We start from the raw sequence: 115,343 nt of genomic DNA on the forward strand, positions 1-115,343 counted from the left end.
CGTCGAAGAAAGAGCGGACCACAGCTGAATTTGGCTTTTGCTGCTGCAGGCGCTGTATACTTTCCAGAGCAGTCAGCACAGATTGGCGCGCCTTTTCTGGATTTTCGATCATGATATCCAGCCCATTGCGGTGCATGTTGTATAGCCCCTCACGAAACGGAAGGAACTGCGGGTCCTGCATGTTATCTATGAGCCAATAACGGTTGCGGTTGCTGTCAAAAGCTTTCCAGCCCTGGTAGCCGGGCCCTTGTGAGGCAGCCAGGTTAAGCACGCCCCTTGCCTTATCAAAAGCAGATGCACCTCCTAAACGGCCAAAGCTATCGTTGTCTATGCCAATGATCATAAAGGCATAAAACGCCAACATAGATGACAAATTGGAAGTATAGCTGTTCTCGGCAAAATCAAGTGGCTGGGCAGTGTTAAACTGGAAGGTCCAGTCTTTATCGATAAAAGAGAAAAGGGTAGACTCGTAGCCTGTGCCGTACGCCGGTCTTACCGACACTACCTGCACATTGGCCTTGAACACTCCAATCTCCGGCATCTCCGTCAGGTTGATAAGGAGGCGGCATTTAATACGCTCTTCTGGTCTGTAGGCTTGTTCTGTCCAGCGGCGGTTGTTCATGAACTCGAAGATGCGTGTTTGCATATCCGTGAACAATTGCTTGTCGGTGTACTGTACTTGTTCGCTGTTAACTACCACATCGCACTGCAGCTCCTGGGCTTTGGCAGTCCAGGCTGTCAGGCAAAACATCAGCAAAACAAGTATTTTCTTAGCCATTTATTCGCTCCCAGATCAGGTTTACAATGTCTTCGGCTACCGCAGTTTTTTGTTTCAACTCAAAAGCAGTAGTAGCGTCTTTTTCTATAATCGTTACTTTGTTCGTGTCGTGCTTAAAGCCTGCTCCCGGATCGTTCAATGAGTTTAGCACGATCATATCCAGGTTCTTTTTCTGCAGCTTTTCACGGGCATTGGCGCTTTCGTTATGTGTTTCCAGAGCAAAACCAACCGAAAACTGTCCTTCTTTCTTCTCTTTACCCAGAGCCGACGCTATATCAACGTTCTTAACAAGTTCTATCGTAAGTTCGTTGCCGCTTTTTTTAATCTTTTTATCGGCAACCACTTTAGGCTTGTAATCGGCTACTGCCGCAGCATATACCAATATATCAGCCTCCAGAGCTAACTGCTTTACAGCGGCATACATCTCGTCTGCAGTTGTAACAGATGTTACATTTATACTTTGGTGTTCCGCTTTTATACTTACCGGACCTGAAATTAACTGCACATTGGCACCACGCGCTGCAAAACAGGCTGCCAAGGCATAACCCATTTTACCCGTAGAGTGGTTCCCGATAAAACGCACCGGGTCTATTGGCTCGTAGGTTGGGCCTGCTGTTAATACTACTGTTTTACCTTTAAACGATCTTTCGGTCACCTGCAAAGAAATTCTGAAGCACTTGAACAATCTCTTCTGGCTCTGCCATACGCCCCTGCCCTACCAAGCCGCTTGCCAGCTCACCGTAACCGGCTTCGATAATACGGTTACCGTAGCCGCGCAATTTGGTAAAGTTGCCCTGCACCGACGGATGCTGGTACATATCCAGGTCCATGGCCGGAGCTACAAAAACCGGGCATCGTGCCGACAGATAAGTGGCTGAAAGCAGGTTATCGCAAAAGCCATTAGCCATTTTGGCTACGGTATTGGCACTTGCCGGTGCCACCACCATAGCGTCTGCCCAAAGCCCCAGGTCCACATGGTTTGTCCAAACGCTGGTGTCGTCTTTAACGAACTCTGTAAATACCGGCCTCTTGGAAAGCGTAGCTAATGTAAGAGGGGTAATAAAGGCAGAAGCAGAAGTAGTCAGGATTACCTGTACCTCTGCTTCTTCTTTTATGAGTTGCCGTACCAGTATGGCTGCTTTGTAAGCAGCTATACTTCCGCAAACTCCTAATATGATCTTTTTATGCCGGAGCATTTGCCCGTATTACAGGGAAATTTCCTCTGAAGTCTCCTCGTCTGGTGCACGGAAGTAAACTTTCTCTTCCAGGAACTCCTCGATAGCCAGGCTAGTAGGTTTTGGTAAACGCTCATAGTATTTAGAGATCTCGATCTGCTCGCGGTTCTCGAATACTTCCTCCAGGTTATCTACAGTAGTTGCAAATTCAGCCAACTTAGAGTTCAACTCTTCTTTTATCTTAACTGCAACCTGGTTCGCTCTTTTAGAGATGATAGCCACAGACATGTATACGTTGCCGGTTTGCTCTGCAAAGTCGGCCATGTTGCGCGTAACGATAGATGATGGAACTGATGCCATATATTTTATACTTAAGAATTTGCTTGTGCTTGATTATTTGATTTCTTGATCTTTTCAAGGTTTGCCAGCGTGTCTTCATACACCTGCAGGGCATTACGGGTAAACTTGCTGTCAGGATACTGATCAATAAAGTTCTGATAGTACTCCGCTGCCAATTGCAAACGCTCTTCCTGCTTGCTTGGTATACTTTCCAGCGCGTAACGGTACTGTGCATCCAGTTTTAGGAAAGCCGCCTCTTCGCTGTATGGAGACGAAGCGTGCTCCTTCAGGAAATTATCGAGTGCAACCACTGCAGATCTCCAATTACGCAGTTGGTAGTATAGACGCGCATTATCGAATGCTTTCTTGTCCAGCTTCACCAGCAGCTCGTCAATCAGCTCATTGGCTTCTTTTACGCGATCGCTGCTTGGGTAACGTACCATAAACTCCTGCAAGGCCTCAATGGCTGTAACCGTTGTAGTCTGGTCCTGCTCAAAGCTTGGCGACTGATTGTACAGGGCAAGTGCTTGATTATACATAGCCTGCTCTGCCAGCGGGCTGCGCGGATATGTCTGGTAAAATGTCTTGAAATGAAAATCGGCCAGCAGGTAGTCTCCCATTTCGTAATAGGTGTCTGCGAGGTAAAATTTAGCCTGCTCTGCCTGTTCGCTACCAGTTAAAAGAGGCGACACCTGCTCCAGCAACTGATTGGCGCGGTAGTAGTCTTCTTTCTCGTAGTACTCCAGGGCAGCTTTGTATTTCTTTTCAACGTCGTCGCTCTTCAAGAGCTTCTGAAAATTGCTGCAGCCGGACACAACTAGCAACAAGCCTACTATTACGACGGTATGTAAAAAGCCTTTCTTCATGAACGGGCAAAATTATACAATATCTATGTGATTTACAAGACTGAAATATCAGGGCAGAATTTCCTGAGTTAAGCGTACTTATTTATTTTTTTTCAGTGGCTGCGGTTTTGCAGCCTTTTTGGTGGCCGGTTTGTTTGCCGGTGTTTTCTTAGGCTTTGTTGCCTCTTTAGCCTTTACCGGTATCCGTGTGGCAAACACATCCTTTTTTGTTGGCCTCAGTTCGGCCATCCAGCTAAAGCCTTCCAAGCGCCTCAAATCTTCCTGCAGTTCATGAGGAGGAATAAAGTTGGCATCCGGCTGCACCAAGAACGAGATTGTCTTCAGTTTATTTTCCCCGAACTTTAAAACCATGTTACTGCAGATAGCTTTGTTCATGCCGGTTAATGTGCTGTCTCCTTCCAAAGCAAAGTATAAACTTTCTCCATTGCCGTTCACATTAACGCGCCGCAGATCGCCATCCTGAAAATAAGCCACCATGTTTCGGCCCTTTACCTGGTTGTAGTTTTTAAGCGTATCTTCTGATGAGATAAAGGCATTGCTGTACATGTACATCCTGTCGATGGTCTTGTTGCGCATCTGCACATGTATGGTATCTGAAACCAGTTGGCTGCTTTCGCTCCAGAGCACCGGCTTGCGGTTCAGGTGCATTACAGAGTCGGTGCGGTTGTAGCTTAGCGAGTCGGCTTTGCCCTGCAGGTCCGATTTAAAGATTTTTACGTTAGGATAGGCGAACACCATACTTTTCGTTCTGCCGGCTTTGGCCTCCCTGGAGTAAAGCGTATCCGCAGACAAGTATAAGGTATCTTTGTCTAGTATAGATTCCATTACCGGACTACCGTATACTTTCGCCTCGCCCCTGTCGCGCCAGTAGCGGCCTATCTGCCCTCTTATAGTTACATCATCTTTGAGCGAGCGCAGCGACACGTTTTTCTCTGCATAGCCATAACCCTTGTTCTGGTCATAGTATAGCTTATCGCCTCCCAGCCTGTACTCTTTTGTAAGAATGTAGGCATTGCGGCCGAAGTTAGAGACTTTAGTTAGTGTATTATAGGTACCTTCTTCGGCATACAGGTCGCCCTGCTCGCCACGTATAAAGGTTGGGCCTTGAAAGTATACTATTTTACTTTGCGTGTTGTAGCGCAGGTTTTGAGCTGTAATATTATAGTCTTTGGTCGTTACTTTTACATCCTGCTGAAAAGTATACATCTTAGAACGGGTATCGTAGGAGCCACGGCGGCTTTCGAGCCTGTTCTCTGGGTCTACGATCACGCCACCTTCTGTGTAATAAGCTGTCTTCTCGTTCAGGTTGTAATCCATACTTGGTGTCGTCAGCGTCATGCGCGGGTCCTGCATCACTACATTTCCCGTCATCTTGGCAATTCTGGCATTGCCGTCATACGTGGCCTTATCACTGCGCATGGTTACGGTATCTGCCTGCTGTATCCGCACGTTCCCGAAAGCCTCTAAAAAATTACGATCTTTATATTGGTAAACAGAATCGGCGTACAAGAGCGCGTCACGCTGCTTAAACTTCACATTTCCTATCAGTTTGTCGATACGCTGTCCGTTAAACACGCCGCCTACCAAAGAATCAGCCCCTTGTAGTTCTACCCTATCGCCCTGTGTCTGAGGTTTAGGTTGTTGTTGCCTTGGCTGCTGTGTTTGCTGTTTTGGCTGTTGCTGCCGCTTTAATTGCTCCTGCCCGAAAACCGCTACCGAAAGCAGGGTAAAGACAAGAGAAAACAGTATTTTTGTGTAATTCATCAAAGTTCCTGACAAAGGACAGAAGACAATTTGATTAAGGACAGCTATTTCTTTTGTCCTCTCTCTAATAGTCTTTCGTCTAATTTATACTTCAAAATTATAAAATTTTTACCAGCCGCTGCTTTATGCTACAGAAAGTTTCAGGTTTTATACAAGCGCAAGATCTTTGCCAACCCGACAGTAAAATTTTAGCAGCCGTTAGTGGCGGCATCGATTCGGTAGTGCTCTGCGAAGTGCTGCACCAGCTAAAGTATGATTTTGCCATCGCACACTGCAACTTCGGACTACGCGCTGAAGACGCCGAGGCCGATCAACTATTCGCCAAAAAGCTTGCCAAACAATACGATGTGCCGTTCTTTACCGAAAACTTTAACACACGTGCCTTTGCCGAGCAGGAAAAAATATCTATCCAGATGGCTGCCCGCACATTGCGCTACGAATGGTTTGAGCAGGTGCGCCAGCAGCAAGGATATGATTACATTGCCACTGCCCACCATAGTAACGACCTCACCGAAACCATATTGCTGCACCTGACCAGAGGCACAGGCATTGCAGGGCTACATGGTATACCACCTAAAAACGGCCACATCATACGCCCAATGCTCACAGTTACCAAAGACGATATCTACGACTTTGTAACCTCCTCTAAGCTGATCTGGCGCGAAGATGTATCCAATGAGACCACCAAGTACCAGCGTAACAAAATAAGGCTTGAGGTAATTCCGGTACTAAAGGAGATAAACCCGAGCCTGGAGGAAACCATGCAGCAAACTGCCGAGCGTGTAAGCCACGCTGAAAGTATAGTGGCAGCCTATATACAGAACCTGCGCGAGCAAAGTATAAAAGAGGCCGAAAATGCATGGTACATCTCACTAGTGCCGCTGCAGAATGCCACAGGCATGCCAGTTGTGCTGCACGAGCTGCTGCGCCCGTTCAACTTTAGCTACACTGTGGTGCTGGAGTTGGCAGAGGCACTGGAGGGCATATCAGGCAAACAATTCGACTCCCCTACTCACACCTTGGTAAAAGACCGGGACCAACTGGTGATTACGCCACGCAACCTGAGCACCTTCGGAAGTATACTTATAAACGAAGGAGACACTGAGGTAGAAGCCGGCAATTTATACTTCAGCATAAAATATGTGGATGCCGATAAGTATAAACTGAACATCAAACCACACGTAGCCGCACTGGATGCTGACCAGCTTAAGTTTCCGTTGAAGCTGCGCAACTGGCAGGAAGGCGACTGGTTTGTGCCGCTGGGCATGAACGGCAAGAAAAAAATCAGCGATTTTCTGATAGACAAGAAAATCCCGGCCAACCTTAAGCCCCAAACACTAGTACTGGTATCTGACCAATCCATCGCCTGGATCGTTAATCAGCGGCTGGATAACCGCTTTAAAGTAACAGATAAGACGGAGCGGGTAGTGGAGATAAGCGTGCAGGCAAAGCCTTAGGCTTCTTGAAAAAGGACGATTTGACAAAAGAAAAAGGACTAAATTATGTATAAAAAATCTTTTGCCATTTGTCTAATAGTCTTTTGTCCTAAACCAAAGGTTTTAATAATAGATTTTCCTAATTTTACGGGAGTTAACTGAATCTCAAACAAAATAAATCATATCCGATAATGAAAGTAACTGTAGTTGGAGCTGGTAACGTAGGTGCAACCTGCGCTGACGTATTAGCTTACCGCGAAATCGCGAACGAAGTAGTTTTAGTGGATATTAAAGAAGGTTTTGCTGAGGGCAAAGCGCTTGATATCTGGCAGAAAGCCCCTATCAACCTATACGACACACGCACTGTAGGTGTAACTAACGATTACAGCAAAACAGCAGGTTCTGATGTAGTGGTTATCACATCTGGTTTGCCACGTAAGCCAGGCATGACCCGCGACGACCTTATTTCTACCAACGCGGGCATCGTTACTTCAGTAACTGAGAACATTGTTAAGCACTCTCCGGATGCGATCATCATCGTGGTTTCTAACCCACTTGATGTAATGACTTACGCTGCACACATTACTTCTAAGCTTCCACGCACAAGAGTAATGGGTATGGCTGGTATCCTGGATACAGCACGTTACAGAGCTTTCCTTGCTGAGGCCTTGAATGTATCTCCAAAAGATATCCAGGCGGTATTGATGGGTGGCCACGGCGACACAATGGTTCCGCTTCCGCGTTACACTACAGTTGGCGGTATCCCGGTTACGGAGCTTATCGATGAAGAAACATTGAACGCTATTGTTGACCGTACTAAGAACGGTGGTGGCGAGCTTGTAAAACTGATGGGTACTTCTGCCTGGTATGCTCCGGGTTCAGCTGCTGCTCAGATGGTTGAGGCTATCGTACGTGACCAGCGTCGTGTATTCCCAGTTTGCATGAAACTGGAAGGCGAGTACGGTATTGACGGCGTATACTTAGGTGTACCAGTTATACTTGGTAAGAACGGTATCGAAAGAATCATCGAACTTGACCTGAACGAAGATGAGAAACAATTGCTTGAGACGTCTCGCGGTCACGTGAAAGAAGTAATGGACGCGCTTGACAACATCAACGCTGCCAAAGCTTAATTCTTAAAGTATACTTATTGATTTGAAAGCGGCGCTTCGGAAACGGAGCGCCGCTTTTTGTTTGACCATAGATTAAAGGAATTAGATTGATTTTTAGGATTGTCTGCAGTACTAGGTCCAACCACCCCTAACCCCTCCTTGTCTAATGCGGGGAATTTCCTGCATACGATTATCACCCCCCTACCCCCCTTCAAAAGGGGACTTTCGGTCCTGCTTTTTGCAGAAGTATTAGTTCTGTAGTTTTCTTTTAACCTCCCTTCACACAAGATCTTTACAAGATGACAAAGAGGAAGAATGGCTTTAAATATATTGATGGTAGTTGGAGCAGTAAGTATAAATTCCCCGCCTTGGACAAGGAGGGGTTAGGGGTGGTTGGATCCGGTAACTGCCAAACAAAAAAGCCAACCTTGATTAGAGATGGCTTTTAGTTCTTTCCAGACACTCGCAGGAACTGCGCACACTGCAAGGTCTACCCTACTCCTTCTGACTCGCCTGGAACAGCTTCTGCTTTTCTTCCTTAGACAAACTCTCATAGCCTGAGCTGGAGATTTTATCAAGTATGCGATCTATTTCGTGCTGGCTCGGCTTGCCTCCTGGCTGGGTAGTAGCGGAACTTCGGCCGTTAGAAAAGGTACTACTCGTGGTTCGATGGGTTACTTTAAGTTTAGGCCTGCTCTTAAACAAATTTGCAAAGAAGTCGGTTACGGCTAACACAGGTCGGCCCATGTCGTTGCCGCGCTGCAGCTGCTTTACGAATAACCAACCAATAAAGGCGCCACCCAAGTGTGCAATGTTACCTCCTGCATTATCTCCCACAGCCCCTGAAATAGACAGCAGCACCAGGAAAGCAGCGATATACTTAATGCGGATCGGCCCTATCAGGATCAGGTTGAAAGTATAGTTTGGCAACAGCGTAGCCGCAGCCACCACAATAGCCAGCACACTAGCCGATGCACCAATCATAAACGAAGCGGCTGCTCTATCGGCAAAGTATGGGATAAAGTTATAGCTAAGCATGTACAACACACCGCCGGCTATACCACCCAATATATAAAGGCTTAAAAGTTTCCGTTCGCCGAGGTACTCTCTAATTAACTGCCCGAACCAGTATAGGTTAAGCAGGTTAAAAATGATGTGCAGAAAACCTTCATGAGTAAAAAAGTAGGAGATCAGCGTCCAGGGGCGGGTAATAAACACCAACGGATCAGAGTTAAGCGCAATAAACTCCATCAACGTGTTGTATACGCCGCCTCCACCGGTAAGCACCAATATAGTACGCGTTATGATCAGCACCACAAACACGATCACGTTAATCAGGATAAGCTGTTTAAGTGTGTTGTTTTGCTGCTTAAAAGAGTGCTTTATATCTTCAAAAATGCTCATTATTTGTTAGAAGTTATCCTGGTAATCGCTGCGTTGCCACATCTTCACAAGTATATACGCGAACAGCATGCCGCCAAGGTGCGCAAAGTGAGCTACGTTATCGCCGGGCATGCGGTTAAACCCGGAGTATAGCTCGAAGGCCCCATACATCAGCACAAAATACTTTGCTTTTATAGGCACCGGGAAGAACAGCAGCATGAGCTCAAGGTTCGGGAACAGCAAACCAAAAGCCATCAGTATACCGAAAACAGCACCGGAGGCTCCAAGCATCGGCACATTCACCAGTTCGTTGTATACTTCCTTTACGGCGCTTTTGCTCTCTTCAATGTAAGCTTGATTGTCTGGGTTGCGCCGGTACTCCACTACAAACTGTCGCTGGTACCTACCCTCAAAATGATCCTCCAAAAAATTGTAGAAAGCCATTGGGGTTGGGCTTTCAATATAGGCCGAGGCATCTTCTCGTACCTCGTTCAATTCATATGCCCTTACACCAGAGTAAAGCAAACTAGCACCTAGACCAGTTATCAGGTAAAAGGCCAGAAACCGCTGTGGTCCCCAGAACCGCTCCAGCAGTGGTCCGAAAATAAACAAGCTGAACATGTTGCTGAATACATGTGCCCAGCCCCCATGCAGGAACATGTGCGTAAACAGCTGCACCGGCTGAAAGTACTCGGAGCTAAAGTGGTACAAGGCAAACTGCCCTGTTGGGAACAGCCTGTCCTGAAGTATAAAAATGACCACGTTGATGATCAGGAGATTCCTGACCATAGGGGTGATATTGAACATGCGCGTATCAGTTAAAAAGTATAAGCCATGAACTGCTTATACTTAAGGCTTATACTTTAGATAAATAGTTGTGTTGTAAATTCAGGCTATACTCCTGAAACAACATTAAAAAAATTAATAATCAAGCAATTTACTTACCCTTTCAGGAAGAGTTCGTGCAGCTGGCTCAGTTCCATAATCACCAACGTCTTTTGCCCTCCCGGAGTATAGCTTGGCACCTGGCAGGCGAAAAGCTTGTCTACAAGTGAGTTCATCTCCAAATCCGACATACGTGCCAGAGAACGCGAAGCCATGCGCTTGGCCATGGCCCTTGCAAGGTTCTCGCTTTTATCAAGCTTTAAAGTGGCTAAATTGTTTTTATACTGCTCTACCAGTTCCTCCAGCAGTTCTTTCTCGTTAGCGGCATGCACATCGGCAGGTATACCATTAAGTATGATGGTGTTACCGCCGAAATCCTCAAACTGAAATCCCATGGCTTTAAACTCCGAAGCCAACTCTTTTACAAGTATAGCATCAGCCGCCGACAGTTCTATGGTCTGCGGGAAGAGCAAAGCCTGCGAGGCACCTGTTTTCTTTTGTAATGAGTTGCTATACTTTTCGTAAAGAATACGCTCCTGGGCCGCCTGCTGGTCTATGATCATCATACCAGATTTAACCTGCACGAGTAAATACTTTTGATGGATTTGGATGGCCTTATTTGCTGTGCCCGCTCCCACCGATTCTGCAGCAAACGCATCATCCAGCAGGCCCATTCCTGATGTGGCTGAGCTAACTCTTTCTTCCTGTGCCGGCTGTTGCCGCAGAGGCTCATACAACTGCTCCCACCCTTTAGAGGTTGCCCTTCTGGCTGATGCCGGTGGCGTAAAACCCGGAAAAGCTGTACTGCCTCCTCCACCCGACGATGGGCGGCTTTCCGTGTCAAATTCATTAAACCCGCCCTGTACGCGTATTGGCTGCAAAGGTGCAAAGTTTACATCACCGTCAAAATCCAACGACGGCGCAATGTTGTAGGCACCTAATGCTTTTTTAACGGCAGCGTGCACAATGGCATATACCGTTTTCTCGTCTTCAAATTTGATTTCGGTTTTGGTTGGGTGTACGTTTATGTCAATCTTCTCTGGCTCCAACTCTATAAAAAGCACGTAAAACGGATAGCTGTCTTTAGGGAGTAGCCCTTCAAAGGCTGTCATCACGGCATGGTTCAGGTAACCGCTTTTTACAAACCGGTTGTTTACAAAAAAGAACTGCTCACCACGGCTTTTCTTTGCATGCTCTGGTTTGCCAATATAGCCCTTTACGCTCAGGAAAGAAGTATCCTCTTCGCAGTAGGCCATCTGCTCCTTATAGTTGCTGCCCAGTATTCCTACTATTCGCTGGCTAAGTTTAGTGGCTGGCAGGTTAAACACCTCCACATCGTTATGGTACAGGCTAAAAGCCACTTCCGGGTAAGCCAATGCCACTCTTTGGAACTCATCCAGTATATGGCGCATCTCCACTGCATTCGTCTTCAGGAAGTTGCGCCGCGCAGGCACATTGTAAAAAAGGTTTTTAACAGCAATAGACGTTCCCTCTGGTGCGGCCACCGGCTCCTGCAGCACAACCGCAGAACCCTCGATTAAAAGCTTAGTGCCGGTTTCGGCATCTTTTGTTTTCGTTTTAAGCTCTACCTGGGCTACAGCACCTATAGATGCCATCGCCTCTCCCCTGAAACCCATTGTCCGGATTCTGAACAAATCTTCGGTAGTACTGATTTTAGAAGTAGCATGGCGCTCAAAGCACATCCGAGCATCGGTCTCAGACATGCCAATGCCGTTGTCTACCAGTTGGATAAGCTGCTTGCCTGCCTCCTTTACAATCAGTTGTATGTTTGTAGCTCTGGCATCTATCGCATTCTCCAGCAGTTCTTTTACAACCGATGCAGGGCGCTGCACCACTTCGCCGGCGGCGATCTGGTTAGCCAGGAAATCAGGCAATAAATGTATGATATCGGGCATCTGGTAGTTAAGTATTCTTAATTACTATATTTTTATACTCTAAATCAGCCGTTTAACTAATTCCGGTAAAGTTTTTGCTTTTTTAATAATGTAAAAACAGAACTTATTCGGAATTAAATTTATTACTAATTTACAGACTGATTCATATCAGACGTTCTTTAAATTGCTAATTAGGTACGATGATTGATTAATTCTTAAAAAAGAACTAATTCCTGTATCTGTGATGGGGCTGGTGGCGTTAGCAATAATAGGTAGCTACTCTTGATGCCACGAAAGCTTTAGGCCGGCATTTAGGTTCAACACCTTTCTTTCCTATCAGCGTTGGCCTAGGGCAATGCATCTGATTAGTAGCCTGTCTTTATGAATCGTCTGTTGCAAAAATAGGCTTAATTTTTACTTGTTCCAATTAATTAAATAGTAGTGCGGATGTTGAAGAGTTTTAGCTTAGGGTTATTGATTATACTTTTTCTTGGTATGGGGCCGCTGATGTCTTTAAAGTCATCAGACAGCATCGTTGTGAGTACCAAAGAACAAAGTTGGGTCGATAGCGTTATGATCTCTCTTTCCCCTGAACAGCGTATTGGACAGCTGTTTATGGTAGCCGCCTACTCGAATAAATCTGAAAAACACTTCCGCGAAATAGATACACTTGTGAGCCGTTATGGGATTGGTGGTGTGATGTTTATGCAGGGTGGTCCGATGCGCCAGGCAAAACTCACTAACCGTTTCCAGAGCCAGGCTAAGGTGCCGATGCTTGTAGCCATGGATGCTGAGTGGGGTTTGGGTATGCGCCTGGACAGCACCATGCAGTTTGCCCGTCAGATGACCTTAGGCGCGATGAGCGATGAGAAGTATGTGTACCTGATGGGCCGTGAGATTGCTTTAAAGATGAAGCGTCTGGGCGTTAATGTGAGCTTCTCGCCAGTGTTGGATGTGAACGTAAATTCTAAAAACCCTGTAATCGGTAACCGCTCTTTCGGTGAGTCTAAAGAAGAAGTAACACGCAGGGGCATAGCTTATATCAGAGGATTACAGGACCATGGTGTGGTGGCTGTTGCCAAGCACTTCCCAGGGCACGGTGATACGGATGTAGATTCGCATCATGCACTGCCTATTGTGCCGCACGACATGAAGCGCCTGACTGAAGTGGAGCTTTACCCTTTCCATAAATCTTTTGAAGCTGGTGTGATGGGCGTGATGGTAGCCCACCTGTACATGCCTAAAATAGATAGCACCCGAAATTTAGCCACTACCCTATCAAAGCCGCTTGTTACAGGCCTTCTTCAGGAGAAAATGAAGTATAGAGGCTTGGTGTTTACAGATGCCTTAAACATGAAAGGCGTAAGCAAATACTACAAGCCTGGAGAGGTAGACCTGAAGGCTCTGATGGCCGGCAACGATGTGTTGCTGTTTCCGGAAGATGTACCGGTTGCTATCCGAAAAATTAAAGGCGCTATAGCTGCCGGCCAGTTAACACAGGCTGAAGTAGACCATCATGTGCGCAAAATACTACACACAAAATACTGGGCTGGTTTAAACAACCCAAAACCCGTTACGCTAGACAACCTGCAGGAGGAAATGGAAAGACCAGTGAGCAATGTGGTACAGGAGCAATTATACAACCATGCCGTTACGGTAGTACAAAACAAAAGTAACCTGCTGCCTTTCCGTACGCTGGATACACTGAATATTGCTTCGGTGGCAATAGGCGTTACGGAGGTTAACAAGTTTCAGGAAACACTGGGATACTATGCTCCGGTAACAAAATTTGCCATCTCGGATCGTTTTGCACCGGATTCTGCTTTTGCAAGGCTCATTCCGAAGCTACAGGATAAAAACGTAGTGGTAGTAAGTATACATAACATGAACTCCACACCTGCCAAAGATTATGGTATAGGTTTGGGTACTCGTGCATTTATACAGTACCTGCAGGAGCGCACTGATAAAAAGGTGATTGTGGCTGTTATGGGAAATGCCTACAGCTTAAAGCACTTTGAAAAGAGCAATTGGCTGCTTTGCGGCTACGAAGATAACCCGGTGGCGCAGTCGCTGGTGCCGCAAGTAATATTTGGGGCAAGGGCGGCAAATGGCAAATTACCTGTTACAGCTTCTCCTAAATTTAAAGTGGGCATGGGCGTTGCCACTCCTACACTTGGCCGCTTAAAGTATGGCGTACCCGAAAGCGTGGGCATGGATTCTAAAGTGTTGGCTCAGATAGATAACGTTGCCCGCGAAGCCATTGCCTATGCCGCTACACCAGGTGCACAAGTGCTTGTGGTAAAAGACGGTACTGTAATCTTTAACAAAGCTTACGGCTACCATACTTACGACAAGACCAAGCCGGTTACCACCAGCACTGTTTACGATGTAGCCTCTATTACCAAAGTAGCAGCTACGTTGCAGGCCATCATGTTCCTGAAAGACCAGGGCAAGATAAACCTTGATGCGAAAGTATCTACTTACCTGCCCGAGCTAAAAGGCACGAACAAACAAAATATCGTACTCCGTGACGTGCTGGCGCACCAGGCCGGTTTGCAGGCAGGCTTACCTGCATGGCAGACCACGCTTAAATCAGTAGAGACGAAGAAGGTGTTCTACGCCAGCCGCCAGAATGATGTGTATACTAATGAGGTAGTGCCGGGCTTCTACTCCATCAGAAGTATGGAAGACTCGCTTTGGGCCTGGACAGTGAAAACCAGAATGCTACCACCGCGCAAAGACGGTAAAGGCTACGATTACAAGTATAGCGACCTTGATTTTTATGTGCTGAAACGTTTGGCAGAGCGTATGCTAAACCAGCCACTCGACGAGTTTATGGACCAGAATTTCTATGCGCCGCTTGGCCTGAGCACCATGACCTACAAGCCACTGCTCAAGCATCCGCAGGAAAAGATAGCTCCTACCGAAGACGATAAGTATTTCCGCCATAACCTGCTGTGGGGCAGCGTGCACGACCAGGGAGCCGCTATGATGGGTGGTGTGGCAGGCCATGCCGGCTTGTTCTCCAACGCTAACGACCTGGCTATACTTTTGCAGATGAACCTGCAGAACGGTAGCTATGGCGGCCATAAATTCTTTAATACTCCTGTGGTGGCGGAGTTCTCTAAAAAGCAATTTAAGAACAGCCGCCGCGGCCTTGGCTGGGATAAGCCGGAACCTGAAAGCGGAGGACCGACCTCAAGTATGGCATCGCTGAGTACTTTTGGCCATACTGGTTTTACAGGTACTGGCGCATGGGTAGATCCTGAGAATAACCTAATTTACATCTTCCTGTCAAACAGAGTATACCCAGATGCAGGCAACAATAAACTGGTTACCTATAACATCCGGACACGTATACACGATGTGATATATAAAGCGATAATTCCTAAAACATAAAAGATATTATGTAGTTTAGCAGGTGCAGCCCTTTATATTGGCTGCACTTGTTATTTACACAGCAAGCACAACTATGAGAATCGGAATAGTTTGTTACCCTACCTTCGGTGGTAGCGGGGTGGTAGCCACAGAGCTAGGTAAAGAACTCGCTCTAAAGGGCCATAAAGTTCACTTTATCACCTATAGCCAACCTGCGCGCCTCGATATTTTTAACGAGAACCTGTTCTACCACGAAGTATACATCCCTACTTACCCGCTTTTCCAGTACCCTCCATACGAGCTGGCGCTGGCAAGCAAAATGGTAGACATCGTACAGTTCGAGAAACTTGATGTGCTGCATGTGCACTATGCCATACCGCACGCATCGGCGGCTTATATGGCCAAGCAGATCCTGCGCACTAAAGACATCAACATACCGGTTATTACTACCCTGCATGGCACTGATATTACGCTGGTAGGTAAAGATGCTTCTTTTGAGCCGGTGGTAACGTTCAGCATCAACCAATCAGATGGTGTAACAGCTGTTTCGGATAGCCTGCGTACTGAGACATATGAATACTTTCAGATCGAGAAAGACATCGCCGTCATTCCGAACTTCATTAACCTCGAAAAATTCCGCCGCCAGAAAAAGGAGCACTTCCGAATGGCTATCAGCCCCAACGATGAAAAGCTGTTAGTGCATACTTCTAACTTCAGATCGGTGAAGCGCGTGGAGGATGTAATCCAGATTTTTGCAGAAGTACGCCGTAATATGCCAAGTAAACTGCTGCTGGTAGGCGATGGCCCTGAGCGCCCTAAAATGGAAAAGCTGTGCCGCGAACTGCAAATCTGCAACGATGTGCGTTTCCTGGGCAAGCTGGACGCCGTGGAAGAAGTACTTTCTATTGCCGACCTGTTTTTGATGCCATCAGAGAAAGAGAGCTTTGGATTGGCAGCCCTAGAGGCAATGGCCTGTGAGGTACCGGTTATCTCATCTAACGCAGGTGGTATACCAGAACTTAATATCGATGGCGTCACAGGCTTCACAAGTCCAGTGGGTGCCGTTGGCGAAATGGTGCAGAATGCCCTTACTATACTTGACGATGCCAACCTGCCGCGCTTTAAAGCCAGTGCCTTGGAAAGAGCCAAGGATTTTGACATTGGGAAGATCGTACCTAAGTATGAAGAGTTTTACCAGAAGATAATAGACGAACAGCTGGCATTACTTTAATTTTCAGACTGTTTGCTTAAAATCCGGTTGCTGCGTAAGCAACCGGATTTTTTATACTTATATTTAATAAGGCTCCTGCTGCCGTACCTGTACATCCTCTATAGCATCCGCACTATGAATAAAGACAAATACTTTATACTTGATTTCGATAGCACCTTTACTAAAGTAGAGGCCTTGGATGAACTAGGAGAAATCTCGCTGCGCGACGAGCAGAACAAGGAGGAGATACTGCAGCAGATTAAAGAACTGACGGATAGCGCTATGAATGGCAACAGCTCATTCTCAGAAGGACTCACCAAACGGCTACAGTTGTTAAAAGCCAATCGAAAGCATCTGCAGGAGCTCATTGCTATACTTCAGGAGAAGGTATCAGACTCTATTCACCGCAACAAAGCCTTCTTCGAAGAGTTTGCTGACCAAGTCCTGATTGTGTCAAGCGGGTTCAAGGAATTTATACTTCCTATCGTATCAGCCTACGGCATAAAGGAGGAGAACGTGCATGCTAATACGTTTGAGTTTGATGAGCAGGGTAATATTATTGGCTACGACCCTGACAATGTGCTGTGCCAGGATAAAGGCAAAATAAAGCTGCTGGACCAGTTGGGCCTGAGTGGTGATGTGTACGTGCTGGGAGATGGCTACACAGACTACGAAATAAAAGAAGCCGGACTTGCCAACAAGTTCTATGCCTTCACTGAAAACGTGGTGCGCGACAAGGTAGTGGAGAAGGCAGAACACGTAGCTCCAACGCTGGAAGAGTTTCTGTACCAGAACAAGCTGCCCATGGCTGTTTCCTATCCTAAAAATCGTATTAAGGTACTGCTGCTGGAGGGCATCCATCCAAACGCTGTTGAACTGTTTAAACTGGAAGGCTACCAGATAGAGACTGTACCCGGCGCTTTAAATGAAGAGGAATTGTGCAATCAGGTGAAGGATGTATCTATACTTGGTATCAGATCTAAAACACAGGTAACAGCCAAAGTGCTGGAGCACGCTAATCGCCTGATGAGCATCGGAGCTTTCTGCATCGGCACTAACCAAATAGCATTAGACACCTGCCTCAAAGCCGGTATTACTGTTTTTAACGCGCCTTTTAGCAATACCCGAAGTGTGGTAGAGTTGGCGTTGGGTGAGATCATTATGCTATCCCGTAGGATCTTCGACAAAAGTATGAAGATGCACCAGGGCGTATGGGATAAATCTGCCGCCGGAAGTATAGAAGTGCGCGATAAGAAACTGGGTATTGTAGGCTATGGCAACATTGGTGCGCAGCTGTCGGTGCTGGCCGAGGCGATGGGCATGCAGGTATACTATTACGATGTAGTGGAGAAGCTGCAATTGGGCAATGCCCGCAAATGCGAAACCCTACAAGAGCTGCTGCAATTAGCTGACTTTGTAACACTGCACGTGGATGGCAGCCCAAGTAACACCAATTTATTTGGTAAGGCAGAGTTTGACGCCATGAAGCCCGGCGCTGTTTTCCTGAACCTGAGCCGAGGACATGTAGTAGAGATTCCGGCACTGGTAGAGGCGCTTAAGTCTGGAAAGTTGGCAGGTGCAGCTGTTGATGTTTTCCCTTATGAGCCTGCCAGCAACAATGAGGAATTTGTAAACGAACTGCGTGGCCTAGCTAATGTGATACTTACCCCACACATTGGCGGCAGCACCACCGAAGCACAGGAGAACATTGCACGCTTTGTACCCACCCGGATCATGCAGTACATTAATACCGGCAACACATACCAAAGCGTAAATTTCCCGAATATACAGCTGCCTGAGCTTAATAACGCACACCGCCTTATTCACATACATGCCAACGTACCAGGAGTGCTCGCCAACATCAACAATGCTTTAGCCCGAAACGAGGTGAACATACTTGGGCAGTACCTCAAAACAAATGAGCAGATCGGATATGTGATCACTGATATTGATAAAGCTTACGATAAGCAGGTTGTGAGCGAGCTACGAAAAATACCGCACACCATCAAGTTCAGGATACTATACTAGCATTAAAAGAAAAAGGGGCCACAACTATACTTGCTGTGGCCCCTTTTTTATTTTGATCATATTTTAAAATACCTGCCCTATCTCCTGCTTTACAAAGCTGATGGCACGTGCAGTCGGGTCACTTTCGGAAGCAAGTATCGTTTCCAGAATTTTTTTGGCCAGGTCGGTTCCTTTTGCATTTTCGGGCAGCTCCCTGTACGTTTTGTTGATCAGGTTTACTACTTCCTCGCGGGCATGTTTTACCTGCTGCCATGCCTGCTCCGTCATGTACACCTGCTGTGACATATTGTGGTTAAACTCGCTCCGGATCTCAGCCAACAACAAACGGTGGTACTCAGCAGCTGTTTGTCCGGCGGCACCAACGCGTAGCAGCATGTTGCTTGGTGTGATGCGCTCCAGCAGCAGCACAACACGCTCATAGGCCTGCAGTCTAATCGGCAATACTGTATCCGCGTTCTTTTTGCGCAGGTCCAGCAAACGCAACTTATAGTCACGCTCATAATGCTTCTTTACAAGGTAATACATAGCTCCTGCCACAATTATAGCCGGAAGCGCAATTTTGATAAGCTCTATGATAAGTATGGTTACTTCTTGCATTTCTGTTTTCTGGTTTGGCTATAAATATCGCAAAAAATTAATCTAATACCCATGAATCATTTATTCGCTTTACCTGTTAACTTATTAGAACGATTCGCCACGAGCATAATTAAGAAGAATTGCTTAAGTTTGTGGCTACAAATAATGAATAGCTTATACTATGGCAACAGAAACAAAAACTGCACCTATTACTCTAACAGAAAGAGCTTTAGCTGAAGTTAAAAATATAATGCAGGAGAAGAATGTACCAGCAGAATACGGTTTGCGCGTTGGTGTGCAGGGCGGTGGCTGTTCTGGTATGTCTTACCTGTTGGGCTTCGATAAGGCGAAGGATTCTGACGAAATCTTCCATTTGGAAGGCGTTGACCTGATCATGGACAAGAAACATGCGATGTATGTGCTTGGCATGCAGGTTGATTTTCAGGATGGTTTAAATGCCCGTGGATTTGTTTTCAACAACCCTCAGGCTACAAGCACCTGCGGCTGTGGCAGCTCCTTCTCAGCATAAGTAAGATACCTTCTTTCTCTTTAGATAGGCAAAGCCCGGCATATAGTCGGGCTTTGCTGTTTTAGATCAGGATTAGCAGGATGAATGGATGAACAGGATTGCCTGCAGCAACTTGTCCAACCACCCCTGCCCCTCCTTATCCAAGGAGGGGAGCTCTGGAACTACTTCTGCAAATTAACATGGCCTTTAGCTTCTGCGTAACCTCCCATCTACCAAGATCTCTCCAAGATGACAAAGAATATAACATCAACTATTGTGATGGCAGAAGAGAAAGTAAATAAAAGCTCCCCTCCTTGGATAAGGAGGGGCAGGGGTGGTTGGACCCGGCAACTATAGGAAGCTAGCCTGGAGACTCGCACGCACCCTAGATACCCGCCCCAGAAGTATAATCTAGTAATAGGTCTGAAACAGAAACTTATACTTCTCTACCTCAATACTTTTCTAACTTTCTAATAAGTCCTCGTCATACTTGCCGGCACTACAAGTATAAAGTCTGCCTTATTTTTGTGCTCCTCCGACAGCTTTTCCAGGTCCTCCTGCAGCACTGTGGTGATGGTAAACGTCTTAAGCTGAGGATTGCCTTGTTTCAGATACCAGCCTATTCCTTCAAAATTATCGGAGTGGTAGGCTCCATTGAAATGCAGCACCTTTTTGCCTGCATTTACCTGACCAAGTATAAAATGCGCCATGGTAGCATCTTTCAGAGCCTGTGCCTGCACAATGTTCTGGCTTTTAGTATTGCCGTGTGTACTGCTTCCAAACATGGCTAGCATATTTTTATAGCCCAGCAACTCCATATCTACCTTTATAGGCAGCGGTGCGATATACTTTTTTGCATCAGCAGAAACATTCTCCAAAGCAGTTAGACTTCCGGCGGCAACTGTGGCTGCATAACGGCGCGGCACATTGGTGGCAATAAAGGGTAACTTGTTATCCTTGGCGTAACGCACCAGTGGTTTGTAATCAGTCTTATAGTTAGTCCAGATGCGTGACTCCTGCTCAAAGTTGTTTTCTGGCACTACGCCAGCCAGGTACTCGTTCAGCACTAGTTGTACATCGGCTTCAAACATTTCGGCACCCAAGGCTAAGTTTTGCTTATGCTCTTTGTGGAGGTCTTTTGACAATTCCAGTTGCAGCCAGTGCGCAATAGGATCATTGTGCTGCTCCCCGAACAACACCACATCAGCCTCCTCCAACTCATCCAGCATCTTGCTATACTTTATACTTTTGCCATTCTTTGTGAATAGCTGGTAAGCCGGCTTATCTTTATTCTGGGCAAATGTTGTAAGTGCTGTCATCATCAGAAACAGAATAAGGGCAGGTAATATGTTTTTCATCTAAGCGTGATTTTATACTTCAAGATACAAAAAAGCCGGTACTGCAGAGCACCGGCTTTTATACTTTATACTTGTAGCTATACTCTGTAGAAGAGCCACTTCGAAAGTTCTTTGTAGTTGATCTTTTTGCCGTACATCAGGATACCAATGCGGTAAATACGGGCCGCTATCCAGGTGGTAAAGACGAAACCCAGTACCAGCAGCGCCATCGAAAGCAGTAGTTCCCAGGCAGGTACACCAAACGGCACGCGCACCATCATCACAATCGGAGAGGTTAAAGGTATAATCGACATCCAAAATGCAACTGGTCCGTCAGGGTTTTTGAGCACCAACGTATACGACATGATAAAAGAGATGATCAGCGGGATCGTAATCGGGAACATGAACTGCTGCGTGTCTGTCTCGTTGTCTACGGCTGCACCTATGGCCCCGAATAGGGAGCCATACAGCAGGTAGCCTCCTAAAAAGTAAAACAGGAAACTACCAAGTATAAGCGGAAAGTTCAGGTTAGAGATGGCTGCCATACTTTCGCTGACCACTTTTGCTGCTCTGTCTTCTTCCTGTGCCTGTGCATCGGCATCATCCACTTCTTCTCCCAATGCAGCTTCTCGGCCGCTCGCCATTTGCTCTAAAGGCGTTGGCGGCGGCTTCACACCAAACGCTGACTGCACCCCTCCCACTACAATCAGCGAGAGAACAATCCAGAGCAGGAACTGCGTGAGTCCCACGGCAGCTATACCTACTACCTTACCCATCATTAGTTGGAACGGCTTTACCGAAGAAATAATCACCTCAATAATGCGATTCGTTTTCTCCTCTATCACGCCGCGCATAATCTGCACACCATACATAAAGATGAAGAAGTAGATAATCACGGCTCCTGCCACACCTGCTATGGAGTTAGCCACCACACTGCTGTCTCTCTCACCTTCATCACTCAGGTTGATGGTTGTCAGCGAAATGTCTGCTTTTATTTTCTCGAGCGTTTCACGTTCCATGCCAGAGGCAATAAAGCGCTGGTTCTCCACCTCTTTTTCCAGCGCATTCTCCAGGCGCACTTTGGTTTGCAAGCTGGCACTCTTCTTAGAGTAGATAACTACTTTCTCCGGTTCACTTATACTAAAATCCCTTGGGATATAAAGCAAAGCAGTATTGTCTGTTTCGCGGTACACCGTTTTAGCTTGGTCCAGCGTCCCGGCCAACGGCAAGAACTTCAGGTCTTTTTTATCTTCCAACTTATCGGCAAACAGGCCACTTTCGTCCAGCACCATTACGGTTTCGGCACTATCGGAGATGGTAACCAACCAGGCAGGCACAATCATAAAGGCTGCCAGCAACAGCGGGGTAAGCAGCGTCATGATGATGAAGCTTTTCTTACGCACTCGTGTCAGGTACTCACGCTGAATTATTAGCCAGATTTTATGCATGGTGGGTTTCTTTTACTTTTCTGATAAAGATATCGTTTATACTTGGCACCAACTCTATAAAAGAGTGTATCTCTACCCGCGGAATCAGGTACGCCAGCAGATCATTGGGCTTGGTATTGTTAAGTAGCTTAATATTGGCCCTGAAAATGCCATGGCTCTCATGTTGCTCCAGCACCTCAAAATCAGGTGAGGTAACGAGTAAATGGCCATTGCCTATTATCTGGTATGTATCGGTTTTGTAGGCATCCTTCACTTCTTTTACCGGGCCATCCAACACTTTCCGAGAACGGTTTATCAAAGCAATATAATCGCAAAGCTCCTCTACCGACTCCATGCGGTGCGTAGAGAAGATAATGGTGGCACCCCGCTCACGCAAACGCAGTATCTCGTCTTTTATCAGGTTGGCGTTGATTGGGTCAAATCCAGAGAAAGGCTCATCAAGTATGATCAGGGCTGGCTCGTGCATAACGGTAGCAATAAACTGCACCTTCTGCTGCATCCCCTTAGATAGATCTTCGATCTGCTTGCCCATCCACTCTTTAATCTCAAACCTGTCAATCCACTCCTTTATCCTGGTTTTGGCTTCGTCTTTACTTAGGCCTTTCAGTTGCGCCAGGTACAGTAACTGCTCCCCTACCTTCATCTTTTTGTAAAGGCCGCGCTCTTCAGGCAAGTAGCCAATGTCTTTTATATGAGCAGGCTTCAGGCGTTCCCCCTTAAAGTATACTTCGCCGCTATCAGCTCCGGTTATCTGAGTAATAATGCGAATCAGAGAGGTTTTACCGGCGCCATTCGGACCCAGTAAGCCAAAGATGCAGCCAGTAGGAATCTCGAAGCTCACGTTATCGAGGGCAGTATGGTTGCTATAGCGCTTGGTTACGCCGTCAATTTTCAGGATGCTCAACGTTGAATTGCTTTTGATGTACTCAAATATAGGTTTATACTATGTTTAGGACAAGTTTTCCTAAGGTATAGCCAATGTATAATCGACTAAGCTGCATATACGCCGGACCAATAAGAAAGTATGAAGGATTAAGAAGTATAAAAACAGAAGAGCCGCTCTCCACGTGGAAAAGCGGCTCTTCTGTTTAGTATCAGCCTCTGTTACTGAAAGTAATCCTTCACTTTCTCAAAGAAGCCTTTTTCGTTTTTACCCGGGTGTGGAGCAAAGTTTCTTGACTCACGCAGGCCTTCCAGCACAGCACGCTCCTCGTTGCTCAGAGATTTCGGGGTCCATACGTTAATGTGGATCAACTGATCGCCGGTGCCGTAGCCGTTTATATCTTTGATGCCTTTCCCGCGCAGCCTGAAAATCTCTCCGCTTTGCGTACCTGGCTTAATGCTGATCTTTACTTTGCCTGTTATGGTCGGTACTTCGATCTCGGCACCCAGCGCAGCATCAACAAAGCTGATGTACTGGTCATAGATCACGTTATTGCCATCGCGCTTCAGGGTTGGATGCTGCTCCTCCTCTATCTGTATAAGCAAGTCGCCTGGTATTCCGCCACGTTCTGGCACGTTACCTTTGCCACCCATAGAAAGCTGCATGCCATCCATTACGCCAGCTGGCACATTAATGCTGATCACTTCTTCCTGAAGCTCTCTGCCGCTGCCATGGCACGCTTCGCAGTTATTAGTTACAATGCGGCCCTCGCCGTTACAGGTAGGGCATGTTGCCGTAGACACCATCTGGCCCAGCATGGTGTTTACCACTTTGCGCACCTGGCCTGAACCCTGGCACTGACCGCAGGTTTGCATATCGGTACCGTTTTTAGCACCGTTGCCACCGCATGTACTGCAGGCTACGTAACGTTTAACCTTTATCTTCTTCTCTACGCCGTTGGCGATTTCTTCCAGGTTAAGTTTTAGCTTGATGCGCAGGTTAGAGCCTTTACGGGTACGGCGTCCGCCACCGCCAGAACGTCCGCCTCCGAAGAAGCTCTCGAACGGACTGCCACCGCCGCCAAAAATATCACCGAACTGCGAGAAGATATCCTCCATGTTCATGCCACCGCCGCCAAAGCCGCCATTCATGCCTTGATGGCCGAACTGGTCGTAGCGCTGACGCTTCTGCTGGTCGCTTAGTACCTCGTAAGCCTCAGCAGCTTCTTTAAACCGTTCTTCCGCTGTGTGGTCGTCGGGATTTTTGTCCGGGTGGTACTTGATGGCTAGTTTACGGTAAGCCTTCTTTATCTCCTCTGGGCTTGCACTCTTGCTTACACCTAAAACCTCGTAATAATCTCTCTTAGCCATTGCTTACGCTCCAATTATAACTTTTGCGAAACGGATTACCTTATCATTCAAAGTATAACCCTTTTCAATTACATCAACAATCTTGCCTTTCAATTCTTCAGACGGAGCCGGAATCTGTGTTACCGCTTCGTGCATGTCTGCGTCAAAGTCTTCGCCAGCATGAATTTGCATTGCCTTAAGGCCTTTTTGCTGCGTTACGTGCTTTAATTTATGGAACACCAGTTCCAGACCCTGCAGCATGGCATCCACATCTTTGGTAGCCTCCATCGACTGACGCGCGCGCTCCATGTCATCTAACACAGGCAGCAACTCCACCATCACATCCTGTGAAGCTGTTTTTAGCAAATCTTGGCGCTCTTTGGTTGTTCTGCGTCTGAAATTCTCAAACTCAGCCATCAGGCGCACAAATTTATCTTTCATTTCAGCCAGTTGGATGGCTGTTGTATCTTCTTCCTGAGCAGTATCAGTGGATTCATTAGTTTCTTCGGAATTCTGCTCTTCTTCCTGTCCGTTTGCTTCCGCGTTGACAGGCTGGTCCTGCAGTTCCTCGTTCTCCTGTGCTTTCTTAGTGTCTTTCTCTGACATAATGCCTTAAAAGTTTAGGTTGTTAAGTCTATTCTGTCTTTTCAATTAACTTGCCAATTCGCTGTTTGTGCCAAGTTGGCACAAATTAATTGTGAATGAGCGGTTGAGTGAGTGATAATCAAATTAATTTATACTTAGTAGTTATTGCTTAACCCCCCTTTTACCAAAACCCTTTACAGGATGACAAAAGGAAGAGACGCATTTACTCACTCGCTAATGCACTCTTTCAAAAAAAATCGGTAGCAAGCTTTGCAGCCCCTACCGATCTGTGCTATAAATAAACCCGGGCTTGCTTAGTTGTTCAGCGCCTCCCAGATCATATCTTTCAGTTGTGTAATATTCTTTCCTGTTATACTTGAAATGAAAACAGTTGGCAACTCTTCGGGCAGCGTCTTTCGCATCTCTTCTTCAAGTTCCTCGTCCAGCATATCGGATTTGGTTACGGCAAGTAAACGCTTTTTATCGAGCAGCTCCGGATTGTATGTTTCCAGTTCGTTTAACAGTACTTTGTATTCTTCGGCTATATCGGCACTATCACAAGAAACCATAAACAGCAGCATGGAGTTCCGTTCGATGTGCCGCAGAAAGCGTAGCCCAAGGCCTCTTCCTTCAGATGCACCCTCTATGATACCCGGAATATCCGCCATTACAAAAGAACGGTAATCGCGGTAGGCTACCACCCCTAGGTTAGGCTCTAACGTTGTAAAGGCGTAATTCGCAATTTTAGGCTTTGCCGCCGATACCACTGAAAGCAACGTAGACTTGCCCGCATTCGGGAAACCCACCAGACCTACATCAGCCAACAGTTTCAGCTCCAGGATCACCCACTCCTCAATACCCGGCTCGCCTGGCTGGGCATAGCGCGGTGTCTGGTTTGTAGCAGATTTATAGTGTGCGTTCCCCTGGCCGCCGCGGCCACCTGGGGTAAGTATGATTTCCTGGCCGTCTTCTGTGATCTCGCACATTAACTCCCCGGTTTCGGCGTTTCTGGCTATGGTGCCTAATGGTACCTCCAGCACCTCGTCGTGGCCTTGTGCCCCTGTTGAGTGGCTTGGCCCTCCGTTCTGGCCGTTTTCCGCAATTATATGCTTGCGATACTGCAGGTGCAGTAGCGTCCAGAGTTGGGAGTTACCCCGAAGTATGATATGCCCACCACGGCCTCCGTCGCCCCCATCGGGGCCACCTTTTGCCGTCTGCTTGTCGCGGTGCAGGTGCGCTGAGCCGCCGCCACCGTGACCAGATCGTGAACAGACCTTAACGTAATCTATAAAGTTGCTTTGAGCCAATTGGGGTAAGCGTAAGTATGCTTATTTCTTCTCTTCTTGTTTTTCTTTCAGGCTATCGATCTGCTTGCACAGCGCCTGGAAAATCTCTTCTATCTCACCGATACCGTCTACTGCACAGAATTTACCCTGGCCGGCATAATAGTCTGCCACAGGTCGGGTCTTAGTGTTGTACTCCTCCACACGCTTACGGATCAGCTCTTCGTTTTGATCGTCAGGGCGACCTGAAGTTTGGCCACGAAGCAACAGGCGTTTTGTCAGCTCTTCATCATCCACTTTCAGGGCGATCATGCACGAAATCTCAGTGCCATTGTCCTGCAGCAGTTTGTCAAGGCCCTGCGCCTGAGGTACCGTTCTCGGGAAACCGTCGAAAATAAAGCCGGCAGCATGGCGATGCTCCTTTACTTTGTTCTCGATCATTCCGATCACTACCTCGTCCGGCACTAGTATACCATTATCCATCAGCTTTTTAGCTTCCAGACCAAGGGCGGTACCGGCTGCAATCTCAGAGCGAAGCAAATCGCCTGTAGAAAGGTGTATCAGGTTGTATTTATCTATTAGTTTCTGACTCTGGGTACCTTTACCGGCTCCTGGAGGACCAAACAATACGATGTTAAGCATATCTTCTAGCTAAATAAAAGACAAAGGTAAGTATAAAAATGTTGTAAGTCTATTTTTGATGATGGCAAAGCCCTCGTTTCTAAAGCCCTGCTAACGTTGTATGCCCCTAAAAGGGTTACGACACAATCTTATAAATATCACGCAGATTGCGGCCAAGTCCATTGTAATCCAGCCCATACCCTACCACAAAATCATTTGGAATAGAGATAGCAGAATACTTTATATCCAGTGGATGCTGCAGGCAGTCAGGTTTTATAAGCAACGTAGCTACCTCCACCGAAGCCGGCTGGCGGTCCTGTAACTGGCCAAGCAGGTTATGCACGGTGTGGCCTGTATCTACAATATCCTCCAGCACAACTACATGCCTGTGCTCCAGATTCTCTGTTAGTCCCAGCACCTCTTTAACGTTTCCTGTGCTGGTCGTGTCCTGGTAAGAAGACAAGCGGATAAAAGACACCTCGCAAGGTATACTTACACGCTTTAATAGATCCGCGGCAAACATAAAAGAGCCATTTAAAACGGCTAAGAACAACGGCTGCTTGTTTGCATAATCCTGATCCAACTGCTCTGCCAGTATAGTGATGCGGGCAATAATCTCCTCTTCACATATGTAGGATTTGAATTCACAATCGTGCAGCTGTATAGTTCTCGGGTTCATGGGCAAAAGTTTTGTACCTGAACAAAGGTAAGTATAAATAAAAAATAAGCCCAACTTAAGAGCTGGGCTTATGTAATTTATAAGAAATATCAGTTTCTATTTCTGAGCAATGTGACTAAGCACCACTGTATTATCGTAATTAATTTGAGCATTTCCGGTTTCCGGAGAAAGCTTTTCGTCTTCGATATTGATTACATCCAGGTCAATAGGCGCTTCTGGAATGGCAGGCTCCCGTTCAAGGGCAATGTGCGGTGCAATTACCAAAGACACGATAGACATCAACTTGATCAGGATGTTCATACTTGGGCCTGAAGTATCTTTGAACGGATCACCAACGGTATCACCGGTTACAGATGCTTTATGCGGCTCAGAGCCTTTATACTCCATCACACCGTTGATCATCACACCTTTCTCGAAAGATTTTTTAGCGTTGTCCCAGGCGCCACCGGCGTTAGACTGGAACATGGCCATTAGCACACCAGATACAGTTACACCAGCCAGTAGGCCACCTAGAACTTCGGCAGACGAGGTGTCGGGGAACACTCCTTTAAGGCCAAAGCCTACTACAAGTGGAACGATCAGAGCAATAGCACCTGGCAACATCATTTCGCGGATAGCTGCTTTTGTAGAGATAGCCACGCACTTTTCATACTCCGGCTGGCCTGTGCCCTCCATAATGCCCGGAATCTCGCGAAACTGACGACGTACCTCGTGCACCATTGCCATGGCAGCTCTACCTACCGCCGAGATAGCCAAGGCAGAGAAGATGAACGGAATCATGGCACCAATAAACAAGCCAGCCAAAACAGGGGCTTTGTACAAGTCGATAGTCGGGATACCGGCTATACCTACGAAAGCGGCAAAAAGTGCAAGGGAAGTAAGAGCAGCAGAGGCGATAGCAAAGCCTTTACCAGTGGCCGCTGTGGTGTTACCCACGGCATCCAGAATATCGGTACGGCCGCGTACCTCTTTTGGTAATTCACTCATTTCGGCGATACCACCAGCGTTATCTGCAATTGGTCCGAAAGCGTCGATTGCCAGCTGCATCGCTGTGGTGGCCATCATACCAGCGGCTGCAATAGCAACACCGTACAAACCAGCCGCCGCATAAGATAGTACGATACCCGCTGCCAGCACTATGATCGGCATAACCGTAGAATGCATACCCACTGCCAGACCGGCAATGATGTTAGTCGCATGGCCTGTTGATGACTGCTGCACAATGGAGTTAACTGGCTTTTTGCCCATAGCTGTGTAGTACTCTGTAATAATACTCATTAGAGCGCCTACTACTAAGCCTACAATTACCGCCATAAATACACCGTCGTTTGTAAACTCAAAATTACGGAGTATCAGGTTTTCAGGGAGCAGCCACTGTATTATAAAGTAAGAAGCAACCGCTGTAAGTATAACTGAGATCCAGTTGCCACGGTTAAGGGCCGCCTGTACATCACCACCCTCACTTACACGCACAAATAGCATTCCGATAAGCGAGAAAACAATGCCTAGGCCAGCCGTTAGCATCGGAAGTATAATCGGAGAAAGTCCGCCAAAGTCATCTATTGCCTCCACTTCACGGCCAAGCACCATCGTTGCCAGAATAGTTGCTACATAAGAGCCAAATAAGTCGGCACCCATACCAGCCACGTCACCTACGTTATCACCTACGTTATCGGCAATAGTGGCAGGGTTGCGAGGGTCGTCTTCCGGAATTCCGGCTTCTACTTTACCTACCAGGTCAGCGCCTACGTCGGCAGCTTTTGTGTAGATACCGCCACCAACGCGCGCAAATAGGGCTATACTTTCAGCACCCAACGAGAAACCGGTAAGCACCTCCAGGGCAATTTCCATCTCCACGCCTTTTACATCGCCACCAACACTGAGCACAAACATATAGTAGAAAAGTATGAACAGAGAGCCAAGGCCAAGCACTGCCAGACCAGCCACACCCATACCCATTACCGACCCACCGGCAAACGAAACATTCAGCGCTTTGGAAAGGCTGGTACGCGCAGCCTCTGCGGTGCGCACGTTGGCCTTAGTGGCAATGCGCATCCCAATAAAGCCTGCTGTAGCCGAGAAAACTGCACCAACTATGAAAGCACCCACAATAAGCGGATGAGATTTTTCTCCGGTAAAGCCAAGGTAGGCGAGAAATACAGAAGCGATTATTACGAAATAAGCGAGTACTTTATACTCTGCTTTTAAGAAAGCCATGGCGCCGTCGGCGATGTGGCGTGCAATGCTGCTCATGCGCTCGTTGCCAGCTGGCTGCTTTGCAACCCACGCAGACCTTATCCAGGTGTAGAGTAAGGCTGCAAGTCCCAATGCAGGAATTGCGTAAAGAATAGGTTCCATTCAGTTATTTTAAGGTTAGAGAATATAGGTATATAACAATTAAAGAAAGGAGTTTGTATAGACATTTCCAAATATTATATGCCTTTCGTGAGCGAAATAACGGAATAGGAAGCAATTGCAAGCTAACTACTTAAGCATCTTCTACATCAACTACCGGAGCAGGAGCTCTAAAAATGACAAAGGCCAGTCCCTTTCAGGACCGGCCTTTGCTGCAGGCAAATATACTTCTACAGTTTCTGCATTAGCACCTCATAAAGCGCTACCATACTTTCAATGTCTTTCTTGTGTACGATCTCATCAGGCGTGTGCACATTATCTTCCGGCGCACCAATAAAACACCAGTCCCAAGGGTAGGCGCTGTGCTGCAACTCTTTCGCATCGCTGCCTCCTGCTCCTTCTACCTCCAACTGGAAAGGTATGCCAGACTCTTTTGCTATACTTATGATTTTCTGCACGTAAGATCGTCTTGGGATGAGGCTGTCACGCATCGAGATTACCACACCTTTGCCGGGATGCACGCCTTCCGTAACCCAAGTAATATCAGACACAATGCCTTGTTTTACGCCATAGTTCTCGTAGATATACTTTGCCAGGTAGGCTACAGAACCTCCGCCGTGTTCTTCCCAGCAGCTAAAGGCGATAATTCCGTTCTCAAGCGTCTCGGCCACCTTCAAAGCACTCCATATACCCAAACGGTTATCCATGTAGCAGCTTTGTACGGTTTCTTCTGTCTCCCTGAAATCACACTTAAATACCAGTTCTGTACCGCGCTCAATCTCCCGGTGGTATTCGTAATGCATGTCACCGCCTTCCTCGTTTACATCAAGAGTGCACTCTATTTTGCCCTGGCTGTCTTCGCCTACAAGCTTGTAGCCCGGTTCTATACTTGGGCCGCCGATTTTAACCAATTGTTTGCCATAGCGCACTGTAAAGCCGATAGAATCCATGTGTGCGAAGATGGCTGTTCTGGGCTCTCCGAATATAAGCAAAATACAATCCTGAAAGCTTTCGCCAGATATTACAGTTGGCTGCACTTTCCATTGAACTTTATGCTTATCGATGTAGTTTAGCAGAAATTCTGAAAGGTCTTTTTCGTTACCTGAAGGAGCATGTATTTTGCAAAGCTGTTCTAAAAGTCTCATAAGTTATTTCCCTTTATGGAATTCAAATTTAATATTATTGTTGTACTTTTAGAACCTGCAGCAGAATACAGTAGGAATAGCATAGCAGCACCGAAAAATCATACTTAATACATGAAGAAGTTATTATTTACAATCTTCGCGCTTAGTTCATCATTGCTTGCACTCGCCCAGTCGCCGCCTACCGACACCACGGCCATGCGCCATGTTACTATTGGATCTATTGAGGTAATACCGGAGGCGACTAGGGTTAAAGGCATGCTGCTGCTGAACAAGGATGTGCAGTATGAGTTGGAAGGTGCTGTAGACAATATGTACAACTTTAAGTATGAGATTGCTGAAAAGCAGTTTAAGTCTATTCGCCGCCGCTACCCTGAGCACCCGCTGCCATACTTTCTGCTTGGCCTGAGCCAGTGGTGGAAGATTGTACCTACTAACATACAAACCTTAAAATACGATGACCTTTTCTTCGCTTACATGGACACGGCCATTTACAAGGCCGAGGAAATGTATGAGCAGGACGAGAAAGATTTTGAAGCTTCTTTTTTCTTAGCAGCAGCTTACGGTTTCACGGCTCGCTTGCACTCAGAACGCAGCAACTGGCGCAAAGCAACAGTAGCAAGTAAACGCTCTTTGGAGTATATGGAGCGCGCCAAAGCCGGCAACGGACTTAGCCCCGAGTTTTTGTTTGGTGAGGCACTATTCAATTACTACGCTGTCTGGATACACGACGAATACCCGATGCTACGCCCTGTACTGGCCTTCTTCCCGAACGGAGATAAAAGGCTCGGTATAAAACAGTTGCGCTATGTGGCTAATACCGGATTTTATACAGGAACAGAATCTAAGAACTTCCTAATGAAGATTTACGCTAACGAAGAAGGTAACTTAAACGAGGCACTTAAAATTTCACAGGACCTAGCTCTGAAATATCCTGATAACGCTTATTTTCAACGATTCTACGCACGCCTGCTGTTTGTACAGGGCCATTTTACTAGGGCAGAACGCATCTCGGAAGATATTCTTGGTAAACTTGCCCAAAACATGCCTGGCTACGAAGCTGTAAGTGGCCGCTATGCCTCTTATATCTTGGCTTACATTAACCAGAATAAGTACCGCGACTTCGAGAAGGCGAAAAAGTATTACCAGGACGCTATCATGTATGCTGAGATGAGCAATGAGCGTGAGTCTGGTTACTTTGTAAATTCTTACCTAAACCTGGCAAGAATTGCTGACCAGCAAAACGACAAAGTAACAGCAAAACGGTACTATACGATTGTATTGCAGCAGTCCACGGATAAAAAGTCTGCCAACTACAAAGAGGCAAAAGAATACCTTAAAAACAATAAAAAGGCAGGTAAGACAACAAGGAAGTCTAAGTAAAGAGACGCAGAAACGACTGCTTGTGTGCAGCTAAGCTATACTTCTGTGCAACCCAGGCATTACCAACCGCTCCCATTTCTCTTCTCAGTGAGGGATTAAGAAGCAACTGCTCCAGGCATTTGTACCACTCCTGCTCGGTTGCACAAGTATAACCTGCCTCTCCGTTTGGCACTGCTTCTGTATTTGCCCCTACAGCAGAAACTACGGCCGGAATGCCTAGCGCCATATACTGCAGCGCTTTAAACGCACATTTCCCTTTGGCCCACTCCGTATCGGGCAAAGGCATCACACCGATATTGAACTGCAATAGGTCTTGGATCTCGGTTTCAGCGTGCCAGGGCACAAACCTGAGAGAGCGGATATGAAGGTTTGGAGCTTTGTCGGCTATCACTACAAACTCGAAACTATACTGTTGCTCCAACTCCTGTAGCACAGGCTCTATGATCTTTAAGTAGGGCAATGTAGAGTGTGAGCCGGTCCAGCCAATTACCACCTTATTCGTTTCCTGGTCTTTAATGCGGTTATACTTTTTAAGATCAACTGTGGTGGGCAAGTATACTACATGTGGATTGTACTGGGCTGCATAGCTTTTTAAGAAGCTGTTACCGACACTTACTCTATAGCTCCAGGCGCATATTTTGGAAGTTTTGCTGAGTTGCTTATACTTTGCTGCCGTCCTATTCTCATCCGAAGTATTTTCCAGCCAAATAGCGTCATCAAAATCAAAAATCAGCCTCTGTTTAAACACTTTGGCAGCTAACCATTCCCACCACGGCGGACCAACAGGAGTAGCTTCACGATGCACAAAGACATAGTCATACTTTAAGATCTGCGCCAGTAATGCCATTCTACTCAAAAAACTATTCAAAGTCCCGGCTATCTTTTGGAGCGTATGCCCCTGCTGGTAAAGTATAGTATAAGTTGCCTTATCCCAAAAAGGCGCAACTTTATACTTTATACCCTGGTCCTGCAGCAATGGCAGAAACTGCTCTACCCTGAACCTCTGAGAAGCAGCCTTACCAACAGGATACGGAACTACAAATAGCACATTCATACTTTCGCCTCCCCACCTGATGCTCCAAAGAAATATTCGTAGGCCTCCCGCAGCTTTTCAGGCGATCTATACTTGTGTGCTAACTTTGGAATCTCCTGTCGGTGCTTTGGATCTTTGATGATTTCTAATATTTGCAGAATTGCCTCTTCTACGCTTCTCTCCCGCTGCAAATTAAACAGCGCCCCTCCTCCTTCCTGTTTTATGATATCGCTGTCATCTCCAACACCTTCAGTTAGCAGCACCGGCAAACCGTTTGCCCAGTATTCACCAATTTTGACAGGCGAAAGTGCTTTTTTTGAAGGACCAGCTTTATAAGTTGCAAAAGCAAAGTCAGCGGCAGACAAGTATGAAGGAACTTCGCTGTGGGGCACCTGCCTCACCAATACATGTGCTCGGTTTATACTTGCAGCATCGAGCATGGCATATACCTCCAGCTCAGGCTGGGGTGTAAGTATAACCAGTCTAAAATTGCTAATCAGTTTAAAGCATGATTTATAGATACTGAAAGCTTCTTCTTCTAAGTACAACCCACCATACTTGCCCACATAGATGCCTACTACTTCATATCGCCAACCCAACTCAGTCCTTAAGCTATCTCTGCTGGATGAGTTAAAGCTGAAGATGTTTGCCTGGACAGAACAAGGCACAGTGAATACTTTGTCAGCTCGCACTCCATCAGCAATTATTTTTTGGGAATAGTTTTCTGTAACGGGCATTAAGCCAGCAGCAGTTAATTGCTTTTTCTCCCACTTTTTCTGAAAAATATATTTAAGGCCATACCTGCTCCACACCCCTGACTCTAGCATATAGTCTGCGTGTGGCTCAAACAAACTTACAAAAAAGGGTATTTTACTCTCTTCCCAGACTTTGTAAGCTATAGCTCCGGCAGGTGCGCCATGTGCAACTATAACATCTATTCCATTATTCTTGATTATTTTGCTTACCTCAGAGGCAGAGCGAGTAAAGTGAATAGCTTGGTTAATTAACTTGAATGGAGTTGTATTAGAAAATGTTCTTGGTAGCCACTTTACTTTACTATTCCTTAAAATCTGAGGCTGCAAACTTGTTAAGTTGATAGTTGGACTACTTTCTTCATTAGTCAGTAATACGATGCTACTTACCTTTCTTAGCTCTACTAACACCTCCAGGTGTGGCAACAGCGTAGATACTGTCAGCACATCATTAACTTTCCAGCCACATATTAATAGAATATTCATGTTATGCTAGCTTAGGTATAACCTGTAAAGCTTGTTAAGCTGTTCTAAGTATCGACTGCGCGTATATTTCAAGGCTCTTTCCCTTGCTCTCTCACTTAATTTTTGGCCAAGTATAGGAGATTGTAACAGTTCAAGTGTTTTTGCCGCGCAGTCTGATGGCGAAGCCAAGTCAAAGAAAAGCGCTGCGTCTCCTGCTACTTCTCTGTGAGCCTCAATATCGGAAAGCAAGCATGGGAGCCCAACAGCCATTGCCTCAACAGCAGCAATACCAAATCCCTCATAAGTAGAAGCAAGTATAAACCCATCATAGTTACGCAGTATCTTGTAAGGTTGGGTTTCAAGTCCCCTAAGCACCACATTCTCTAACTCATGTGCTTTCAGTTCTTCTTTGATCTGCTCTAGGCAAGGGCCATCTCCTACAATGTCTAAATAAACCGGATAGTCTTTTAAAAGACTGAATACCTTCAGTAAGTAACTATAATTTTTGGATGCTTTCAGAGTTCCTACTGCAACCAGATGTAGAGAGTCGCTGGTGTAATTTTCTTTTTTATACTGATGTTCATAAAAGATGTCGCCTGCAAAGTTCAAGATTACGGAGCTACTCCCTTTCACACTCACATATCTGTTATAATCACTTTTTACTGCCTCCGATATAAAAACAGGATGGTGACTCTTAGAATATGTAAGCCTCTCTAGATATAGGCTAAGCCTGTTTAACTGAAAAGCATCAGCACTTAATGGACTGTGAACAGTAAACAGCAGCGGAACGTTGTTTGGTTTTGCCAGCCTTGACACAACTGTAGGCCAGTAATGGTGCGCATGAATTAAGTTTACCCCCTCATTTCTAATAATTTTACGGAGCCTGAGGATGCATGTAGCAATGTTACGCTTAACTTTATAGTCAAGAAAGTAAATTTTATCTGCCACAACTTGCGAAAGCAATGTCGCTGGAGGCCGCATATACACAACCACGTGCCGGTATTCTGCTGTAAAGCCTTTTAAGGATTCTACCAGCAGAACTTCTGCGCCTCCAATAACCAAAGACTCTATAACGTGAAGTATAGTTTTAGACATGCACTTGCATCAGTACTTAAAAAGAAGGTAAAATAGCTTATTAAAGTAAATATAGTAACTTTAAATGCCACAGCGCCCTACCATACTCATTATAGGCAACTTTAACAGAACAGATTACATTGACTTGTTTGCTGCCTGCAAGCAGCACTTTGACTTTTATTTTCTGGAATTCGCCTCTAAAGATGAGGTATCAAACAATTATTACCAAACTTATGGTCGGGCAATATTTTGGGGCGATTTCAAAGATGCAGATAATTTACTTGCCATAATCAACCCACACAAGGTAGTATTTTTCTTTATAGAGTCTTATTACCATGTTCTGCTTAATATGGTCTGTAAATCTAAGGGTATTCCCACTTACGTACTGGATCACGGACTTCGGGATGTAAGTATAAGCAGCAGGATTGAGAAGTATCTTATTGAGCGGAAATCTCCAGTTGCTTCTAAGAGTAGATTCAAAAAGCTTAAGCAATTCACATCGAGATTAAAGACTCGTCTCTTTTTATTACAGTCTAAAAAAAAGCTTAGCAAACCAGAAGCTACTTTTTTTAAGGCATACATGGACATCCGGAAAAACCGCACGCTGTGGGAAACTTTTAGTGAAATAAAGTCACCGTTCCGACTACCTTCTGCCTACATTGCTTTTAGCCCTAAAACTTACGAGGCCCATGCTTATCACGATCAACCAGCTGCAGATCAGTTAAGATATTTTATAGGTATTCCAACTTTTGATCATCTGGCTTATATAAAGCCAATTGTACCAAACCCGCATCAAGCCATTTTTTTTGACCAAGGGTTTGCCTGCCAGGAAATTCTTGGCTGGGACTATGCTACTTACAAGGCGTTTATAAAAGCTTTTGCCCATAATTGCCAGCAATACAACATTCACATACATGTAAAGCTACACCCTTTGCAAAATAGCAGAGATGAGAATTTGTGGACAGACTATAGCAATGTTTCTTTGATAGATGATAGACAAGTAACAAAGTTATTACCTGAGTGCAGACTTGTATTTGGGTTTAACTCTACTTACCTGCTACCAATGATGGCTCTCCAGCACATTACTGTAGTTGTTTTCGAAAACCACCCTGCAGGCAAAGTAGATGCCTTTAAATCCTTTATTGATGCAGGTGTAGCTTATCCAGTATACAACATAGAAGAATTTCAGAAAATTCTATCAAACATAACAGAAATCCACAAGCAGCAACTGCCTAACAAAGCCAGTTTCACAGCCGAGTGGATGTATAAGTTTGATGGCAAAAGTGGCGAAAGACTACGTGATATACTTTTAAGTAATACCCCATAACAAAAGAGGCCGCAAAAAATGCGGCCTCTTCTATTTTTATACTTCCTGCGGAGTTGTAGCAGGAATTTTTTCTTTAAAGTACTCTAATGTCCTCTTTAACCCCTCGGCACGGTCCACCTGAGGCTCCCATCCCAGCACCTCTTTTGCTTTAGTGATGTCTGGCTGGCGTTTCTGCGGATCGTCTTTTGGCAGCGGCTGGTACTCTACCTTCAGCTCTACGCCGGTTAGTTTGCAAATCTCTTCTGCAAACTGCTTTATCGTAATTTCCGAAGGATTACCAATGTTCACAGGCATAGGATAATCACTCAGCAGCAGGCGGTAAATTCCCTCTACCAGATCATCCACATAGCAGAAAGAGCGTGTCTGGCTGCCATCACCGAAAATGCTTAGTGGCTCGCCTCGTAATGCCTGGCTCAGGAAAGCTGGCAACACACGGCCATCATCCAGGCGCATGCGTGGGCCATACGTGTTAAAGATGCGCACAATGCGAGTTTCTAACCCGTGGTGCATGTGGTAAGCCATTGTCATCGCTTCTTGGAAACGCTTCGCCTCATCATAGCAGCCACGTGGGCCTACAGGATTCACATTACCCCAATAATCCTCGGTCTGCGGATGTACCAGCGGGTCACCGTATACTTCGGAAGTAGAAGCAATCAGCATCCGTGCGCCTTTTGCCTTGGCTAAACCTAAAAGGTTATGAGTACCCAAAGATCCAACTTTTAGTGTCTGGATCGGAATTTTCAGGTAATCTATCGGACTGGCTGGCGATGCGAAGTGCAGTATGTAATCCAGCTCACCCGGTACATGCACAAACTTAGATACGTCGTGGTGATAAAATTCGAAATTCTCCAGTTTAAACAGGTGCTCGATATTCTCAAGATTACCTGTAATAAGGTTATCCATGGCGATAACATAGTACCCTTCATTTATAAATCTATCGCACAAATGAGAACCCAAGAAGCCAGCTCCACCTGTGATCAGTACTCTTTTCTTTGTCATCTATACTACCGCTTTTTCCTGCTGTACATTCTGTTTCACGCCGATGCCGTAGTAGGCAAAGCCTTTCTCGGCCATCTCTGCCGCGTCGTAGATGTTCCTGCCGTCGAAGACCACCTTCTCCTTCATCAGCTTGCTCACCACCGTGAAGTTGGGGGAGCGGAACTCGGGCCACTCGGTCACCAGCAGCAGCGCGTCGGCGTCTATCAGGGCCTCGTACTCGTCCTTGCCGTACTCGATCGTGTCGCCGAGCGTGTGCTCAGCCTCCTTCATGGCCACCGGGTCGTAGGCCCTCACCTTGGCCCCCTGCGCCAGCAGCTTCTCGATGATCACCAGCGAGGGCGCCTCGCGCATGTCGTCCGTCTTTGGCTTAAACGAGAGCCCCCACAGGGCAAAGGTCCTGCCGGCCACGTCGCCCGAGAAGTGGGCCATGATCTTGTTGAAGAGCACCTCCTTCTGCTTCTCGTTCACCGACTCCACCGACTTGAGCACCTGCATCTGGTAGCCGTTCTCCTCGGCCGTCTTGATCAGGGCCTTCACGTCCTTGGGAAAGCACGAGCCGCCGTAGCCGATGCCCGGGTAGATGAACTTGTTGCCGATCCTGGCGTCCGAGCCGATGCCCTTGCGCACCATGTTCACGTCAGCGCCCATGATCTCGCACAGGTTGGCGATGTCGTTCATGAAGCTGATCTTGGTGGCCAGCATGGCGTTGGCCGCGTACTTGGTCATCTCTGCGGACGGGATGTCCATGAAGATAAGCGGGTGCCCGCTCATCAAAAACGGCTTGTAGAGCTTGCGCATCACCTTCTCGGCGCGCTCACTTGCCACGCCCACCACAATGCGGTCCGGCTTCAAAAAGTCCTCGATGGCGGCGCCCTCTTTGAGGAACTCCGGGTTGGAGGCCACGTCGAAGGGGATGTCCACGCCGCGGGCAGCCAATTCCTCCTCGATCGCTGTGCGCACCTTCTGCGCAGTGCCCACCGGCACGGTGCTCTTGGTCACCACCACCATGTAGTCGGTCATGTGCTGGCCGATGGCGCGGGCCACCGCCAGCACGTGCTTGAGGTCGGCCGAGCCGTCCTCGCCCGGGGGCGTGCCCACGGCGATGAAGGCGGCCTCGCAGCCGCAGCCCTGGATCGAGGAGGCCAGGTCGTTGGAGAACGTCAGGCGCTCTTTCTGAGCGTTGCGCTGAACCATCTCCTCCAGGCCCGGCTCGTAGATCGGCAGCACACCCTTCTTCAGGTTCTCTATCTTCTTTATGTCAATGTCAATGCAGGTAACGTCTATCCCGACCTCGGCAAAGCAGGTGCCTGTCACCAGGCCCACGTATCCCGTGCCAACTACAGCTATTCTCATAGGTAAAAGTTTTCGTTAAGATTACAAATTTAACCTTTATAATAATATTATTTTATTTATCGCTAATTATCAAAATCTACGCCATATACTTTTGCCACCAGTACTGAAACACCAACAGGCTCCAAAGTTTTGTTTGATGTGTCCCTGCCTGCTTTTGTGTTATACTGTTTCGCAGCAGCTTTACTTCTTCGCTGTTAAATATCCCTTGTGCTTTTATTAAATTGTCAGATAAAAGCTCTTGTACGAGTTCCTGCCCTTTTGTCGCTAAAAATTCCTGCAGCGGCACCTCAAAGCCTTTCTTCCGCCTTATCAACAGCTCGTGCGGCAGCATCTCCTTAAAGGCATCTACTAAAATCCGCTTCTGTCCTGCCTTATTAATTTTGGAACTGGCTGGTAACGAAAAAGCAAATTTCACCAGTCTGTGGTCTAAGTATGGACTGCGAATTTCAAGTCCATTAGCCATTCCCATCAAGTCTATTTTAGGCAACATGTCATTGGCTAGCACCAGCTGCCAATCGGCACACAATACGTTGTTCAGGTCGTGGTGGTTTTTGTTCAGGCAATCTAGTAAACGGCTTTTGCGGGCAAAGTATAACCTGTTGGATGCAGCAGCGCGAAGGTTCGGCTCCAGCAACTGCATAGCTTCGTTTTCGTGCTGCCAAGTAGCCCAGTGCCAATACCGCTCCTGCGGAGAAAGCCTTGTGCCTTCTGCAAAACGATGTAGTTGTCTTACCTTATTTGACACAAAAGAGTTTCTAGATTTTGGCAGAAGTTTCCATAAATATTCAAGTTGACTCACGGCTGTAGCTCCTACACCACCTTTTAGCATTCTAAATTCTGCCAGGTGCTTGTTGTACCCTCCGAAAAGCTCATCGGCTCCATCCCCTGATAAAAAGACTTTGAATGATTGACCTACATGGCGGCTTAGTGCATATACGGCCAGTGCCGAGGAATCTGCAAATGGCTCGCTTATACTTCCCAGCATCCCAAATAGGTTATCATACAGGTCGTTTGCTGTTAACAGCACCTCAGTATGCCTCGTGTTATACTTTTTAGCTACCAGGCGTGCATAAGCTGTTTCGTCGAAGAACGGGTGATCTGGAAAACCAACAGAAAACGTTTGCAAGCCAGGTACCTGCTCCGATGCTATTGCTGTTACAATAGAAGAGTCAATCCCCCCGCTTAGGAATGCTCCTACAGGCACATCTGACACCAACCTGTCAGCTACTGCTTTATAAAGTAACTGCTTTAGCTTTACCTGCTGCTGATTGTAAGGCAGTTGGTTCTGAGAAGCTTTAACAGCATCGTAAGGTAAGCGATACCAGACAGATGTCACCACTCTACCATTTTTAATGTACAAAGAGTGCCCAGGCAACAGTTTCTTTACGCCTGCCAGGATACTTGCCGGTGCCGGCACGTAGGTAAGCTGCAGGTACTGATACAGCGAAGTATAATCTAATTCACGTGGAACGCCCAACGCGATCAGAGCCCCCAATTCAGACCCAAAAAGAAATTTTTCTGCGTCTTTATAGTATAAAAGCGGTTTTTCGCCAAATCTGTCTCTGGCAATAAAAAGGCTGCTGTCTGCAGCATCATAAATTGCCAACGCAAAAAAACCTCTAAGCTTTTTAAGAAATTCCTGCCCCTCTCTTAGGTAGAGCTGCAAAACCACCTCTGTATCAGATGCTGTGGTAAAATGAACGCCTTTTTCATTTAGCACCTGCTTTAGCTTTTGGTAGTTAAAGATTTCGCCATTCAAGATTATAGTATAGCGTCCGTTAGCCTCGGTAAAAGGTTGGTTAGCCAAAACCGACGGAGCTATAACGGACAGCCTAGAATGTACTAAGCCAACTTGCTTGTGCCTGAAAATCCCTTCCGCATCTGGTCCCCGATGTGCTATAGCAACAGCTGCTGCAGGCAGCAGGTCCAAGACACTGCTTCCTGTTTGGGTAAAGGCATACACTCCCGCTAATCCGCACATAGAAATAATCGTTTTTTAGTGGCTGATAAATATGTTAACCTTACTCAGGAACACTTCGGCCAAAATATATTATACAGCCAACCTTAATTTAGGTAAAATTAACAACCTGCCTTCTCAATCAAAGTATAGTTAAGTAAATACACCCTATACTTTCTATGAAACCAGAATGGTTGGATACGAAAGAGTATCCTTTTAAATCACATTACCTTCAGCTAGAGGCTGGAAAAATGCATTATATAGACGAGGGAGAAGGTACGCCTATTGTGATGATACACGGTACTCCCGCGTGGTCTTTTCTTTACCGCAACCTCATAAAAATTTTACGAAAAAAATATCGATGCATTGCTTTAGACCTTCTTGGCTTTGGACTCTCTGATAAACCCGATGACTTTAGCTATAAGCCTCGTGCCCATGCTGCCAATTTCGAGCAGCTAATGGACCACCTTGATTTGAAAAACATTACGATGCTGGTTCATGATTTTGGGGCTCCCATTGGTTTTGCATACGCAATAAAACACTCAGCCAACGTAAAACGGATTGTAATGCTTAATTCCTGGACCTGGTCCTTATCCAAACACCAGACGTTCGGGAAAACAAGCAAGTACTTGGTTGGTCCATTGGGCAAGTTCCTCCACTCTAAGCTAAACGTTTCTGCCAAAACGCTAGTGAATGAGCTTTTCGAAGAAGAGGAAAAAGTGCCAGAGCTTATTAAGGAGCATTATGTTCAGGGACTCGGCAGCCCCAACCAGCGCGTAAAGAAGCTTGCATGCGCACGTGAATTAGTGGGTGTTACAAAGTGGTATGAAGAACTCTGGAAGCAGCGAAAACAGATTCAGGATATTCCCACACTAATACTTTGGGGAGAGCGCGATAAACTGATAAAGATTGAGGCCCTACAACGCTGGAAAAAATTTTTCCACGAATGCTATGTTATCCACTTTGAAGACAGTGGCCACTTTTTAGTTGAAGACAACGCCGAAGAAGTAGCTAATTATGTAAGCAACTTTATAAAAGAAGAAGAAAAGAAACAGGAATTACTGCACCAAACCTAAACTATTTACAATACCCAATTTAATATGAAAACCAACAAATCTTATAAAGAGGCTATACTTAGAGCCTACCCTACAGAAAAAGAAAATACCCAGGACCAGGAACGCCTGCTGTCTTTAAAGCAACAAAGCAAAAACACCCTTGCCAGTCTGGATTCTGATGAAACCCCAGTTGTAGAAACACACAAGAACCTAATGAGATCGTGGCTGAACCTGCGCGGCCTGGACCAAAATTTAGCAGAGGGTAATGAACAGGATTAGCTGAATATTTAAAACAATATTGATAGTATAGCAGGCGCAAAGTATACCTCTGCGCCTGTTCATTTCCTAAAATATCTTACCCGGGTTAAGTATACCATGCGGATCAAAAAGCTGCTTTATACCTTTCATCAGGCGTAATTGAACCTCATTGAGCGCAATGCTAATGTATGGCCGTTGCACCAACCCGATGCCATGCTCCCCGGATATAGTGCCTCCCAGCGAAACGCATAGCCTGAAAATCTCTTTTATACCCTCGGGAAGTTTGTTGTTCCAGTCATCATCCGACATATTACCTTTTACGATGTTGATATGCAGGTTACCGTCGCCGGCATGCCCATAGCAAACTGATTTGAAGTTATACTTTACTCCTATCTCCTTTACACCTTTTAGCAGTTTGGGTAGTTCGGCACGCGGCACTACAGTATCCTCTTCTTTGTAAATGGAGTTGCTTTTAACCGCATGGCCCACATTGCGGCGCAAATGCCACAGGTCGGCTTTCTGCTTTTCTGTATCTGCCACCAATACTTCGCCAATATCAAAGGCATCCAGCACTTGGTACACCTGCTCTGCCTCCTGGAAAAGCACGTCCTTATCTTTCCCGTCTAACTCAATCAGCAGGTGTGCTTGTATATCCTGCGGCAGATCCACTTGTATATTCACATACTTAGCTGTCCATTCAATAGCATCGCGTTCCATAAACTCCAGCGCCGAAGGCACAATGCCTGCCATAAACATTTTATAGACAGCTTCGCAGGCTTCCTCCTCTTTCCGGAAGGGCACTAACATAACCAGGTTCTGAGGCGGATAAGGTATGAGCTTAAAAACTATTTTCGTGATAATGCCCAGTGTACCCTCACTGCCAACCATTAGCTGTGTTAGGTTATAGCCTGTGGCATTCTTCAGCACATTGGCACCCGTCCAGGTTATTTCTCCGGTAGGCATCACCACCTCCACGTTAAGTACATAATCTTTAGTAACGCCATACTTCACGGCTCTTGGTCCGCCACTGCTCTCGCTTAGGTTGCCGCCTAAAAAAGAACTGCCCCTGCTTGAGGGATCCGGAGGATAAAAGAGTCCTTTCTGGATAACGGCTTCCTGGAAAACTTGTGTAATTACCCCCGGTTCCACGGTGGCCTGCAGGTTGCGTTCATCAATTTCTACGATGCTGTTTAATCGCTCTGTTGAAAGTATAACTCCTTCATGTACAGCAAGTGCTCCGCCGCTCAAACCTGTACCAGCCCCACGAGGGGTAACCGGAATAAAATTTTGATGGCAGTACTGCATAATATGGCTTATTTCTTCAGCGTTTGCAGGTTTAAGGACTATCTCCGGTTGGTAACGCAGGTCTTCGGTTTCGTCGTGGGTGTAGCGGTACATGTTATCGGCATCGGCTGGCAGCACAACATGGTCAGGGCCAACGATAGCCGAAAGGGCTGCTACTGCATCGGGAGTTAGTTTATTAAATTTCATTTTCAAATAGAACAGCTAATCTGTAAATTAGCATAAACTTATATTTTAGTCACCCTTTTTTCATAATACGCTTTGAGGTCACTGTTTACTACTTCTGCCTTATTTATTTTTTTCCTTATTCTGGCGGTTTCTTGTCAAACCTCACAACCAACTTTTAGCAAGCGCGGCGAAGACTACCGCTCTGCCCGCGAAATTGCCGAGGCTAAAAGGCAAGAACGCAAGGCCCGCAGGCTGGCAGCCAAAAACGGCGGCAAAGCAGCCCCCCTGGCCTCAAAAGATCGCACCAGCCGCACACGCGTTTCAAACAACCTCGACCAGCAGGTGGCAACTGTCATCAAAACAGCACGCTCTTACACAGGTACACCTTACAGGTGGGGTGGCACCACCCGCGTGGGCATGGACTGCTCCGGTTTGCTATGTACATCCTTCCAAAGTATAGATGTTATACTTCCGCGCACATCTGACGAACAAAGCCGCTATGGAAATGAGGTAAGGGTGAAAGATATTAAGGAGGGTGATCTCGTTTTCTTTGGCGCAAACAAGAATAGCCGCGACATTACACATGTAGGAATGGTGACAGAAGTAATCAGTAATGACGAAATAAAATTTATACATGCCTCCACTTCTTTGGGTGTAATTGAAAATAATCTGTTTTCTGACCACTATCAGAAAATCTTCATCAAAGCAGTGAGACCACCAGTTTTCTAGGTTAACCCCCACTTTTTCTGAGTAAAGGTGTTATCTCATGTTATAACCAAAATTTAACATAGGATAACTATAACATACGTACTTAAAAGCTAGTAAAAGCTATTGTTAATCAACTAGTTAATAAGTACTATGAAAGTTTTCTACAAAAGTTTACTTCTATGCTTTGCCTTTATACTTCAGGTACAGATGGTTTTAGCACAAGGAGCAACCACCGCCGCATTGAGCGGTACTGTCAAAGACCAGAGTGGCACCGCACTACCAGGCGCTACTGTAATCGCCATCCACACACCGACTAATACACAGTATGTAGCCACTACCAACACAGAAGGTTACTACAACATCCAGAACATGCGTGTTGGCGGTCCTTATATTGTTACTACTTCTTACATAGGCTATCAGGAACAACGCTCAGAGGGTGTAAGCCTTGCACTGGGCAAAACTGCCCGTGTCGACTTTGCATTGGCTGAAAGTGCCCGACAGCTAGGTGAAGTAGAAATAACAGGAGAAAGAAACGACATCTTTAACCAGGATAGAACAGGTGCAGCTACCAACGTGTCTCGTGAACAGCTCGAAAACCTGCCTACGCTAAGCCGAAGTCTGCAAGATTTCACAAGACTTACACCACAGGCATCGGGCAACTCCATAGCCGGCACTAATAACCGCTTTAATAACATTACCATAGACGGCGCTGTAAACAACGACGTTTTCGGCTTATCAGGCAGTGGTACACCAGGCGGACAGGCGGGCACACAGCCTATATCTTTGGATGCGATACAGGAAATCCAAGTTGTTGTTGCACCTTATGATGTGAAGCTGGGCAACTTTACCGGTGGCGGTATAAATGCCGTTACTCGTTCCGGTACTAATACCTTCTCCGGGTCTATTTATGGCTTTGGCCGTAACGAAAACACTATAGGCAAAGCGGTAGAAGGCCCCAGAGAAAGAGCAGATGAGTTTAGCAATTACCAGTATGGCATTCGTTTAGGTGGCCCGATTATTAAAGATAAGTTATTCTTCTTCACAAACTATGACGCCACACGTATTACAGAGCCTGTTCGCTTTGCACCTGGTTCGTCGGAATCGCAGATACCGCTCAGCGCTGCCCAACAACTCGCAACTTTTGTGCAGGAAGAATATGGCTATGACGTAGGAGCGTTTGGAGGTTTGGACAGAGAAACCCAAAGCGATAAGTTTTTCATCCGCTTCGACTGGAACGTGACAAATAACCATCAGCTTACATTGCGCCATAACTTTGTAGATGCTTTTGACGACAACATCTCCAGGAGCAGAAGTTTTGTACGCTTTGGCAATAACGCCTATCAGTTTAACAGTACCACTAACAGCACAGTGCTGGAATTAAACAGCCGTTTATCCAATGCTTTCTCCAATAACCTTATTATGGGTTACTCTCGCATAAGAGATAGTCGTGAAATACAGGGAGAGCTTTTCCCGCAAGTAACTATTGCCGATCCTGTAGGTACTTTCGAATTTGGTTCTCAACGCTCATCCACAGCAAATGAGTTAGATCAGGATATCTTTGAGATTACAGACAACTTCTCCTATCTGATAGATCGGCATAACCTTACGATAGGTACACACAACGAGTTCTTTAGCTTCAGGAACCTGTTTATAAACAACCTGAATGGCCGCTGGGACTTCCGTAGCCTAAACGACTTTTTCAATAACAGGCCAAACCGCGTAAGAGCCACCTACTCTCTGACAGATGAACAGCGTCCGGCTGCAGAGTTTGATGCCATGCAATTAGGCGTTTACTTTCAGGATGAGTTCACCGCCTCTGAGCGTTTTAAATTAACATTCGGTATACGCCTAGACGTGCCAGTTTTCCCAGATAAACCTGCTGAGAATACTAAGCTGGAGAACGACTTCCGAAATATTTATCCTGGCCTTGAAACAGACAGAGCACCAAGCGGACAACTGCTTTGGGCACCACGCTTAGGTTTCAACTTTACACCTACCGATGAGCGCTCTTTTCAGATACGCGGTGGTACAGGTATTTTTACAGGACGCGTTCCTTTTGTGTGGCTTTCAAACCAGTTCATCAACACTGGTACCATCCTAGGTACTGTAGATGTTCGTAACCCTAGCACGTTTATTCCAGACGTTGACCAACAGCAAACCGCCGGACCGCCAGTAAGAACAGTGGAAGTAAACGTTATTAACGATGATTTTAAGATACCACAGGTATGGCGAAGCAACCTGGCCTTCGACTACACTTTACCATGGGAAGTGTTTGCAACCTTAGAAGGTATATATTCTAAAACGCTAAATGATGTGGTGTATAGAGATCTGAACCTTGTAGCACCTACCGGTACGCTTCCAGGTGCCGACAATAGAGAGCTTTTCCCTTCAAACCGCAGAATTAACTCTGATTATACCAACGTAATCTTACTTGATAATACCAACGAAGGCTATCGCTACAGCATTACAGGCCAATTGCGTAAAGACTTTACCAATGGAATTCAAACCACAGTAGCTTATACCTACGGAGAATCGAAAGATGTTAACTCAGGCACTAGCTCTACAGCACTTTCAAACTATGAGTTTAATCAGATAGTAAACAATCCGAATGATCCGCAGCTTTCTTACTCAAGATTTGATATTCGCCACAGAATTATTGCCACCAGCGGTTATACCTTCCGTTGGGGAAATAACTTTGCGACAGGCATTTCTCTTTTCTACGAAGGTCAGTCTGGCCTGCCTTATACTTACTTATATGACGGTGACTTAAACCGCGATGGCAACTTTGGCAATGACCTTCTCTATGTCCCTCGGAATCAAGATGAAATTAACTTGGTATCATTTACCTCTAGCGGCACAACCTTTACACCTGCGGAGCAGTGGGCTGCTTTAGATGCCTTTATTGCCAGTGATGATTATCTGAATGACCGCAGAGGCCAATACGCTGAACGCAATGGAGCTCGTATGCCATGGACACATCAATGGGACGTTCGAGTACTTCAGGATTTCTACCTTAACGTTGGAGAGCAGAAGCATACCTTTCAGATAACGTTTGATATCTTTAATGTAGGCAACTTGCTAAACAGAGACTGGGGCCGCCAGTACTTCGTAAGCAACAGCGCAAACGAGATAATACGCTTTGCCGGGTTTAACTCAGCCGGTGCGCCAACTTTCACTTTTAACCCTAACAACCAGGCATATAACATATCCCAATTTGCTTCCAGATGGCAGGGACAATTAGGTTTAAGATATATATTTAACTAAATATTTTGACAGGTACATAAAAAAAGCCTGCCGGTTATCTACCGGCAGGCTTTTACTATTTAGCTTGATAGTTAGTTAGATAACAGCGTAACTTCCATTAGATTGAAGCTCAAGTGTAACAGTAACTGTAATGTTGCCGCTATTGTAAGCAGCATAAGTTAACTGATACTTCTGACCAACTTCAGAGTTAGGATATTTGTTCTTTAACAAAGCTCCCAAAGCAGCTACAATTTGTTCATTACTCCAGTAGTTGCTCGAATTTGGGTTGCTTTGATAAAAGTTACCGTAGTTTGCCAGGTTAGTTCTGTTAGTTTCCGTACCTAATGCGGGATTTGATGCTATCCACTGATAATCAGCAGCCGCAAGTGTATATCTAACAGTTAAATCTGGTTTCCAAACACCATCTTTCTTCGCAAAAGCAAGCACAGCAGGAGTGGTTACATTTTCGGTTACAGCATTCCACTTTGTCCCATCATAAATCATAGTAAAGAGTTTATGAGTGGTTTTCCCACCACTAAAGTATGCATAGCTCACATATTCAACATCGCCTGCCTCAGCGCCAATAATATTGTCGCTCAAGAATTTGTTAAAGAATACTGGCAGCATATCGTCGTCAGCAGAAGTGAAATTGTCGTAACGTCCGCGATCAACTAAGGCATAGTCATCGTTAGTTACAAAGTAGATGTTTCTCCACGCACCATTCAGGAAGTAGAATGCATCTCTTACACGATTGGTAGTACCAGTGTAGTAATCAAAGGTAAGAATTACCTTCATGTTCTCTACCGCATCCGGGTATTTATACTCTAGGAACTCGATCATCTCGTTTGAACTGTCAAAGTTGCTAAAGCGATGCCCCATAGCACTATAATCTTCATCAGTTACAGTATACATTGCAAAAGATGAGATTTTGTTGCCTTTAAACTCAAAAGCTAACTTATTAAATGCTACAGTCACAGAAGTTCCGTTGCCCATCTGCGGGTAATTTTTGTCAAGAATAGTTGGAATCAACTCTGCTGCTTCTTTCTCAGAAGCAAAGTAATAATTTTTAGCAACAGGCTTACCTTTAAGCAACTCGTAATCCTTTTTTGCCAATTCGATGTTCATATCTTTTGTATAAACATCAGGATACTGCTTGTCCAGTTCTTCATAAACATCTTCCATTGGGTCACAGGCAGTAAACACCAGCATTAGGGAAGAAAGAAGATAAAATATCTTTTTCATCTAAGTATTTTTTAGAAGTTAATTTTTAAACCAGTTGTCCACGTTCTGCCTACACCGAAGAATACTGCAGAATTGAAAGCAGTGCTTGCACCTGTCTCTGGGTGGAAAGATGCCTGTGCATCAGAGATGTACTCTGTATCAAACAGGTTATTCACATTTCCGTAAATGGATGCTTTCAGGCCACCAAGTTCAAAGTTGTAAGAAGCATTCAGGTCAACTAATGAATATGAAGGTAATTCCCATACTGCTAAACCCGGTGCACCAACTGAGGTTGGGTCGAAATCGCCAAAGTTATCTGTGTAGTAATTGTAATCTGCACCAATTTTGAACCCTTGAAGTAACTTGTAGCTAATACCAAAAGCAGCAGTTGTTTGAGCAGCATCACCTACTTTAAGTCCTTTCATGTACATAGCACCAATCTCATCCACTGGGTTTTGATCCTCATCAAAGATGGTTACACCAGATAGGTTGTTTTGCCATGTCCAGTCACCAAAAGACGCCATACCTGTGATTTTAAGCTTAGTGGTAGGCTGATAGTTGAAGTCAACCTCAACACCTTGGTGTAAAGCATCAACACCTAAGAGGTTAGCATAATATAATTGCCCTCCAACGTTTCTTGATTTGATAAAGGCTCTATCTGCCCAAGTTGTTCTGTAAAGGTTAATGTTCGCACTTAATACAGAAGATCTGTAACCATAGCCTAATTCATAGCTAAGAATTTTTTCGTTCTCAGCTCTTTCGTTGATCTCATTTTTGTTATTAAGGAACACCGCATTGAAGAAAGGTGCTCGTTCAAAATAACCTAAATTAGCAAAAACATTGTGGTTCTCGGTAAGGTTATAGTTGGCGCCACCTTTTGTCTGATAACCGAAGAAGTTAACAAAGTCAGTTTCCTGCAGTGGATCGCTATCCAGGTAATTGAAGTAATCAATACGCTTATAAGAAGTATTTGAAGCTGCCAAAGAGATGAAAGCAGAAAGAGGTCCTGCCTTATACTCACCTTGCAGGAATCCGCCCTCCCAAAGTACAATACCGTCGTTGTTATAGCTGATCTTGTCTCCCACTTCTGCTCTGTTTACAGGATTATTTCTGTCTCTTGTATCCAGCACATAATCAGCACCAAGCAAATTTGTCACTTCTGTAAAGTGCTCTCCTTTATAGTAACGCAAATCTAAACCAGCAAGAAGGTCAAATTTGCTGCTCAAGCTTTTCTGATAAGTAGAAAGAGCGCCATACCATTTGTGGTCATTTCTAGAAGCTCTCAAATAACCCAATGCTCTACCGTCCTGAGACTCAAGGTTAGAGTCTACAACTGCATCAAGATCGTAAGGAGAATATTTTCCTGCTGTTCTGAAATCTGCAACGTTACCAGCGTAACCGCCGCCGCCGCCTGTACCGATTGATGCATAAACCGCTGTAGAAAGGAAAGACGATTGATCAATTGTCCAGTAGTGATTTAAAGAAACTTGTGGCTTATGATAGAAGTTATCCTCTACGTTTACAACTTCACCATTTAATACACCCCAGTCAGCATTCCATCTTCTTCCTTGTGGTGCGTTTTTGTAGTCAAGAATAGTTTGTCTGCTCTGACGCTGGCCGTGCCATTGAGGTGCACCGAAACCAGTTAAAGACAAAGTATGCTTATCATTTATAAGCTTAGAAACATTAAAAAAGTAGTTGTAGCCTTCAAACCGTAAGCCTTCTGCCCAACCATTGCCCTCAGTTTTAGAACCTGAAGCAGCAACAGCCCATCCGTCTTCAGTAAGACCGCTTGCTACTGAAAAAGCAACTTTGCTATAGCCGTTGTTACCAATGCCGTAGAAAACAGAGCCACCTTTAGTTGCATCAATAGTTTTCGTCTGGATGTTGATTGTACCACCAATAGATGGCACTGCAACTTTTGAGGCACCTAAACCTCGCTGTACCTGCATAGACTTAGTAACATCAGTTAAACCAGCCCAGTTAGACCAGTATACTCGACCATTCTCCATGTCATTTACAGGCACACCATTGATCAAAACAGCAACGTTTTGGCTCTGGAAACCCCTGATGTTAGTACGGGCGTCACCAAAACCACCACCTTGCTTTGTAGCATACACACCTGGTGTAGACTTCAATAGCTCAGGGAACTCTTGGTTTGATGCTTTCTCAGTGATGATTTCACTAGTGATTGTAGACATTGCTACTGGTGTTTCTCTGTCGATTGCAATACTGTTTGTAGTCACAATCACCTCATTGATTGAGGTTGCATTAGCAGACAAAGCAATTGTGCCAAGGTTCTTAACACCGCTTACACCTGAGAAAGAAACTTCCTTCTGTACGTACCCAATGTAGTTAACAAGTAGGGCAGAAGCATTTGCATCCTCTACTTTCAACGCAAAGGTACCATCAGCAGAAGTAGGAACAGCTTGGTTAGTTCCTTTAAGAATAACTGTTGCTCCTGGCAAAGGCTCTTTAGTTGCATTGTCTACAACTCTACCCTTTACCATACCTTGGGCGAACAGTTCAGTAGGTGCTAAGCCGATAAACAGCACTAGCATCACAAGACTGAGTAAATTGTACTTCATCTTTTAATTGTTAATGAATGGTTGGTTGATTTTCGGTGCGAATATACTATGTTAAAACATTAATCAACAACTGATAGAGTTAAAAATGATGTTAATTTAACATTGCCCCAGATTACACCTCATTAGAACATACCTCAAAAGCAATATTATACCAAACAACGAATGATTTATTTATTGTACTTTTACAATAAATCAGAGGTAAAACAAATACTTTAACCTAACATCTTTATCGAGTTATAACAGCTGAATACAACTTACTATATCAAGCACTATTAACGTTGTAACATGCTTTATATGAAGTTTAAACATCGATTTTAAAAGCAAGTGCTAACTTTCATTTGTCTACCAATTTATAAAAATACTCTTCATAAATATTTAACATACCCCTTGCTTGAAGTTTGGACAATTCAAATTACATTTGCGTCCAAAATCAATCAACCCATTTATGAAAAACATTTATAGTGCATTATGTCTGGCTCTAGCCATGCTACTGTGTACACAGTACGGCTGGGCGCAAGGGGTAACAACCTCTTCTTTGACAGGTATTGTAACAGACTCTAAGGGCGCTGGATTGCCAGGCGCAACAGTTGTTGCAGTACACACTCCATCAGGTACACAGTATGGTACCGCAACAAACGTAGACGGACGTTTCAACATTGTGAACATGCGTGTTGGAGGTCCTTATACTATAAACATTTCTTACTTGGGCTTCCAGACAAGTAAAATTGAAAATGTAACCCTGAAGCTTGCTGAGCCATTTGTTTTAAATGCGTCTCTGAGCGAGTCAGGAACAGAACTAAAAGAGGTTGTAATCTCTGGAACAAAAGACAAATTACTGAACGCTGAAAGAAGTGGTGCGGTGACAAACGTTGGTATTCAAGAAATTCAGGCACTACCAACTATTTCTCGTAGCCTTAACGACTTCACCCGTCTTACGCCACAGGCAAACGGTTCATCGGTTGGTGGTGGTAACTATCGCCAGAACCAGATTACAGTAGACGGTGCCGATTTTAACAACAACTTCGGTATCGGTAGCAACCTTCCAGCTGGTGGTTCACCAATTTCATTGGATGCGATTGAGGAAATTTCTGTAAACGTTACTCCGTTCGATGTTCGCCAGTCTGGCTTTATCGGTAGTGCAGTTAACGCTATTACTCGTTCAGGCTCTAACAATTTCTCGGGATCACTTTATTCTTACTACAGAACAGAGAATCAGCAGGGAAGCAAAGTTGGTGACTTCACTATCACTAAGCAGGATATGCAGTTTAACCAGTATGGCTTTAGAGTAGGTGGCCCGATCCTGAAGAATAAGTTGTTCTTCTTCATTAACGGTGAAACAGAAGAGCAAACAAGACCAGGCCAGGCAAGAGTGGCGGCTACGGCAGCAAGACCTTATGGCCCAAGCAACCCAGATGTAGCTCGTCCGACAGAGGGTGAGCTTGACAACATCAGCAACTACCTGAGAAACACATATGGTTATGAGACTGGTCCTTACCAAGGATATGACTTTGTAAGCGATAAAACAAAATTCTTAGCTCGCTTAGACTGGAACATTACCAACAACCACAGATTCAACATCCGTTACAGCCAGGTAGAGAGTAAAGACCCTAGCTTTGTAAGTTCTTCAAGAAGCCCGCTTCAAGCTTATTCTAATGGTTTTGGCCGTACAAATAACAACGCGCTTCACTTTAGAAACTCTAACTATTACAACGAGGCCAACTTTTATTCACTGGCAGCAGAGTTAAACTCTAACTTAGGCGGTATGCTTGCAAATACATTCCGTGCTACTTACACAAAGCAGAACGACCCACGTAGCTCAGACAGCTCTCCGTTCCCGTTTGTTGATATCCTGAAAGATGGCCAGCCATTTACTTCATTCGGTTACGAGCCATTCACTTATGGCAACCTGAGAGATGTAGAGATGTACTCTTTCGTAAACAACCTAACTTGGATAAAAGGTGCTCACAACTTCACGTTCGGTGCACAGGCTGACTTTAACACGACAAAGAACGGATTCCAGCGTTTTGCAACCAGCTACTATACTTTCAGATCGTGGGATGACTTCGTGAATGGTGTTAAGCCACTTGACTTTGGCATTACATATTCGCTAGAGCCAGGTTTTGCCCAAGCTTTCCCAACTTTCAAGTTTGCACAGTACTCTGCTTATGCTCAGGATGAAGTTAACGTAACTGAAAGACTTAAAGTAACTGGTGGTCTTCGTTTAGAATATGCCACTTATCCTGAGGCCCTGAAAGAGCACCCACTTGTGTCAGGTTTAGCATTTGCTGGTGGAGAGAAACTTAACACAGCTAATCTTCCTAAATCAGCATTAATGTTCTCTCCAAGAGCAGGCTTTAACTGGGATGTTAAAGGCGACCGTTCTGTACAGCTACGCGGTGGTACAGGTATTTTCACAGGTAAGGTTCCATTCGTATGGATCGTTAGCCAGGCTGGTGACGCTGGTATGCTTCAGATTACACAGCAGTTTGAGACGGATCGTAAGAACATCAATGATCCTTCTAAGTATGAAACTCCTGGACCGTTTAACCCAAACCCAGCTGCTTATCGCCCTGAAACAGTTCCAACTGCCGGTACTTCTCTGCCAAGCTCTCTGACAGTTATTGACGAGAACTTTAAAATGCCTCAGACTTGGAAAACAAGCTTTGCTGTAGATGCAAAACTTCCTTTTGGTATAGTGGGTACATTAGAAGGTATTTACAACAAGGACTTAAACACTGCTATCTTCCGTAACCCTAACCTGGTAGACCCTACTGCACTTAACATTGCAGGGTATCCAGATAATAGAATGATTTACCCTGCTAACATTCAGGACAGATTCTATAACCCAGCAACAAGAGCCACTAAAGCGAACAACTATACTTCTGTTCCTGTAGCAAGAGGCACTGCCGGAGGACAAGCCTTTAATACAGTTGTTCTTGACAACGGCTCTGAGGGCCACTATTGGTCAGTAACTGCCAAGTTAGAGAAGCAGTTCGCCAATGGCCTTTCTGCAACTGCTGCTTACGTAAAGAGTGCTGCTAAAAACCAGTACGATGGTAGCGGTGATCAGCCGCTTGGCGCTTGGGGCGGTAACCAAACAATTAATGGTGCCAATTTCCCTGAGCTAAGCCATGCTAGCTATGTAGTTCCAGACAGAGTAATTGCTTCTTTATCTTTCCGTAAAGAATATTTCAGACACCTTGGTACTACTGTATCCTTGTTCTACGAAGGCTCAACTCAAGGCAGATTCTCTTATGTGTATTCAAATGACTTCAACAGAGATGGCCAGAATGGTGACCTGATCTACATTCCTAGAGATGCTTCTGAAATCACTTTCGTTCCTTTAACTGTTGGCTCTGGCGCTACTGCCAAAACTTATACAGCAAAAGAGCAGAGCGATCTATTCTTCGCTTATATTGAGCAGGATGATTATTTGAGATCTAGAAAAGGCCAGTATGCTGAGCGTAACGGTGCCCTAATGCCATGGAGAAATCAGTTTGACTTCAAACTTCTTCAGGACGTTTTCACTAACATTGGCGGCAAACGTAATACACTTCAGTTCAGCGTAGACATCTTCAATGTTGGCAACTTCATCAACAGCGATTGGGGTGTTTTTAGAACTGTAAATGCTAGCTCTATCCTGACTCCTACTAACGTTTCTTCTTTGAACGCTAACGGCACAACAGTTCCAACCTTCAGATTAGCTACTTTCGGTGGCGAGCCTGTAACAACTACGTTTAGCGATAACCGTAGCATTTCATCAACATATTATATGCAGTTTGGTCTGCGTTATATCTTTAACTAAGTCAAATCTTAGCTATAAAAAAGGGGCTGCAATTGCAGCCCCTTTTTCTTTTATATCATTTTGCACTTCCTTTTTTTGCAATTCAGAAAATTCACCTATTTTTGTAGCACAGTAAGGGGGATTAGCTCAGCTGGCTAGAGCGCTTGCATGGCATGCAAGAGGTCATCGGTTCGACTCCGATATTCTCCACAGAAAAGGCAACCACTTAGGTTGCCTTTTTTATTTGCACCTTCTACACAAAAAGGTCCTCTACAGACAAGTAGCGTTCCCCTGTATCGTAGCAGAAGGTTAATATCTTAGCGCCATCAGTTACTCCCTCTCCTAATTTTTTGCTGACAGCTGCCAGAGATGCCCCGGATGAAACCCCTATAAAAAGGCCCTCCTCACGTGCAGCACGTCGGGCAAAATCAAAAGCCTCATCACGCTCTACCTGTATTACACCGTCCAGCAACGTGGTATCCATTATACTTGGAATGAAACCTGCTCCAATACCTTGTAGCGGATGTGGTCCAGGCTGCCCGCCGCTCAACACAGGAGATGCAGCCGGCTCCACGGCAAAAACCTTTAAATCTGGAAAGCGACCCTTCAACACTTTAGCCACTCCTGTAATGTGCCCTCCAGTACCTACGCCAGTTATCATATAATCCAGGCCATCCGGAAAATCTTCGAGTATCTCCTGTGCAGTAGTATCGATATGAATCTGAACGTTTGCCTCATTATCAAACTGCATCGGCATCCAGGCACTATCATTTTCGTTCACCAGCTCCTGTGCTTTCTCTATGGCTCCTTTCATACCCTTCTCTCTTGGGGTAAGTTCAAGCTTTGCTCCGTAGGCAGCCATTAGCCTACGTCGCTCTATTGACATCGACTCAGGCATTACCAATATTAACTTATATCCTTTTACCGCAGCAACCATCGCCAGTCCCACTCCCGTGTTACCTGAAGTAGGTTCTATAATTATACTTTCCTTATTCAATATACCTTTTCGCTCTGCATCTTCTATCATCGCTAAAGCTATCCTGTCTTTAATGCTTCCGCCAGGGTTGCTTCGCTCCAGTTTCATCCACACTTCTGCTTTATCTCCGAGAATCCTGTTGATGCGCACATGCGGTGTATTACCAATTGTACCAAGTATTGTGGTTGCTTTCATGTTTGTTTAGGTTTAAATTGAAAAGTTTATAAGATATGCCGGGTCTGGTGCCTGACTAACCTTGATCTGTGGACGGTGATAGACCCGCGAGTAAGCAGGTACACTTTCTGTTAGCCATACATTACCACCAATTATGCTATGCTTGCCCACCACTGTTCTACCGCCCAATATGGTGGCTCCTGCATAAATTACTACATTGTCTTCTATAGTTGGGTGGCGTTTTATGTTTGCCATGGACTTATCTACACTTGCAGCACCTAACGTTACCCCTTGGTATACTTTAACGTTGTTCCCGATGATGGCTGTCTCCCCTATCACAACACCGGTACCATGATCAATACAGAACGCATTGCCTATACTTGCCCCGGGATGTATGTCTGTTCCGGTTTTAGTATGCGCATGTTCGGAGTATATACGCGGCAACAGAGGCACCTGCAGCTCATATAGCAGATGAGCTACCCGGTAAACAGCCACCGCATAAAAGCCAGGATAAGTGCGGATAACTTCATCGGTGCTTACTGCAGCAGGGTCACCAGCTTCTATTGCACGCGCATCCTCTAAAAGTTGCTCATAAACCTCTGGCAATGCATCAAAAAATTGATTTACTATACTCACAGATGCCTCTGGCAGGCGCTCTTCTAACTTTGTAAGTATAAATTCAAGATCCGACTCCAAAACATGGAGGTGATGCGCTACCTCATCCGGTGACTTAATCTCTTGCTCTGCAAGAGGAGGAAACAGTAACTGAAGCAAACCATCTAAAAAAGCACAGCTTATTGACTTGGGCACTACATGCGCAGCCTGCAGGTGGCTATGTGCCAAGTGTTCTATAAAAGCTCTTTTGTCAGATAACATATTAGGTTAAAGTTGAAACCGAAGTTATGTTTATACTACAAAGAATAATTCAAGTTGTTTATGATGCGTTTTCTTAAGTTAGCCTGATCATAGCTAAAATAAGAGCGCCTGTAGCCAAAGCCACAGGCGCTCTTATTTCAGAGTTTAAATCTTAAAACTAGTCACAATGAGGCACTCCCATTCTACCGTTATTGTAAGCATCTAAAATTTCTGCCCACTGAATTAATGTACTTCTGCTTGGGCTAGAACCACCATTAAAGTATGTTGTAGCGTTATTATAAACCGTTAGAACATTGGCTGGCATTGATGCACCCGCAGCAACATTAAGTTTGGCAGCTATATACTGATGTGCTAAGATGATATAAGCATCTCCTCCTTTAGGCGCAGCGTTCAAAATTTGCAGGTAAGTCATACCGCTGTTAAAGAACATATCATCATGTAAGCTACCCCAGGCTGGGTTTGCTTTTTTACCTGTAGCGTGGTTTTTCCAATAGCCTTGAGTTCTGGTGCAGCCTGTTGGCTGGTCTGGTATGTTTACGCAGAAGTTGATGTTGTCAATAGCGCCAGATCCTACAGATCTGTTTGCTCCATCAAACACAACGATCAGAGTTTTAGCATTTGCTACATTCATTGTTACTGTTTGCACACTACCTTCGTTAGGGTACATAGTAAGTGGGAAATTATATACTTTTCCACTAGCGTCGATCACACGTACGTATGACTCGTTCTCCATATCATCAGTGTCAATATCAACAACCTGAATAGAGTTTAAAGTTACTGGATGAGCTATTGCAGAAAAGTCTAACCTTAAAGTAGCACCCCAGGCATTATCATTTGGACCGGCAAGAGACGGGTTTGCAGCAACTTGTGCAGGTGTATAGTGGTTTGCAATAAGCATTTTGCCTAATTCATCAGGCACACCTAAATCATGGCCGTCATCTCCGGTATGAACACGTGCATCATACACTCTAGCCACGTTCTCACTAGAATAATTGTCACTTGTAACACCTTCTGCTCTCTTCATTGCCATTATACCCACTGTGCCATATGGCCCTGACACCTGTGTAATAGGAAAATTGCTTGCTGTAAAGTTTTCGAAGTCAATAGTGTAGCAGTTTTGGGTAGCATCCTGGCTGGCAGAAGCGGTGATTGGCTGCATGTCTTCTTCTTTCTGGCAACCGAAAAAGACTAAGGCACCTAAGCATAAGGCACCTACTCTAGATAATGTTTTGTTCATAATTAATAGCTTTCATAGTTAAACAATAGATTGAATTCATCAAAAACACCTTTAAACAAGGTGTGAACACACCACAGAAGTGGTGTAATAAAGTAAAATCAACAAAGGGTGAGGTGCAGCAGCAGAGATGCTGCGCGGATATAGGAGGGTGATAACCTATAGTAGACTAGTGGTATAAAAAAAAGCCGGGCAACTTATCACCAGACTTAGGGCACTTTATTATACTGTAATAGTTAAATAAAGTATGTACTTTTTACTAATTTATTTTCACTACAGCCTGCCTATACAATAGCAGGCTGTAGTGAAAAACAGATTTTTAGCTTCTGCAGAACTCAATCACATCAATAGCGCCAGAGCCTGCTCTTTTGCCTTCGCCGCCAAAAGTAACACGTATTTTAGCTACGCCAGGTGTGTCTCCTGTATTCAGACGGGTGGCGCCGTAGGCACCTGTAACTGGCAACTTAAAAGTCTTGATTACTCTACCGTTCTTATCAAGCAGCTCTAACTTAGAGTCGGCTTCATCTTCAGTGATATCAAGCACGTGGATGGCCTTTAGATTTATGCTACCCATAGCAGCGAAGTCCATCTCTACACGGCTGCCCTGGTTATAGATAGCGGTGGATTTACCGTGTACCTTACCGGCAGTAAGTACATGGCCCATTGGTCTGATAGCTTCTTTATTAGGAGTGATAAAGTTCTTGTTTTTAGCGTCAGGCTGGCTTGTATTGTAAAGTATAGCTGCGTTAGTATTCTGATAATCACCTTTGTTTGATCTTAGCTGCGCAGATACACGCACTGGTGTACCTTCGCTATACACTGTAGTTATTGCACCTGCTCCAGTCTCTATCTGGTTGTAGCCATCAAATTCTATAACTTCACAAGTACCTGGAGCTGTACCGAAGTTCTTACTGTCGCTTACTGTAAACGGTGAAGTTGCTTCGCTTTCATTCTCACAGCTCAACAACACAAAGCTAAACGCAAATACACACAGGGATTTTAAAGTAAACTTTTCCATACACACACTTTAGAAATATTATTACATACTACCAGTCCTTACCATTCGGCACAATTACTCACCTGCTGCGCAAATGGCAGGAAGTGTTTGAATTACAGGCTATTGAAGCTTAGGTAATTAAGAGGGGAATTGTAAGAACTGCTTTGGGGGTGTTTACGGCAGATATTTACGAGGGTTAATTATTTTTTTATTTTTTTAGTGAAATTTTTAATACACAAAAACAGCCTTACAATATATAAAATCAACAATTTACATATACTACCATATCTTGATAGTACAATATTAGCGAATATATTTCTGCAAGAACTTAGGCTGGTCCAGCTGCTTTTTCGGTAAGAGAATCAGGTACAGAAAAGCCACCATACTACAGGCCGCCGCAACCATAAATGTGCGCGAAAAGTTTGCTGATGCATTATTATACAGCCACCCCGAGCAGAGGGCACCTAAACCGATGCCTGCCTCCAGGGCGATGTACATAGTTGCCATTGCCCGACCACGGTGCGCTTCATGGCTCAGATCAATTGTCCAGGCGTAGACGGTTGGGGAGTTCATACCCACGGCTACACCAAACACGACACCCGCCAGCAGCAGTTGTGTAGCAGATGTACTAAGGCCTACTGCCACCATAGCCAGTGCAAGTAACCCAGTGCTTACCCGCAGCACATTAATGCGCCCATACTTGTCGGAAGCACGGCCAGCCAGAAAACGGATAGCCAGGGAAGAAACTGTAAAACTGGTAAAGAAAAGGCCTTTGTTCCGGATGCCTAAGTACTCACTAAAATCAGGGATGATGGTAAGTATGGTTCCGAAGGCAAACGTGGAGAAAAGCATTACAAAAGATGGCCCCCAAACACGCGGCTCAAATAGCTCCTGCCTAGATATTCGCAGCAACCCCATCCGGAAGCGGTGCGGGTTATCTACGGTTTCGTGCATGCGCACCAGCACTGCCACCGACAGGAAAGCCGTTACCGAAGAGGCATAGAACATCGTGTTTACAGAAAACTGGTTAGCAATAGCACCGCCTAATGCCGGACCGGCAGCCATGCCCAAACTACCTGCAAGCCCCAGCAAACCCATTGCCTCTCCCCGCTTCTCTGCAGGTACTACATCGGCAACGTAGGCAGATGTACCGGTAGGAGTAAAACCCGTAGAAAAGCCATGTACAAACCGCAGCAGCAGAAAAGCCGCCACAGAACCCGTAACTGGGTAAAGCAAACCTGTTAGTATACATATAGCGCCACCCACCATCATCACAGGTATGCGGCCTATTTTATCGGCAAGCTTCCCGCTAAATGGTCTTGATAAACCGGCTGTTAGTGTGAACAGAGAGATAATGAGGCCTTTGTATTCTTCGCCTCCCAAACTGGAAAGGTAATCCGGAAGCTCCGGTATGATCATATTGAAGCTGGCAAAGAAGAGGAAGGAGCTCAGGCACAATAATCCAAACTGCAATCCGTAAATCCGCCTTATCTGCTCAGCCATATCTTGCTTATAAAGCTGCAAATTTGGCAAAGCTTAGGCTCCTATGCCAGCAAAAGATGTGTTAAGTATAAAAATGTGACAGAAAGGACAGACAATGCACCTTACTATACAAGGGTATTTTGTTTTGAGGTCTGAACTCCGTTTACCATGATGCCCTTTTCCATTGCTGCCAGATGAATGCTCCTGGACACATGCAGCACTACTTCCGGCTGCTGTATGTTACCCAAACGCATGGTTATACTTTCGCCGGACACCAGGTGGTACACAACAGCATGCGCTGATATTTCTAAAGCATCAATATCTTGCCAGCTAACCTGCACTTCCCTAGAGAATACGGCCAACCTATACTTTATCCGCTCAGGAGTCATGGAGAAATAAGCATCTTTTGTGGCAAGGCGATTGTTGGCAATTAACCATGCTACCATACCAGCACCTAAAATCAAAATACTGCTTACTGCCCAGCCAAGCCGAAACACATCCTGAATAAAAAGCTCACGGAATAAAGCATAAGCACCACCAGCAAACAGAAAGATACTAGCCCCCAGCAAATACCTCTTCATGAGCATAAGCTGTTTTTGCGGAAAAAGATTAATGTACATGTATTCGTATTAAGGTAATATCGATCGGCATTGCTTGTTATATAGCTATAACATCTTCAATCACTAAATCTCAACGTTTAGCACTGATAACTAATTACTTACAAATAAAACCGCAGAAAGTTTATAAACATCATTCATAATAATTATAGTTCTTTAACAAGATAGTTTTGGCTTATTAAATTTATTGCGCTGGTTAGCGAAAGCATAAATCTATATTTGAAAAATACAAAACAAACCATCGCCATTACATTTAAATAAGCTAAAGACTAAATATAGTAAAGTTTTAACATAGTCCAACTATTGGTGCTTCTTTTGAAAGAACAGGACCTGTTAATGATTTTAAGTATATTGAGGTGCAAAAGAATTAAGATGAAAAAGCATATACTTATAGCCGGTGTCTTTATGGCTTTGGCGGCGTGTCAGCAGCTACCGCAGCAAAGCCCTGAAATTGCCGTGAACAAGTTTTCAGACACAACTTTACAGCAGATTTATACTTTGCAGGACGAGCGGAACACAACAGAACTGTTGCCATTTCTGCATCACAATAAGCCAAAATACCGCACAGAGGCGGCAATTGCCTTTGCCTCGGTGCAGGATACGCTTGCTGTGTCTGACTTGCTAGCTCTGCTTTCTGATACAACTACAGCCGTTCGAAAAGCCGCAGCCTATGCCTTAGGACAAATCGGCCATAGTAAATCCGAGAGCAGCATTATTAACCATATGGCACATGAGGGTAAGCCAGAAGTACAGGCAGAGCTGCTGGAGGCACTGGGAAAATTAGCAACCCAGACTGGTGCAGAGTACCTGGCAAACTACAACGCCACTAACCCAACGTCTTTGGCCGGGCAGGCATGGGGCCTCTACAGAGCAGGTCTGCGTCAGCAGTACACCCCGAAGGGAGTAGAGCAAGCAGTAAAACTACTGTCATCTGTCAGACCATACGAGGCGCGTTTAGCGGCAGCCCATTTCCTGGCCCGCACTCCCCGCCTTGACCTAACCCCTTACCGACAGCCCCTGTTAACTGCCGCCACCTCCGATGCCGCCCCTGAAGTACGCATGGCGGTAACGCAGGCACTTGGCAAAGTAAAATCTTCCGACAAACCGCAGTTCCTGTCAAACATTGCCCAAAGCGACACAGATTACAGGGTTAGACTGAGCGCCATACGTGCCATGAGCGGGTCAGAGTTTAGCGAGATTAAACCTGCCATATTTGCCGCCCTGCAGGATAAGAACATAAACACTGCTGTTGCTGCTGCTGAGTTTATACAGGCAAACCCAAAGGGCATAGAAGTAGAGCCTTTACTGCAGCTACTGCCCCAGATACAGGACGCACGCGTGCGAAGCGGCATAATCTGGGTGATGCTGCGCAATAGCCAGCCTCAGAACAGGAGCCTGTTCAATAACCGCTACAAGCAACAGTATCAGAATGCCCGCACCCCATACGAAAAGGCATATTTGTTAAAGGCGCTCTCCGGAGATATAGAAAACTACAGCTACATAGCCGAACAGATGTTTGCAGCCGAGCAGCCGATCATAGCCACTACCGGCATGGATGCACTTATTACGATGCGCCAGCAAAGCGATTTTCCGCGAAGGCTGGAGGCTGACTTTGCAGACATTTTTAAGCGGGCAGTTGGCTCTGGCGATGTAGCTTTAGTTGGCATGGCCGCGGCCGCCATCCGGGACCCGAAGCTTAACCTGCGCAGCCAGTACAAAGACTACAGCTTTTTAACGCAGGCCCAGCAGAAACTGCAGCTGCCCCGCGACATGGAAACCAACATAGAACTGCAGCGCACACTGGATTACCTCGGTGGCAAAAGAGAAAGTATAACCCCCGAGAACCCATTCACGCACCCGATCGATTGGGCTTTGGTGAAGAAAATTCCGGAGGGGCAGCAGGTGCTCCTGAAAACAGACAAAGGCACTATTGTGCTGCAGCTGTTTGTAGAAGATGCCCCTGGCTCTGTGGCTAACTTTGTGGAGCTGGCTCAGAAAAACTTTTTCGATAATTTATATTTCCACAGGGTAGTGCCAAACTTTGTGGTGCAAGGCGGCGACAAGCGCGGCGATGGCTGGGGAAGCTCCGACTACTCCATCCGATCAGAGTTTGCACCATTGCACTACCGTGAGGGCTATGTGGGCATGGCCTCTGCCGGCAAGGACACTGAAAGCAACCAGTGGTTTATCACCCACTCTCCTGCTCCGCACCTAGATGGCAAGTATACCATCTTTGCCAAAGTGATAGACGGAATGGATGTGGTGCACCAACTCGAGGTAGGCGACAAGATCCTGGAGTTAAGTTTAAAGTAATAGAGGCAATTTATACTTATACTGGCAAGCAGCAAGTATAAAGTAAGAGAGGCGGCACCTGGGTGCCGCCTCTCTTGCTTTATACTTTGGCTTATCTTTTAAGAACAACGCTCCACCAACTGCTCTTCAGGAGCTACCAGTTTACCCCACATCGGAATTAACTGTACAAACTCCTGTTGCAGAGTACGGCTGCGGTCTTTGGCATACCAGCCATGCAGTTTCTCTGCCATCTCTTTAAAAGGCATATTGTTATGTTTTGCCTCCATTACAAGGTTTTGTGCTGCCTCAGGTCGTGGTCCCCAGATACCTAGCACTTCCTTTGTTTCGGAGTGCAGAGCAATTAACTTAGGTATAGAGCGTCCACCGTTGGTCAGGTACGCATCCATTATATCGGGGTTTTCATCGCGCAGTAGTAGCTTAACTTCTACAACCGGCGAGGCATCTGCAATTTTAACAATAGCCGGAATGTTCTGCGCCGCATCGCCACACCATGCTTCTGTAAGTATAACCCAGATCATAGGCGTTTGCAGGCTCAGCATTTTCTGCACCAGTTCGTCCTGCAGCACCGTGGTTTTCTCAACCCGCCGCATGCGCTGCATGTTCATGCGGGTGTAATCTACCATGGCTTCTGAGTGGTCTGTTCCGGTTGTCTTGTTTTCGGCAAGCAGCTTGTCGATCATCTCGCGGTACTGCGTGTAACTGATGGCGTTGTTAAGGATTTCTGTAGTAAAAAGGGTATTAGCTTTTAAGGTGTCAATCATAGGTAAATATTTGGTTCGAACACAGCTATATCAATATATAGCCACTTATATATTACAAACCCAACATATAAATAGTTCCGATGCTGCTGCCTTGGACTCTTAAATTGGCAAAACTGGTCTATACTTAAGCACTCCCTATCCCTTGAATCACAACCTATTACCTCCTGTTGCCAGAACCTGAATAAAATTCAAACTTTTTTCTCATATCACCTGAGTTACCCTTTATTTTAGAGGTATCAACTAAGGATTGTTATTCATGCCCGGCTTTGTAGGCTTTCTCGCCGGCAGGTACCGGTATGGTTAGAAAGTTTTGCTTTGGAGGTAGCGGGCAAGTAGCGTATGGCACAAAGGCACAGGGCGGGTTAGTGGCTCTGTTAAAATCAAGTATAACTGTGCCATCTGCGCCAGGCTTATCAGCATAAAGGTAGCGGCCGGCGCCGTAGGTTTCGGTTCTGTTCGTCTTATCTGCAAAGATGATAAACAGCTTATTTCCCTCCGCTAGTGCATCCAGGCGGTGCTCCTGCCCATCAACTTTAAAAACAAGGGTGCCCGGAGATGCTTCCTGTGAAGTTTGGCCCAGTACATTGGTAATAGCGATCTGTTTCGGGAAGGGGCTTGGCTCCAGTTTAGCCTCTAATTTCCAGTTAGCTGTAACATTGTAGCGTTCTATTCCTTTAAAATGTTGTCGGGCCTCGCTTTTCGAGTCGCGCAGCCTGACGCCATACTTGTCGCCGCGCTTTATCACAAACCAGCTCAGGGGGCCATACTTCATAACAGGCGCCTGCTGCATTTCAAGGCCGAAAACTACAGCCTGCTTTACAAGCTCCTCGTTTACAAGTATGGCTGTTGTGTCTTTTACCTCCAGCCTTACCTCATCACCTGAAAGTATAAACGCACCAGCCTCTGCTGCAATCTTCCCCTCCGGGAAAACAAAGTCATTGATTTCTGCACTGCCAAAGGTGTTTTTGCCCTCGTTTAACCAGAACAGACCCGCCAACGCCAACCAGCCTTCTTCGCTTTTCAGGCTTGCCTCCCGCTCTTTGTGCCACTCGTTTATACTTGCTACATAGGCGGCATTAGCAGCTCTGTCAGCTTCCGAAACTTCCGGTGTGCTGGTACAGGCTGTAAAAACCAAGGCAGTGGCACTCAAGAAAACGGTTGTGATTTTGTTGATCATGGCTGTTGAGGTTCCTTTATACTTATAGTATCGATTACCGATTTATACTTCTTTAAATAAAGCTGTGCCCACACCAAAATATAAACTACTAAAGCTTTCACCCTATATTTTAGGCACAAGTACTTTCAAATTTCCATTTTAAAGTTAACCTATATCTTACAATACTTCTCATTAATATTAACTAAGGCATCACTTAGCAAAAAAGCATTGCATAGACACTTAATATTATTGGCACCTGGTTCCTTATTCGATCAAAAGGGGCCTTCACTAACTTTTGTGCACGCTCACTAACTTTATGAACTAAATAAACCTTAATGATAGGCTAAACCGTAAAATATTAACATAAAGTGATTTAGGATTTAAAAACACAATTATGAAAACAAATGAATTAAATATTTGGAAACTGTTGCGAACTGGTTTAAGCTGCACACTTGTAGTAGGCATGGTAGCCTGCGGTGGGGTTGAAGAGGCCGAAACAGATACCGAAGTAATGGACGAGACCACGGCTATGGAAGATGATGCCGGGGTAATGGATAACTGGGATAATGAGCGTTTTAACACATCATTTACAGAAACTGGCCGTTTTGCAGGTTGGGACGAAAATGACGACAATATGCTGGATGAAAACGAGTTTTACGGCAGCTATTACGACACCTGGGATGTAAACGATGATAATATGCTGGACGAGAATGAGTGGAACACCGCATCCAGAGATTATGGCATGGAAGGCCAGAACTGGGCCGACTGGGATGCAAACAAAGACAATAAACTAGATGAGAACGAGTTCCGTACTGGAGCCGCTAAAAACAACTACTACCGCGATTGGGATAAGAACCAGGACAAGATGCTGGATGAACGTGAATACAGTGAAGGCATATTCTCTACATGGGACTCTGACCGCGATGGCTCTATTACGAATGACGAATACAACACCAGGTACAATAGATATTATGGCAATAGAATGGAATAAGCTTAAGATATAAATATCTATAAAATCAGAGCCTGCAGAACCCACTTCTGCAGGCTTTGATTTTTATCATATGTAATTACTTTATTAGTAAGGCTCCCATGGAAAGATGATTGCCTAGAGAATATAAGAGATATACAACCATTGTTAGTCAAAATCAATAGTAGCATCGCCAAAGAATAATATATTGGAAACACCCTTTAAGCCAACTTCGCTGTCTTATGGCCAAGTTCGTTGTTGTAAAAACCCTTAAGCCACAGACTCAAAGGCACCGAACTTTTAGACAAACCGTCAAAAGTACCTCTATCTCCACGAAAACTTCCAACAAAAAGCCTACAGGAAAGTGCTTGGCACTTTACTGTACTGGGTCATATCCGCTGCCGCCCCAAGGGTGGCAACGGCCAATGCGCTTCAGCGCCATCCAGCCGCCTTTAAAAGGGCCATACTTGTTAACAGCCTGTACCGCATAAGTGGAGCAGGTGGGTGTGTAGCGGCAGGTAGCAGGCTTAAGCGGCGATATCAGGTGTTGGTAAACCCAGATCAGTGCCAGCATTATTTTCTTAAAAATCCAGGTCATGGTAAGGTTTTTGTGCAAATCTAAAGTTGCCTAACATACGTTAGGTAAAGCAATTTTTTATTAAATTAGCGACAGTTTAACTCATTTAAACAAACATTTATGCTAAAAAGAATCCTTTCACTTGTACTTTTAGTCTCGCTAAGCGTGCCTTTTGCCGCCAAAGCAGACGAGGGTATGTGGTTGCCAATGCTTATCAAGCGTCTGAACTACACAGATATGCAGAAGCAGGGCTTGCAGCTTACTGCCGAAGAAATCTATTCTGTAAACAACTCCAGCCTTAAAGACGCTATCGTACAGTTCGGTGGCTTCTGTACCGGCGAGTTTATCTCTCCGGAAGGCCTTTTGCTTACAAACCACCACTGCGGTTACGGAGCCATCCAGTCGCATTCTACACCACAGCACGACTACCTGACAGACGGCTTCTGGGCTACTTCTAAAGACCAGGAACTTCCGAACGAAGGCCTGTTTGTTGACATCCTGCACCACATGGATGATGTGACAGGTAAAGTGCTGGAGGGCATCGACAACAATACCTCTGAGCAGGAGCGCCAGAAACTGGTAAGCCAGCGTATGCAGGCTATTGCCAAAGAGGCCTCTGAAAACGGCAAGTATGTAACGTATGTACGCGACTTTTTCAACGGTAATGAGTTTTACCTGTTCGTGTACAACCGCTACAACGACGTACGCCTGGTAGGTACACCTCCATCTTCTATAGGTAAGTTTGGTGGCGACACCGACAACTGGATGTGGCCTCGCCATACTGGTGACTTCTCTATGTTCCGTGTGTACATGGCTCCAGATGGTTCACCAGCCGCTTATTCAGACAAGAACGTACCTTACAAGCCTAAGCACCACCTGCCAATCAACATTGGCGACAGAGAGCCGGGTGACTTCTCTATGGTATTCGGTTTCCCTGGCCGTACCAAGCGTTTCATGACGTCTCATGGCCTGAAACTGGAGGTTAACCAGCTAAACAAATCGCGTATTAAACTGCGCAATGACAAGCTGAACCTTTGGAAAGCTGAGATGGACAGAGATCCGGCTACACGTATTAAGTATGCCTCTAAGTATGCTTCTACAGCTAACTACTACAAGTACTCTATCGGTCAGAACGAGGGTATCAAACGTATGAAGACCATTGAGGGCAAGCTGGTAGACGAAGACAAGTTCCAGAACTGGGCTAATGCCGATGCTACACGCAAAGCTACTTACGGCAATGTACTGAGCGATATTGCTGATGCTTATACCAACATTGAGAAGTATAACATGGGCACTGTATACCTGAACGAGGCTATACTTGGCACTGAGTCGCTGATGATGGCTTACCGTCTGCTGCCTCTTTACAATGCGCTTAAGTCTAACAATGAGGCTGCCGCCAAGAAAGCTGCTGAAGACCTGCAGCCGCGCGTAGATGCCTTCTTCAAAGACTACTACATGCCAGCTGATAAGAAAGTGTTCGCTGCTTTAATGAAGTACTACTACGAAGACATTGCTAAAGACCAGCAGCCAGAGGCTTTCAAGAGCATGGTGAAGAAGTATAACGGCAACTTCGAAAAGCTTGCTGACAATGTGTACAGCAACTCTGTGGTAACTACAGAGCAGAAGCTGCGCGACTTCCTGAAGAACCCAACACAGAAGAAACTAGAGAATGATCCTGCTTTCACAATCGTGAACTCGATCATTGAAAACTACAAAAATAACATATCTCCTAAACTGGCAGAGAGCAATGCGAAGCTGGATAAAGCAAACCGCCTGTACGTGGCTGGCCTGCGCCAGATGCACCCAGACAAAGTGTTCTACCCAGATGCTAACTCTACACTGCGCCTGAGCTATGGTGCTGTTAAAGATTATAGCCCTCAGGATGGTGTGGTGTACAACTACTATACTACACTTGATGGTGTGATGGCCAAAGAAGATCCGAACAACGAAGAGTTTGTTGTTCCTGCCAAGCTGAAGCAACTGTATCAGGCGAAAGATTATGGCCAGTATGCCAATTCTAAAGGCGAACTGGTAACTGACTTCATCACCGATAACGACATTACAGGCGGCAACTCAGGTTCTCCGGTTATAAACGGTAAAGGAGAATTAATCGGTCTTGCCTTCGATGGTAACTGGGAAGCCATGACTGGTGACCTTGTTTACGATCCGGCTTACAAGCGCACCATCAACATGGATGCACGTTACGTGCTGTTCATTGTAGATAAGTATGCAGGCGCTCAAAACCTGATCAACGAGATGACAATTGTGAAGTCTGATAGCCCTGGTGCTGGCGACGCTGCCAAAACTGATGCCAAGCCTTTATCTGCTCAGGAAGAGCTACTGCAGGCTGCTTTAAAAGAGGCTCAGCAGAAGCTTGACAATGGCAGCAAACAGTTTAAAGTGAAGAAAGAAAAAGGAGATGTTGAAGTTAGTATCAAAGTAAGAGACTAACTTCTGATAAAGCACAAACAAAAAAGGCGCTGGAAAATTTCAGCGCCTTTTTTGTTGTACTATTTTTCAATTAGAATCCAGGGTTCTGAACAATGTTAGGATTCACTTCAATTTCACGTTGCGGTATTGGGAAAGCAATTAAATTACTACCAAATGGTATGTTACAGTTAGTCTTACCAGGGCAGTCATCACCTAAACGAACCAAGTTCCTGCCTAATCGGAAGATATCAAAGTATCTGTGTCCTTCAAAAGCCAATTCAAGTCTTCGCTGTATCAGTATTTCTTCCAGCAATTCTCCCGGAGGAGGTGTAATAGCTGGAAGTCCAGCCCTTGTTCTGATTCTGTTTAGGTCCTGAATAGCAGCAGCAGTATTACCTAACTTAGCATTAGCCTCTGCACGATTTAGAATAACCTCAGATAGTCGCAGAATGATTGGAGCACCCAAACCCGGAACTCCAGCTAAACCAGGATATTTATATGCAAACTGGTCAGTCTCTGTACCTTTTGTTGCTGTTCTTATAACACCTTTTCTGACATCGCCCGTTGGATACAGGTTTATGATTTCATCAGTAGGGCGTACATCACCATAGCCTGTAGGTAAGAAAATATTACCTAAGTTATCAGAGCCTCGGTTTTCGTCTGCCTCGAATGCCAACTGGAAGATCGCCTCAGAAGAACCATATGTACTAAATGATTGAACATAGTTGCTTTGTGAAATCAAGCTAAAGCGATTCAAAGATGGATCATTTGCTGCCTCTACTACCTTCGCATTATTACCTTGGTACAGATAAACCCTTGATAGTAGTCCTGCAGCAGCGGCTTTGGTCATTCGCTGTGGTATAAGGCCAGCATCAGTACTCAACAGACCTTGAGCAGTTGTTAAATCTTGTATTACCTGTGTGTAAACCTCAGCAACAGTAGCACGCGGAGGAGTACCTATTTCAGTTCTAAGAACGATAGGGACACCTAGCTTTGCCCCATTTTCATTAAAATATGGCTGGGCAAAAAGCCTTACAAGATCAAAATGAGCTAAGGCCCTAACAGCATATGCCTCACCTAACAGTTGATTACGCTCTGCTTCACTTCCGCCTTGTACATTCTCCATAGCGGCAATGATATTGTTTGCACGGGCAATAACGCTATATGCAACGTTCCAGAACGACTCTAAATTACCGTTGTTAACTGTAAAGTTAAAGTCCCTGAAGGCAAGATATCTGTTCGAGTTTCTGATCGCAACAACCATGTTATCAGAAGCAACTTCTGGAATCACGATATAATCACGACCGTAATAGTTTACACTTTGCATTCCGTCATACATACCAAGCACCGCTGTTCGAATGTCCTCGATAGTACCAAGTGCATCTTTATCACTTAATGATAACTGTGGCTCTATTTCTAGCTTGTCGTGACAAGCTGACGTACCAATACTGAGTGCTGATGCTAGTATGGCATAATATATATACTTTTTCATGTTAATCTTCATGTTTAGTTCATCAATTGCTTAGAATCCAAAATCTACACCAAATGTGGCTATTCGTCCGTTTGGATAACGGAAGAATTCTGTACCATTTTCTGCAAGCTCAGGGTCAAATCCAGTGTAGTCTGTAATAGTTACAAGGTTTTGGCCTTGCAAATAAACTCTTACACTTGATAAGCCTGCCTTACTGATAAATGGCTTTGGCAGATTGTAGGATAATACTACGTTTCTAAGTCTTATATAGGACCCGTCTTCCAGGTACCTGGTCGAGGTGCCATGTGCATTGTTGTTACCAGACCCGGCAATAGGGAAAGGACGCATCGATATATCACCTGGCTGTCTCCAGTGGTCCAGCACTACATCAGATTGGTTGAAACCATATCTCAAGCCATCACTGTCCAAAATTTGTGAGGTTTGATTGTAAATGTCATTACCTTCGATAAAGTAGATAAAGGCTGATAACTCAATACCTTTCCACTTAAATGTATTGTTTAAACCACCGTAGAAGTCCGGTTCAGCGTTTCCTACAATCATTCTAGGTGCCGCATTATAGCTACCTGTAACTCCACCTTCACCGTCTTTCCAAAGCGGTCTACCAGTTTGAGGGTCCACACCTTCATAGTCTCTCAGGTAGAAAGAGCGAATAGGCTCCCCTTCTCTGATAACCTGCGTTCCGTTTGGTATATCCTGCCCTCCAGTAAGTTTTTTAACTTTATTGCGGTTACCTGCTATGTTAAAGTCTGTTGTCCAGGCAAAACCTCCGGTTAGGTTCTGCGATGATATCACAATTTCCAGACCTTTGTTCTCTACCTCCCCTACGTTTTGAATAAAGGTAGTAAAACCAGATGTCGATGAAATTGGCACTTGTAACAGCAGGTCGTCAGAGCTTCTGATATAGTAGTCTACGCTGGCATTTACTCTTTCAAACAATCCGAAGTCCAGCCCTGCGTTAAAAGTTCTGTTTTTCTCCCAGGTCAGGTCAGCATTCTCGAGTTGTGATGGTAAACTAGCAGGTAAACCATTATAAGCAGCTGTGAAAGAGTATAAACCTCTTGATGCGAAGTTACCAATGTCTGCGTTACCAGTGATACCATAACTCAGTCTCAGTTTTAAGTTTGACAGGAAATCAGTTCCTGATAAAAAGGACTCATTTGTGACAATCCAAGATAAACCTACAGCACCAAAATTTGCCCATCTATTGTTAGCACCAAATCTGGAAGAACCATCTCGGCGGAAGCTACCTGTAAAGAAGTACTTGTTTTGGTAGTCGTAATTAATCTGGCTTAGATAAGACAGGAAGTAATAATCTGTAGCAGTACCACCAATAGACTCTGCAGTTGCTGCAGTTCCTAGGTTTGTAAGGCGGCCAGATGCAAATCCCGTACCCGATACATCAAAACCATCTCGCTCAAACCGCTGCGCCTCATAACCAACAAGTGCTGTAAAATTATGTGCCTCTCCAAACGTTTTAGCATAGTTTAGCAGGTTTTGTGCGGTAAGTGTAATGTTCCGGCTAAATATGTTGGTCTTTCTACCCTGAGAGTCAAATCCATCCGGAGTAGTTGGATCAGTGAAGTCATCCTCGTCTATACCAGTGTAATCTACTCCTAGCACCAGTTTATAGCTCAATTGATTCGGAATGATTTCGAAGCGACCTCTGGCGTTACCTATACCTCTTAATGTGTTTGTAACCGTAGGGTTAAGTCCAGTTGAGCGGACAAAGTTATCCTGTGTAAAACTTTCAAACTCTCTTCCGACAAGTAGTTCTCCCGTTACAGGATCTGAAATTCTATCCCATGGCAACATGGTGTAACTACCAAGCAAAGGACTATTGAACTGGTTTCCTGGTGATGCAGATAATTGGTCTGTATAAGAGATATTAAGGTTAGCACCCCAGCTAAACCTGCTGGATGGATTGTTATCGAGGTTAAATCTGGTTGAGTAGCGGCTGAACTCACTACCTATCAGGATACCTTCTTGGTTGAAGTAACCGCCAGAGAAGAAGAATCTTAAATTTTCGTTACCACCTGCAGCAGACAGGTCATAGCTTTGGGTAGTACCATTTCTAAAGGCAGCATCAATCCAATCAGTATCAACATCTCTATCTGGGCGCAGACGTAAGACAGTTGCTTCAGACAACCCTAAGTTTCGAAGTCCTTCTCTGTCGTATTCGGTAAGCTGCTGCGAGTTCAGTACATCAAAGTCGCCATGGTTAGGAATTGTTTGGCCATACTGTGTACGAAGTGTAAACTGTGTTTTCCCTGCTTTACCTCTTTTAGTAGAAATAAGCACCACACCATTGGCTGCCCTTGAACCATAAAGCGCTGTGGCAGCTGCATCTTTCAAGATTGATATACTTTCTATATCACTTGGGCTAATGGTGCTTAATAAGTCTGCAGTAGGTGTGTTCCTTGTAAAGTCGCCAGATTCAATTATTACACCGTCAATAACATACAATGGTCCTCTACCAGCATCAATTGATCCAGTACCGCGAATACGTATATTAGCTGCGGCACCCGGCTGACCACTACCTACAGTAGACAGAACACCTGGAGCTCTACCTTGTATAATTTGGTTAACGTCTGCAAGCGGTACAGTTTCAAGTTGCTGAGATTCAACTACAGACACAGAACTTATCAGTTTCTGCTTGGTTTGCTCACTGTATCCTAGCACCACAACCTCACTTAGTTGTTGGTTATCTTGTTGCAATCGTACAGTTATGTTGGATTGAGCACCAACGGGCACCTCTTGTCTTGTATATCCTATATATGAGACCACCAGTACTGGATTTGTCTCAGGAACTGTAATTGAAAAATTACCAAAAGCATCCGTTGTGATCCCTGTCGAGGTACCTTTTACAACGACAGTAACGCCAGGCAGGCCTTGGTCAGACTGCGCGTCGACCACCTTACCTGTTACGGGTCTGTCTTGAGCTATACTTTGATGTAACAAAGCTAGCATCAACACAAAACACAGGAGTAAAATTTTCTTCATGAGATGTATTTTTTTGTTGAACATTAAATAAAACTGGACAGCACGACTTTTGCTGCTACAAACTAACAAGGAATACCTGAAGGGATTCGCCACTTTAGCAACAGAAGTGTATCGCCTGATATAAATACTTAGTATTCAACAATTTGTTTGCTTATTCAATCTCCATCTTTATCTAATTCCACTCCTCTTAATGTGCTAACTTAGATTCTTTTAATTATTATTCTTTTACATAAAAAACTTGCTCAATAATATGATTATTACAATATATTAAGAGAAAAATTCTTTCTTTTGTTTTATTCATTTTATGGTTCATAATAGGTATTTAAACATTCATCAAGGGCTGGTACAATATTGGGTTTAGTCAGAAAGGTTTAAAAATATCAATATTACCTCCATTTTAATCTTTAAATATGAAGGATCGTATAAGCTTGATATTGGTAAAGTTATAATCTACAGTTGGTTGTAAATATTAATACTTTTTTCAGATTATTGCTTTTGAGCATAATTTCAACATCAGCTCTGGGGCAAACTGATGCGCCTTTCGGTGCCCGTGCGGCAGCTTTAGGCAATGCTTCTGTTACCTTACCCGACCTGTGGGCATTGCACAACAATGTAGCAGGAATAGGAAGCTTACAACAGGCTCAGTTAGGAGTATATGCAGAAAACAGATTTGGGATGCGGGAGCTGAGTACTGTAGCCCTGCTAGCTGCTTTTCCCACTATCAAGTATGGGGTATATGGTGTTAGCTTTAGCAGATTCGGGGATGAGCTTTATAGCCAGCAGCACTTAGGAGTTGGTATTGCCCATAAGTTGGGGCAGTTTAGTTTGGGAGCAAAGCTGGATGTATGGCAAATTGCTGTGGAAGGCTATGGGAGCCAGAAAGCAGCTGCAGTATCTGTGGGTGGCCAGGCTGAGGTGATACCAGAGTTATACTTTGGCGCTTATGCTTCTAATGTAAACCAAGCTAAGCTAGCTGCTTTCGAAGACGAAAGGTTGCCAACTATCATGAAAGCAGGTCTAGCGTACCGTCCTTACCGAAAGTTATTGATCACCGCAGAAACAGAAAAAAATATAGACCATGATGCCACCTTCAAAGCAGGGCTGGAGTACCAAGCGCTAGAAGAAAAACTCTATTTACGCAGCGGCTTTACATCTCTTACCAACATGTTTACCTTTGGCGCAGGCTTCAAGGCCAGGCACTTACTAGTAGATTATGCGTTTGGCAACACCACTCTTTTAGGCAACAGCCATCACCTATCGGTATCTTACTTATTTATTAAAAGGCAAGCAATTTAAGGGTGCATTTTCTGTGAAAGCCGCTTAATAAAAGGCTCTATAGTTAAACCTTGTAGTGTAAGCGATATCAATACAACAGTATAGGTGATGGCAACTATAAATTCACGGTGCATGTCGGTAGTAAGGGAAAGTGCCAGTGCAATGGAGATACCACCCCGTAGGCCACCCCACGTCATGATAGGCAGCGTGTTAGGAGCAAATGCCCGGTTTAGCCGCAATGTATAAGAAGGTACGGCCAAGGCAATATAGCGTACCACCAGCACAATTACCGTCGCGATTAGCCCAACAATAATATAGTTGCTGTGAAACGGGATCAGCATCAGTTCCAATCCAATTAGTACAAATAGTATAGCGTTCAGTACCTCATCCACCATTTCCCAGAACTTTGTAAGGTAATCTGCTGTGATCTCGCTCATAGCCAATTGTGTACCCTGGTTACCAATAAGCAGGCCGGCAGCAACCATGGCAAGTGGCCCGGAAAAATGAAATAAATGGGCGATAGTGTACCCACCTGTAACTACAGCCAAGGATATCAGCACTTCGGTCTGGTAGTGATCGATGCGCCTCATAAAGTAAAAAGCAACATAGCCAATAAGCAAACCCAGGCCAATGCCGCCGCCAACCTCCAGCAGAAACAGCTCCCCGATAAAACTACCAGAAATATTCTCTACACCACGCTGAGCTACCTGAAACAGGGCAATAAACACCACAACGCCTACCCCATCGTTAAAAAGTGATTCGCCAGTTATACTTACCTCCAGTTGTTTGGGTATGTTGGCCTTCTTTAATATGCCTAGAACCGCAATCGGGTCGGTAGGTGAAATAAGGGCACCAAACAGCAGGCAGTAGATGTACTCTATAGGTTGATTGAGCAACTGCAACAAGTAGTAAAAAGCGGTGCCCGTTACGAAAGTCGAAATCATTACCCCAATGGTAGCAAAAACAAGTATAGGCCACTTGCTCTGCCGCAGCTTCTCGAAATCGGTGTGCAGCGCACCTGCAAAAAGCAGGAAACTTAACATAAACTCCAGTAGTACTTCCGAAAAGTCTATTTCGCGAAGCCACCCTTCCACAGAAGCCTCAAAGGCTGGCGAAACCTCTCCCAAACCTTGCACAAGAAGCGAGATGAGCAAACCTGCCAGCAGCAAACCAATAGCACCGGGCAGTCCGATGTACTTCTGGTTGATATAGGCGAATACTGCAGAAATAACAAGTATAGCCGAGAAGATATAGAAAAACTCCATGTAACTATTTATAGGTGATGTATAGTAGTGGTAGTACGTGTATTACACAAGATATTGTTTTTCCGATGCAGCTGTAGAGGCCTATGATGCGAACTTTACTTTTATGCCTGCTTATAATTTTACCCATACGCCATGTGCAGGCGCAGGAGTATCCACGCCAGCAAATAGATTTTGACCTTTTTGTACAGGAGCTGTTTGCCCAACAGGAAGAAGACGATATTCCCTATGAGGACTTTGACGAAACGTTATTTCAATACTACCAGCGCCCTATTAACCTGAACCATACCACCCCAGAAGAATTAGCTTCACTGTTTATACTTTCGCGCCCACAGATCGCCTCCTTTTTTAAGTATACAGCTGAGAACGGAAAACTGCTGAGTATTTATGAGCTACAGGCCATACCTGATTTTGATCTGCTTACCATCTACCAACTGGTGCCTTTTGTACATGTAGATGATGCTGGCTTAAACGCAGATCAGCGGCCATTGTGGCAACGGGTGATCGGTGAAGACAACAATGCGCTTATACTTCGCTATGAGCGCACCTTGCAGCAACGCCGGGGTTATATGCCCCTCGATACCAACGGACGCGCTAGCAGCCGGTACGCAGGATCTCCGGACAAGCTATACATGCGCTACCGCGTAAGCCACACCCGCGACTACAGCCTGGGCATTACAGCAGAGAAAGACGCTGGAGAGGAGTTTACATGGAGTCCCACCACACACCGCTACGGCTTCGATTTCTACTCAGCACACTTACAGCTTTACAACAAAGGGAAGTTTAAAACTATAGCCCTCGGAGATTATCAACTGCAGATCGGGCAAGGTTTGTTGTTATCGTCAGGTTACAGTGTGGGCAAAGGGAGCGAAACAATTACAACTGTGAGCAGGGCTAACTTGGGCATAAGGCCTTATAGTTCTGTGCTGGAATATGCCTTTTTCAGAGGCGGAGCGATAACCTATACTTTGGGCAAAGTAGATATAACAGGCTTTTACTCAAACAAGCTGATAGATGCCAATGTGCAGGCGCAGCAGGACACGCTAAGCCGATTCAGCGACTTTTTTACCGGCTTCCAGACAACAGGCTTCCATCGTACTCTAACTGAGTTGGCTAATAAGGATCAAGTGCGGGAACAGATTTATGGTAGTAACCTTAACTTCTTGTCTGATGACAGGTCATTAACGGTAGGATTAACCGCGATAGGCACCCACTACAGTTCTCCGGTCCAAAAAGCAGGGGCACCATACCAGCGCTTTGAGTTTGGAGGCACCAGCAACTATAACATTGGCACCAACTACAGCTATACCTGGCAGAACGTGTATCTGTTCGGTGAAACGGCTGTAAGCAAAAGCGGTGGAATGGGTACCGTCAATGGCTTTATCGCTAATTTATCCAATAAAGTAGAGCTAGCGATGGTGTACCGCAACTATGCACGCCATTTCCATACTTTCTATGGCGGAGCGTTTGGCGAGGCTACCCGAAACATTAATGAGCGTGGTTTATACACCGGCATCAAACTAAAGCCTTTTGCCAAATGGGAACTGACGGCTTACTACGACCGCTTCCGGTTTCCGTGGCTGCGCTACCGGGTAGACGCCCCCTCACAGGGCGATGAGTATCTGGTGCGTTTATACTTTAAACCGAACCGCCAGAGCAGTTTGTATGCGCAGTTTCGCACCGAAAGCAAAGGATTAAACGCCGCCAACAACACCACAAGTATAGACTATGTTGCGCAGACGCTACGACGGAATTACCTGTTATATTATGAGTTTGCTCCGACTAAAACAGTTACCTTAAAATCCAGGGTTCAGTTTAGCAGTTATGAGCAGGAATCGCCGCAGCAAACAGGTTACCTCATCGCCCAGGATTTTAACTTTAACTTTGGCAATGTCCGCCTTAGCACCCGCTATTCCATTTTCGACACCGATAGCTATGATACCCGACAGTATGTGTATGAACGTGATGTGCTTTATGCTTTTTCTATCCCTGCCTTCAGCGGAAAGGGCACCAGGGTTTATGCGTTACTTCAGTTTAGCCTTTTCCGGAATATGGATGTTTGGGTAAAGTATGGCCTTACGCACTACCGCAACCAGGACACCATTGGCTCAGGCTTAGAGACCATAGAAGGTTCAAGGAGGTCGGATGTGAAGGCGCAGTTAAGGTATAAGTTTTGACTAGGCCTAGGATCTGACCATCAGAGCGTTTGTCGCTCTCCCTCCAGCCACTCTTTAAAATCGGATGCGCGCTCTTGGCTCACAATTACTTCATGAGTAGCCGCCGGTTTTAGCTCTATCTTCAGTTTTCCTTTAAAGTAGCTGTGTATCTCGGCGAGGGCATGAAAGTTGGCTATAGTCTGGCGGTTAAGCCGGAAAAACTGTGTCGGGTTTAGAGTGCCGTCAAGCTCCTCTAAGCTGTAGTTAACAGAATAGCGCTTCCCTTCAAATGTCATCAACTGTACCACTTCGTCATCGCGGTAAAAATAAGCTACCTGTTCTACTTCTATGGGCAGTAACTTGGATCCGGCTTTTACAAGAAAACGGCTTTTATACTTTTCTTGTGGCTGCTGCAGGCCTTGCAGTACCGATTGTAGTTTATGCAGCACTGGTGCAGCAAACGTTTCCCGCTGTTGCTTAAAACGAACCAGAGTCTGTTGTAGCCTGTCTGCTCGGATAGGCTTGAGCAGGTAATCCAGGCTGTTCAACTCAAAAGCCTTAACGGCGTAAGCATCGTACGCTGTGGTAAACACCACAGGTGCCTGTGGGATTACCTCTTCAAAAACTTTAAACACGGAGCCATCAGCTAAATGTATATCAAAGAAAATCAGGTCGAGATCTGGGTTAGACTGCAGAAATTCTGTTGTCTTCTTCACTGTGGGAATAATGTCAATGATCTCTGCCTGCGGCTCAAGCTTTAGGATCAGGTTCTGGAGGGTACGTGCTGCTATCTGCTCATCTTCCACTATCAGTACTTTCATCGGCTTAACGTTAGAAGTGGTACACTAACTTTGAACAACTGCAAGTCATCTGTTACCTGCATGGCTTTGTCGGTAAGGTAGCTCAGGCGCTGCTGCAGTTGCTGAAGGCCTAGTTTTGTAGAGTGCACGTCGTGGCGTTTCTTTACCGAATTGCTTACTTCCAGATAACCATCCCTCTCCATACTTATCCAGATACGCAACGGCTCCTCCTCTTCTATGCTATTGTGCTTGATGGCGTTTTCCAGCAGCATTTGCAGCGTAAGCGGTGGCAGGTAAAAGGAAGAATTATCTGCATTCAGGTTCCAGTCTACACATAGTGCATTTCCATAGCGGTTTTGCAGCAGGAACAAGTATGATTTCGCCAGTTCTACCTCTTCATTTAACGGCACTACCTCTTGTTCTCGGTGCTGAAGGATGTAACGATAAATATCAGACAGCTGCAGTAGGTATTCGCCTGCCAGCTTAGGCGACTCCTGTATCAGGCCGTAAAGTGTATTGAAGTTATTAAAAAGAAAGTGCGGATCTATCTGGCTTCTGATGGCATCAAGCTGCGCCTTTGCCGTTTCTTTCTGAAGCTGCTCTGCCTCTATTTTAGCGTCTTTCCACTTCTCCATAAAGTATAAGCTCAATTGCAGACCTGTTACCAGAAAGGCAAAAAAAAGTATGAAGCCGTTTACCATCAGCAATACATACCCAAGCGAACCTATGCTTCCGGGTCTTTCTAGGTAAGTAATGCTGTACCATTTGTAAATACCATACGGGATGTTACAAATTACCAAGGCGCCGAGGCAAGTATAAAACAACTGCAGAAATAATCGTTTACCCAGCCCCTCCGACCACAAAACGGTCTTGTCCAGCTTACTCGAAACCCAGGCCGCCCATTCCCAGATCAGGAACAGAAATGCGGTAAGCGCCAGAAATACCCATACGTTAAACCCCGATGGCTCCAGGTAACTGGCTGCAAACGCTATCACCGACAGCAAGGCTGCAATAAACAGCGAGCTAATAAACCGGAGCCTTCGGGTATTCAACATAATTATGATTTTTTGTTTTGTTGCTTTCTCTTTGCCTGCACAGGCCTCAGATAATCATTCGCCTCCACATATTCCAGATCCGGCGACTCTTTTATTAAATCTCTCAGGTATTTTACATGACCGGCACCTATTATAAGAATTATGCGTTCTTCAGGTCCTGAAACTATCCTGTTCAAGTTAGCAAAAATCCTGATGTTACGCTTGTACCAGTCTGCCACCAGATCAGCTCCAACGTAGTTAGTGCCTTTCCCTATGGTCATGGCCATATAATATGGCTGGTGGTGCGCCAATATATTCTCTGGCTTATTTATATCGTAGAGCAACTCCGGCAGAGTTAGCGTGGCAATTTGCTGGTTTTTTTGCTCTGTTGTTTGCTGCCCATGTGCCATAAACTCCTGCAGCTTATCCTGCTGGTTGTTTTGCTGCATAAACGCCATTACCTTCCCAAAATCAAATTCTGCATTAGCATCTACACAGTATACTTGCTGATGTCCCATCAACTTAGCCAATCTGAAGCCCAGTTGCTCTCGTTCGTTAGCTGTTAGCTGAGTTGTGCCAGCCAGATAACCTTTATACTTCAACTGTATTATTGAATCTACTTTTGGTGTGGCAAAGGCCTCTACGGCTACCTTGGTTGGCTTGTAAATTTTAAGCAGTTCCAGCACCTGCTCAATCTCCCGCTGCCGCTTTTCTGCCAGCATGTCGTCGAACTTTGGATTAAAAACGTCTAGCCCAGGATTGCCGAAGTGATAGGTTCCAACAATCAGAATCTTTGGTTTGCCTACATTAGACTGGTTGGATTGACCTGCCGCCAAAACAGGCAGCAGGCAAGCCAGAAGGTAAACAAGTAATTTTTTCATAGTCTTATTTTGAGTGGTTAATAATAATCAAATGTAAATCTGAGACTCATTTTCCGGAACAGAAGCACATCTGAAGCCGGACATAGTATAGCTGAAATGGGAAACTTACAGTGCGAAGCAGCAATCTAATTTATACTTGCTACCTGTGGTTGCGCTTCGGTTACAGCCACCTCGGGTGGGGTATAGAGATACTTTTTAGTTAGGCTGTAGCCCAAAAGGCATAGCACCTCCACGAGCAGCAGTAAATAAGGTATACCAACTATAGGCTCGCTCAGGAATTTAAGCTTCAGCAGCAGGTACTCTTCCAGGAAAAGGCCCGCGAAAAGTATAACGAACACAAACGGAAGCGTAAAGAAACCCAGGAACCATAGCCAGCGACGGCGGTTTTCGATTTGCAGAAAAGCGGCGGTTAATGGTGGTACAGTACAAATCAGGATTAGGATGATGGTAATCCAAAAGGCGATCTGAGAATCTCCGTATAGCTGCCTGGCTACCCATTGCTCATCATTATACCCCATAAAGGCAAACATAATGCGGTTAATAGGAAAGTTGGCGAAAATGAGTGCAAAGCCAAGCTGCCTGTTCCTGTTATCAGGCTTACGCAGTTTGTACCAGCCAAACCACATTAGCCCAAAGGTAAAAGCAGGCCCGGCTACGGTTGCCCAAAAACTGTTGGGGTTACCATCGCAGGAAGAGCAAAGTACAAAGGAGTTGAAGGTTTTGTAGCCCCAGCAGCCACAGATAGCCGCACCCGCTACGTGGTGTACCATCTCATGCGACAATCCGGCCAGCATTGTTAGCAGCAGGAAAGCTAGTACATACTTTAGGTTCAATCTTATTTTCATAGTTTTAAGTTTATACCCAAAACTACTTAAGACTAAACCATCGAGAAACAGACAATAGCATGAAACAGGAATAAAGAACCCTGAAGCAGGAAGATTTAGCTTTGTACCAGACTTACGCTTTGCTAAGATGCTTCAATGGTTTACAACTTTCTTTTACGCTTGCTCCTGTTACTTGTCCGTCATGGCTAAATTCCAGATGGCAGCACTCCAGAAACAGCGCTTTAAGCTTTTCACGCCCACGTTGTACCCGCGACTTAGCTCCCGAATAAGATATGCCCAACCGTTCCGCAATCTCTTTCTGGCTAATCTCTTCCAGTTCACTCAGGCGCAGTGCCTCTGCATACTCGGCAGGTAGCAGGTTAATAAGCGGTTCTACCAGTGCTTCTACATCATGCCGGGTATCTTCTGGCAGCTCGCCTTCTGCAAGCTCCAAGTCAGCTATACTTTGACGGCGGCTATTCTCCCTGAAAAAATCGTACACGGCGTTGCGCGTTATCTGGTACAGCCATGCTTTTGTATTCTTCACCTCCTGCAGCTGCTCGCAGTTTTTGTATACTTTCAGGTAGAGTTGTTGCAGAATGTCGTTAGCTTCATCTTTATCCAGTATGCGCTTTTGCACAAATCCCTTTAGTTGGGCCTCGTAAGCCAGAAACACCGGGGCAACTGCAGAACAGCTATCATCGGCTGCCCTGCCAGCATTATTTGGGGTGGTGCAGCAGTTTTCCATACTTAAATAAACGAAAATAAAATAAATATAGCAGCAACAGCAAGTATAAACAACCTGCCGTCGCTGCTATTGATGTGTTTTATTTTGTACTAAATGGCTTATACTGTCTCTGTTATTGTAGCTTTAGCGTTTGCACCCTCTCCGTATACCGTAGCCTCCCCGAAAGTATAAAACGCCTCCCAGTCTACGCCTTGCGGGTCTGTTATCCACGATTTCTCCGACTTAGCATAGCAGCAGGTGCATTTTCCCTCTTCTCGGATAGCGCCTTTTGCCTTCTTTAAACGGCCATACACTTCTGCTAATTCTTCTTCGCTCTCGGCCTGAATACCTAAGTGCTCTATACCTGCATTATCAGGGTGAAGAGAAATGGCAAAATTTATCCGCGGGTCTTCCAGCATCCACTTAGCGTAGTCTTCTTTCAGAACAATTGGGGTAGTGCCAAAGAGGGCTGTATAAAAAGCAACCGACTCATTCAACTCTTTTACTCTTACATTAACGTGAAATCTTTTCATGGCTTGTCTCCTTTCCGGTTTTTATTTATAACCTGATGACGGAGCCATCCTGAAAAAGACGCAGCCTTTTGCAAAAAATTTACATAAGACTGTTATTCAGTCTTATATCTTTAAAACAGAGGCTAAGGGATATTCTTCACAAACACTACCTGCTGAGAATCCCCTTTAATGATCTGGTTTAGAAACTCTATATATTTTGGATAAAGGTCTTTGCTGTAAGTGCCTTTGCCCATTTGAAGCGATCTAATGTATGTTACTCTCTGGCCGTCTACTTTTATACTTGTTTTGTACTCGCCAAACTCCGACTTGTGTACCGCATCCTGTGGCTTATGCTCCAATGTGTAGCCTGTTGGCAACTCATACGTTATGGTATCCAAATCCAGGAAGGCCATAGAGCGAACGACATTTGTTTTGCGGTTTTCGAGCGGCTCAGGGGCATAGCTCCACTTGTTCATCAGGTTCAACGTTAAAAACATACGCTTTCCGCTAATAGTGGCGCTCTGCCGCAGGTCCAGTTCCAGTTTTTCAGTAACAGATGGCAAGCGCTCCTTCTTCTGCTCCAGCGTGAAGTTAGTGATTTCGAAAGCCGGGATTTTAGTTTGCTGATAGATCCACTTCTTTTGCTCATCAGGCTTGTAATGGTGCATCACATCGCTGCGCGACTCCTGCTGCAGGCCTGTGTATAACGTTGATACAATTGCTTTGCCATTGCCTTTATCGTCGAGTTTTACGCTAATGGTTCGGCGCTGCACATTCTCATTAATACCATAATCAGGGGTTTTTATCAGTTTGCCTCCTTCAGGGGTAACTAATAAAGCATGGCGGCTGCCTGTGTGGCTACCATTGTACCCGGCTGCAACATCCTGGCTGGTGCACTCCAACCAGATGCCGTTATCGCCATTTGGCACATACAGCAGTACGTGGTTAAACTGACTGCTGGGGAAATCAGTCAGGATGTCATCTTCATCATCGCCGGCACGTATCAGGGCCTGATAAGAGTTAACACCCACCGCCTTTAGCATTGCTTGTGTATAGTTTGTAAGTGCTTTACAATCGCCATAACCTTTAGCATCAACAAAGCTTGCCTCGAAAGGCTGCCAACCACCTATACCTAGCTGTATAGAAACGTAGCGTGTTTTGCCTTGCAGGTACTCATATACTTTCTGTATCTTCTCTTCCGGAGTTTTAGCGCCTGCTACCATGCTCTGCAGTTTCAGTACTGTCTCGGCAGGCAACGCGTCGCGGCCTTGGTTTAATTTGTCTATAAACTGGCCATAGCTTTTCCAGCTATCCATATTGCCCTGATAGCCATCTACTTCAAATTCAGTAGGCGCTGTGCGTACGATGGGCACCAGTTCTTCCAACCCGGCTCCAGATGGCTCCTTACGTACTGGATTCAAATCTTTTACCTCCCACAAGTATACATCATGTGTAGCGGTAGCCTCCTGTTTTACTTTTGCAGCCAGATTTTTTTCGTGATAACGCAGCTTCATACCTTTTGGCATTTCTACACGCAGACTTGCCGATTCTACCTTTAGGTTCTCCTCGTCCAGTGGTATCCACATCGGATAGAACATCATGTTCTTTGAGGTAGTTTGGTACTCGTACTCTACGGTATAGGGATATGTAATGTGGATCAGATCAGCAACTTTTACTCTATTGTCATCAAACAAAGAGCTGTTAGACACTGCACTTACATCCTTAATATCGCTATTCTTAAGCTGTTTTACTTTTTTGCCGTTCGCATCGTAAAGGGTGCCTTTTATAGTGTTAACCTTACTCAGTTTATCATACGGTACATAAAGCTTGGCGCGATGGTCACCGTTCGGGTTAAGTATAGTTATTTTTGTTTTAACGGTAGTGGTAGCGTTGTTTATAGCGTTTACTGTAAAAACAGTCTCCTCAGACCGGATGATAATATTTGGTTTGTCTTCGGCTTCTGCTGTTACTATGCCTGCCGCTAAGTATAAAAAGCCGGCAACAAGCATCTTCAGAGTATAGATGTGCCTCATTTTGTGGTATTTTAAATTTAGAAAAAAAGCTCTGGGTCTATCTTATAATAAAGTCTTATTAAGACAGACCCGGAGCTTAAGCAGCTATTATCTACTTGCTGTGGCAACTTTTTTAATTACAAGCTGCTCTGCATGTTTGGCCACAATTTGATTATAGAACTCTTTTAGGTAAGGATACTCTGTTGCGTAAAACACTGCTTTGTTAATGTTGATCTTACTCATAATCTGCACCTGGTTACCTTCTCTTTCCACGAGATACATAAAGCGGCCATGCCCTTCAGGTAAGTTAACAGCGATGTTTTTAGGCGCTTCGTCTATTTCGTAGCCTTCTGGTAGTGTAAAGCGGCAAATGTATGTTTCGTCTATAGGAGTTGCAAAGTCTACCGGATACATGCGTTCCTTTAGCTTAAAAGGATTCTCCTTCTCTCCGTGACCCATCATTGGGTTTAAGTAAATTACATCGTTTACCTGTCCACTGCCCCCGGCAGTAAGGTTGTAGGTTAGGTTTAAGGAGTTGCCTAGTTCATTAAGGTTCTCAATCTTGGGCTTGCCAACTTTCAGGTTACCCACCTCTTTTGCCAGCTTTTCCATATACTTGTCTTCACCCTCTTCTTTTATTGTTTTGCGCATGTATAGGGCATTGTATCCACCAGCCGACTCTGTTCCTGTACCGGTTATATCACCTTGATTATTGATAGCTAGGTCTGCGCTAAACAACTTTATGTAATTGGATGCAGGCTTAATATCTACCCAACGATGATCGGTTTTCTTTACCAGTCTTCCCATACCATTCAGGCATCTTACCGGAAGCATACCGGCAGGTAGAAGCGGTTCTGTAGCATCCAGGAAATATTCTTTATCCCCAATTTTAACATGTGTCACTACATAATTAAATTTGGTAAGCATAGGTGGGCCATGGCGCAACTGCCCGTTATCGCGAGTGCTTAGTAGTACCGGAGAGGCATCTAATCCTGCTTCTAACAGCATAGATGTCATAAGCAGGTTAATTTCAGGTACACTTCCGGTTCCAGACTCATATACTTTGCGGATAGGGTCTTTTGTGTAAATGCCATACTTGCCATTCCAGGTCATGCGTTTTCTGACCAATTCATAGATAGCATTCATCTGCTGCTCCGGCTCCTTGTTCTTAGCCATCAGGGCTGCCAGTGTTTCTTTAAAGAAGCCGTTCCTTTTTAGCTGTATACCAAAATCTTCGTTCTCCAGCAGCTTCTTGGTTACATCGTCCCAATTACCAGTCATTACGCGCACAGGCTCGTTCGGAAATCTAACCCGCTCTAGCTCAAATTCTATTTTTGACTGATAATCACTTAGAGTGGTAATGTACTTTTCGCCTTTTAGGGCTGGCACATCTTTCATAATCCAATAGTATTCATTGTTCTGTACCTTGGTTATGTTTTCCATGGCGCTGCTTTGCTTGGTATCGTCTACAGACAAATAGCCTTGCATCAGGAACTTGTAGTCAAAATACTCAGGTATCTGAGCCCTGTACTCACTGTAGACAACCGGAATGGAATGCTGAAACTCCCATTCCCGCATTGTATAAACAAAGTCTGAGTAGATAGTATAGTTTATGTCCAACACAGAGCCCTCCTTTACATTGGGCAACGAAAACTTTTTCAGGTGTTTATACTCTGATTGTTTTTCATCAAAAACATCCTTCGACTCCAGCTTAACTTTCTGTTCTTTCCCGTCTACTAGGTTAAAAGTATAAGCTTTAATGTTGCTCACTTTTTCCTTGGTTGTACCATTTATATAGTATGGCACCGTAACATTTGCCCAGTCGTAACCAGCTTTTTTGAGAATTTTGATGCGGATATGGCGCTCAAAAACGACTTGTATTTTCTCGTTAAAAGCGAATTTAGTACTACCGTGGTCATAAAGTATAACGGCTGCCGCACTAGTATCTTTGTCATAAGACATCATTCGCAGTTCTGCTTCCTCAACTTTACCAAAGCGTTTCTGAGGGTTTTGCGCATAGCAAATAAAGCAGCACAATAAAAAAAGGGATGTAAGAGTAAACTTTGTTTTCATAGGCAATAAATAAATTTTTCAAAAGGGAGATAATTTGTAGTGATTTTGAGCAAGAAGTGTGTTACAATAATTCCTGTATTTTAACTTCAAACAAACACTAACATAAATAAAACATTATATTACTATATAGACAATGTTTTAGACAACTTTATTTATCCGATGTTATCCACTGTAAGTAATATTGACAGGAACCAGGCTTATATAATGTATTTACTTAAACCCATTTTAGCCACAACAAGAAAGCTACTGTTACTTTTTTTGCTTTGCACTTGCACTGTATCTCTAGCTCAAGGCAAGGCTAGTGACCGCAAGGCCCTAAAGGCGAAAACAGCTATGATAAAAGCTTCAGGAGGTGAAAAAGCTTTAAATGCTATTAATCTTTTTAGCTACTCTATTCTAAAAACTTCCTATGGTACTGATACTATTACAACTCGAACTGATTATATTTTAGATTTAAGCCGACAGTATGTGGAGGAGAAGCAGTTTACTGATATCGACTCTACAATTAGATGGACTGATGCTACCGGTGCATGGATTATACTGAATGGCAATAAGTCAAAACTGCCAGAGGATGAAATCAAGCGATTGCAGCGCATACTGCTCACAAATTTTATATCTATGCTCAAAAACGATGCACTAGAGTACGTGTATAAAGAAAGTACTTCTTATAAAGGCAAGACTGTTGATATAATAAAAGTATATACCCCCAGCAGACAGAATTTAGTACTGGATCTTTTTATAGATAGTGAGAATGGCCAAATACTTACGTCATCTAAGCCTGATCCAGAAACAGGCAAGTATTCTTATTATGCCGATGAACTAGATTACCAGCATATTGGTGAAGGTGTGAAATTTCCTTTGGTTTACCAAGTGTGGATTGGAGGTAAAATAGTAACCGAAGGACGATTTATGGATGTGGTAGTAAGAAAATAAACCAAAGCGGCGGCCAAGGGTGATTAGTTGTAAGGCTAAAAGCGCCGCCGCTTTGGTTTATTCTATAGGAAGGATGAATAATTAACTTTGTTTTTCCAGAAGTTGCGGCAAGCTTCGCGCTGTTCCTCTATGAATTTGGAATCTCGCTTTAATTCTTTCCAATTTCCAAGTCCAAGCCGCTCACATAATCTGAAGAAGCTATCGCCTTGGTTCTTCTGACCTTTTGTTTGAACGAGGCTGCTTAGCAAGGGTCTACCGTTCTTGTACTCACTCTCTGATATTTCATCAATAACTTCTGTAAGCATTGATTTTTCGTAGGAGTTTTCGAGGTTAAGGCCTAGCTCGGCTTCGTAAATAAGGTTTTGGAAGGTCATCAGATTAGCCCTGCCGCGAGCTACTTGAATGAGTTTCTTTCGTACGCGTGTATTCATGGTATGAAAAGTATTTAGAGACAGACAAGCTTTAGCAGGAGGCTAAGTAGCCCAAAGCATTGCCCATGTTTAAAATAAAAGATCTATATATTAAATTTAACGTATCTTTTGCCGGAATGGTTTCGTAGGAAGCGCGATTTAACGTATAAACGTTAGAAACAGTTTAATTATTTTGTTTCCAGCTGCAGTCTTGGCTGCTTTTCAGAAAGGTATTTCCAGTATCGTTTGGGGATGTGCCTCAAGTGTAACTTCGGATTTTTCCGCTCTGGAATGTTTACGTGGTCAAAGTATACTTGCCATAGCTGCTTATACTTGTCTTCCTCCTCCGAAAAGATATTATTTGCCGCTGAACTGGTACGCTTATCTGGCTGTGACTCCAGATTTACCAGCGTTACTGCGTTTAAATCGTAAAAGGCGCCGTACTTGCGCTGCGTGTCATAAATAACCCACCGCTGATCTGCATAGCGCTTTTCAAAGTGTTGGATAATCAGGGGCAGCACATTAAAATCAGGAGAGATGGTGGCATAGTATAAATCATCTGCCGTTTTCTGGAATCGCACAAAGGCCTCCATACGGTGCTTCTCCCTGAACATTTGCTTTGCTGCCTGCTGCACCCGCAACACACATGAAGCGGCGTAGTTGTCTTCTATACATTCTTTAGAATCTATAGCCAGCTTCATATAATCAAACAGCAGCATCTCGAACCCCGGTTGCTCCCACAGGTATGTATGATATAAGGCCTTAAGCGCACCAACCGATAGCTTCTTCTGTAGGCCTTTCCATACACGGCTTACTTTTTCCTCGTCGGTGGTTACGGCTATGTTCTGGCCAAACATACTTGGCTGCGCCAGATGCTCCTGCTCAATGGTATGGGGCCAGGTTTTGCGCTCGTAAGCCTCAAACACTACTGTCAGCAGTCCTTCAAAAGTGCCGTCGTAAGTGTAAAGCCCCATAGTAATTTTATTTGTGGCTGTTTGTTCCTGCCTTGCTTTTCTCACCGCCCTCTGCCTGCATCCTCGACGAAAGGTTCTTCAGCTGTGGCACCAGCATATTCAGTTTGCAGTAAAGGGAAACACGGGCTACTTTCTGGTTTTTTCTCATGACTATAACTTTCTTAGCTTGTATGGTTTGACTCGTATTAGATGATTTCTTTTTATTGGAGGCCATGGCACTAATAATAAAATTTAGCCTACTTGTTTAAACAAGTCCAACTGCTGCGTTAGCAGGGAACTTCTCACTGAGCCGTCACCAAACAGAATGCGGCGCTTCAGGGTCTGAGAATCAAAGTCCTGACGATACATTGTTTTTGTCTGGCAGGTGATAAAATATTTTGCACGTTTAAGCACCACTCCCATCTGGCGCAGGTTATCGAAGTTAAGCGGTGTAAACCGCCTTGCCGACACTATTTTCTTTGCCGACTTTACTCCTATTCCCGGCACGCGCAAGATCATCTCATAATCGGCAGTATTAATCTCTACCGGGAACATGTGGCGGTTTCGTAATGCCCAACCTAATTTTGGGTCAATATCAAGGTCGAGGTGTGGGTTTTGCTCATCTACTATCTCCTGCACGTTAAACCCATAGAAGCGCATTAGCCAGTCGGCTTGGTAAATGCGATTTTCACGGATAATGGGCGGCTCTGTTATAATAGGCAACCTGTTGTCGCTACTGATAGGCACATAGCCGGAGTAGTAAACACGCTTTAGACTATAGTCTTTGTAAAGCTGGTTAGACAGCTGCAGAATCTGGTGGTCGTTCTCGGCAGATGCGCCAACTATAAGCTGTGTACTCTGCCCCGCCGGAGCAAACGCCGGCGCCGACTTAAACAGCTGTTTTTCCTCTTTTGCAAGTATAAGTTGATCTTTAATGCTACCCATCGGCAGCAATATCTCTGAGTAGTTCTTCTCCGGGGCAAGTTGCTGCAGACTCATTTCAGAGGGTAACTCAATGTTTACACTTAACCTATCAGCGTACAAACCTGCCTCCTTTATGAGTTCGTCGCTGGCTCCAGGGATGGTCTTCAGATGGATATATCCATTAAACTTTTCCTCCTGACGCAGCTTTTTAGCCACACGCACCAACCGCTCCATCGTATAGTCAGCATTTTTGAAAATGCCTGAGCTCAGAAAGAGTCCCTCTATGTAGTTTCGGCGGTAAAAGTTGACAGTAAGATCCACTACTTCCTGCACCGTAAATGCAGCCCGCTTTACATCGTTGCTTTTGCGGGTAACACAGTAAGCACAGTCGAATATGCAATGGTTAGTAAGCAGTATCTTCAGCAGTGAAACGCAACGACCGTCTTCAGTATAGCTATGGCAAATTCCCATGCCTTCAGCATTACCTAATCCTTTATTCTCATTTTTGCGTTTTCCACCGCTGGATGAGCAGGAAACATCATACTTGGCAGCATCTGCTAATATCTTTAGTTTCTCAGTTATTCTGCTTTCCATTTACTTTACATTTTTGTTTCTGCAACGGTTTAAAGATAACACTTTATAGCTTAATCACCCAATATTATTAGCAATTTTTATAAACCTACTTATCAACAATTCTAATTATGCTAATACATTTAGCAAAAACCATCTGAGACAGCCAACCCAAAATTGCTCTCTATTTAAAATCGGCAACGTTACCACACATCTGCAGTATTAATTCGTTATATTAGAAAGATTAATTATTCCGCTACCCGTACCCATGCATCCAGTACACCCCAATGTAAAACAGCTACTTTGCTCCATGCTTTTTGGCCTGATGTTGCTGTACACGCAGGTGTGCTCTGCCCAAGATCCGGTAAAGCCTAAACAGGACAGTGTAACAGCCCAACAGGATACCACCAAACAAAAATTTGATGAGCGTATTCTAGATAATCTCCGTCGCATGTCTGAGCGGAAAACCATTATGGGCAAACTGCTTGATGCTATACTTGAATTTGACCGGAAAGAGCAAGAAGTATATGGTTTGGATGTGGAGCTAATACAGCGGGAGTATGAGAAGCACAACTACAAGATTGTAAGGCGCCTCGACATCGTAACACTAGATGCATTTGGCTACTCCATAAACGATTCTACACGTGTGCCACGCAATTTTTTTGAGAAAGCTGGCAATGCCATTCATATCAAAACCAGTCGCGGGCTGGTGCGGAACCAACTGCTGTTCAGACGGAACGAGCCACTTGAGCCCTTAGCTTTAATAGAATCAGAACGCTTACTTCGCCAGACGGATTATTTGCTGGATGCCCGTATTGTAGTCAACGAAATAACTACCACCGACGATAGTGTGGATGTTTATGTAGTCACGAAAGACGTTTTTAGTATGGGCGGTTCCGGTTCCTTCACTCCATCGTCGGGCAGAGGCAGAATTTCCCTGCGCGAGCTTAATTTTTTGGGACGAGGCCACCAGGTACGCGGCACTTACCGATTTAACATGAACCGTCCTCGCCCCTGGGAGGCGTCCGGCGCATACTCTATACCAAACATCAGCCGTACTTATATAGGCGCCGACCTGGTTTATACTGACGAGAATTATTATAAAGAGAAAAGCGCTTACCTGCACCGCGACTTCTTCGCTACCAACACCAAGTATGCGGGCGCAGTGGGATATGCCGACATCGAGGAGCAGATCTTACTGCCGTTTGCCCCAGGAGACTCCATTGCACGTTTCGGCGACCTAAAGTATAACCGAAAAGACGTCTGGCTGGGGCGGGCATTTAAGTTTAAAACATACCACTTAGGCTACGAGCCACGCGGAAGACTGATAGTTGGCCTGCGGATGATAGACACGGATTACTCAAAAATCCCAACTGATAACTTTCAAAGTAACGTATTGATGCTGGGAAGTATAGGCTATAGTGTGCGCAAATACTACAAAGACCGCTACTTATTTGGATTTGGCAGAACCGAGGATATTCCGGCAGGTACACTGGTTTCTTTTACAAGCGGCTACGAAAAAGGAAACGTAACAGAACGGAGATATTTTGCCGCCTCTACGTCCTATGCCAGGTACCGCACCCAAACCGGCTACTTTTATGGCAGCGCGACCTGGGGCTCTTTTATCCGCGACGACAGATGGGAACAAGGCGTACTGGAGCTGGAAAGTTTATACTTTACTGGATTAAAGGAATGGGGCAACTGGAAGCTAAGGCATTACATACAAGGTAGGGCCACCTTCGGCATTAACCGCAATCCCGAAGAACTGCTCGCTATAAACAACGAAAGCGGACTGCGGGGCTTCAGGTCAGATCTGCTGAGGGGCTCACGGCGCGTTACTTTTAACTATGAAGCCAACCTGTACACGCCATTCTCGCTGTTAGGCTTCAGGCTGGCAGCCGTTATGTTTGCAGATGTTGCTTGGCTGTCAACGGGCAACAAGAGTTCGCCTTTCAAAAACACCCCATACCGTGGCTATGGCATCGGGTTCCGTTTCAGAAACGAGTACCTCTCCTTTAGCACCATTCAGTTATTGCTAAGCTATTATCCTAAGCTGCCGCCAAACGAGAACTTTGATAGTTTTAGAATTCTGGAGTCATCGCGCCCATATTATGATTTTACCGACTTCCGGTTTACTCGCCCTGGCGTGGCAAACTTCAGGTAATTGAATTTCTACAATGCGCTTAACCTACTGATTTATAATTTGTTTTACTCCATAGCTGTTAGCCGACGCTATTCTTTAACAGCACGCAGTTAAACTTTACAGTTTTTACACAGTCTAAACCTAACAATAGGTTAATCCTGCTTTCAGGCCTCTGCGCTTTTTGTTAGTTTTGTAAAGCAGCACATTATACTCCAATCAAACAAAATGGTAGAACTAGGCGATTACAACGAACTGGAAATTGCACGCGAAGTAGATTTTGGCGTTTACTTAACCTCTGAGGATGGCGACATACTGCTTCCTACAAAGTATATTCCGGAGGGTGCCCAGGTAGGTGACCGCGTACGTGTATTCATCTACCGCGACTCGGAGGACCGTATGATCGCCACTAACCTGCACCCTTACGCCACGGTTGGGCAGTTTGCCTGCCTTACCTGCACCGACGTTACCCCGTTTGGCGCTTTCCTGGATTGGGGACTGGAGAAGGACCTGCTGGTGCCGCTCAATAACCAGAAAGACAAGATGCAGGTAGGCAAAAAATATTGCGTGTATTTATACTTAGACGATGCCTCGGATCGTGTGGTGGCCACCTCCAAATTAGGCAAATACTTGCAAAACGAGCACATTCAGCTAACAGAGAACGAAGAAGTGCAGTTGTTGGTGGCAGGCTTTACTGATCTTGGCATCAAAGTAATTATCAACAACGCTTACATGGGTATGCTGTACCGCAACGAAGTGTTTAAAGACCTGCACCTAGGCGACACCCCAACAGGCTACATCAAGCACATACGCCCTGACAACAAAATAGACGTTACGCTACGCGCACCAGGAGCCACACAAAAAACAGAGTCTGATGAGGCCTCTGATAAAATTCTGCGGTTACTGCGCGAAGGCCGTGGTTGGCTTCCGCTATCAGATAACAGCACTCCGGAAGATATTTACCAGACATTGGCTATGAGTAAGAAGACATTTAAAAGAGCTATTGGCGGCCTCTACAAAGCCGGACTGATTACTTTGGAGGACGACAGCATCCGCCTTAAATAACACATGATCCATACTCACTTAAACAAAACACTTAACCTTTAACAGCTGCGTTGCACCTTCCGCAGCCAAGTATAATGTATTACAAACTTTTACCACTTATTACCGCATTCTGCGTTATTACCAATCTAGCCTTTGCCGATAAAAACAATCCTGAGGCAACTACAAAATTTAAAACCACTACAGCTCAGCGTACTATCCAGGCGCCAGTGCTGGATGGTGTTTTAGAGCCGGAAGTATGGCTAACAGTAATGCCTGCCACTAACTTCATTCAGTTCGACCCAATTAACGGCAAACCCTCAAAACAGAATACGGAAGTGTACATGCTGTATGATAACGATGCCATCTATATTGGGGCAATGATGTACGACACCGCTCCCGATTCTATACTTACACAACTAGGCGACCGAGACTCCGGTGAGAATAACTCTGATATGTTCGGCGTGTACCTGGATACTTACAATGACAAACAAAATGCCTTTGCCTTTCTTGTGTCGGCAGCGGGTGTGCAAACAGATATAAAAATCTCCCAGGGTAGAGAGGACATCAACTGGGATGCCGTGTGGGCCAGTAATGTAAAGCGAAACCAACAAGGATGGACAGTAGAAATACGAATACCCTATGGTGCAATCCGCTTTCCGAAAGCGGCCGTGCAAACCTGGGGCGTAAACTATATGCGTATTATCCGGCGCACGCGCGAAAAATCATATTGGAATCACGTTAATAACTCTGTTTCAGGGTTTGTGAACCAGGAAGGCCGTGCCGTTGGTATTGAAAGTATAGAGTCGCCGGTGAGGTTACAGTTCACGCCATACGTATCAGGTTATGTTAACCATTATCCCTCTAATGTTGAAGGCAAAAGCAATTACAGCTACTCTGTAAATGGCGGTATGGATGTGAAGTATGGCATTAACGACGCCTTTACCTTAGATGTAACTTTAATCCCGGACTTCGGACAAACACAGTCAGATAACCAAGTGCAGAACTTATCGCCTTTCGAAGTGAAGTTTAGCGAAAACCGCCAGTTCTTTACGGAGGGTACAGAATTATTTAATAAAGCAGGATTGTTTTACTCCCGCCGTATTGGTGGTACTCCCCTTTTACATGGCAAAGCAAAAACCTTTCTAAGTGACGGCGAGACACTGGAAGAAAACCCGGATGTTAGTAGCTTGGTAAACGCCGCTAAAGTATCTGGTAGAACTCGCAATGGCCTTGGCATTGGTATTTTTAATGCACTTACCCGCAATATGTTTGCCACAGCCAAAAACGAGGAAGGCGAAACCCGCGAAATCCTGACAGACCCGTTCACTAACTATAATGTGTTTGTATTGGACCAGACACTGCGCAACAACTCCTTTGTTACGTTTACCAACACCAATGTTACCCGCTCACAGGATTTTTACGATGCCAATGTTTCGGGTATTCAGCTTCGCTTCGCAGACAGAACAAACACCTATGCCGTGCGTGCCGGTGGTAACGTAAGCCAGTTATTTGGCAAACATGAAGGGGAAGATGTAACGCTGGGCCACCAGTATAACATCAATCTAGCAAAAGTAAGCGGCAACTTTAAGTATAGCCTGAACCACAGCGTAGAGTCTGACAAGTATGATATTAACGATCTGGGCTACATCAGGAACAACAACGAAGTAAGCACTTCGGCGCAAGTAAATTATAACTTCTATCAGCCTATCTGGAAATTCTTAAGCTGGAATAATCGCCTGAACGTGAACCATAGCATGCTGTATGCTCCGCGTGAGTTTGTAAGTACGAACTTTGGCGGGGGCCATTCTGTAAAGTTCCGCAGCTTTACCAGTGCGCACATTAACTGGTCAGTGAGAACCGGCAATGCCTACGACTATTTTGAGGCCCGTACTTTCCCGAGGGTGTTTGTTAAGCCGCCGGCCTTCGAAGCCAGCAGCGGCATCTCCACAGATTATCGCAAACGCCTGGCATTTGATGCATCTTTGGGCCATTGGGAGTCTGACCGCTACAACCAAAGCAACTGGTGGGGCAGCTTTAACCCACGATTCAGGGTAAATGATAAGCTACTGCTGGTAAACGGCAACAACTATAGTATAGAAAAGCACAACATCGGGTTTGCCAAAAAAGAAGGCGGCAACATTATTTTCGGTGACCGTGATTTGAATGTACTTACAACCACTCTTAACGGCTCATACATATTTAATAACAAAACAGGCATTTCGTTAAATATGCGCCATTACTGGTTCAGGGCAAAGTATAACTCTTACTATAGCCTTACAAGCGATGGACAGCTAGAGCCGATAGAAGCGAGTGTAAATAACATCAACACCAATATATTTAACGTTGACCTGGTGTATACCTGGCGTTTTGCACCGGGCAGCGAATTGCGTGTGGTTTGGAAGAATGCGATCCAGGATAAGAGCAATACCCTGACTCCACTTTATTTCGACAATCTTTCACGCACCATGAGTGCCCCTCAAAACAATAACTTTTCTGTTAAATTACTGTACTTTATAGACTATATCGCCATCAAAAACGTACTTTCTGCATAAGCCATTTCTATGCAGAAAGTACGATATGCACTTATTGCCGGAGCCAGCGGGTTAGTAGGAAGCCATTGCCTTGATCTGCTGCTAAAAAGCGACAGGTACAGCCAAGTAATATCTATAGGCCGACGCGATTTACCCCTGCTGCACCCCAAACTGGAGCAAAGAGTAGTAGATTTTAACAAACTGCAGCAGTATGCCGCCGAACTAGCCGTAGATGATGTCTTCTGCTGTTTGGGCACTACCATCAAAAAAGCCGGATCAAAAGAAGCCTTCTACAAAGTAGACCATACTTATGTGGTAGATTTGGCAAAGGTAACCGCTGCTAAAGGAGCGTCTCAGTTTATAGTAATATCTGCCCTAGGAGCCGATGCCAGTTCTATGTTCTTTTACAACAAAGTAAAAGGAGAGATGGAGCGTGATGTACAACAGGCCGGATTTGAGGCGGTGCACATACTTAGGCCATCGCTGCTGCTCGGCGAACGTACCGAACAGCGCACCGGCGAAGAAGTAGCCTTCAAGCTTATGAAGCCCCTCAGCGGACTGATGATAGGGCCGCTGAAAAAGTATAAACCCATAGAAGCCGAGACAGTGGCCAGAGCCATGCTATACGTGGCGGCACAGCAGCAAAAGGGTACGCACATCTACCCTTCCGACGACATTGCAGCATTAGGGGCTAAACTGTAGCCTGAGTTATGCCGTAAGCTGCTTGCAACTACTTTTATACTTTATGCACGCACAGCACTTACACCACGTCTTCCCGAAAGCTTCTCAATACGACCCGGAGTGGGTGCGAAAGCACTCTATGGGCGAAAACGTGCTATTTAACCTGGAGAGCCTTACCAAATCGCTGAACCTGAAGCCCAGCATGCGCGTGCTTGACCTTGGATGCGGCAAAGCCATCAGTTCTATATTCCTGGCTAAAGAGTTCGGTGTTAAAGTATGGGCCGTTGACGAAGCCGTGTCTGCCAGCGATAACTACCAGCGCATCCGCGAAGAAGACTGCGAAGACCTTGTAGTACCCATCGAAGCTGATGCCCGCGCCCTGCCTTTCGCTGAAGAATATTTTGATGTAGTGATTGTAGTAGACTCTTATACTTACTTTGGTACAGACGAAAAATACCTGCCCTACATAGCCCGCTTTATAAAACCTGGTGGTTACATTGCCATTGTAGATGTATGTTTTACCAAAGAAATTGAAACGCTTGACCAGGTACCTGACTTCCTGCAGGAAGATTACCAAAACTACTGGTACTTTGTGCATACCATAGACTGGTGGAAGAAGCTATGGGAGAAGACTGGCCTTGTAGAAGTGCAGGCAGCAAAGCTCCTGAACGAAGCTGACCTTGTGCGCGAAAACTATGTCAAAGATTTTAAAGACTCAGACGAACCTGACCCCTTTGCCAAAGCGTTGGAGCTTGATGAACAGCACTTTATCTCCTTTTTTAAATTAATTGGCTGCCGCACTAAAAAAACAGTGTACCTCCAGGATTATAAAGTTGAACTTAAAAATCAGGACAGTACACAATAAACACAGATAACTCCGTTAGAAGTAGTAATTTTGCCTGACCTAAAGCCTATAAACAGGCTCAGGCAAATACTAATCTTTCAATTTTTTTATACCTAAATGAAAACTTTATTACGCATTACTTTTGTATTGGCTGTAACGCTGAGTGTGAGTGTTGGAGCTCAGGCACAAAGTGGCTACACCACAGGTATAGGTCTGAGAGGCGGTGTTGCCTCCGGTCTTACTATTAAACATTTTATTAAGAGCGATGCTGCTATTGAGGGTATCATCAGCACTAACTTCAGACACAGGGGCGCAGTAATTACCGTACTTTACGAGAAACATGCGCAAGCTTTTAACGCAAGAGGTTTGCAGTGGTATTATGGTATCGGTGGGCACGTTGGCTTTCATGACGGTCGCCATTATTATGACCGCGACCATAAGCATTATTACGATGATCGTGTCGTAGCTTTAGGTATTGATGGTGTATTGGGTCTGGAGTACTACATCCGCGACATTCCGTTTACCATCGGTGCAGACATTAAGCCATACATAAATATACCAAGCGGTGGTGGCTTCTGGGACAGCGCCCTACATGTGCGTTATGTGTTTTAATTGTTAACTTATCAACCGCTGATTTTTGAAATCAGCAAAGTATAAAAGAGAAGGCCTTGCTTTACTGTAGCAAGGCCTTCTCTTTTATAAGCATTTAGCCAGCACTAGTGTGTTATGTTGTATATAAACCTACCAACAGACTCTCCTACCATCAGACCTACACAAAAAAGTATAACAACCACAAAAAGAAGTACAAGAAGAGAAAATTTTGCCTTGGCAGTGCTACAGGTAGTAAAGAATTTCATCATGGGGTGTTAGTCAAAGTATAGTTCTCCGGTATATGCCTTTCGCATAATTCAGATTTTGAAACAGGCTGTTTCTTAAATATAGTATTTTTAATTTAAACTATAAAAGGCGAAGGTTACCTGATTCAGGTAACCTTCGCCTTTTATAGTTAATCTGATAGACTTTAAAAAGCTATGTGCAGCAAGGCATCGCCCTGGTTTACTACAGGCATATTGTTTAAGCCGACAATGTAGCCGGAAGCCGGAGCGTTCAGTCTTACTTCCATCTCGCCGTAAGGATCGGTTATACTTCCTATTTGCTGGTTCTTTTTAACGTACTCTCCTATTCCGATAGATGTGCGCCACAGGCCGGCATTTTTAGCGCGAAGCCAGATGTCTTTCATGCATATTACACTTGGTTCTGTTGGCTCTGTGTGGTTGGCCATCATGCCCAGGTGATGCAGCACACGGCAGGTACCCTCTATTCCTAAATTTATACCTTTCTCATCAAAGCGCAGGCTCTCGCCAGTCTCATACACAAGTATAGATTTACCTAATTTACCTGCCTCTTTGCGAAGTGAACCCTGCCGGTATGGGGCATTCATGATAAAAGGTGCGGCAAAGGCTCTGGCTAACTCTTCGTTTCTGTAGTCACCCAATACGCAACGTATCTGCGGATAATTGGCGCGACTAGAGCCTCCGGTATGGAAATCTAATCCATAATCCACATAAGGCATTACTTCTTTCATGAAGCGGTGCGCTACGCGGCTGGCCAATGAGCCATCACGATTTCCCGGAAAACTGCGGTTTACGTCCTTCCCATCCGGCACCTCCCTTGAAAAGTTCAGGAAACCGTAAATGTTAAGTACCGGCACGGCTATAATGGTACCCTTAAGCGGATAGAGCATTTTTTTGGACAGCATCCTGCGGATGATCTCGGTGCCATTTACTTCGTCGCCGTGCATGCCAGCCATGAGTAATACCACGGGGCCATCGTGCACAGAGCGGAAAACATATACAGGTATTTCTATGACAGTGCCGCTGGGCAATTTGCTGATCACTAGCTTTGTCAGCACTTTCTCTCCACGGTCTATACTTCTACCGTTGATAACGATTGTTTCCGGCATGCTATTCTTTTACTCTCTTCTTTGGCTTTTTCTTTGTCAGCCCTTCCAGATACTCAATTACTTTTCCGGCAATATCTTTCTGCGTTGCTTTCTCAATTCCCTCCAAACCTGGCGATGAGTTTACTTCCAGTATAAGCGGCCCTCTTTTGGACTGTAGCATGTCTACACCAGCTACTCCCAGGCCCAGTGACTTGGCAGCCAGCAGCGCAGCGGCCTTCTCTTGACGAGATAGCTTGATCAACTCGGCTTTACCGCCACGGTGCAGGTTAGAGCGAAACTCGCCTTCCTTTCCTTGGCGCTTCATGGCCCCAACAACCTCGCCGTTTACAATGAAAGCCCGGATATCAGCACCACCGGCCTCTGCGATAAACTCCTGCACAATAATACGCGCCTTCAGGTTATGGAATGCCTCTATTACAGACTCTGCCGCTTTTCTTGTCTCGGCCAATACTACGCCCAAACCTTGGGTACCCTCCAATAACTTAATTACAAGGGGTGCACCGCCTACTTCTTTTACCAGTTCCGATGTTTCTTTAGAGTAATTGGTAAAGGCGGTCTTTGGCATTCCCAGTCCGGCGCGTGAAAGTATCTGGAGGCTGCGCAGCTTATCTCTGGAGCGCACAATAGCCTGTGAGTCTACGGCAGTCTTCACCTTCATCATCTCGAACTGACGCACCACTGCTGTACCGTAAAAAGTAACTGAGGCACCAATTCTCGGAATGATGGCATCAATATCTGTGAGGCGTTCGCCTTTATAAAGTATATGCGGATCGCCCTGCTCAATTACAAGGTCGCAACGCAGGTGGTCTAATACTACGGCTTGGTGCCCCCGCTGCTCTGCTGCCTCTACCAGGCGGCGGGTAGAGTATAGCTTAGGGTTACGGGAGAGGATGGCTATCTTCATAGAGTTATTCTTTCTGCTTTTGTTTGAGTTTAAACTTCTGCGCGACGTTTTTACGGGAAACATCAACAATAAACCGCCCTTTCAGTAATTTTCTTCCGATAAGTACCGGGTATTTCATGTCGCTGCGGTCTGAGAGTGAAAAATCGGCTTCTATCACTTCATCAAAAAGCCTGATCTTGGTGCGGATTACATAGCGCTCCTGCTTCTCTCCTATCGAACTTTTTATCTCGCGCAATTCATACTCGGCAAACCGAAGCTTTTTATGGTTGTACTGTGGATGAGACGGGTCTAGCAAATCCAAGCAGATAACTTTTGTACCATCGGGCATAGTTTCTTCGTGTATGTCGGAGCAGTGGATCGCAGAGGTATAAGCACCGGTATCTACCTTAGCCTCTATTTCCTCTATGTCCAGCTCCGGAAACGACACTAGCTCCCGCCGCCCAATAAGCTTCTTTTCTATTTTAGTTTTGTCTGCTCTCATCAGAGGCAAATTAGGAATTATGAATTACGAATAATGAATTATGATTCAGATTTTTTCAGAAAAGTATAAATCATGTTACACTTCCTTCGTTAAATCACGACTTATTTTCCATTCATCATTGCTAATTATCAACTCGCAATTATTTAACGTAGCTGATGCGGTAAATCGCGTCGTTCTTATCGTCAGACACCAGCAGGGCGCCGTCAGGCATTACCAGCACATCTACAGGGCGACCCCAGTCTTCCTCGCCTTGCAGCCAGCCCTGGGCAAACGGCTCATAGGCAGTGGCATTTCCATTTTTATCTACTGTAACCTGCATTAAGCGGTAACCGGATTTCTTAGAGCGGTTCCAGGAGCCATGCTCTGCAATGATAATACGGTTTTTATATGCTGCCGGAAACATGTTGCCAGTATAGAACTTCATGCCTAGCGGCGCAACGTGTGCTCCCAGCTTTTGTACTGGCTTTACAAACTCACTGCAATTGCGTTTGCTGCCAAACTCCGGATCGGCTATGTCACCTCCATGGCAATAAGGGTAACCAAAATGCTGGCCTTTTTGGGTAGCACGGTTCAACTCGCACGGCGGAATGTTATCGCCCATCATGTCGCGGCCATTGTCTGTAAAGTATAAGTTCTTGGTTTGCGGGTGCCAGTCGAAGCCAACTGTGTTACGAACACCGTTCGCGTATACTTCCAGACCAGAACCATCAGGATTCATGCGGGCAATACTGGCATAAATTGGTTTGTCTTTGTTCTCGCAGATGTTGCAGGGCGCACCAACTGGCACATACAATTTTCCATCAGGACCGAAGGCGATATACTTCCAACCATGGTGGCGGTCTGTAGGTAGCTTATCATTCACCACCTCATACTTTGGCTTGTTGCGGTACGTGTTTTCTATATTTGGGTACTTCAGGATGCGGTTTATCTCTGCCACATACAGGTCTCCGTTGCGAATGGCGACACCGTTTGGCGTGTTTAGACCAGAGGCAACCTCTACTACTTCTTCTGCTCTGCCGTCTTTGTTCTTATCTACAATGGCAAAAATCTTATCGTTGCTGCGCGTGCCCGCGAAAATTATACCCGACGGGCTCAAAACCATGGAACGGGCATTCTTTACGTTTTTGGCATAGTATTCTATTTTAAAACCGGCTGGCAATTTGATCTTTGCCAGGTTCGCGTCCGTTGGTTCAGGTTCTTCGGCGCTTGCTGCTGCATCCTGGTTCACAGCCACACTTTCTGTCTCAACTGTAGCTTCTGCTTCGGCAGATGTTCCCTCAGAAGAGCAACTGGTGGTAAGAGCTAAGGCTGTAAAGCAACATAAGAGTAGGCGAAATGCTTTTTCCATTTTTTGAGTGTAGTTATAATAGCTTTGTATAAGTATAAATCAGCTTTGGGTTATTTTACCACACAAGCAGGCTCCTGCTAAAGTAGTTAATTATTTAATTTTCCGGACACGCGTTTCCGGTGCAGCAGTTCCGCCACATCGCTTAGTAAATTAGAATGTCCCGTTTTTAGCAGTACCAGCTCCCCCTGGTCAAGTGCCTTCACAAACACACCCACACGCTTCGGTGTAATGATCTGATCATACTCTCCCAGGAACATGGTAACGGGTACTTTATACTTGTTAAGCAGGCCAACTATGTGACGGATATCGAAATTGAGCTCCCGAAAACCGATCCAGCTACGGTACACGCGCAGGCGCTTGGAAGTGCTGTCCATTTGGTAGTGGGCAAAGCGGATAAGGCTTTTGTGTACCATGTTATACTTGTCCAGCATCCGCAGCAGACCAAAGAAGAACTCCGGCTTTACAACAGTGCGCTTAAACAACTGCTGCAGCCAACCGGGGTACGTAGCAATGTTGTACCAGAAGCTTGTTTTAATTCCGTCAGGTGCTATCAGAAAAAGTTCTTCTATGCGCTCCGGCATTGTTTCTACCAGTGTAAGCGCAAACTTGCCCCCCATACTAAATCCCATCAGGGAGAACTGCTCCAGGTTAAACTTCTCCAGGAAGTGCTCGATAAACTCCTTTAAGTATGGTTTTGTCAGCGGAAGATCATTTTTATGCAAGGTACTGCCCCCATGAAAGAACAAATCAAAGGCATAGATGGTGTAATCGTTGCCCAATGCCCGCTCCATACTTTGGTAGTACGCGCTGCTCTGCCCATACCCATGAAAAGCCAGCAGCGCCTTGTCTCCTTGCCCGATTACCCGGTAATGAAACTTGGATCTGTCTTTTAGAATAAAAGGCATGCTTGATTATTAGTTGATGAATTGTTGGATGCTTTAGTTAAGGCTATACTTTATCTCCGCTGTTTTGGATGTAACAACTTAGCATCTGAAGAAAAATCATTGAAAGCACAGCGATCAAAGATCAACCATTATAGTTTAGAAACCCCTCCCGATACAATAAACTTCATTACTTCGCTGCTTGGGGCATCCAGGAAAGTAATATTTCCGATCGGCACCAGGAAGAGTTCTCCGGAAAAATTGTACGAGTGCGGAAAGTATACGGCTACTTTGTCTTCACAATCTATACTGATAATAGTGTCCTGGGTAACAAAACCGAGCTTACAGTTTTCTGAGTTCTGCGACATCTTCACCATTACTGGTTTGTTGAACTTCTGATTATCCCCCACAAAGGCATCAAACAAATCCTTTATACTAGAATAGATGATGCTTACCAACGGTACCTTATGAAAGATGCGCTCTGTGATGATAAAAAATGGCTTAACCAGAAACGAGGAACCGATAAAACCAACCAGAGTCAGCAGTACAACCATCAGCAAAATACCAAGGCCTGGTATACCAATGTCAAGTAAACCATCCAGCCAATCTATAATGGCCACCACAATCCAGACGGTGATGGTAAATGGGGCTATTATCAGTAACCCATTAAGGAAATATCGAAATAAACGTCTCATATTTTGTTGATCACAAAAAAGGCTTTGCCGAAGCAAAGCCTAAATGTAGCGAAAATGCTCTATAGTATAAATGCTATACTTACACTTCGGCCAGGCCTAAATTTTCAATGTGAGTAGCTACCCTTTGCATCAGCCACATAGGTGTAGAGGTTGCACCGCAGATGCCAACGCTCTGTGCATTTGCAAACCACTCAGGTTGCAACTCCTGCTCATTCTCTACAAAGTAGCTGTTTGGGTTGTGCTGTTTACATACGCTGTAAAGTGCCTTTCCGTTGGAGCTCTTTTTGCCACTTACAAAAACCAGCACATCGTGCTCTGTAGAGAACTTAGCTAACTGAGGCTCACGGTTAGACACCTGGCGGCAAATACTGTCGTTGGCGTTAAAAGCTGGCTGTGTACTATCTTCGTTTGCCTGCTTGATACGCTCCTCAATCAACTCTTTTATATGATAAAAGCCTTTGGTGCTTTTGGTTGTCTGGCTAAACAGTGTTACCGGACGTGTAAAATCAATTTTGTCCAGGTCTTCCTCTGTAGTTACAATGATTGCCTCATCGCCTGTCTGCCCTGCCAAACCAATCACCTCCGCATGTCCCACCTGTCCGTAGATCACGATCTGACTGGCTTCGTTCAGACCACTATCGTAAGCGTGCTTTACACGGTTCTGTAGCTTTAGTACCACCGGGCAAGAGGCATCTATCAATTCAATATTATTCTCTAGAGCCATCTTATAGGTTTCTGGTGGCTCGCCGTGTGCTCTGATAAGTACTTTGCAGTTGCGTAGTTCTTTCAGTTGCTCTCGGTCTATAATGCGCAGGCCTTTTTCGTACAGGCGCTGCACTTCCATGCTATTATGAACAATGTCGCCCAAGCAATAAAGCTCGTCGCAATTTTCCATTTCATCCTCGGCCATTTGTATGGCGAATTCCACGCCAAAGCAATAGCCTGAGTTTTTATCGATGGTAACTTTCATAATCTTTTACTTCAATCCTGTTTAACAGCCTTCTCTTCGTTCTTGATCAGGGCAGATGTTACTCGCTCCAGCACAAAATCCACCTGCTCATCTATCGTCATATGCGAGGTGTCCAGCAAGGCGGCATCTTCGGCACGGCGAAGCGGACTTTCAGCCCTGGTAGAGTCGATAAGGTCGCGTTTTAAGAGGTTCTCTCTGATCTCGTCTAAGTTAACTAACTGCTTCTTCTCCAGCAATTCTACCTGGCGGCGTTTAGCACGTGTATCTACATCAGCAGTCATAAAAATCTTTACCTCCGCATCCGGAAACACAGCTGTGCCAATATCGCGTCCGTCCATTACAACACCGCGCTTTCTGCCCATTTTCTGCTGCTGCGCCACCATAGCTCTACGAACCTCCACTACTACACTCACCTCACTTACCTGGTTAGAGATGTACATCTTGCGTATTTCATCTTCAACATTCAGGCCATTTAAGAAAACTTCGTTGCGATTGGTCTTCGGGTTGTAATGAAATTCGATCTCAATGTTGTTTAGCGCCTCTCTTATCTCCTTCGGATTGGTAAGCGACACGTGATGCTCCAAGAAGTATAAAGTAACCGCACGGTACATAGCACCGGTATCAATGTAAGCATAGCCAAGGGCTGCTGCCACCAATTTTGCCGTTGTACTTTTGCCGCATGATGAATAGCCGTCGAGTGCGATTACGATCTTCTTCATAAAGAGAGAAATAATGGAGATTAATTAGAGTCGCAAGGGCAAGGTTGTTTACCACGCTTGCTCTTTTTCTGGTATTTAGCCGTTTTTTTCTGCTGTGGTGTTTTGTTAGAGCAACCAGCCAACGGACCTGTAGCCAGGAAGCATGCTAAAACCAAATATGAAATATACTTTCTCAAAACGACTGAATTTAACGCAAATATAAAGTAATTTACCGTTTTAAGCCTTACAACAAGGCAATTTATCAAACAAAACACAGCACCATGCACGCAGACTTTACCGTTTCCGGACATATCATAGATATACAGCAGCAAGAGACTTACAGCGGCACAGTTCATGTTTCAAACGGCCGCATTTCTAAAATAGTTCGTGAGGCTACAACTGCAGACAATTATATTTTACCGGGTTTTGTAGATGCCCATGTGCACGTAGAAAGCTCTATGCTTGTACCCTGCGAGTTTGCACGACTGGCTGTACCGCACGGTACGGTAGCTACTGTCTCTGACCCCCATGAGATTGGCAATGTACTTGGCCTGGAGGGCGTAGAGTACATGATAGAAAATGGCAACAAGGTACCGTTCAAATTCTACTTTGGGGCTCCTTCGTGTGTACCAGCCACTCCTTTCGAGACAGCCGGTGCCGAGATAACGACCGCCGACATAGAGAAATTGTTTCAGCGGGATGAGGTAAAGTACCTGGCCGAGATGATGAACTGGCCCGGCGTACTGAACCGCGACCAGGATGTAATGGAGAAAATTGAGCTGGCGCAAAGGTATGGCAAAGCTGTGGACGGACACGCACCCGGCTTGCGCGGTGAACAAGCGGCAAACTATGCTGCAGCAGGCATCACTACCGACCACGAGTGCTTTACCTCCGAAGAGGCTTTAGACAAACTAGCTGTTGGCATGAAGATACTGATACGTGAAGGAAGCGCTGCCAAGAACTTTGAAGCTCTGATTCCGCTACTGCCCGAACACCACCAAAATATCATGTTCTGCTCCGACGATAAACATCCTGATAATCTGGTAGAAGGGCATATAAACCTGCTGGTAGAGCGTGCACTGGCAAAAGGCAATAATTTGTACCATGTTTTAAGAGCAGCCTGTGTTAACCCAGTACTGCATTATAAGTTGGATGTAGGCCTGCTACAAGAAGGTGATCCCGCCGACTTTATACTTATAGATAACCTGGAGAGCTTTAATGTACAGGCGACCTACATTAACGGGCAACTGGTAGCAGCGCAGGGTAAGTCTAAGATAGAGTTTACGCCCAGCGAGGAGATCAACAATTTTGATACCGATGTAAAGGTGCCGCAGCAGTTTGAGATACCTGTAGGCGATGCGCACAAGATTCGTGTGATTGAGGCATTTGACGGACAACTGATCACAAAAGAAAGCTGGGCCACACCAAAAGTGCATAATGGTTTTATAGAATCTGATGTGGAGCAGGATGTGCTGAAGATCGCTGTCGTAAACCGCTATCAAAATACTATCCCAGCTGTAGCTTTTATTAAAAACATCGGGCTTAAAGAGGGCGCCATTGCTTCCTCTGTAGGCCACGACTCACACAACATTATTGCCGTAGGCGTAGACGATGAAAGTATAGCCAGAGCCGTTAATTTAATTATACAAGCCAAAGGCGGTGTAGCAGCTGTAGGTTTAGGCCGAGAAGAGCTTTTGCCTTTACCAGTAGCTGGCATTATGTCGGCACAGGATGGCTACAAAGTGGCAGAGGCTTATTCGGCTATTGATAAGATGAGCAAAGAGATGGGCAGCAAACTGGAGTCTCCTTTCATGACACTGTCGTTCATGGCACTGCTTGTTATACCTTCGCTTAAGCTAAGCGACAAAGGTTTGTTTAACGGTGATGTGTTTCAGTTCGTACCAGTAGCAGAGTAATCTTATACCAAACAAAATATAAATAGTTTAGCCCGCATAGGGCTGCCTTAAATGGAGGAGCTTATCCTTTTTCTGGTTGGCATTTTGGTCAGCGCATTTGGCACCATCATCGGGTTTGGCGGTGGTGTGTTTATGGTGCCCATCCTGATCATCTTCTTCGGCTACAACATCGAAATAGCCATAGGCTCTACCATGGCTGCACTGGTGCCAGCCTCTGTTATTGCCTCTGTGTTTAACCTCCGCGACAGAAGTATAGATTATGTAGTGGGCACGCTGATCCAGTTACCTGCTGTGGTGGGCACTGTGTTAGGCGCTTTTATGGTGGCTTTTCTGCCGGTGTTTAAGCTGCAGTTTATCTTTGCATTGTTTGTTGTAGCCATTGGTGCCACCATGTTTGGTCCTAAAAAGAAAAAGGTAAGGTCGAAGCGTTCCGGTGTAATGTACCGCATGCGCCGGATTCCAACTTCTTTTATCCGTAAGAACAGGGCAAAGCACCTGGCCTATAGAATTAACGGTGGTCTTGTTTCCGCTTTTGGGTTTGTGTCGGGTGTTATGGCGGGGCTGTTTGGTATAGGCGGCGGGTTTGTTCAGACTCCTGCCATGATCAAACTTTTCCGGATACCGCCGCAAATTGCCACGTCCACTTCCCTGTTTATACTTGTGATTACCAGCTTTACCGGCCTTATCAGCCACTTTTTGTTAGGCAACGTTATGTGGAGCCGGTGTTTGCCCATTGTGGCCGCTTTTGCATTGGGCGCGCTGGGTGGCAACTTGGTAAAAAAAAGATCCGGCCCACAAGGGCTGAAAATGGAAAAATTGATCGGTATCGGTTTATTTCTGGCTGGCTTCGGTGTGCTTCTGAACCTGGCCATTAAATCTCACTTCGGGTTCTCGTTTTAGTAAACTGCTTATAAACAAAAAAACCACCCGCAGCGGATGGCTTTAGTTATGTTGCACATAGAATTACTTAATCTGCGAAGTACTTATTAAGCAGGTTGCTCACCTTTTCTGTACTTAATGGCTTGGTCAGGTACTCGGCAGCGTATTTTTTAGAAGTCTCCGTGTCTTGTGGGTGAGTAGAGCTGGTAAGCACTGCCATTACTATATTCTTCCTGAAATCCGCATTTAGGCGCTCATACAGGTCCAGCATCTCAAAGCCATCCATTACCGGCATGTTAATATCCAGGAAAATAAGCTGCGGCTGAAAATAGTCTTTATTAGTTGTGTCGTAGTTGTTGTTGCTGATATTGTACAGGTAATCGAATGCCTGTTTCCCGTTCACGAAAGTGCGTATGTTCTCTGTTACCCCCAGCCTCTCCAGCAAACGGCGGTTCAGGAAGTTTGTAGTTTCATCGTCGTCGATGAGTAGTACGCCAGTAAGCTTTCTCATGATCAATTAAATATCAATAGTATCAACAATTGGGAAACGTAATGTAAAGGTAGTTCCCTCTCCAACAACAGATGCAACTGTTATACTTCCTCCGTAATTCTCAACTATCCGCTTTACAATAAACAGACCAACACCGCTTCCTTCAACATGGTCATGCAGGCGCTTAAATAGCTTAAACAGCTTTTCTTCGTTACCTCGCAAATCTATACCTATTCCGTTATCTGTTACCGACAAAAATATATAATTTTCTTTAAACCCTGAAGTCAGCTTAACATAAGGCTTACGAGATGGCTCTTTATACTTTAAAGCATTGGTTAACAAATTATAAAGAATACTTTTAGCATCTTTCCTGTTAATAGGCAACGTCGCCTGCGCCATAAAGTCAGTATCTAATACAGCGTTGTTCCGTTCAATTGTAGCCGCGATGCTAACTTTCACCTCCTGCAGCACCTCATGCAGGTTAACCTGCTCAAGCAAGTGCGTTTCGCTTTCATTCTGGAATATACTTACGGCAGTAAGATCATGTATTGTCCTGTTTATTTGGGCGACAGATTTGTCTAGGTGTGTTAAGAGCTGGTTTATATTCTCGTCAGGAGCAACCATTTCTTCCTTCAGCACATTCACCAGGCCCTCAATGTTGAATATCGGAGCTTTTAAGTCGTGGGACGCACAGTACACAAAGTTGTCGAGGTCTCGGTTAGAGCGTTCCAGTTCACGGTTCTTTCGCTGCAGCGTTTTTTCTGCCACCATTCTTACCGCTATCTCTTTCTCTAATTTTTGATTGGTAGAGTAAAGCTCTTCTGTACGCTCTCGCACGCGCATTTCAAGCTCCTCGTTTACCACCCTAAGCGCCTCTTGTACACGCTCGCGTTCTGCTATCTCTACCTGCAACTGCTTGTTTGCCGCTGTCAGCTGCGCTTGGCTTGGTATGGAAAGCAGCACTGGCAGCGATCGCCACAGCACAATAGCTGTGCCAACCGAAAGTATGGCTGTAACAACTTTTACAAGACCGCCAAGCCTGTATATGGGCACCCAAACCGTGATCATATCGATCAGGTGTGTTGTGCCGCAAGCCAGGATAAAAGCACCAAAAAGAAGAAAGACATACTTATGTGTGAGATCCTGCCTCTTTTTTGCAAAGTAAAAAAGCATGAATGGGATAGAATAGTAGGCCAGCATAATCAGCGAGTCGCCTCCTACATTCATCGCTACTATCTCTGTTTTCCAGAAATAGCAATGCCCGTGGGGCATAAAGTCAGATTCGACTATCTTTTTGAAAAATTCGTTCATACAAGAAATGCCGAAAGGGTTTTAAGTAATGATATAGTTCTTTAATAATCGCGAAAGCTACAAAAAAGAAATGCCCGAACCTATGTCCGGGCATTTCTTTAAGCTTAGTATTTTACAATTAGTCGATGTATCCTTGGGCGCGCATCCAATCGTCATTGTAAATCTTACCTAAGTAACGTGTACCGTGATCAGGCAATAGCACTACCACCACGTCATTTTCGGTAAGGTTATTTTCGCGGATATACTCCAGCGCACCATACACAGCCGTACCGCACGACCAACCTACAAAAAGACCTTCTTCTTTTGCTAATCTTCTGGTCATCACGGCACCGTCTTTATCGGTTACTTTTACAAACTGATCTATCACGTCAAAGTCTACGTTCTTTGGCAGGATGTCTTCACCGATACCCTCTGTTGCGTAAGAGTAGATTTCGTTCTCGTCAAAAACGCCTGTTTCTTTATACTTTTTGAACACAGAGCCATAAGTATCGATACCAATCGTTTTTATCGCAGGGTTCTTCTCCTTCAGGTATCTGGAAATGCCCGTAACTGTACCGCCTGTTCCTACACCGGTAATAAAGTGCGTTATTTTCCCGTCTGTCTGCTCCCAGATTTCCGGGCCAGTGCTCTCGTAATGGGCTGCCCAGTTAGACATGTTATCATACTGGTTCGGGTAGAAGGAGTTTGGTATCTCTTCGTTCAGGCGCTTTGCCACCGAGTAATATGAGTCCGGATGGTCCGGAGAAACATTGGTTGGGCAAACTACCACTTCTGCTCCAACGGCACGCAGGATGTCCATTTTCTCTTTGCTCTGCTTATCAGCCAGCGTAAAAATGCACTTATAACCTTTTGCAATAGCTGCCAGAGCCAGGCCCATACCTGTGTTACCTGATGTTCCTTCGATGATAGTGCCGCCTGGCTTCAGAATACCCACTTGCTCAGCATCCTCTATCATTTTTATGGCCATACGGTCCTTTACAGAGTTACCCGGGTTTAGGTATTCTACCTTGGCAAGAACGGTGGCTTTTACACCTTTTGTAACGTTATTTAGCTTTACTAAGGGTGTGTTACCGATAGCTTCGGTAATATGATTTAGGTATTTCATTTATATCTAATTTAGATTTTGGTGCAAAGGTAAGAATTTAAAATAAATCTGGAGGACTGAGGTACTTAAGCTATACTTCACTGCATAATTAAACCGCACAGGCAACCCACACAAAGTATAAATACACCTTAGACTACATTATATCATGCTGGCAAAACACAACCATACTTAAACAACAGACCTATAGCCACATCTTGTTCCTGCTTAAAGTATAACCTGTTGCTATATTAGGCTTAACTATTTTTTGTATGCCCCGCAAAAAAGCCTATTTTTGCAAATCCTTATAGTTCGACCTGTTTTTACAAACTAAAAAAGATACACATGAGTGTTTTAGTAAATAAAGATTCGAAAGTGATCGTGCAGGGCTTTACAGGCTCTGAAGGCTCTTTTCACGCTTCTCAGATGATTGAGTATGGCACCAACGTAGTAGGTGGTGTTACTCCGGGCAAAGGTGGCAACAACCACTTAGATCTTCCTGTTTTTAACACAGTAGAAGATGCCGTTAAAAGAACTGGCGCTGATGTATCTATCATTTTCGTTCCACCGGCTTTCGCCGCTGACGCTATCATGGAAGCTGCCGACGCAGGCATTAAAGTGATTGTGGCTATTACAGAGGGTATTCCTGTAAAAGACATGGTAATGGCTAAGAACTACCTGAAAGGCAAAGACGTAACGCTTATCGGCCCTAACTGCCCGGGTGTTATCACGCCAGGCGAAGCGAAGGTAGGTATCATGCCAGGATTCGTATTTAAGCCAGGTCGTATCGGTATCGTGTCTAAGTCTGGTACATTAACTTACGAGGCTGCTGACCAGATCGTAAAGGCTGGCCTTGGTATCTCTACAGCTATCGGTATCGGTGGTGACCCAATAATCGGTACTCCTACAAAAGATGCTGTTCAGTTGCTAATGGAAGACCCTGAGACTGACGCGATCGTGATGATCGGTGAGATTGGCGGTAACTACGAGGCTATGGCTTCTAAATACATCAGCGAGTCTGGTAACAAGAAGCCGGTTGTAGGCTTTATTGCTGGCCAAACTGCTCCAGCTGGCCGTCGTATGGGCCACGCCGGTGCTATTGTAGGCGGTGCTGATGATACTGCAGCTGCTAAAATGAAGATCATGCGTGAGAACGGTATCCATGTGGTAGATTCTCCTGCCGAGATCGGTGAGGCAATGGTTGCTGCACTTCAGCAAGCTGGCATCACTGCTTAATTAGAGCTAAGTATACTTTTAAAGTATAAACCATAAAAAAGGCTGCCTTCGCGGGCAGCCTTTTTCTTTTGCTGGAAATTTAAAGTTATACTTCAGCCACAACTAAAGTATAACTTAGCTCAGGAAAGCGTTCAGCATCCAAAGCGTCTTTTCGTTTTCGTTTATATCCTCACTTATCAAGCCTACTGTACCCTCGTCTCCTGTTTCAGCAGCCATGATCAGGATTTCACGCTCCAGGTTCAGCAGCACGGTAAGGTTATCATAGGTGGCGCGTACGGTTTCTGTATCGCCGCTCAGGCTCCCTGCTTCTTTTATACTTGCCACTCTCACATAATCCGAGAAAGTATGGAGCGGTGTCTGCCCAATGGTCAGAATCCTTTCAGCGATCTCATCAATTCTTGTAAGGGCATTATTATACAGCTCCTCAAACTTAGCGTGCAGCTGAAAAAAGTGCACCCCTTTTATGTTCCAATGAAAACCGCGCAGGTTCTGGTAGTATAAATGATAATTTGCCAACAGCTCATTCAGTTTGTCGGCGATTTCCTTACTGTCAGTTTTCTGTAGTCCGATTTGAGTTAGTTTATCCATAGTTGTTTTGTTGTCAGTTTTAATTACTACGTTTCAAATTTGTATATACTTGCTATATAAATCAAATTGATACAAATTATACTTACATTGATAACACTTATTAAGCAAAATTGTTTTACTGCTGTTGGACCACAATGTACTTCATTCTTTAGCCTAAAAAAATGACATTAGTACAGTTAGAATATTTAGTGGCCGTAGACACACACCGTCATTTTGCCACTGCCGCAGAGCATTGCTTTGTAACACAGCCTACACTTAGTATGCAGCTGCAAAAGCTGGAGGAAGAGTTGGGCGTGCAACTATTTGATCGTAGCCGGGTACCTGTAAGGCCAACAGAGATAGGCAAAGAGATCATCGCGCAGGCGCGTATTATACTGGCAGAGTCTAAAAAAATACGAGAGATTGTGCAGGGCCAGAAGCAGGAGCTATCCGGTGAGTTAAGGATTGGTGTGATTCCTACGCTTGCCCCCTACCTGATCCCGTTGTTCATCACTAGCTTTTTACAAAAGCACCCTAGTGTACAGATAGTGATACAAGAACTGTTAACAACCGAGATCGTGGAGAAGCTGAAGCACGAGC

93 protein-coding genes, 1 tRNA gene and 1 pseudogene (2 of these 95 only partly in view) are annotated in these 115,343 nt (G+C 45.1%); 30 read left to right on the plus strand and 65 right to left on the minus strand.

Features of this window, described 5'->3' with window-relative positions; translation table 11 throughout:
• The 6 genes from porD to H8S84_RS12130 form a co-directional block, all read right to left on the minus strand.
• Nucleotides 1-778, minus strand: partial view of a type IX secretion system protein PorD gene (gene porD / locus H8S84_RS12110; protein ID WP_187067603.1) — the 5' portion only. 128 nt of this gene lie to the left of the window's left edge; only the first 778 of its 906 coding nucleotides appear in the window; the start codon lies at nt 776-778; its stop codon lies beyond the left edge, outside the window.
• The gene (gene coaBC, locus H8S84_RS20310; RefSeq protein WP_317175441.1) at nt 771-1,433 is read right to left on the minus strand and encodes a bifunctional phosphopantothenoylcysteine decarboxylase/phosphopantothenate--cysteine ligase CoaBC; all 663 of its coding nucleotides are present in this window, start codon (nt 1,431-1,433) and stop codon (nt 771-773) included. The genes porD and coaBC overlap by 8 nt, the downstream gene beginning before the upstream one ends.
• Entirely contained in the window at nt 1,414-1,974 is a 561-nt protein-coding gene (locus H8S84_RS20315; RefSeq protein WP_317175442.1) for a flavoprotein, read from the minus strand. The genes coaBC and H8S84_RS20315 overlap by 20 nt, the downstream gene beginning before the upstream one ends.
• A gap of 9 nt (nt 1,975-1,983) precedes the next feature.
• The gene (locus tag H8S84_RS12120; RefSeq protein WP_187067604.1) at nt 1,984-2,313 is read right to left on the minus strand and encodes a DNA-directed RNA polymerase subunit omega; all 330 of its coding nucleotides are present in this window, start codon (nt 2,311-2,313) and stop codon (nt 1,984-1,986) included.
• A gap of 11 nt (nt 2,314-2,324) precedes the next feature.
• Complete coding sequence (locus tag H8S84_RS12125; RefSeq protein ID WP_222621649.1) at nt 2,325-3,158, minus strand: outer membrane protein assembly factor BamD; 834 nt, start codon at nt 3,156-3,158, stop codon at nt 2,325-2,327.
• Between the two features lie 78 nt (nt 3,159-3,236).
• On the minus strand, nt 3,237-4,922 hold the full coding sequence (locus tag H8S84_RS12130; RefSeq protein ID WP_187067605.1) for an OstA-like protein: 1,686 nt from the start codon (nt 4,920-4,922) through the stop codon (nt 3,237-3,239).
• Nucleotides 4,923-5,047: 125 nt separating this feature from the next.
• Here H8S84_RS12130 and tilS point away from each other — a divergent pair, with 125 nt between their 5' ends.
• A complete protein-coding gene (gene tilS, locus H8S84_RS12135) occupies nt 5,048-6,379 on the plus strand; it encodes a tRNA lysidine(34) synthetase TilS (RefSeq protein WP_187067606.1) in 1,332 nt (443 codons plus the stop codon).
• 170 nt (nt 6,380-6,549) lie between these two features.
• A complete protein-coding gene (gene mdh, locus H8S84_RS12140; protein ID WP_187067607.1) occupies nt 6,550-7,491 on the plus strand; it encodes a malate dehydrogenase in 942 nt (313 codons plus the stop codon).
• Between the two features lie 474 nt (nt 7,492-7,965).
• Here the strand turns inward: mdh and H8S84_RS12145 are convergent, their stop codons facing one another.
• The 3 genes from H8S84_RS12145 to mutL form a co-directional block, all read right to left on the minus strand.
• Nucleotides 7,966-8,874 carry a rhomboid family intramembrane serine protease gene (locus H8S84_RS12145; protein ID WP_187067608.1) on the minus strand — a complete coding sequence of 303 codons (909 nt, stop codon included), beginning with the start codon at nt 8,872-8,874 and terminating at the stop codon, nt 7,966-7,968.
• Nucleotides 8,875-8,880: 6 nt separating this feature from the next.
• Nucleotides 8,881-9,660, minus strand: coding sequence for a rhomboid family intramembrane serine protease (locus H8S84_RS12150; RefSeq protein WP_187067609.1), 780 nt, complete (start codon nt 9,658-9,660; stop codon nt 8,881-8,883).
• Nucleotides 9,661-9,794: 134 nt separating this feature from the next.
• Nucleotides 9,795-11,654, minus strand: coding sequence for a DNA mismatch repair endonuclease MutL (gene mutL / locus H8S84_RS12155; RefSeq protein WP_187067610.1), 1,860 nt, complete (start codon nt 11,652-11,654; stop codon nt 9,795-9,797).
• A 426-nt stretch (nt 11,655-12,080) separates the two neighbouring features.
• On the opposite strand from mutL, the gene H8S84_RS12160 reads away from it, so the two are divergent.
• The 3 genes from H8S84_RS12160 (at nt 12,081) to serA (ending at nt 18,249) form a co-directional block, all read left to right on the plus strand.
• The gene (locus H8S84_RS12160) at nt 12,081-15,032 is read left to right on the plus strand and encodes a glycoside hydrolase family 3 N-terminal domain-containing protein (protein ID WP_230407161.1); all 2,952 of its coding nucleotides are present in this window, start codon (nt 12,081-12,083) and stop codon (nt 15,030-15,032) included.
• 73 nt (nt 15,033-15,105) lie between these two features.
• Nucleotides 15,106-16,242, plus strand: coding sequence for an N-acetyl-alpha-D-glucosaminyl L-malate synthase BshA (gene bshA / locus H8S84_RS12165; RefSeq protein ID WP_187067611.1), 1,137 nt, complete (start codon nt 15,106-15,108; stop codon nt 16,240-16,242).
• Between the two features lie 114 nt (nt 16,243-16,356).
• On the plus strand, nt 16,357-18,249 hold the full coding sequence (gene serA / locus H8S84_RS12170) for a phosphoglycerate dehydrogenase (RefSeq protein WP_187067612.1): 1,893 nt from the start codon (nt 16,357-16,359) through the stop codon (nt 18,247-18,249).
• Between the two features lie 63 nt (nt 18,250-18,312).
• Here the strand turns inward: serA and H8S84_RS12175 are convergent, their stop codons facing one another.
• Nucleotides 18,313-18,846, minus strand: a complete 534-nt coding sequence (locus tag H8S84_RS12175) for a DUF7935 family protein (protein ID WP_187067613.1) — start codon at nt 18,844-18,846, stop codon at nt 18,313-18,315.
• Nucleotides 18,847-19,006: 160 nt separating this feature from the next.
• Between H8S84_RS12175 and H8S84_RS12180 the strand changes: the two genes are divergently transcribed.
• A complete protein-coding gene (locus tag H8S84_RS12180; RefSeq protein WP_187067614.1) occupies nt 19,007-19,354 on the plus strand; it encodes a HesB/IscA family protein in 348 nt (115 codons plus the stop codon).
• Between the two features lie 449 nt (nt 19,355-19,803).
• On the opposite strand, the gene H8S84_RS12185 is transcribed toward H8S84_RS12180, so the two are convergent.
• From H8S84_RS12185 to H8S84_RS12230, 10 genes are all read right to left on the minus strand, one after another.
• Entirely contained in the window at nt 19,804-20,691 is an 888-nt protein-coding gene (locus tag H8S84_RS12185) for a ChaN family lipoprotein (protein ID WP_187067615.1), read from the minus strand.
• 77 nt (nt 20,692-20,768) lie between these two features.
• On the minus strand, nt 20,769-22,118 hold the full coding sequence (locus H8S84_RS12190) for an ABC transporter permease (RefSeq protein ID WP_187067616.1): 1,350 nt from the start codon (nt 22,116-22,118) through the stop codon (nt 20,769-20,771).
• Nucleotides 22,111-23,022: an ABC transporter ATP-binding protein gene (locus tag H8S84_RS12195; protein ID WP_187067617.1), complete on the minus strand. Its 912-nt coding sequence runs from the start codon at nt 23,020-23,022 to the stop codon at nt 22,111-22,113. The genes H8S84_RS12190 and H8S84_RS12195 overlap by 8 nt, the downstream gene beginning before the upstream one ends.
• A gap of 200 nt (nt 23,023-23,222) precedes the next feature.
• Nucleotides 23,223-24,371: a molecular chaperone DnaJ gene (gene dnaJ, locus H8S84_RS12200; RefSeq protein WP_187067618.1), complete on the minus strand. Its 1,149-nt coding sequence runs from the start codon at nt 24,369-24,371 to the stop codon at nt 23,223-23,225.
• Nucleotides 24,372-24,374: 3 nt separating this feature from the next.
• On the minus strand, nt 24,375-24,956 hold the full coding sequence (locus H8S84_RS12205; RefSeq protein ID WP_187067619.1) for a nucleotide exchange factor GrpE: 582 nt from the start codon (nt 24,954-24,956) through the stop codon (nt 24,375-24,377).
• 293 nt (nt 24,957-25,249) lie between these two features.
• The gene (gene obgE / locus H8S84_RS12210) at nt 25,250-26,242 is read right to left on the minus strand and encodes a GTPase ObgE (RefSeq protein ID WP_187067620.1); all 993 of its coding nucleotides are present in this window, start codon (nt 26,240-26,242) and stop codon (nt 25,250-25,252) included.
• A gap of 21 nt (nt 26,243-26,263) precedes the next feature.
• On the minus strand, nt 26,264-26,860 hold the full coding sequence (locus H8S84_RS12215; protein ID WP_187067621.1) for an adenylate kinase: 597 nt from the start codon (nt 26,858-26,860) through the stop codon (nt 26,264-26,266).
• Between the two features lie 115 nt (nt 26,861-26,975).
• Nucleotides 26,976-27,518: a hypoxanthine phosphoribosyltransferase gene (gene hpt, locus H8S84_RS12220; RefSeq protein ID WP_187067622.1), complete on the minus strand. Its 543-nt coding sequence runs from the start codon at nt 27,516-27,518 to the stop codon at nt 26,976-26,978.
• Between the two features lie 96 nt (nt 27,519-27,614).
• Complete coding sequence (locus H8S84_RS12225; protein WP_187067623.1) at nt 27,615-29,876, minus strand: sodium-translocating pyrophosphatase; 2,262 nt, start codon at nt 29,874-29,876, stop codon at nt 27,615-27,617.
• A gap of 227 nt (nt 29,877-30,103) precedes the next feature.
• On the minus strand, nt 30,104-31,018 hold the full coding sequence (locus H8S84_RS12230) for a M20/M25/M40 family metallo-hydrolase (protein ID WP_187067624.1): 915 nt from the start codon (nt 31,016-31,018) through the stop codon (nt 30,104-30,106).
• A 111-nt stretch (nt 31,019-31,129) separates the two neighbouring features.
• Between H8S84_RS12230 and H8S84_RS12235 the strand changes: the two genes are divergently transcribed.
• Nucleotides 31,130-32,398, plus strand: coding sequence for a tetratricopeptide repeat protein (locus tag H8S84_RS12235; RefSeq protein ID WP_187067625.1), 1,269 nt, complete (start codon nt 31,130-31,132; stop codon nt 32,396-32,398).
• On the opposite strand, the gene H8S84_RS12240 is transcribed toward H8S84_RS12235, so the two are convergent.
• From H8S84_RS12240 to H8S84_RS12250, 3 genes are read right to left on the minus strand one after another with little or no spacing between them, the layout of a single operon-like run.
• Nucleotides 32,391-33,452, minus strand: a complete 1,062-nt coding sequence (locus H8S84_RS12240; RefSeq protein ID WP_187067626.1) for a glycosyltransferase family 4 protein — start codon at nt 33,450-33,452, stop codon at nt 32,391-32,393. The two genes, H8S84_RS12235 and H8S84_RS12240, sit on opposite strands and share 8 nt — an antisense overlap.
• Complete coding sequence (locus H8S84_RS12245) at nt 33,449-34,669, minus strand: glycosyltransferase (RefSeq protein ID WP_187067627.1); 1,221 nt, start codon at nt 34,667-34,669, stop codon at nt 33,449-33,451. The genes H8S84_RS12240 and H8S84_RS12245 overlap by 4 nt, the downstream gene beginning before the upstream one ends.
• 6 nt (nt 34,670-34,675) lie before the next feature.
• On the minus strand, nt 34,676-35,743 hold the full coding sequence (locus H8S84_RS12250; protein ID WP_187067628.1) for a glycosyltransferase: 1,068 nt from the start codon (nt 35,741-35,743) through the stop codon (nt 34,676-34,678).
• 64 nt (nt 35,744-35,807) lie between these two features.
• Here H8S84_RS12250 and H8S84_RS12255 point away from each other — a divergent pair, with 64 nt between their 5' ends.
• Complete coding sequence (locus H8S84_RS12255; RefSeq protein WP_187067629.1) at nt 35,808-37,049, plus strand: polysialyltransferase family glycosyltransferase; 1,242 nt, start codon at nt 35,808-35,810, stop codon at nt 37,047-37,049.
• 36 nt (nt 37,050-37,085) lie between these two features.
• On the opposite strand, the gene H8S84_RS12260 is transcribed toward H8S84_RS12255, so the two are convergent.
• From H8S84_RS12260 to asnB, 3 genes are all read right to left on the minus strand, one after another.
• Nucleotides 37,086-38,048 (minus strand): UDP-glucuronic acid decarboxylase family protein, encoded by a 963-nt coding sequence (locus tag H8S84_RS12260; protein WP_187067630.1) that lies wholly within the window; start codon nt 38,046-38,048, stop codon nt 37,086-37,088.
• A complete protein-coding gene (locus H8S84_RS12265; RefSeq protein ID WP_187067631.1) occupies nt 38,049-39,401 on the minus strand; it encodes a UDP-glucose dehydrogenase family protein in 1,353 nt (450 codons plus the stop codon).
• A 76-nt stretch (nt 39,402-39,477) separates the two neighbouring features.
• Nucleotides 39,478-41,382, minus strand: a complete 1,905-nt coding sequence (gene asnB, locus H8S84_RS12270) for an asparagine synthase (glutamine-hydrolyzing) (RefSeq protein WP_187067632.1) — start codon at nt 41,380-41,382, stop codon at nt 39,478-39,480.
• Nucleotides 41,383-41,537: 155 nt separating this feature from the next.
• Between asnB and H8S84_RS12275 the strand changes: the two genes are divergently transcribed.
• The gene (locus H8S84_RS12275; protein WP_187067633.1) at nt 41,538-42,434 is read left to right on the plus strand and encodes an alpha/beta fold hydrolase; all 897 of its coding nucleotides are present in this window, start codon (nt 41,538-41,540) and stop codon (nt 42,432-42,434) included.
• Between the two features lie 24 nt (nt 42,435-42,458).
• Nucleotides 42,459-42,692 (plus strand): hypothetical protein, encoded by a 234-nt coding sequence (locus tag H8S84_RS12280; RefSeq protein WP_187067634.1) that lies wholly within the window; start codon nt 42,459-42,461, stop codon nt 42,690-42,692.
• A gap of 66 nt (nt 42,693-42,758) precedes the next feature.
• Here H8S84_RS12280 and H8S84_RS12285 read toward each other — a convergent pair whose 3' ends face one another.
• Complete coding sequence (locus H8S84_RS12285; RefSeq protein WP_187067635.1) at nt 42,759-44,162, minus strand: FAD-binding oxidoreductase; 1,404 nt, start codon at nt 44,160-44,162, stop codon at nt 42,759-42,761.
• A 72-nt stretch (nt 44,163-44,234) separates the two neighbouring features.
• On the opposite strand from H8S84_RS12285, the gene H8S84_RS12290 reads away from it, so the two are divergent.
• Complete coding sequence (locus tag H8S84_RS12290; protein ID WP_230407162.1) at nt 44,235-44,870, plus strand: C40 family peptidase; 636 nt, start codon at nt 44,235-44,237, stop codon at nt 44,868-44,870.
• 129 nt (nt 44,871-44,999) lie between these two features.
• Nucleotides 45,000-48,113 (plus strand): TonB-dependent receptor, encoded by a 3,114-nt coding sequence (locus H8S84_RS12295; RefSeq protein ID WP_187067636.1) that lies wholly within the window; start codon nt 45,000-45,002, stop codon nt 48,111-48,113.
• 75 nt (nt 48,114-48,188) lie between these two features.
• Here H8S84_RS12295 and H8S84_RS12300 read toward each other — a convergent pair whose 3' ends face one another.
• Nucleotides 48,189-49,334: a hypothetical protein gene (locus tag H8S84_RS12300; RefSeq protein WP_187067637.1), complete on the minus strand. Its 1,146-nt coding sequence runs from the start codon at nt 49,332-49,334 to the stop codon at nt 48,189-48,191.
• 11 nt (nt 49,335-49,345) lie between these two features.
• A complete protein-coding gene (locus H8S84_RS12305) occupies nt 49,346-51,901 on the minus strand; it encodes a TonB-dependent receptor (protein WP_187067638.1) in 2,556 nt (851 codons plus the stop codon).
• A gap of 445 nt (nt 51,902-52,346) precedes the next feature.
• On the opposite strand from H8S84_RS12305, the gene H8S84_RS12310 reads away from it, so the two are divergent.
• Together H8S84_RS12310 and H8S84_RS12315 are read left to right on the plus strand one after the other, a co-directional pair.
• Entirely contained in the window at nt 52,347-55,706 is a 3,360-nt protein-coding gene (locus H8S84_RS12310) for a TonB-dependent receptor (protein ID WP_187067639.1), read from the plus strand.
• Between the two features lie 115 nt (nt 55,707-55,821).
• Nucleotides 55,822-55,895 (plus strand) — tRNA-Ala (locus tag H8S84_RS12315).
• Nucleotides 55,896-55,938: 43 nt separating this feature from the next.
• Here H8S84_RS12315 and cysK read toward each other — a convergent pair.
• From cysK to H8S84_RS12345, 6 genes are all read right to left on the minus strand, one after another.
• Entirely contained in the window at nt 55,939-56,856 is a 918-nt protein-coding gene (cysK, locus tag H8S84_RS12320; protein ID WP_187067640.1) for a cysteine synthase A, read from the minus strand.
• A gap of 12 nt (nt 56,857-56,868) precedes the next feature.
• Entirely contained in the window at nt 56,869-57,711 is an 843-nt protein-coding gene (gene epsC, locus H8S84_RS12325) for a serine O-acetyltransferase EpsC (RefSeq protein ID WP_187067641.1), read from the minus strand.
• Nucleotides 57,712-57,868: 157 nt separating this feature from the next.
• Nucleotides 57,869-58,948 (minus strand): hypothetical protein, encoded by a 1,080-nt coding sequence (locus tag H8S84_RS12330; RefSeq protein ID WP_187067642.1) that lies wholly within the window; start codon nt 58,946-58,948, stop codon nt 57,869-57,871.
• A 316-nt stretch (nt 58,949-59,264) separates the two neighbouring features.
• Nucleotides 59,265-59,963 (minus strand): hypothetical protein, encoded by a 699-nt coding sequence (locus H8S84_RS12335; protein ID WP_187067643.1) that lies wholly within the window; start codon nt 59,961-59,963, stop codon nt 59,265-59,267.
• Nucleotides 59,964-60,245: 282 nt separating this feature from the next.
• Nucleotides 60,246-61,445 carry an MFS transporter gene (locus H8S84_RS12340; protein ID WP_187067644.1) on the minus strand — a complete coding sequence of 400 codons (1,200 nt, stop codon included), beginning with the start codon at nt 61,443-61,445 and terminating at the stop codon, nt 60,246-60,248.
• A 104-nt stretch (nt 61,446-61,549) separates the two neighbouring features.
• Nucleotides 61,550-62,005, minus strand: a complete 456-nt coding sequence (locus tag H8S84_RS12345) for a hypothetical protein (protein WP_187067645.1) — start codon at nt 62,003-62,005, stop codon at nt 61,550-61,552.
• Nucleotides 62,006-62,413: 408 nt separating this feature from the next.
• Between H8S84_RS12345 and H8S84_RS12350 the strand changes: the two genes are divergently transcribed.
• Entirely contained in the window at nt 62,414-64,354 is a 1,941-nt protein-coding gene (locus H8S84_RS12350) for a peptidylprolyl isomerase (protein ID WP_187067646.1), read from the plus strand.
• A 98-nt stretch (nt 64,355-64,452) separates the two neighbouring features.
• Here H8S84_RS12350 and H8S84_RS12355 read toward each other — a convergent pair whose 3' ends face one another.
• Both H8S84_RS12355 and H8S84_RS12360 read right to left on the minus strand, forming a co-directional pair.
• Nucleotides 64,453-65,115, minus strand: coding sequence for a thioredoxin family protein (locus H8S84_RS12355; protein ID WP_187067647.1), 663 nt, complete (start codon nt 65,113-65,115; stop codon nt 64,453-64,455).
• 250 nt (nt 65,116-65,365) lie between these two features.
• The gene (locus tag H8S84_RS12360; protein WP_187067648.1) at nt 65,366-66,292 is read right to left on the minus strand and encodes a DUF1684 domain-containing protein; all 927 of its coding nucleotides are present in this window, start codon (nt 66,290-66,292) and stop codon (nt 65,366-65,368) included.
• A 373-nt stretch (nt 66,293-66,665) separates the two neighbouring features.
• Between H8S84_RS12360 and H8S84_RS12365 the strand changes: the two genes are divergently transcribed.
• On the plus strand, nt 66,666-67,262 hold the full coding sequence (locus H8S84_RS12365; protein WP_187067649.1) for an EF-hand domain-containing protein: 597 nt from the start codon (nt 66,666-66,668) through the stop codon (nt 67,260-67,262).
• Between the two features lie 352 nt (nt 67,263-67,614).
• Here H8S84_RS12365 and yidD read toward each other — a convergent pair whose 3' ends face one another.
• Nucleotides 67,615-67,836, minus strand: coding sequence for a membrane protein insertion efficiency factor YidD (yidD, locus tag H8S84_RS12370; RefSeq protein WP_187067650.1), 222 nt, complete (start codon nt 67,834-67,836; stop codon nt 67,615-67,617).
• A gap of 99 nt (nt 67,837-67,935) precedes the next feature.
• Here yidD and H8S84_RS12375 point away from each other — a divergent pair, with 99 nt between their 5' ends.
• Nucleotides 67,936-70,266 carry a S46 family peptidase gene (locus tag H8S84_RS12375; RefSeq protein ID WP_230407163.1) on the plus strand — a complete coding sequence of 777 codons (2,331 nt, stop codon included), beginning with the start codon at nt 67,936-67,938 and terminating at the stop codon, nt 70,264-70,266.
• 70 nt (nt 70,267-70,336) lie between these two features.
• Here H8S84_RS12375 and H8S84_RS12380 read toward each other — a convergent pair whose 3' ends face one another.
• Together H8S84_RS12380 and H8S84_RS12385 are read right to left on the minus strand one after the other, a co-directional pair.
• Nucleotides 70,337-71,737, minus strand: a complete 1,401-nt coding sequence (locus H8S84_RS12380) for a RagB/SusD family nutrient uptake outer membrane protein (protein WP_187067651.1) — start codon at nt 71,735-71,737, stop codon at nt 70,337-70,339.
• A 30-nt stretch (nt 71,738-71,767) separates the two neighbouring features.
• A complete protein-coding gene (locus H8S84_RS12385; protein ID WP_187067652.1) occupies nt 71,768-74,737 on the minus strand; it encodes a SusC/RagA family TonB-linked outer membrane protein in 2,970 nt (989 codons plus the stop codon).
• 495 nt (nt 74,738-75,232) lie between these two features.
• On the opposite strand from H8S84_RS12385, the gene H8S84_RS12390 reads away from it, so the two are divergent.
• Entirely contained in the window at nt 75,233-76,033 is an 801-nt protein-coding gene (locus tag H8S84_RS12390; protein WP_187067653.1) for a PorV/PorQ family protein, read from the plus strand.
• Here the strand turns inward: H8S84_RS12390 and H8S84_RS12395 are convergent.
• Entirely contained in the window at nt 76,030-77,277 is a 1,248-nt protein-coding gene (locus H8S84_RS12395) for a cation:proton antiporter (RefSeq protein ID WP_187067654.1), read from the minus strand. The two genes, H8S84_RS12390 and H8S84_RS12395, sit on opposite strands and share 4 nt — an antisense overlap.
• Before the next feature lie 83 nt (nt 77,278-77,360).
• On the opposite strand from H8S84_RS12395, the gene H8S84_RS12400 reads away from it, so the two are divergent.
• Complete coding sequence (locus H8S84_RS12400; RefSeq protein WP_187067655.1) at nt 77,361-79,451, plus strand: hypothetical protein; 2,091 nt, start codon at nt 77,361-77,363, stop codon at nt 79,449-79,451.
• Between the two features lie 20 nt (nt 79,452-79,471).
• Here the strand turns inward: H8S84_RS12400 and H8S84_RS12405 are convergent, their stop codons facing one another.
• From H8S84_RS12405 to H8S84_RS12440, 8 genes are all read right to left on the minus strand, one after another.
• Nucleotides 79,472-80,251 carry a LytR/AlgR family response regulator transcription factor gene (locus tag H8S84_RS12405; RefSeq protein ID WP_187067656.1) on the minus strand — a complete coding sequence of 260 codons (780 nt, stop codon included), beginning with the start codon at nt 80,249-80,251 and terminating at the stop codon, nt 79,472-79,474.
• Nucleotides 80,248-81,285: a sensor histidine kinase gene (locus H8S84_RS12410; protein ID WP_187067657.1), complete on the minus strand. Its 1,038-nt coding sequence runs from the start codon at nt 81,283-81,285 to the stop codon at nt 80,248-80,250. The genes H8S84_RS12405 and H8S84_RS12410 overlap by 4 nt, the downstream gene beginning before the upstream one ends.
• Before the next feature lie 2 nt (nt 81,286-81,287).
• The gene (locus H8S84_RS12415; RefSeq protein ID WP_187067658.1) at nt 81,288-82,145 is read right to left on the minus strand and encodes a DUF5694 domain-containing protein; all 858 of its coding nucleotides are present in this window, start codon (nt 82,143-82,145) and stop codon (nt 81,288-81,290) included.
• Nucleotides 82,146-82,270: 125 nt separating this feature from the next.
• Nucleotides 82,271-82,990: a hypothetical protein gene (locus H8S84_RS12420; protein ID WP_187067659.1), complete on the minus strand. Its 720-nt coding sequence runs from the start codon at nt 82,988-82,990 to the stop codon at nt 82,271-82,273.
• Between the two features lie 112 nt (nt 82,991-83,102).
• On the minus strand, nt 83,103-83,717 hold the full coding sequence (gene sigZ, locus H8S84_RS12425) for an RNA polymerase sigma factor SigZ (RefSeq protein WP_187067660.1): 615 nt from the start codon (nt 83,715-83,717) through the stop codon (nt 83,103-83,105).
• Nucleotides 83,718-83,815: 98 nt separating this feature from the next.
• The gene (locus H8S84_RS12430) at nt 83,816-84,229 is read right to left on the minus strand and encodes an ArsI/CadI family heavy metal resistance metalloenzyme (protein WP_187067661.1); all 414 of its coding nucleotides are present in this window, start codon (nt 84,227-84,229) and stop codon (nt 83,816-83,818) included.
• A gap of 122 nt (nt 84,230-84,351) precedes the next feature.
• Nucleotides 84,352-86,241, minus strand: a complete 1,890-nt coding sequence (locus tag H8S84_RS12435; protein WP_187067662.1) for a DUF3857 domain-containing protein — start codon at nt 86,239-86,241, stop codon at nt 84,352-84,354.
• Between the two features lie 87 nt (nt 86,242-86,328).
• Nucleotides 86,329-88,293, minus strand: coding sequence for a DUF3858 domain-containing protein (locus H8S84_RS12440; RefSeq protein WP_187067663.1), 1,965 nt, complete (start codon nt 88,291-88,293; stop codon nt 86,329-86,331).
• 204 nt (nt 88,294-88,497) lie between these two features.
• Between H8S84_RS12440 and H8S84_RS12445 the strand changes: the two genes are divergently transcribed.
• The gene (locus H8S84_RS12445) at nt 88,498-89,226 is read left to right on the plus strand and encodes a hypothetical protein (RefSeq protein ID WP_187067664.1); all 729 of its coding nucleotides are present in this window, start codon (nt 88,498-88,500) and stop codon (nt 89,224-89,226) included.
• 62 nt (nt 89,227-89,288) lie between these two features.
• Here H8S84_RS12445 and H8S84_RS12450 read toward each other — a convergent pair whose 3' ends face one another.
• The 4 genes from H8S84_RS12450 to H8S84_RS12465 all read right to left on the minus strand — a co-directional run bounded on the left by H8S84_RS12450 (nt 89,289) and on the right by H8S84_RS12465 (nt 92,107).
• Nucleotides 89,289-89,657: a hypothetical protein gene (locus tag H8S84_RS12450; RefSeq protein ID WP_230407164.1), complete on the minus strand. Its 369-nt coding sequence runs from the start codon at nt 89,655-89,657 to the stop codon at nt 89,289-89,291.
• A gap of 167 nt (nt 89,658-89,824) precedes the next feature.
• Entirely contained in the window at nt 89,825-90,610 is a 786-nt protein-coding gene (locus tag H8S84_RS12455; RefSeq protein ID WP_187067665.1) for a TIGR03915 family putative DNA repair protein, read from the minus strand.
• 7 nt (nt 90,611-90,617) lie between these two features.
• Nucleotides 90,618-90,758 (minus strand): hypothetical protein, encoded by a 141-nt coding sequence (locus H8S84_RS12460; RefSeq protein WP_187067666.1) that lies wholly within the window; start codon nt 90,756-90,758, stop codon nt 90,618-90,620.
• A gap of 83 nt (nt 90,759-90,841) precedes the next feature.
• Nucleotides 90,842-92,107, minus strand: a complete 1,266-nt coding sequence (locus tag H8S84_RS12465; protein WP_187067667.1) for a putative DNA modification/repair radical SAM protein — start codon at nt 92,105-92,107, stop codon at nt 90,842-90,844.
• A 244-nt stretch (nt 92,108-92,351) separates the two neighbouring features.
• On the opposite strand from H8S84_RS12465, the gene H8S84_RS12470 reads away from it, so the two are divergent.
• The 6 genes from H8S84_RS12470 (at nt 92,352) to H8S84_RS12495 (ending at nt 99,935) form a co-directional block, all read left to right on the plus strand.
• The gene (locus tag H8S84_RS12470) at nt 92,352-94,247 is read left to right on the plus strand and encodes a BamA/TamA family outer membrane protein (protein WP_187067668.1); all 1,896 of its coding nucleotides are present in this window, start codon (nt 92,352-92,354) and stop codon (nt 94,245-94,247) included.
• Nucleotides 94,248-94,451: 204 nt separating this feature from the next.
• Complete coding sequence (locus tag H8S84_RS12475) at nt 94,452-95,288, plus strand: CvfB family protein (RefSeq protein WP_187067669.1); 837 nt, start codon at nt 94,452-94,454, stop codon at nt 95,286-95,288.
• Nucleotides 95,289-95,362: 74 nt separating this feature from the next.
• The gene (locus H8S84_RS12480) at nt 95,363-97,819 is read left to right on the plus strand and encodes a DUF5916 domain-containing protein (protein ID WP_187067670.1); all 2,457 of its coding nucleotides are present in this window, start codon (nt 95,363-95,365) and stop codon (nt 97,817-97,819) included.
• A 9-nt stretch (nt 97,820-97,828) separates the two neighbouring features.
• On the plus strand, nt 97,829-98,500 hold the full coding sequence (locus H8S84_RS12485) for an oxidoreductase (RefSeq protein ID WP_187067671.1): 672 nt from the start codon (nt 97,829-97,831) through the stop codon (nt 98,498-98,500).
• 43 nt (nt 98,501-98,543) lie between these two features.
• Complete coding sequence (locus H8S84_RS12490; RefSeq protein ID WP_187067672.1) at nt 98,544-99,344, plus strand: SAM-dependent methyltransferase; 801 nt, start codon at nt 98,544-98,546, stop codon at nt 99,342-99,344.
• A 96-nt stretch (nt 99,345-99,440) separates the two neighbouring features.
• Nucleotides 99,441-99,935, plus strand: coding sequence for a hypothetical protein (locus H8S84_RS12495; RefSeq protein ID WP_187067673.1), 495 nt, complete (start codon nt 99,441-99,443; stop codon nt 99,933-99,935).
• Between the two features lie 409 nt (nt 99,936-100,344).
• On the opposite strand, the gene H8S84_RS12500 is transcribed toward H8S84_RS12495, so the two are convergent.
• The 8 genes from H8S84_RS12500 to cmk all read right to left on the minus strand — a co-directional run bounded on the left by H8S84_RS12500 (nt 100,345) and on the right by cmk (nt 107,284).
• Nucleotides 100,345-101,286 (minus strand): succinylglutamate desuccinylase/aspartoacylase family protein, encoded by a 942-nt coding sequence (locus H8S84_RS12500; RefSeq protein WP_187067674.1) that lies wholly within the window; start codon nt 101,284-101,286, stop codon nt 100,345-100,347.
• 1 nt (nt 101,287) lies between these two features.
• Nucleotides 101,288-102,190: a 30S ribosomal protein S6--L-glutamate ligase gene (gene rimK / locus H8S84_RS12505; protein ID WP_187067675.1), complete on the minus strand. Its 903-nt coding sequence runs from the start codon at nt 102,188-102,190 to the stop codon at nt 101,288-101,290.
• A 4-nt stretch (nt 102,191-102,194) separates the two neighbouring features.
• Nucleotides 102,195-102,671, minus strand: coding sequence for an ATP-dependent zinc protease family protein (locus H8S84_RS12510; RefSeq protein WP_187067676.1), 477 nt, complete (start codon nt 102,669-102,671; stop codon nt 102,195-102,197).
• Between the two features lie 139 nt (nt 102,672-102,810).
• Complete coding sequence (locus H8S84_RS12515; RefSeq protein ID WP_187067677.1) at nt 102,811-104,019, minus strand: PQQ-dependent sugar dehydrogenase; 1,209 nt, start codon at nt 104,017-104,019, stop codon at nt 102,811-102,813.
• A gap of 86 nt (nt 104,020-104,105) precedes the next feature.
• Nucleotides 104,106-104,924 carry an alpha/beta fold hydrolase gene (locus tag H8S84_RS12520; protein ID WP_187067678.1) on the minus strand — a complete coding sequence of 273 codons (819 nt, stop codon included), beginning with the start codon at nt 104,922-104,924 and terminating at the stop codon, nt 104,106-104,108.
• Nucleotides 104,925-105,052: 128 nt separating this feature from the next.
• Nucleotides 105,053-105,595 (minus strand): DUF502 domain-containing protein, encoded by a 543-nt coding sequence (locus H8S84_RS12525; protein WP_187067679.1) that lies wholly within the window; start codon nt 105,593-105,595, stop codon nt 105,053-105,055.
• A gap of 79 nt (nt 105,596-105,674) precedes the next feature.
• The gene (locus tag H8S84_RS12530; protein ID WP_187067680.1) at nt 105,675-106,565 is read right to left on the minus strand and encodes a 4-hydroxy-3-methylbut-2-enyl diphosphate reductase; all 891 of its coding nucleotides are present in this window, start codon (nt 106,563-106,565) and stop codon (nt 105,675-105,677) included.
• A gap of 11 nt (nt 106,566-106,576) precedes the next feature.
• A complete protein-coding gene (cmk, locus tag H8S84_RS12535; protein WP_187067681.1) occupies nt 106,577-107,284 on the minus strand; it encodes a (d)CMP kinase in 708 nt (235 codons plus the stop codon).
• A 260-nt stretch (nt 107,285-107,544) separates the two neighbouring features.
• Here cmk and ade point away from each other — a divergent pair, with 260 nt between their 5' ends.
• Together ade and H8S84_RS12545 are read left to right on the plus strand one after the other, a co-directional pair.
• Entirely contained in the window at nt 107,545-109,179 is a 1,635-nt protein-coding gene (gene ade / locus H8S84_RS12540) for an adenine deaminase (RefSeq protein ID WP_187067682.1), read from the plus strand.
• A 51-nt stretch (nt 109,180-109,230) separates the two neighbouring features.
• Complete coding sequence (locus H8S84_RS12545) at nt 109,231-110,079, plus strand: sulfite exporter TauE/SafE family protein (RefSeq protein WP_187067683.1); 849 nt, start codon at nt 109,231-109,233, stop codon at nt 110,077-110,079.
• 67 nt (nt 110,080-110,146) lie between these two features.
• On the opposite strand, the gene H8S84_RS12550 is transcribed toward H8S84_RS12545, so the two are convergent.
• The 3 genes and pseudogenes from H8S84_RS12550 to H8S84_RS12560 form a co-directional block, all read right to left on the minus strand.
• Nucleotides 110,147-110,569: a response regulator gene (locus tag H8S84_RS12550; protein WP_187067684.1), complete on the minus strand. Its 423-nt coding sequence runs from the start codon at nt 110,567-110,569 to the stop codon at nt 110,147-110,149.
• Nucleotides 110,570-110,575: 6 nt separating this feature from the next.
• Nucleotides 110,576-111,859, minus strand: coding sequence for a sensor histidine kinase (locus tag H8S84_RS12555; protein ID WP_187067685.1), 1,284 nt, complete (start codon nt 111,857-111,859; stop codon nt 110,576-110,578).
• A gap of 121 nt (nt 111,860-111,980) precedes the next feature.
• A pseudogene (locus tag H8S84_RS12560) lies at nt 111,981-112,964 on the minus strand (PLP-dependent cysteine synthase family protein); the annotation flags it as partial.
• Between the two features lie 321 nt (nt 112,965-113,285).
• Here H8S84_RS12560 and sucD point away from each other — a divergent pair.
• A complete protein-coding gene (gene sucD / locus H8S84_RS12565) occupies nt 113,286-114,176 on the plus strand; it encodes a succinate--CoA ligase subunit alpha (protein WP_187067687.1) in 891 nt (296 codons plus the stop codon).
• Between the two features lie 114 nt (nt 114,177-114,290).
• Here the strand turns inward: sucD and H8S84_RS12570 are convergent, their stop codons facing one another.
• The gene (locus H8S84_RS12570) at nt 114,291-114,764 is read right to left on the minus strand and encodes a Dps family protein (protein ID WP_187067688.1); all 474 of its coding nucleotides are present in this window, start codon (nt 114,762-114,764) and stop codon (nt 114,291-114,293) included.
• 161 nt (nt 114,765-114,925) lie between these two features.
• Here H8S84_RS12570 and H8S84_RS12575 point away from each other — a divergent pair, with 161 nt between their 5' ends.
• A protein-coding gene (locus tag H8S84_RS12575) for a hydrogen peroxide-inducible genes activator (protein WP_187067689.1) crosses the window boundary here: on the plus strand, nt 114,926-115,343 show its start. It continues 524 nt past the right edge of the window; the window shows 418 of its 942 coding nt (coding positions 1-418); its start codon is at nt 114,926-114,928; its stop codon lies off the right edge, out of view.

Source organism: Pontibacter cellulosilyticus (assembly GCF_014306105.1).
Taxonomy (GTDB): Bacteria; Bacteroidota; Bacteroidia; order Cytophagales; family Hymenobacteraceae; genus Pontibacter; species Pontibacter cellulosilyticus.

Coding starts and splice junctions, on each gene's coding strand:
- H8S84_RS20315 (WP_317175442.1), bottom strand. CDS start 1,974: ATGCTCCGGCATAAAAAGATCATATTAGGAGTTTGCGGAAGTATAGCT.
- H8S84_RS12120 (WP_187067604.1), bottom strand. CDS start 2,313: ATGGCATCAGTTCCATCATCTATCGTTACGCGCAACATGGCCGACTTT.
- H8S84_RS12125 (WP_222621649.1), bottom strand. CDS start 3,158: ATGAAGAAAGGCTTTTTACATACCGTCGTAATAGTAGGCTTGTTGCTA.
- H8S84_RS12130 (WP_187067605.1), bottom strand. CDS start 4,922: ATGAATTACACAAAAATACTGTTTTCTCTTGTCTTTACCCTGCTTTCG.
- tilS (WP_187067606.1), top strand. CDS start 5,048: ATGCTACAGAAAGTTTCAGGTTTTATACAAGCGCAAGATCTTTGCCAA.
- mdh (WP_187067607.1), top strand. CDS start 6,550: ATGAAAGTAACTGTAGTTGGAGCTGGTAACGTAGGTGCAACCTGCGCT.
- H8S84_RS12145 (WP_187067608.1), bottom strand. CDS start 8,874: ATGAGCATTTTTGAAGATATAAAGCACTCTTTTAAGCAGCAAAACAAC.
- H8S84_RS12150 (WP_187067609.1), bottom strand. CDS start 9,660: ATGTTCAATATCACCCCTATGGTCAGGAATCTCCTGATCATCAACGTG.
- mutL (WP_187067610.1), bottom strand. CDS start 11,654: ATGCCCGATATCATACATTTATTGCCTGATTTCCTGGCTAACCAGATC.
- H8S84_RS12160 (WP_230407161.1), top strand. CDS start 12,081: ATGTTGAAGAGTTTTAGCTTAGGGTTATTGATTATACTTTTTCTTGGT.
- bshA (WP_187067611.1), top strand. CDS start 15,106: ATGAGAATCGGAATAGTTTGTTACCCTACCTTCGGTGGTAGCGGGGTG.
- serA (WP_187067612.1), top strand. CDS start 16,357: ATGAATAAAGACAAATACTTTATACTTGATTTCGATAGCACCTTTACT.
- H8S84_RS12175 (WP_187067613.1), bottom strand. CDS start 18,846: ATGCAAGAAGTAACCATACTTATCATAGAGCTTATCAAAATTGCGCTT.
- H8S84_RS12180 (WP_187067614.1), top strand. CDS start 19,007: ATGGCAACAGAAACAAAAACTGCACCTATTACTCTAACAGAAAGAGCT.
- H8S84_RS12185 (WP_187067615.1), bottom strand. CDS start 20,691: ATGAAAAACATATTACCTGCCCTTATTCTGTTTCTGATGATGACAGCA.
- H8S84_RS12190 (WP_187067616.1), bottom strand. CDS start 22,118: ATGCATAAAATCTGGCTAATAATTCAGCGTGAGTACCTGACACGAGTG.
- dnaJ (WP_187067618.1), bottom strand. CDS start 24,371: ATGGCTAAGAGAGATTATTACGAGGTTTTAGGTGTAAGCAAGAGTGCA.
- H8S84_RS12205 (WP_187067619.1), bottom strand. CDS start 24,956: ATGTCAGAGAAAGACACTAAGAAAGCACAGGAGAACGAGGAACTGCAG.
- H8S84_RS12215 (WP_187067621.1), bottom strand. CDS start 26,860: ATGCTTAACATCGTATTGTTTGGTCCTCCAGGAGCCGGTAAAGGTACC.
- hpt (WP_187067622.1), bottom strand. CDS start 27,518: ATGAACCCGAGAACTATACAGCTGCACGATTGTGAATTCAAATCCTAC.
- H8S84_RS12225 (WP_187067623.1), bottom strand. CDS start 29,876: ATGGAACCTATTCTTTACGCAATTCCTGCATTGGGACTTGCAGCCTTA.
- H8S84_RS12230 (WP_187067624.1), bottom strand. CDS start 31,018: ATGAGACTTTTAGAACAGCTTTGCAAAATACATGCTCCTTCAGGTAAC.
- H8S84_RS12235 (WP_187067625.1), top strand. CDS start 31,130: ATGAAGAAGTTATTATTTACAATCTTCGCGCTTAGTTCATCATTGCTT.
- H8S84_RS12240 (WP_187067626.1), bottom strand. CDS start 33,452: ATGAATGTGCTATTTGTAGTTCCGTATCCTGTTGGTAAGGCTGCTTCT.
- H8S84_RS12245 (WP_187067627.1), bottom strand. CDS start 34,669: ATGAATATTCTATTAATATGTGGCTGGAAAGTTAATGATGTGCTGACA.
- H8S84_RS12250 (WP_187067628.1), bottom strand. CDS start 35,743: ATGTCTAAAACTATACTTCACGTTATAGAGTCTTTGGTTATTGGAGGC.
- H8S84_RS12255 (WP_187067629.1), top strand. CDS start 35,808: ATGCCACAGCGCCCTACCATACTCATTATAGGCAACTTTAACAGAACA.
- H8S84_RS12260 (WP_187067630.1), bottom strand. CDS start 38,048: ATGACAAAGAAAAGAGTACTGATCACAGGTGGAGCTGGCTTCTTGGGT.
- H8S84_RS12265 (WP_187067631.1), bottom strand. CDS start 39,401: ATGAGAATAGCTGTAGTTGGCACGGGATACGTGGGCCTGGTGACAGGC.
- asnB (WP_187067632.1), bottom strand. CDS start 41,382: ATGTGCGGATTAGCGGGAGTGTATGCCTTTACCCAAACAGGAAGCAGT.
- H8S84_RS12275 (WP_187067633.1), top strand. CDS start 41,538: ATGAAACCAGAATGGTTGGATACGAAAGAGTATCCTTTTAAATCACAT.
- H8S84_RS12280 (WP_187067634.1), top strand. CDS start 42,459: ATGAAAACCAACAAATCTTATAAAGAGGCTATACTTAGAGCCTACCCT.
- H8S84_RS12285 (WP_187067635.1), bottom strand. CDS start 44,162: ATGAAATTTAATAAACTAACTCCCGATGCAGTAGCAGCCCTTTCGGCT.
- H8S84_RS12295 (WP_187067636.1), top strand. CDS start 45,000: ATGAAAGTTTTCTACAAAAGTTTACTTCTATGCTTTGCCTTTATACTT.
- H8S84_RS12300 (WP_187067637.1), bottom strand. CDS start 49,334: ATGAAAAAGATATTTTATCTTCTTTCTTCCCTAATGCTGGTGTTTACT.
- H8S84_RS12305 (WP_187067638.1), bottom strand. CDS start 51,901: ATGAAGTACAATTTACTCAGTCTTGTGATGCTAGTGCTGTTTATCGGC.
- H8S84_RS12310 (WP_187067639.1), top strand. CDS start 52,347: ATGAAAAACATTTATAGTGCATTATGTCTGGCTCTAGCCATGCTACTG.
- cysK (WP_187067640.1), bottom strand. CDS start 56,856: ATGAAAGCAACCACAATACTTGGTACAATTGGTAATACACCGCATGTG.
- epsC (WP_187067641.1), bottom strand. CDS start 57,711: ATGTTATCTGACAAAAGAGCTTTTATAGAACACTTGGCACATAGCCAC.
- H8S84_RS12330 (WP_187067642.1), bottom strand. CDS start 58,948: ATGAACAAAACATTATCTAGAGTAGGTGCCTTATGCTTAGGTGCCTTA.
- H8S84_RS12335 (WP_187067643.1), bottom strand. CDS start 59,963: ATGGAAAAGTTTACTTTAAAATCCCTGTGTGTATTTGCGTTTAGCTTT.
- H8S84_RS12340 (WP_187067644.1), bottom strand. CDS start 61,445: ATGGCTGAGCAGATAAGGCGGATTTACGGATTGCAGTTTGGATTATTG.
- H8S84_RS12345 (WP_187067645.1), bottom strand. CDS start 62,005: ATGAAGAGGTATTTGCTGGGGGCTAGTATCTTTCTGTTTGCTGGTGGT.
- H8S84_RS12350 (WP_187067646.1), top strand. CDS start 62,414: ATGAAAAAGCATATACTTATAGCCGGTGTCTTTATGGCTTTGGCGGCG.
- H8S84_RS12355 (WP_187067647.1), bottom strand. CDS start 65,115: ATGATTGACACCTTAAAAGCTAATACCCTTTTTACTACAGAAATCCTT.
- H8S84_RS12360 (WP_187067648.1), bottom strand. CDS start 66,292: ATGATCAACAAAATCACAACCGTTTTCTTGAGTGCCACTGCCTTGGTT.
- H8S84_RS12365 (WP_187067649.1), top strand. CDS start 66,666: ATGAAAACAAATGAATTAAATATTTGGAAACTGTTGCGAACTGGTTTA.
- yidD (WP_187067650.1), bottom strand. CDS start 67,836: ATGACCTGGATTTTTAAGAAAATAATGCTGGCACTGATCTGGGTTTAC.
- H8S84_RS12375 (WP_230407163.1), top strand. CDS start 67,936: ATGCTAAAAAGAATCCTTTCACTTGTACTTTTAGTCTCGCTAAGCGTG.
- H8S84_RS12380 (WP_187067651.1), bottom strand. CDS start 71,737: ATGAAAAAGTATATATATTATGCCATACTAGCATCAGCACTCAGTATT.
- H8S84_RS12385 (WP_187067652.1), bottom strand. CDS start 74,737: ATGAAGAAAATTTTACTCCTGTGTTTTGTGTTGATGCTAGCTTTGTTA.
- H8S84_RS12395 (WP_187067654.1), bottom strand. CDS start 77,277: ATGGAGTTTTTCTATATCTTCTCGGCTATACTTGTTATTTCTGCAGTA.
- H8S84_RS12400 (WP_187067655.1), top strand. CDS start 77,361: ATGATGCGAACTTTACTTTTATGCCTGCTTATAATTTTACCCATACGC.
- H8S84_RS12405 (WP_187067656.1), bottom strand. CDS start 80,251: ATGAAAGTACTGATAGTGGAAGATGAGCAGATAGCAGCACGTACCCTC.
- H8S84_RS12410 (WP_187067657.1), bottom strand. CDS start 81,285: ATGTTGAATACCCGAAGGCTCCGGTTTATTAGCTCGCTGTTTATTGCA.
- H8S84_RS12415 (WP_187067658.1), bottom strand. CDS start 82,145: ATGAAAAAATTACTTGTTTACCTTCTGGCTTGCCTGCTGCCTGTTTTG.
- H8S84_RS12420 (WP_187067659.1), bottom strand. CDS start 82,990: ATGAAAATAAGATTGAACCTAAAGTATGTACTAGCTTTCCTGCTGCTA.
- sigZ (WP_187067660.1), bottom strand. CDS start 83,717: ATGGAAAACTGCTGCACCACCCCAAATAATGCTGGCAGGGCAGCCGAT.
- H8S84_RS12430 (WP_187067661.1), bottom strand. CDS start 84,229: ATGAAAAGATTTCACGTTAATGTAAGAGTAAAAGAGTTGAATGAGTCG.
- H8S84_RS12435 (WP_187067662.1), bottom strand. CDS start 86,241: ATGAGGCACATCTATACTCTGAAGATGCTTGTTGCCGGCTTTTTATAC.
- H8S84_RS12440 (WP_187067663.1), bottom strand. CDS start 88,293: ATGAAAACAAAGTTTACTCTTACATCCCTTTTTTTATTGTGCTGCTTT.
- H8S84_RS12445 (WP_187067664.1), top strand. CDS start 88,498: ATGTATTTACTTAAACCCATTTTAGCCACAACAAGAAAGCTACTGTTA.
- H8S84_RS12450 (WP_230407164.1), bottom strand. CDS start 89,657: ATGAATACACGCGTACGAAAGAAACTCATTCAAGTAGCTCGCGGCAGG.
- H8S84_RS12455 (WP_187067665.1), bottom strand. CDS start 90,610: ATGGGGCTTTACACTTACGACGGCACTTTTGAAGGACTGCTGACAGTA.
- H8S84_RS12460 (WP_187067666.1), bottom strand. CDS start 90,758: ATGAGAAAAAACCAGAAAGTAGCCCGTGTTTCCCTTTACTGCAAACTG.
- H8S84_RS12465 (WP_187067667.1), bottom strand. CDS start 92,107: ATGGAAAGCAGAATAACTGAGAAACTAAAGATATTAGCAGATGCTGCC.
- H8S84_RS12470 (WP_187067668.1), top strand. CDS start 92,352: ATGCATCCAGTACACCCCAATGTAAAACAGCTACTTTGCTCCATGCTT.
- H8S84_RS12475 (WP_187067669.1), top strand. CDS start 94,452: ATGGTAGAACTAGGCGATTACAACGAACTGGAAATTGCACGCGAAGTA.
- H8S84_RS12480 (WP_187067670.1), top strand. CDS start 95,363: ATGTATTACAAACTTTTACCACTTATTACCGCATTCTGCGTTATTACC.
- H8S84_RS12485 (WP_187067671.1), top strand. CDS start 97,829: ATGCAGAAAGTACGATATGCACTTATTGCCGGAGCCAGCGGGTTAGTA.
- H8S84_RS12490 (WP_187067672.1), top strand. CDS start 98,544: ATGCACGCACAGCACTTACACCACGTCTTCCCGAAAGCTTCTCAATAC.
- H8S84_RS12495 (WP_187067673.1), top strand. CDS start 99,441: ATGAAAACTTTATTACGCATTACTTTTGTATTGGCTGTAACGCTGAGT.
- H8S84_RS12500 (WP_187067674.1), bottom strand. CDS start 101,286: ATGCCGGAAACAATCGTTATCAACGGTAGAAGTATAGACCGTGGAGAG.
- rimK (WP_187067675.1), bottom strand. CDS start 102,190: ATGAAGATAGCCATCCTCTCCCGTAACCCTAAGCTATACTCTACCCGC.
- H8S84_RS12510 (WP_187067676.1), bottom strand. CDS start 102,671: ATGAGAGCAGACAAAACTAAAATAGAAAAGAAGCTTATTGGGCGGCGG.
- H8S84_RS12515 (WP_187067677.1), bottom strand. CDS start 104,019: ATGGAAAAAGCATTTCGCCTACTCTTATGTTGCTTTACAGCCTTAGCT.
- H8S84_RS12520 (WP_187067678.1), bottom strand. CDS start 104,924: ATGCCTTTTATTCTAAAAGACAGATCCAAGTTTCATTACCGGGTAATC.
- H8S84_RS12525 (WP_187067679.1), bottom strand. CDS start 105,595: ATGAGACGTTTATTTCGATATTTCCTTAATGGGTTACTGATAATAGCC.
- H8S84_RS12530 (WP_187067680.1), bottom strand. CDS start 106,565: ATGAAAGTTACCATCGATAAAAACTCAGGCTATTGCTTTGGCGTGGAA.
- cmk (WP_187067681.1), bottom strand. CDS start 107,284: ATGAAGAAGATCGTAATCGCACTCGACGGCTATTCATCATGCGGCAAA.
- ade (WP_187067682.1), top strand. CDS start 107,545: ATGCACGCAGACTTTACCGTTTCCGGACATATCATAGATATACAGCAG.
- H8S84_RS12545 (WP_187067683.1), top strand. CDS start 109,231: ATGGAGGAGCTTATCCTTTTTCTGGTTGGCATTTTGGTCAGCGCATTT.
- H8S84_RS12550 (WP_187067684.1), bottom strand. CDS start 110,569: ATGAGAAAGCTTACTGGCGTACTACTCATCGACGACGATGAAACTACA.
- H8S84_RS12555 (WP_187067685.1), bottom strand. CDS start 111,859: ATGAACGAATTTTTCAAAAAGATAGTCGAATCTGACTTTATGCCCCAC.
- sucD (WP_187067687.1), top strand. CDS start 113,286: ATGAGTGTTTTAGTAAATAAAGATTCGAAAGTGATCGTGCAGGGCTTT.
- H8S84_RS12570 (WP_187067688.1), bottom strand. CDS start 114,764: ATGGATAAACTAACTCAAATCGGACTACAGAAAACTGACAGTAAGGAA.